Below are 105122 nucleotides of genomic sequence, written 5' to 3' on the forward strand. Positions count from 1 at the left end.
GCCGCGTCGTTCTCCGCGCTGATCCCGGCGATCATCACCGTCTCGGCCATCGCCACCTTTGGCTTTATTTTCCACCGCTTTACCGGCATGTATCTGTATGACGCGGTGTACAAAATTGTCCAGGAGCCGCTGGAGTCGGTGGTGCAGAGCCTGTGGGGCATCCTGCTGCTGATGTTTGTCGCCCAGCTGTTCTGGGTGATCGGCATCCACGGTAACCAGATGGTAAAACCGATTCGTGAACCGCTGCTGCTGGGAGCGATTCTGGTCAATATGAATGCCTTTGAGCAGGGCATCGAGGCACCGAACATTATCACTATGCCGTTCTGGGACGTGTATATGAGTATTGGCGGTTCCGGGCTGACCATCGGGCTGCTGACGGCGGTGATGCTGGCCACCAAACGCAAAGAGATGCGCGAAATTGCCAAGCTCTCCTTCGGGCCGGGTCTGTTCAATATTAATGAGCCGGTGATCTTCGGTATGCCGATTATGCTGAATCCGATCCTCGCCATTCCGTTCATCATCACACCGCTGATCACCGGATCGATTGGTTACTTTGCCACGGTCACCGGGTTTGCCGGAAAAGCCGTGGTGATGGTGCCCTGGACCACACCGCCGATTATCAACGCCTGGCTGTCCACGGCGGGATCGATGGGGGCGGTAGTCACGCAGATCGTCTGTATCCTGGTCTCCATTCTGGTCTATCTGCCGTTCGTTAAAATCGCCGCGCGCCGTGCGGAAGCCGCTGACGCGAAAGCGTTACAGCCTGAACTCGCGAAACATTAAGGAGCTATGATGAGTACCCTGAACGTTACCATCCCGGACGATTTTATCCTCGGTGCTGCCGCCTCGGCGTGGCAGACCGAAGGCTGGAGCGGCAAGAAAGCCGGCCAGGATTCGTATCTTGATGCCTGGTACCAGAATGACCGCCACGTCTGGCATAACGGCTATGGACCGGCCGTCGCCACGGATTTCATCAACCGCTACAAAGAAGATGTGGCGCTGATGAAGGCGGCGGGGCTGACGCACTACCGCACGTCCATCAACTGGGCGCGTTTTCTCACCGATTATGAAAATGCCGTGGTGGATGAAGAGTATGCGGCGTATTACGACAGCCTGATCGACGAGCTGCTGGCTAATGGTATTCAGCCGATGCTGTGCCTGGAGCATTACGAGCTGCCTGCCACGCTGCTGGAGCAGTACGGGGGCTGGGGCTCGAAGCACGTGGTTGAGCTGTATGTTCGCTATGCTGAGCAGGTCTTTGCCCGCTACGCCCACAAAGTCACGCGCTGGTTTACCTTTAACGAGCCGGTGGTGGTGCAGACCCGCGTCTACCTGGATGCGCTGCGCTGGCCGTATGAGCAGAACACCGATAAATGGATGCAGTGGAATCACCATAAAAACCTCGCGACGGCGAAAGTGGTCAGCCTGTTCCGTGAGAAAGGCTATCAGGGAACTGTCGGCACCATTCTGAATCCGGAAGTGACCTATCCCCGCTCCAGCGCCGCGCACGACGTGAAAGCCGCGGAAATGTACGATCTGTTCTATAACCGCGTTTTTCTCGACCCGGCGATTAAAGGCGAGTACCCGGATGAACTGATCGCACTGCTGGCACAGCATCGGGTGCACTGGGAGGTGGACGCGCAGGAGCTGGCGATCATCAAAGCCAACCGCGTCGATGAAGTGGGCATCAACCTTTACTATCCGCACCGGGTGAAAGCCCCGTCGCGGGCGTGGCACCCGGAAACGCCGTTCCACCCGGCATTTTACTATGAACATTTCGAACTGCCGGGGCGTCGTATGAACCCCTCGCGCGGCTGGGAAATTCAGCCTGCCATCGTCTGGGACATGGCACTACGCATGAAAAACGATTACGACAATTTCCCGTGGTTTATTGCGGAAAACGGCATGGGGATCGAGAACGAAGCGCGCTTTAAAAACGCGGACGGCGAGATTCAGGACGACTACCGTATCGATTTTATCACCGGGCACCTTTACCAGGCGGTGAAGGCCAATGCCGCAGGGATGAACTGCCTGGGTTATATGCTGTGGGCCTTCACCGACAACGTATCACCGATGAACGCCTTCAAGAACCGTTACGGTCTGATTGAAATCGACCTTGAAAACCAGCGCCAGCGGCGGATGAAGAAGTCTGCCCACTGGTATCAGCAGGTCAGCAGCCAGCGCCAGCTGACCGTCACGCTGGATGATGAAGCTAAATAAGGAGTTAATGATGCAACGAATCGTACTGGCCTGCGCGGCAGGCATGTCCACCTCCATGGTGGTGACACGCATGGAAAAAGAAGCCGCCGCCCGCGGTCTGAGTTACCAGATCTATGCTATCCCGGAGCAGAATCTGCGCGATGAGCTGGAAAACTACCCTGGCGAAGTGGCCGTGGTACTGCTGGGGCCGCAGGTACGCTTCAAGCTGGAGGAGAACCGTAAGCTCACCGACAGCTACCAGATCCCGATTGCGGTGATTGATTCTGTTGCCTATGGCACCCTTAACGGCGCAAAAGTACTCGATCAGGCGCTGGCTTTGGTAAACTAGCCGGAATCAATTCAGACAATGGCTTAAAAGGTGAAGATCTGTGGACAAAGGTGCGCCTGCGCAGGAAAAAAAGCAGTATCAGGAAATCGGGCACGATCTGCGTCAGCAAATTATCGACGGCCACTATCCGGTGGGTTCCAGGCTGCCGCCGGAGCGCAATATCGCGGAAACCTGGGGCGTCAGCCGCACCATTGTTCGTGAAGCCCTGCTGATGCTGGAGCTGGAAGGGACGGTGGACATCCGTCAGAGTTCCGGCGTCTATGTGATGCGCATCCCTTCACAAAGCGGTGATGAAGAGGAGGCATTCTTCCGCAGCGACGTTGGCCCGTTTGAAATGCTGCAGGCGCGTCAGCTGCTGGAGAGCAATATCGCCGCGTTTGCGGCGAAAATGGCCACCAAAGCCGATATTGAAAACCTGAAACGTACCCTGGAGCAGGAGCAGCGCGCCATCGCCCTCGACGATAAAAGTCAGGACAATGACAAGCTGTTCCACCTGCTGCTGGCCGGGGCGACACAAAACCAGATGCTGCTGGATACCGTAAACAGTATCTGGCGGCATCATGAAAGCAGCCCGCTGTGGCAACAGCTGCGCAGCCATATTGAAACCCGCAGCTACCGGCTGAAATGGCTGGGCGATCATCAGACGATCCTCGCTGCACTGCGCCGTCGTGACGTGATGGGATCCTGGCAGGCGATGTGGCAGCACCTCGAAAATGTCAAACACAGCCTGCTGGAACTCTCTGACGCCGATGCCCCCGACTTTGACGGCTATCTGTTTGAATCAGTGCCGATTTTTCAGGGAAAACTGGTATGAATTCGCTGCGCATTGTGCCGTTAAGTGCCGCAGTGGAACACCGTGAGACCCTCATTGACTGGCTGTGGCAGGCATTTGGCAGTGATAACAGCCGCGACTTTTTTGCCAGCGTGATCGACAGCAGCCTGAGCGGTGCCGATCTGCCGCTGACGTTTGTCGCGCTGGATGGAGAGCGGGCGGTGGGCACCGTCGGCTTATGGCGCTGCGACCTGATCAGCCGTCAGGATCTGTTCCCCTGGCTGGCGGCTCTGTACGTGGCGGAGGGCTATCGCGGCCACGGGTTAAGCGCGCAGCTTCAGCAGACGGTGATTGACTGCGCCCGCCAGCGTGGCGACCGCCAGCTGTATCTCTATTCCGCCTGTGCGGATTACTACGAACGTTTCGGCTGGGCATACATCGGTGATGCGCTGGATTATCCGGCGACAGCGGTGCGGCTATATCACAAAGCGCTGGAGTGAATTTTTGAGCCGGTCGCGTAGGGGCTGACCCTCTTTTCCGGTCAGCCCGCTAACATCCATTACGGCGGCGAACCCACCGAGTGGCGGCGCACCAGCGTTGGACTGAACAGATTGGTAATCTCCGGCAGCGGCTGACCGTGCGCTAACGCCAGCGCCAGTTCCGCAGCCTGCTGTGCCATGGTCACAATCGGATAACGCACCGTCGTCAGACGCGGGCGAACATAGCGCGACACCAGTACGTCATCAAAGCCAATCAGCGACATCTCTTCCGGCACGCGTAAGCCATTGTCGCTCAGAACTGCCAGCGCACCGGCGGCCATCGAATCGTTATAACAGGCCACGGCGCTAAAGGTTTTACCCTGGCCCAACAGCTCGGTCATCGCCTGCTCACCCCCCACTTCATCCGGTTCACCAAAGGCCACCAGGCGGTCGTTACACGGCAGATTGTGCTCTTTCAGCGCGTCATAATAGCCCTGCAGACGGTCAGTGGCGTCGGAAATCGAATGCGTCGAGCAGATGTAAGCAATGCTGGTATGTCCCTGCTGGATCAGATAGCGGGTGGCCAGCCAGGCGCCGTAACGATCGTCCAGCGCAATGCAGCGGTTTTCAAAACCGGCCAGAACGCGGTTGAGCAGCACCATACCGGGCAGCTGCTTCATCAGCGGGATCAGTTCTTCGTCGGGAACCTGCTTGGCATGAACCACCAGCGCCGCGCAGCGATGGCGCATCAGCTGCTCGATGGCCTGGCGCTCTTTCTGCTCATTGTGGTAACCGTTACCAATCAGCAAAAAGTTACCGGTTTGCCAGGCCACAGAGTCCACTGCCTTGACCATGGCACCGAAAAACGGATCGGATACATCCCCGACCACCAGCCCGATAGTTTCCGTTGACTGCTGGGCCAGCGCCCGCGCATTGGCGTTAGGGTGATACTGCAACGATTCCATCGCGCTGGTCACCGCAAGGCGCGAACTTTCACTGGCTTTAGGGGAGTGGTTAATGACACGGGATACGGTCGCCACCGAAACGCCCGCAAGCCTGGCAACATCCTTTATAGTAGCCATTGGTTCAATGCCTTCCTGGGTAAGCGTTTACATTGCCATTAGTGTTGCGGAAAGTGCCAGTGACTGCAAGCCTGCGCAACCACGCAGAATGTCGCAGGCATCGCAAAGCCAGACGATAAAACGCCCTGTGCCGCTGCCCGCAGAATGATGATATTCTGGGTTTCCAAAAAAAATGCCAGAGCGGATCCTGAAATGACGATAAAGAAAGTGCCACATCTTGCCCACTGGGGAGCCTTCAGTGCCGTAGTGGAAGACGGAATACTGCGCCGCTGTGAGCCTTTTTTCGCGGACCAGGATCCCTCCCCAATGCTCAACACCATTCCCGAACTGGTCTACTCCGATAAGCGTATCCGCCAGCCGATGGTGCGCCGTTCGTGGCTGAAGTCGCGCGAAAACAGCGACCGCAGCCTGCGCGGCCGTGAGGATTTTGTCGCGGTCGACTGGGATACCGCCCTGGATCTGGTGGCCGAAGAGAATCGCCGGGTGCGTGACCGCTATGGTGCCAGCGGCATTTTTAACGGCTCTTACGGCTGGTCTTCCGCCGGGCGTGTGAACCATGCCCGCACCCTGGTACGGCGTTTCTATAACCTCGGCGGGGGCGGCATTGATCAGCAGGGTAACTACAGCTGGGGCGCGGCACAGTTTTTCCTGCCGTATGTGATTGGCACCTATATGCCGCTCACCGGGCGCGTCACCGACTGGCCGGGCGTGATCGAACACTGCGAAATCTTCGTCGCCTTTGGCGGCCTGGCGCTGAAAAATAGCCAGGTGGCCTCTGGCGGGGCAGGGGAGCACAGCCTGAAGCCTGCGCTGCTGCAACTGGCGGCCAAAGGCACGCCGGTGATTAACATCAGCCCGATGCGCGATGACTGCCCGGCCTTTGTTAATGCCGAGTGGATCCCGATCCGCCCGAACACCGATGTGGCGCTGATGCTGGCGCTGGGGTATGAAATTGAGCGCGTCGGCGCGGTGGATAATGCTTTTCTGCAGTCGCACTGCGTGGGCTACCCGCAGCTGCGCGCTTACCTGCTGGGTGAAAGCGACGGCCAGGCGAAAACGCCGCAGTGGGCCAGCGCGATCACCGGCATCCCGGCGGCGCGTATTACGCTGCTGGCGCAGCAGCTGTGCGGCAGACGCAGCTTTATCACCTGTTCCTATTCGGTCCAGCGCGCCCATCGTGGCGAGCAGCCGTACTGGATGATGATTGCGCTCTCCTCCATGCTGGGCCAGCCGGGGCTGCCGGGTGCCGGGTTCTCCTTCGGTCATGGCTCGATGAACAGCGTCGGCAATCCGCGTACCGAAGGGCCCTCGCCGCTGATGTCTGCCGGGCACAACCCGATTGCCGAACGGGCGATCCCGGTGGCGCGCATCAGCGATATGCTGCTTAACCCCGGTACGGAATATACCTTCCAGGGGCAGACGCATACCTATCCTGATATCCATCTGGTGCACTGGGCGGGGGGTAACCCGTTCCACCATCATCAGCAGCTTAACCGTCTGGTTGAGGGCTGGCAGCGCCCGGATACCGTGATTGTGCAGGATATCGTCTGGACGCCCGCGGCGCAGATGGCGGATATCGTCCTGCCGGTCACCACCTCGCTGGAGCGTAATGACATCGGCGGGTCGTCGAAAGACCGCTTTGTACTGGCGATGCATCAGGCGATTAAACCGCAGCATCAGGCGCGCAACGACTTTGATATTTTTGCCGATATCGCTGAACGCCTGGGCTACCGCGATACCTTTACGGAAAACCGTAACGAGCGCCAGTGGATAGAACACCTCTACCAGCAGTGCGCGGTGGCGCATCACGCTAAAGGTATTGAGTTCCCGGAGTTTGACAGCTTCTGGCAGCAGGGCCACGTGGAGACTGCGCGTCCAGAAAACGACTGGGTGTTTATGGAAGATTTCCGCCATGACCCGGTTGCCCACCCGATTAAAACCGCCAGCGGCAAAATAGAGCTGTTTTCGGAAACCATTGCCGGTTATCAGCTGGCTGATTTTGTCCCGCACCCGGAGTGGCAGCCGCCTCAGGAGTGGCTGGGCGCGCCAGTCAGCCAGCGTTTCCCGCTGCATATGATCTCTATTCAGCCCCATGACCGGCTGCACAGTCAGATGGACGCCACGCCGACGGTACAGGCGAATAAAACCGCCGGGCGTGAAACCCTGTTAATGCACCCGCAGGATGCTGCCGCACGCGGTATCAGCGAGGGTGACGTTATTGAGGTCAGTAACGATCGCGGCACCATGCAGGCGGGAGTACGCATCAGCGACGGTGTCACACCGCAGGTGGTGCTGATTGCCACCGGAGCCTGGTTCGATCCGGGTTTTGGTAAAGCCTGGCAACCTTACGACCGTGCAGGCAACCCGAACGTGCTGACGCTGGATATTGGCACCTCGTCGCTGACCCAGGGTCCGAACGCGATGAGCTGCCTGGTCGAGATCAGAAAAGCGAATATTTAATGCCTGAAATAAAGCAGATGAAAAACACCATGTGGCTAAAATGGAAGCGCGCTCTGAAAAATCAGCAGGAAAAGGCGATAAAGCAGAGAGATTGCAAAAAAACCTATAAATCACATGGCTGGTTACATTTTGCGGGTAACTGTTGCGATTACCCTGTAGCGGCGTAACGCACAGGATTGCTACAGTTCAAGTCCCAGAGGTATTGATGGGTGAACATCAAAAAGTTTTTAACGCTTTGTTTCACCAACCTGCGCAGATGCGCAGGTTTTTTTTGCCTGCAATTCGGTGAGTGCTTAGTAATATTCTGATTTTTATGATGTTATTGTAATTATCATTCCGGGCCGAGTCAGAGCAGCCACTCACGATCTGAAACACAGTTTCCCTGTTCTCTCTGCGGCATTTTTTGTATAACTGCCAGCAAGTTATCTCCCAGCCTGTACCGGAACCCAGATGCCCCCGTTAAAGAAATTCCTGGCGAAATCAAAATCTCAGCCTGCCCCCACTTTCAATCCCCTGCGTTTCCGGCTGGTCTGCCTGGGAGTGATGACCTGTCTGGTGGTTTTGCTGGCGCGGGTGGCCGATTTACAGCTGATCAACCATCCGATGCTGGAAAAACAGGCGGATGAACGTTCTCTGCGTACCGTCACGCTGCCGACCAACCGCGGGACGCTGCTGGATCGTAACGGGGAAGCGCTGGCACTGAGCGTGCCGTCGCGCGATATCATTGCCGACCCGCAGCGCGTGCTGGAAGCACATCCGGATTTTACCAGTGATAAATGGCAGTACCTGGCGAATGCGCTGGAACAGCGCCCGGAGCAGCTTGCGGCACAGATTAACGCCAACCCAAACCGCCGCTTTCTCTATCTTGGGCGCAAAGTTGAGCTGGGCATCGCCAAGGATATCGTCAGGCTGCACCTGACCGGCATCAGTACGGTGTATAACGACAGCCGCTACTATCCGATGAGTGAAGCAACCGGCCCGCTGCTTGGCATTGTCGGCGCGGACAACAGCGGGCTGACCGGGCTGGAAAAGGGGTTTGATAAACTGCTGCAGGGCACGCCGGGGGTGGAAAAATACCGTCAGGATGCCAGCGGTAATATCGTGGCGATGATTGACTACGATCCGCCAAAGCAGCCGCCAACGGTGCAGCTCAGCATCGATAAATTTGACCAGTACACCATGTACAGCAAACTGCGTGACGGGGTGCTGCTGAATAAGGCCGATTCGGGTGCCGCCGTGCTGGTAAAAATCGACACCGGGGAGATCCTCGGGATGGCGTCCTACCCGTCGTTCAACCCGAACAACTTTGTTGATGTATCTCCGGCACAGATGCGCAACACGGCGATTAATGACAGCTTTGAGCCCGGTTCGACGGTGAAACCGCTGGTCGTGATGGAAGGCCTGGCGCGGAAGCTGGTGCGCCCGGACTCGGTGCTGGATACCACCCCGTACCGCGTGAATGGCCACCTGATCCGCGATGTGGGTCACTGGTCGCGTCTGACCATGACCGGCATCCTGCAGAAATCGAGTGATATCGGGGTATCGCACATTGCGCTGGCAATGCCGGCCGAGGTGCTGGTGAACACCTATCATGCGTTCGGCCTGGGCAAACCTACCGGGCTGGGCCTGACCGGGGAGAGCGTCGGCTACTTCCCGCTGCACCGTGAGCGCTGGGCCGATATTGAACGGGCCACGTTCTCATTTGGCTATGGCCTGCGCGTGACGCCGCTGCAGATTGCCCGTGAATATGCCACGCTCGGATCCTTTGGCATCTACCGACCGCTCTCTATTACCCGGGTCAGTCCACCGGTTTCCGGTCACCGCGTGGCGGATGAAGAGACGGTGCGTGAGGTGGTGCATATGATGGAAAGTGATGCCTTACCGGGCGGCAGCGGCGTGCGTGCTGCCGTACCGGGCTACCGGCTGGCAATCAAAACCGGTACGGCAGAAAAAATGGGCGACAGTGGGAAATATGACGGTGGCTATATTAACTATACCGCCGGTGTGGCACCGGCCAGTAACCCGCAGGTGGCGCTGGTGATTATGATCAACCACCCGACAGCTGGCGATCACTTTGGTGGGTCGGTAGCGGCACCGGTATTTGGCAATATTATCGGCCCGGTGCTGAAACATATGAATATCGCGCCGGATGCGATTTATCATCCCGGCTGATGAAATACGCGGGAAAACAGGAAACCGCGCCTGACGAATATTGCACTCCTCCAACCCACGCCATGCGTGGGTTTTTTTATGTCAGATTCCGTTTTGCTTCAAGTTGTTACAACGGTGAAATTCGCTGACAACTTTTATTCCCCATCTACACTAATCGCCAAACCCGGCATCAGCGAAATCGCTAAGGTGTGCGCAGCACGGTGCAGTACCGCATTCCACTGCATTGTGTAGCCCCCTGAGGTGTTGGTAGCGCTGCAGGGGGCGATTCTTACCATCAGGAACCGATGATGATGCCGAAATTAAAAGACAGGACGCCGAAAGTTGGCGGACGCTCAGCTGCTTTTCAGCTAAGAATTCATCCTGAACTTCATGAGCAACTGAGAACGTTAACTGAAAATGACAATGTCACGCTTGCCTGCTGGTTGAAAGACCTGGCGCGGCGTGAACTAAGAAGGAGGGGAATAGAACCACGGGGTTGACCAGCGTACTGAGTGGCTCACGCACTCCCGCTCAGCGCTTGCCGCATGATTTAGCACAAATAACTTATTTGTAGCTTTTCGAAAAAATATTTAGCACAAAATTAACATAAACCGACTTTTCACCTTCTTATAATGCTGTTTATTTTTGAGAGTAATCACTCTCGTTATTAATTTCATGACTACCTAATTGAGAGTTCATAATGCACTTGAGGACACTTTCTGCGAGTTTGATTTTTTTGCTGGCTGCCTGCGATCAGAGCGTGGCACCGTCCGGTGAAGCACCAGTTAATGTGGGTATCAGCACGTTAAAAAGCGAGCCTGTTACCCTGTTTACTCAGTTGCCAGGCCGTACCACGGCGATACGCACGGCGGAAGTCCGCCCGCAGGTCAGCGGCATTGTGCTTAAACGCCTTTTTACAGAAGGCAGCGAGGTGAAAGCCGGACAACCTCTTTACCAGATTGACCCCGCCACTTATCAGGCCACCTACGACAAAGCGATGGCCAACCTGATTAACGCCAATAAACTGGCCGCACGTTACAAACCGCTGGCGGCGGCGCATGCCATCAGTCAACAGACTTATGATGATGCAGTTGCTGCGGCACGCGAAGCGAAAGCGGACGTCGAAACGGCGCGGGTCAACCTTAACTACACCCATGTCAGGGCACCGATTACCGGCCATATTGGCCGTTCGCTGTCTACGGAAGGGGCACTGGTGACCAACGGCCAGAGCAACTACATGAGTCTGATTCAGCAGCTGGATCCGATCTATGTTGACGTCAGCGAATCGTCGCTCGATCTGCTGACACAGCGTCGCGCTCTGGCCAGCGGCGCGCTGAAAGCCGCAGGAAAAAACGCCGCCGCGGTCAAACTGACGCTGGAAGATGGTTCGGCATACCCGCTGGAAGGGCGGCTGGAATTCTCAGAAGTGACCGTCGATGAAAGCACCGGCAGCGTGACGCTGCGTGCGGCCTTCCCCAATCCCCGGCGCGACCTGCTGCCGGGGATGTTTGTCCATGCCAGCCTGCCGCAGGGCGTATCAGAAAAAGGCATCCTGGTTCCGCTTGAAGCCATCATGCATGACACCAAAGGGCGTCCTTACGTCTATGTCGTTGGGGGGGATAACCGCCTCAGGGAGCAGATGATTACTACCGGACAGATGACAGGCGAAAACTGGCTGGTGGAAACCGGTCTGAAGCCAGGCGACAGCGTGGTGGTGGAAGGGCTGCAAAACGTGCAGCCAGGAACCCTGGTGAAAACCAGCCAGCGGCGGATCGTCAACGCTCAGCATTCAAATCTGACCACTGCCGACCCCTCGGCGCAGTAGTAGCGCAGCAAGGATATTCTGATGTCTAAATTTTTTATTGAACGCCCTATTTTTGCGTGGGTAGTGGCGATTGTTGTCATGCTGATTGGTGGGCTGTCGATTTTCACCCTGCCCATTAATCAGTATCCCAACATTGCTCCGCCCGCGATCTCCGTGCAGGTGGTTTACCCTGGCGCCAGCGCTGAAACCACACAGAACACGGTAGTCCAGGTGATTGAGCAGCAGCTAAACGGCCTGGATAATCTGCGCTATATCGAATCGCAAAGCAGCAGTGACGGCAGCGCCCAGATCATTGTCACCTTTAACCAGGGCACCGATCCGGATATTGCCCAAGTTCAGGTACAGAACAAGGTGTCGCTGGCGGAGTCACAGCTGCCGACGGAAGTGGTCCAGCAGGGGATTAACATCCGCAAATTCCAGGTGAACTTTATGCTGGTGGTTGGCCTGACATCCAGTAATCCACAAATGAGTAACGGTGACCTGGCTGACCTGCTGGTATCAAAGTTACAGGACCCGATAGCGCGCAGTAACGGTGTGGGTGACTTTATCGTCATGGGGGCAGAATACGGCATGCGTATCTGGCTCGACCCGGCAAAATTATATCAGTATCAACTGATACCCAGTGATATCACCAACGCCATCAACCAGCAGAACGTGCAGGTTGCCAGCGGTAAGCTGGCCGGTTTGCCTACAGTGTCGGGAGTCAAATACAGTGCCACTATCGTCGGTAAAACCCGTTTGCAAAAGCCGGAGCAGTTCAGAAATATTTTGCTGAAAGTGAATCCTGACGGCTCACAGGTCCGGCTGCGCGATGTCGGCGGTGTTGACCTCGGTCCGCAGGATTACAGCATTTCTGCCACCTTCAACGGCCAGCCTTCGGTCGGTATCGCCCTGCGTCTGGCCAGTGGTGCAAACGTGCTTGATGCGGTGAAGAATGTGCGTAAAACGGTGGCCGATATTGCCCCTTATATGCCAGAAGGGGTCAAAGTTAACTTCCCGTACGACACCTCTCCCGTCGTCAGTGCCTCGATCAATGAAGTGGTTAAAACCCTGTTTGAAGCCATCGTGCTGGTGTTCTTCGTCATGCTGCTGTTCCTGCAAAACCTGCGGGCGACGCTGATTACCACCATGGTAGTGCCGGTGGTGCTGCTGGGAACCTTTGGGATTCTGGCGCTCAGTGGCTACACCATCAATACCCTGACGATGTTCGGGATGGTGCTGGCGATAGGCCTGCTGGTCGATGATGCTATCGTCGTCGTGGAGAACGTCGAGCGCGTCATGCACGAAGAGGGGCTGGATCCGAAAGCCGCCACCATTAAGTCGATGCAGCAGATCCAGGGGGCGCTGGTCGGGATTGCGCTGGTGCTGTCTGCCGTGCTGTTACCAATGGCGTTCTTCAGCGGTTCCACCGGCGTTATCTACCGCCAGTTCTCCATCACTATTGTTTCCGCCATGGCGCTTTCCGTACTGATGGCAATGATCTTTACCCCCGCCCTGTGCGCCACCATGCTGAAAAGTAATGCCGCAGAGCAAAAAACCACCGGATTTGCCGGCTGGTTTAACCGTAAGTTTGACGCGGGCACCCTGCGCTACAGCAACGGTGTCGGGACGGTGATCTCTAAACGCAATCTGTTTTTCCTCGTCTATCTGGCGATCATCGGTGTGACAGGCTATCTGTTTACCCGCGTACCGACGTCGTTCCTGCCGGATGAGGATCAGGGGGCAATGATGGTGCAGGTAACGCTGCCAGCCAACGCCTCCAGTGAGCGAACTCAGGCCGTGCTGGATGAGATAGAAAGCTGGCTGTTGAAAAACGAGCCAGAAATACAGTCGGTGTTTTCACCCAACGGCTTCAGCTTTGCCGGGCGCGGAGAAAATACCGCCATGTCATTTGTGCTGCTGAAACCCTGGGATACCCGCAACAGTGAGCAGTCGGTGAGCAAGCTGGCGGCGCGTACCATGGCCCACTTTGCCCATATGAAGGATGCGAAAGTGTATGCGCTGGTTCCTCCGGCCGTCATGGAGCTGGGTAACGCCACCGGGTTTGACTTCTTCCTGCAGGATACCAATAACCAGGGGCATGCTGCGCTGATGGCGGCGCGTAACCAGTTCCTGGCTATGGCCGCGAAAGACAAACGCCTGTTTGCTACCCGTCCGAACGGGATGGAGGATGAGCCGCAGTATCATCTGGTTCTTGATGACGAGCGCGCACGGGCGCTGGGCCTCAGCCTGCAAGATGTCAACGATACGCTGTCCACCGCCTGGGGGTCGAGCTACGTTAACCAGTTCATCTATAACGGCCGCGTGAAGAAAGTTTATGTGCAGGGCAACGCCGGATCGCGCGTTACGCCTGAAGATCTGGACAAGTGGTATTTCCGTAATTCCAGCGGCGAGATGGTGCCGTACTCGGCATTTGGTAGCGGGAAATGGGAATTCGGCTCCCCGCGCTATGAGCGTTTCAACGGCGTATCGGCGGTTCAAATTCAGGGGGCCCCTGCGCCGGGCTACAGCTCCGGTGAGGCGGTGAAAGCGGTCAATGAGATTGCCGCCACGCTGCCTAAAGGCTTCCGCGTCAGCTGGCACGGACTGTCGTATGAGGAGCAGATGTCGGGTTCCCAGACCCCGGCGCTGTATACCATCTCCGTTCTGATGGTGTTCCTGTGTCTGGCCGCACTGTATGAAAGCTGGTCAATCCCGATCTCCGTGTTGCTGGTGGTTCCGCTCGGGGTACTGGGGACCATTCTGGCGGTGTTGCTGCGCGGTCTGAATAACGACGTGTTCTTCCAGGTCGGGCTGCTGACCACCGTCGGGCTGGCGGCGAAGAATGCCATCCTGATCGTCGAGTTTGCCAAAGATCTGCATGATAACGAGGGCATGGATCTGGTTGAGGCGGCGATTGAAGCCGCGAAATTACGTATCCGTCCGATCATTATGACCTCAATGGCCTTTGTGTTGGGCGTCTTCCCGCTGACGATTTCACATGGGGCAGGGGCGGGCAGCCAGCACTCAATTGGTACGGCGGTAGTGGGGGGCATGATTACCGCGACCTTCCTCGCTATCTTCTTTGTGCCGATGTTTTATGTCGTAGTGGCTAAGTTCTTCTCCGACAGGAAAAAAACGAAAACTGAGGTTGATCAACATGATGCGTAAGTCATTCACTCTGGGCATTGTGCCGCTGGCGATGATACTGGCAGGCTGTACTATGGAGCCGGACTACCACCGCCCGGCACTGCCGGTCGCCGCGCATTATGACAGCCAGGATACAACGCGCGCCGGAAACGGCGCGGATATCCGCTGGCAGAGCTTCTTTACCGATCCGGTGATGCATAAGCTCATCGCCAGTGCGTTAGCCAATAACCGCGACCTGCGCGTCGCCGCGCTGAATGTCGAAGTGGCGCGTTCTCAGGTGCAAATTGACCGTGCGGCGCTGATGCCTTCGATTGACCTTGATGCCGGAGGAACCGGCACCCACCTGCCGGGCGATCTGTACAGCACCAAAAACAGCGGTTCGGTGACCTACCACCAGCTGAATACCAGCCTTGGCGTCACCGCCTGGGAGCTGGACTTCTTTGGTCGCCTGCGCAGCCTGCGCGATCAAGGGCTGGAGCAGTATCTGGCGATGTCGGCTACCCAGCGCGCCACGCAGATCAGCCTGATTTCCGAAGTGGCTTCCAGCTACCTGTCGCTGTGTTCGGACAACGAGCTGCTGAAACTGGCGCAGGACACCGCGCAGAGCCAGCAGGACTCGTATGACCTGACCCGGCGCAGCTATGACGGCGGCGTGGCCAGCGAGCAGGATCTGGTGCAGGCAGAAACCGCAGTACGGGCCGCTCAGGCTGATATTGCCACCTACAGCCGTCAGGTGCGCCAGGACGTTAACGCGCTGGCGCTGCTGGTCGGCAGCGATCTGCCGCCGGACCTGCTGGAGGGGGCACGGCTGCAAAAAGAGTGGCATTTCCCGGTGACACCCGCGGGGCTGCCGTCTGACCTGCTGACGCACCGCCCGGACATCATCGCGGCGGAACATACGCTGAAAGCCGCCAATGCCAATATTGGTGCAGCACGCGCAGCGTTCTTCCCCAGCATCAGCCTGACCGCTTCCGGCGGTTCGACTTCCGCGACCTTCAGCCATCTGCTTTCTGGCGGTACGGCCGCCTGGTCGTTTGGCCCTAGCATCAATCTGCCGATCTTCGACGGCGGCGTGAACATGGCCAATCTGGATATTGCCAAACTGCAAAAACGCATAGAAATTGCCGACTATGAAAAAACCATCCAGACGGCGTTTAAAGAGGTGGGGGATGCGCTGGCCGGGCAGGAAACCTACCAGGATGAGCTCAAGGCTCGCCAGCTGGACGAAGCCGCGAACCAGCGTAATTTCAGCTTTGCCAACGTGCGCTACCGCGAAGGGGTCGACAATTATCTCAATGTACTGGTTGCGCAGCGTTCGCTGTACGCTTCACAACAGTCGCTGATCGCCACGCGTCTCGGGCAGCTAAACCAGCAAATCATCCTCTATAAAGCGCTGGGAGGAGGCTGGAAGTCGTAACTGAACGTGAATAATAATCTGAGCTGCTAATCACAGCCGTCGATCGTTTGGCGGGCCGGGCATTCCCTGGCCCGCCAATCCCTTCAGAATCACACTAAATCCTCAATAAATATTGAGTTGTCGGCACCTTTCCTGCATCGTTACCGCAGTTTATTGCGGCTAAAAGGATCAGGCATGCTGTTTTCAATACTGCGTTTTCTGCTGCGCGTGCTCTATCGTACGCGCCTGACGGGTGACCTCTCCGGGTTGTACAAAGAGAAGGTGCTGATTACCCCAAATCACATGTCGTTTATTGACGGCATCCTGCTGGCGGTCTTTCTGCCGGTAAAGCCGGTGTTTGCGGTTTACTCCTCGATCACCGACCAGTGGTATATGCGCGCGCTGCGCTCAATTATCGACTTCGTGCCGCTTGACCCGACTAAACCGATGGCGCTGAAACATCTGGTGAAGCTGGTGGCTCAGGGGCGTCCGGTTGTGATCTTCCCGGAAGGGCGTATCACCGTCACCGGATCGCTGATGAAAATATACGACGGTGCGGGCTTCGTGGCCGCGAAATCACAGGCTACGGTGGTACCGCTGCGCATTGAAGGCGCCGAGTACACCGTGTTTGGCCGTCTCGGGGGCGTGTTTAAACGCCGCCTGTTTCCCCGTATTACCCTGACTGTCCTGCCTGCGACCACCATCCCGATGCCGGAAGCCGCGCGCGCGCGCGACCGCCGCAAGCTGGCGGGAGAGCACCTGCATCACATCATGATGGAAGCGCGCATGGCAGTGCGCCCGCGTGAAACACTCTACCAGGCGTTTCTCTCTGCGCGTACCCGCTACGGTCTGTTTAAACCCTGCGTGGAAGACGTTAATTTCAAGCCGGACAGCTACACCGGACTGCTGAAAAAGTCGCTCGGCGTGGGCCGTATTCTCGAGCGCTACAGCCAGCCGGGCGAATATATCGGCCTGCTGCTGCCGAACGCAACGGTCACGGCGGCGGCAATCCTCGGTGCCTCAATGCGCGGGCGCATCCCGGCGATGCTGAACTACACCGCCGGGGTAAAAGGGCTGACCAGCGCGCTGGCCGCTGCCGAAGTGAAAACGGTGTTTACCTCGCGTCAGTTCCTCGACAAAGGCAAGCTGGGGCATCTGCCGGAGGGGATCCCTCAGGTGCAGTGGATCTACCTTGAAGATCTGAAAGACACCGTGACCACTCAGGACAAACTGTGGATCCTGCGCCATCTGCTGACGCCGTCGCTGGCGCAGGTGCCGCAGCAGCCGGAAGATGCCGCGATGGTGCTGTTTACCTCCGGCTCGGAAGGCCATCCGAAAGGGGTGGTGCATTCGCATAAAAGTCTGCTGGCTAACGTTGAGCAGATCCGTACCGTGGCTGACTTCACCCCGCGTGACCGCTTTATGTCCGCGCTGCCGCTGTTCCACGCCTTCGGCCTGACGGTGGGTCTGTTTACCCCGCTGATGACCGGGGCGCAGGTGTTCCTCTATCCCAGCCCGCTGCATTACCGCATCGTTCCTGAGCTGGTGTATGACCGCAACTGCACCGTGCTGTTCGGCACGTCGACCTTCCTCGGTAACTATGCGCGCTTTGCCAGCCCGTACGACTTTGCGCGTCTGCGCTACGTGGTGGCGGGGGCAGAGAAACTGCAGGACCAGACCCGCGAGCTGTGGATGGAAAAGTATGGCATCCGCATTCTGGAGGGCTACGGTGTCACCGAATGTGCCCCGGTGGTGGCGATTAACGTGCCGATGGCGGCAAAATCCCATACCGTCGGCCGCATCCTGCCAGGTATGGACTCACGTCTGATCGCCGTGCCGGGTATTGAGAACGGTGGCCAGCTGCAGCTGCGTGGCCCGAATATTATGAAAGGCTATCTGCGCGTTGAGCATCCGGGCGTACTGGAAGCTCCTCAGGCTGATAACGGCGAAGGGAAGATGGAAGCAGGCTGGTACGACACCGGCGATATTGTCAGCTTTGATGAAGGGGGCTTCTGCCAGATCCAGGGGCGCGTGAAGCGCTTTGCTAAAATTGCCGGAGAGATGGTCTCGCTGGAGACCGTAGAACTGATTGCCCGCAAAGCCTCGGACGAAAAGCAGCACGCGGCGACCATGAAACCGGACGGTAATCGCGGCGAGGCGCTGGTGCTGTTTACCACCGACGCCCAGCTCACCCGTGAACAGCTGACCCGTGCCGCCCGCGAGCTGGGCAGCCCGGAGCTGGCTGTTCCCCGTGATATCCGCGTCCTGTCCCAGCTGCCGCTGCTCGGCAGCGGGAAACCGGACTTCGTGACCCTGCGTGAAATGGCCGAAAAGCCGGAGGAACAGGCATGAGCAGCACACAGATGGGCTATCAGCCGCTGATGTCTAAGGGGATGATGGCGGTGATTATCGCCCAGTTTTTCTCGGCATTTGGCGATAATGCGCTGCTGTTTGCCACCCTGGCGGTGTTGAAATCGCTGGTATATCCGGAATGGAGTCAGCCGGTACTGCAAATGATGTTTGTCGCCACCTACATCATTCTCGCCCCGTTCGTCGGTCAGCTGGCCGACAGTTTCGCCAAAGGGCAGGTGATGATGTTTGCCAATGCGCTGAAACTGCTCGGTGCGCTGGCGATCTGCTTCGGGTTTGATCCGTTCCTCGGTTACAGCCTGGTAGGTATTGGTGCTGCGGCTTACTCCCCGGCGAAATATGGCATTCTGGGTGAGCTGACCGGAGGGGAAACCCTGGTGAAGGCCAACGGCATGATGGAGTCCTCGACCATTGCTGCCATTCTGCTGGGATCGGTGGCCGGAGGCTTCCTGGCCGACTGGAATCTGACGGCTGCGCTGGTCGCCTGCGTGCTGGCGTATGCGCTGGCGGTGGCGGCGAACGTGCTGATCCCTAAACTGGCGGTGGCGCGTGCAGGGCAGTCCTGGCATCCGGCCCGGATGTCCGCCAGCTTCTTCCGCGCCTGTGGCACGCTGTGGCGTGACGGCGAAACGCGTTTTTCACTGGTGGGCACCAGCCTGTTCTGGGGCGCAGGCGTCACGCTGCGTTTCCTGCTGGTGCTGTGGGTGCCGGTCGCGCTGGGGATCAGCGATAACAAAACGCCGACGCTGCTGAATGCGATGGTGGCAATCGGCATTGTCTTCGGGGCGATTGCCGCAGCGAAGCTGGTGACGCTGAAAACCGTGGGGCGCTGTATGCCTGCGGGTGTGCTGATTGGCATTGCGGTGCTGGTCTTCTCGCTTCAGCATCAGGCGATCAATGCCTATGTGCTGCTGGTGATTATCGGCATGCTCGGCGGCTTCTTTGTGGTGCCGCTGAATGCGCTGTTGCAGATGCGCGGTAAAGACTCGGTCGGCACGGGTAACGCTGTCGCGGTGCAGAACCTCGGTGAAAATACCGCCATGCTGCTGATGCTCGGGCTCTACACGCTGGCCATTAAGTTCGGTGCACCCCCGGTGGCCACGGGCGTCGGTTTCGGCGCGCTGTTTGCTCTGGCGATTGCTGTGCTGTGGGGCTGGCAGCTGGCGCAGAAACGCCGCGTCTGATATTTAACGGGCCGCAAGGCCCGTTTTCCGCACTTAAATACTCTTATTCTTATTCATTTATCCTTTCTGAAGACGATCGCCTCCGGTAAAGTGGCCCACGGTTATTATTAGTTTAATACGTAAGTATCACTGTCTTTATGGAGAAACAGACATGGAAAGAAGGGAGTTTATTGCAAAATCTGCACTGGCGCTGATTGCGTCCGGCGTCGGGATGGGCACCAGCCGTTCGCTGTTTGCCAGTAGCGAAAAGTCGAAGCCCGGTGTCACTTCAGGCAAAAAAGGGGATAAGCCCACGCTGGCGTTTGTGCTGTATCAGGGCATGACACCGCTGGATATTATCGGCCCGGCCACCGCCCTCGCAGGCGACGATCTGCACGTTGAATTTGTCGCGCACGACCTCCAGCCGCTCAAGTGTGAACAGTCTTTCATGCAGTTCTGCCCGACCACCACGTTCGATCGTTTAGATCGCGTCGATATTCTGTGCGTAACCGGAACCGGTAATCCTTATGCTCATCTGCTGGACACGAAAATGCTCGACTGGATGCACAAAGTCGGCAGTGAAGCGGAATGGGTGACCAGCGTCTGTACGGGGTCGATTTTGCTGGGCGCAGCAGGGCTGATGAAGGGCTACCAGGCCACGACGCACTGGTCGATGATGGAGGATCTCAAACCGTTTGGCGCTATTCCGGTGGATGAGCGCGTGGTGACTGACCGCAACCGTATTTCCGGCGGCGGCGTGACGGCAGGCATTGATTTTGGTCTGACCCTGCGCGACAAACTGACCGGCAAAGAGAGCGCGGAGTTTGCTCAGCTGCTGATGCAGTACGACCCGCATCCTCCTTACAACAGCGGCACACCAAAAACGGCACCGGAAAACGTGACGCAGGATGCCCGTAAGATGGTGATGGGAAATGTAGAAGCCGAGACGCCAGACTGGCAGCGTCGGGTACAGGAGAGCGCTAAACGCGCTGAACGCTACTCCTGAATGTCCAGGGGCGAGGTATACCTCGCCCTTAACGATCCGCCCGTGAAGATTTACGGTGCCGGGTAAGTATAACGGCGGTGAATCGCCTCCAGCCCTTCCATCACCTCTTCATTCAGCGTGACGTCATAGCTGTCGATATTCATTTTCAACTGTTCCAGCGTGGTCGCGCCCAGCAGGGTGCTGGCGACAAACGGCTGCTGGCGCACAAAGGCCAGCGCCATCTGCGACGGGTCCAGTCCGTGCTGCTTCGCCAGTGCCACATATTCGCTTATCGCCTGAACGGACTGTTCGCCGCTGTAGCGCTTGAAGCGGCTGAACAGCGTATTACGCGCACCGGCAGGCTGGGCGCCGTTAAGGTATTTCCCGCTCAACGTCCCGAATGCCAGGCTGGAGTAAGCCAGCAGCTCTACGCCTTCATGCTGGCTGATTTCGGCCAGGCCGACTTCAAAGCTGCGGTTCAGCAGGCTGTAGGGGTTCTGAATACTGACGATGCGCGGCAGCTCATGCTTCTCCGCCAGCTGCAGATAGCGCATCACGCCCCATGGCGTTTCATTGGATACCCCGATATAGCGAATTTTACCGGCGCGAACCTGTTCAGCCAGCGCTTCGAGAGTTTCCAGCAGCGTGACGGTGGCCGCGCTGTCGGTGTATTCGTAATTCAGCTTGCCAAAGCAGTTGGTCTGGCGCTGCGGCCAGTGCAGCTGATACAGGTCGAGATAGTCGGTGTTCAGACGCTTCAGGCTGGCGTCCAGCGCGCTGCGAATATTCTTGCGGTCCAGCGCCTGTCCAGGACGGATCGAGGCATCTGCGCCGCGGATCGGTCCGGAGACCTTAGAGGCCAGGATAATTTTATCGCGGTTACCGCGCGCAGCCAGCCAGCTGCCAATATACTGCTCGGTCAGGCCCTGCGTTTCCGGACGGGGCGGGACAGGATACATTTCGGCAGTATCAATCAGGTTAATACCACGGCTCAGGGCATAATCCAGTTGTGCATGGGCGTCGGCTTCGCTGTTTTGTTCACCAAACGTCATAGTGCCCAGCCCCAGAGAACTGACTTCGAGGGTACTGTGGGGGATACGGTGATAATGCATTGCCGGCTTCCTTTTTCATTATTCAAAGGTCAGGGACATCAGGGCGTCCGCAACAGTCGCTTTCTGCCTGGGACTGGCACACGTCGCGCCAAAAACCCGGTTTTTGACTATAACCGTGCTTCGCGGGCGGGGGAAGGGGGGATTTAGCGGGAAGTGCGGTGAAGCCACCGTTAACTGCGGGAGTCAGGTGGCAATATCCGGCTTAACGCTCAACGATAGACGATACTTCATCACCGTTAATTTGCTTCTCGTGACCGCTATCATCGGTATATTTCACCAGACCGGTTTCTTTATCGATCTGCGGCTTACCGTCGGTCATAATCATTTTGCCTTCTTTAGTTGCCATCACGTAATCACTGCTGCAACCGCTGACCAGTACCGTCAGGCCCAGGACTACTGCGCCAATCATCGACTTCATACCTGCTCTCCATATTCTTTATTACTCAACATATTAGTGTAGTAATAAACTATTTTCCCTGTGGTAATAAATAGTATCAGTCTGAAAATAGACCCTGCGCACTGCCCGCCATTGACAAATGACCAGCACTATTTCTTTGCCCGGCCAGAGCTGGCCGGGCTTGAGGATATTACAGCGGGTTTTTTTTATTGCGTACCAGATTGAGGCATTCCACCGCCATGGAGAAGAACATGGCGAAGTAGATGTAACCTTTCGGAATATGAATGTTGAAGCTTTCCAGTATCAGCGTGAAGCCGACGAGGATCAGGAACGCCAGCGCCAGCATTTTCACTGACGGGTGACGATCGACAAATTCACCAATCGCGCGGGCGGCAAACATCATCACCAGTACGGCAATCACCACGGCAGCCATCATAATAATCAGGTGATCGGACAGGCCAACGGCGGTAATCACGGAGTCGAGGCTGAAAATAATATCCAGCACCATGATTTGTACGATAGCACCGGCAAACGAGTGCACGCTGGTCTTGTGCTCCCCTTCGCCGCCCTCAATGCTTTCATGAATCTCCATGCTGGATTTCCACAGCAGGAACAGCCCACCAAACAGCAGGATCAGGTCACGCGCTGAGAACGCATGATCCATCAGGGTAAACAGAGGATCGGTCAGGCGGATAACCCAGGCAATCGAGGCCAGCAGGCCAAGACGCATCAGCATCGCGCCAGCCAGCCCGATGCGGCGGGCCGTATTCTGCTGATGTTTAGGCAGTTTTGCCACCACCAGAGAGAGGAAAATAATATTATCTATCCCGAGAACTATCTCGAGGATCGTCAGCGTGCCAAGCGCTAACCAGGCATTGGGATCGGCAATCCATTCAAACATGTTAAAAACACACCTTAAACTTAAACAAAAGCTAAACGGCGATTATACGCAAGGTTGACGATAGTAGGAAAACCTTTAGCGCAATGGTTACAGAAGAAAATGGCGGGCAAGCAGAGGCGCGGTAAACGTCTTTTTAAGATAAAAGCCGCGCGGCAGCGTCATTACAGGCTGCCCGTCGCGGCCAATGCCCTCGGTCAGCGCTTTACTGTTGGCCGCTTTGGGGCGAATTTGCAGGAACTCGCCGTGGCGTGCCGTGATCTGATCGACCTGACCCAGCACGATCATATCCATCAGCTCTTCCCAGTCGCGCTGCAGCTGCAGTTCCTCTTCGGCGCTGGGGCTCCACAGCAGGGGCGCACCGACATGGCGCTGTTCCAGAGGAATAGCGCGATCCCCTTCTACCGGCACCCAGAGCACCCGCGCCAGCTTATGGCGCACGTGGCTGTTTTGCCAGGTCACCCCGCTGTTGCCGGTCAGGGGAGCTACGCAGACAAAGGTGGTTTCCAGCGGGCGTCCGGCGGCATCCACCGGAATGGTTTTCAGCTCAATGCCGATCCCGGCGAAGTCCTGTTCCGGTTTACTGCCTGCACTGGCACCGAGATAACGTTCCAGTAACAGACCCACCCAGCCTTTATCACGCTTCAGATCGCGCGGTACTGGCAGGGCGATGCGCAGCGCCAGCTCGCCCAGCGTATACCCGGCAAGGGCCGAGGCACGCGCCAGCAGTTCTGCTTCATCCTGCGGTGGGGGAACGAAGTAAAGATCGTCACTCATCATCACGTCCGGGTTTTGTTCAAAAAATAGCCGTCATTTGCGCACACGAGGAATATGGCTAACTTATCTGGGGAAAACACTAATAATAGCATGATAACTCGTGTTTTTTTATTGCATCCGCTGCCAGAAAATATCCCACTCTGTACAGTTTTACCCGTCTTGTCACCGACAATGAACAGGATCACGGGGGTACTTATCCACAGAAAAGTGGGATAACTCACCTTTTACAATAATACTGTTTCCATTTACAGCCTTGACGGCGGCACTTTTCCCCAGTTTTGCGCTTTTCCCGGCGAAGTAATCAACATATTCTGTGGATAACGTAGTAAGCGTTCGATCTTTCACCAGCGGTCGATCATGACCCTGTGACAACCGCATGACAACCGGGGGGAAAGCTGTGGTTAACGACAAAGGTTACTGATTAATATGGGTTTATTCTTATTTTTTTTAGGGGCGCTTTTTATCCGCCAGAAAGTTTTCCCCATCTGTTAACAGAGTTCTGCACAAAGCTATCCACAGAAAACGTGAATAAGATCGCGTTTTTGTCCGGGTTTCTGTTTATAACTTTGCCAAAAAGGATGAGTTATCCCAGCCTGACGCGATCACCTCGTCTGAAACCAGTGGTTTACCGTCTGTAAGGAGTATGAAACAATCAGAACATCCAGTTTTAGTTTGAGGTAGTCCGGTGATCGATGATGATGGCTACCGCCCGAATGTTGGTATCGTAATTTGTAACAAGCAGGGGCAGGTGCTGTGGGCCAGACGTTTCGGTCAGCACTCCTGGCAGTTTCCCCAGGGGGGTATTAACCCCGGTGAAACGGCGGAGCAGGCGATGTACCGCGAACTTTTCGAGGAAGTCGGTTTGAACCGCAAGGATGTTCGCATCCTTGCATCTACCCGTAACTGGTTACGATATAAGTTGCCAAAACGTTTGGTGCGTTGGGACACAAAGCCGGTTTGTATCGGCCAAAAACAGAAGTGGTATCTTCTGCAGCTGATGTGCAATGACGCGGATATCAACATGCAAACCAGCAGCACGCCTGAATTTGACGGCTGGCGCTGGGTAAGTTTCTGGTATCCGGTACGCCAGGTGGTCTCTTTTAAACGTGATGTTTACCGACGCGTGATGAAAGAATTCGCCGGTGTGGTTATGCCCCTGCAGGAGAATACCGTACAGCGAAATGCGCCAGGTTTTCGACGGAAGAGAGGTTAAGCCACGTAGATTATGCTCACACAGCTACGCGAAATAGTTGAAAAAGTGGCGGCAGCGCCCCGGCTTACCGAGGCGCTGGATATTTTGGTTAACGAAATCTGTCTGGCGATGGATACCGAGGTCTGCTCGGTGTACCTTGCCGATCACGATCGCCGCTGCTATTACCTGATGGCTACGCGTGGGCTAAAAAAGCCGCGTGGGCGCACGGTCGCCCTGGCCTTTGATGAAGGTATCGTCGGACTGGTGGGCCGTCTGGCTGAGCCAATCAACCTTGCTGATGCGCAGAGTCACCCCAGCTTCAAATATATTCCCTCCGTGAAGGAAGAGCGTTTCCGCTCGTTCCTTGGCGTGCCGATTATCAGCCGTCGTCAGCTGCTTGGCGTGCTGGTCGTGCAGCAGCGCGAACACCGCCAGTTCGATGAAAGTGAAGAATCCTTCCTGGTGACGCTGGCCACGCAGATGGCGGCTATTCTCTCACAGTCACAGCTCAATGCCCTGTTTGGTCAGTACCGGCAGACCCGTATCCGGGCGCTGGCAGCGGCGCCTGGCGTTGCTGTCGCTGAAGGCTGGGTAGACTCCAGCCAGCCCTCGCTGGAAAACGTGTTTGCGGCCTCGACGCTGGACACGGTGCGCGAGCGCGAGCGCCTGGCGCTGGCGATGAGCGAAGCCTCCAGCGAATTCCGCCGCTACAGCAAGCGCTTTACCGCCAGCATGCACAAAGAGAGCGCCGCAATCTTTGATCTCTACTCGCACCTGTTAAGCGATGCCCGGCTGAAAAAAGACCTGCTGGCGGAAATTGATGCCGGTTCGGTGGCTGAGTGGGCGGTGAAAAAGGTCATTGAAAAGTTTGCCGCTCAGTTTGCCAGTCTGCAGGACAGCTACCTGCGCGAGCGCTCCGGCGACCTGCGCGTGCTGGGGCAGCGCCTGCTGTTCCACCTCGACGACACCGTGCAGGGGACGAATACCTGGCCTGAACGCTTTGTGCTGGTCGCCGATGAGCTGACCGCTACCACTCTGGCCGAGCTGCCGCGTGACCGCCTGGCAGGCGTGGTGGTGCGTGACGGTGCCGCCAACTCGCATGCGGCGATTATGGTGCGGGCGATGGGCATCCCGACGGTGATGGGCGCGGATATTCAGCCGGAGCTGATGAAAGGGCACCTGCTGATCGTTGACGGTTACCGGGGCGAACTGCTGGTTGACCCGGAACCGGTGCTGGTACAGGAATATCAGCGCCTGATCAGCGAAGAGAACGAACTGAGCCTGCTGGCGGAAGATTTTGTCTTCCTGCCCGGCGCGCTGAAAAGCGGTGAACCGGTAAAAGTGATGCTCAATGCCGGACTGAGCGCGGAACATGAACAGACGCTGGGCAACCGCGTTGACGGCGTGGGCCTGTACCGTACTGAAATCCCGTTTATGCTGCAGAACGGCTTCCCCTCGGAAGAGGAGCAGGTGGCGCAGTATCAGGGGATGTTGCAGCTGTTTCTGGATAAACCGGTTACCCTGCGTACCCTGGACGTCGGTGCGGATAAACAGCTGCCGTATATGCCCATCAGCGAAGAGAACCCCTGCCTGGGCTGGCGCGGGATTCGTCTGACGCTCGACCAGCCGGAAATTTTCCTCGTCCAACTGCGCGCCATGCTGCGCGCTAACGTAGCGAGCGATAACCTTAATATCCTGCTGCCGATGATCACCAGCCTGGAAGAGATCGATGAAGCCCGGCGTCTGATCGCCCGCGCCGCGCGTGAAGTGGAAGAGATGCTTGGCTACGCCATCCCACAGCCGCGCATCGGGGTGATGATCGAAGTGCCGTCAATGATCTTTATGATCGGCCAGCTGAAGGAGCGGGTAGATTTCGTTTCCGTCGGCACCAACGACCTCACCCAGTACCTGCTGGCGGTGGATCGCAACAATACCCGCGTCGCCAGCCTGTATGACAGCCTGCACCCGGCGATGCTGCGGGCGTTAAAAACCATTGCTGAAGAAACTCAGCGTGCGGGCATCGAACTCTGCCTGTGTGGCGAAATGGCCGGTGACCCGATGTGTGTCGCGCTGCTGGTGGGCATGGGGTATCACCATCTCAGCATGAACGGTCGCAACGTGGCGCGGGTGAAATACCTGCTGAGCCATCTGGATCATGAAGAAGCGCAAACCCTGGCTCAGCGTGGTCTGGAAGCTCAGTTCGCGACCGATGTTCGCCACCAGGTTGCCTCCTTCATGGAGCGCAGAGGCCTGGGCGGTCTGATTCGCGGCGGCAGATAAACACAATTAACAAAGTTTACAGTTAGCTGAGACCGCAATAATTCGCATTATGCTATGATGCGCGCCTTATGCAGCCCCTCCTTGCGCGGCTGCCTGTCAGGACTGACTTAACAATGGTGAAAGATGAATAACGGCTATCTGGCTTTCCCTCAATTTGATCCGGTGATTTTCTCGATCGGGCCAGTTTCACTGCACTGGTACGGACTGATGTACCTGGTGGGATTCGTTTTCGCAATGTGGCTGGCGGTGCGCCGGGCTAACAAACCGGGAAGCGGCTGGAAAAAAGAAGAAGTAGAAAACCTGCTGTATGCCGGTTTCCTCGGTGTGTTCCTCGGCGGGCGCATCGGCTACGTTCTGTTCTATAACCTGCCTCTGTTCCTTGATAACCCGCTGTATCTGTTCAAAGTCTGGGATGGCGGCATGTCGTTCCACGGTGGCCTGATTGGGGTGATCGTGGTGATGATGATCTTCGCTTACCGTACCAAACGTCACTTCTTCCAGGTGGCTGATTTTATGGCTCCCCTGATCCCGTTTGGTCTCGGAGCCGGTCGTCTCGGTAACTTTATCAACGGCGAACTGTGGGGACGTGTCGATCCGAACCTGCCTTGGGCGATGCTGTTCCCGGGTTCGCGCAGCGAAGATATCGCGCTGGTGGCAACTCACCCGGAATGGCAGCAGCTGCTGGCAACCTACGGGGTGCTGCCGCGCCATCCTTCACAGCTCTATGAGCTGATCCTTGAAGGTATCGTGCTGTTTATCATTCTTAACGTGTTTATTCGTAAATCCCGCCCGATGGGCGCGGTGTCCGGGCTGTTCCTGATTGGCTACGGCGCGTTCCGTATAATCGTTGAATTCTTCCGCCAGCCTGACCAACAGCTTGGTCTGTTCAGCGGCATCAGTATGGGGCAGATCCTCTCCGTGCCGATGATTATCGCCGGTCTGATTATGATGATTTGGGCATACCGTCGTCGCCCTGCGCAGCGGGTTCGTGAGGAAAAATGAAACAGTATCTGGCGTTAATGCAGCACGTGCTCGAGCAGGGCACTCCGAAAAACGACCGTACCGGCACCGGTACGCTGTCAATTTTTGGTCATCAGATGCGTTTCAACTTGCAGGATGGCTTTCCGCTGGTGACCACGAAAAAGTGCCATCTGCGCTCAATTATTCATGAGCTGCTGTGGTTCCTGAACGGTGACACCAACATCGCTTACCTGAAAGAAAATAAGGTATCGATCTGGGACGAATGGGCCGATGAGAACGGCGACTTAGGTCCGGTTTATGGCAAACAGTGGCGCAGCTGGGGAGCACCCGACGGCGCACAGATTGACCAGCTCACCCGCGTGGTTGAGCAGCTGAAAAGCGACCCGGACTCGCGCCGCATCATTGTCTCTGCCTGGAACGTCGGGGAGCTGGATCAGATGGCGCTGGCTCCCTGCCACGCCTTCTTCCAGTTCTACGTGGCTGATGGCAAGCTCTCCTGCCAGCTGTATCAGCGCTCGTGCGATATTTTCCTCGGCCTGCCGTTCAATATCGCCAGCTATGCGCTGCTGGTGCATATGATGGCACAGCAGTGCGATCTGGAAGTGGGTGACTTCGTCTGGACCGGTGGCGACACGCATCTGTACAGCAATCACCTTGAGCAGACGCGTCTGCAACTGACGCGTGAACCACGCGCGCTGCCGAAGCTTCTGATCAAACGTAAACCAGCCTCAATTTTTGACTATCGCTTCGACGATTTCGAGATTGAAGGCTACGATCCGCATCCGGCGATTAAAGCTCCGGTCGCGATCTGACGCTCAGCGCCCCCTTTGCCGGGGGCGTAACAGCAACCGTGTTCTGCCTCTTTCCCGCTTCTTTTCTCTCCCTTCTGGAATACACCTCTCAACGTGAATGATCGCGTCTGCAAGCGGGAAATTCGTGTGGAAGTCGTCACGCAATAACATCATCCGACGCTGGCCGCAGCGGGTTAAAAGCGCACACTGGCGGGCATGAAAAGCGAAAACGTCAACGGATTTACCCTGCTGGAAATGATGGTGGTGCTGGCGATAGTCGGGCTGCTAAGCCTGGGCGGGGGGAGCAGCTGGCAGCGCTGGCGGCAGCGGCAGCAGCTCAACGATACTGCGCAGCAGATCCAGCGCCTGCTGCAGCGCGTACGCAGTGATGCCAACTGGCACAACGCCACGCATGTGCTGTGGCTGAAGCCAGGGAAGCGCTGGTGTCTGGGAGCCGGGCCGGCGTTATGCCGTCGTCCCACGCGGCATACGCTCCCTGCGCCGCATGCAGGCATCAGCGTGCGCGCACTTACCGCTGACCTGGGGTTTTACGGCAGGCACAACGCTGCCCGCCCCGGCAGGATCGTTATCGCCAGCGACGCGGGTGAACGGCGCGTCATAGTGTCATCACGCGGGCGGGTGCGTATTTGCCTGCAGTCCGAAGAGGATTGCCGGTGAAAGCGCAGGGATTCACGCTGCTGGAGACGTTAATGGCGCTGGCACTCGGCAGCGTGCTGATGCTGGCGGCCATGCGCACGCTGCCGCAGCTTCAGGCGCAGAATCTGCGGTTAATCATACAGTCGCAGCTTCACGAAGAGCTCTGGCAGATGATGCATACGCTGGAAAAAGCCGCGCGCCGCGCCGGTTACTGCCACGGTCACTGCCTGGGGGCGGGGCTGGACGCTACGCGCAAGCAGGGGGGCTGCCTGTTGGTGCGCTGGGATGAAAACAGCAACGGCCGCTGGGAGGCCGCAGGTCGTGATAACAGCGAGGTCTGGGGCTATCGCCTGCGAGCCGACAGTCTGGAGATGCAGCGCGGGGTCACTGGCTGTGAAGGGAGCGGCTGGGAACGCTTAAACGACCCGCGCGTAACGGGTATCAGCGCTTTCGAAGCTGTCCGCCACGGGCGCCAGGTCAGGCTGCGTCTCAGCGGTTTTGCCCGGCGCTTTCCCGATATCACGCTGGACCTTGAGCACTGGCTGACGGCGGAAAACCTCTGATGGCGTTATCATCGCAGCGCGGCAGCGGGTCCCTGATCGCGGTGATGATCGTGCTGCTGATGGGGACGCTGATGCTGCATGCCACCCGGCGACAGCTCAGCGACGCGATGAGCCTGGTGGGCGATGAGCAGCGCCACCTTCAGCAGTTTACCGGGGCCACGTCTGCGCTTGCCTGGGGCGAGCGGCTGCACTGGTCCGCTGCACAAACGTGGCAGTGCCAGCAGCAAGCGGTGTTTCACTGGCGCGCGTGCCTGCAGCCTGCGCTGATGTTACTGCGGGCCGACAGCGGGCCAGGCACCCTGACGCTGTGGCGCTGGGTCAGCCTGCGCAGTGACGGCGCGGTGCAGGCTGACCCACACGGCTGGCTGGACTACTGCCCCCTGAGCAGAGAAGGAGCCTGCCATGTTAAATAATCGCGCCGCTCAGCGGGGGTTCAGCCTGACAGAAATCCTGTTTGCCCTGCTGCTGTTCAGCCTCAGCTATACGGCACTGGTGCGCTATCAGCAGGTGCTGGGGCAGGGGTTTCACCGTCAGTGGCAGCAGCGTACGGCCTGGCGCACGGCTTTCCAGCGTTTAGAGGGGCAGGAAACGGCTCACTGGCAGACGCAGCAGCACTCGCGCAGCGGACCGGTTGGCTGCCAGCTGGTGACTGCGCGGGTGGTCAGCCCTGCCGGGCAGCGCGCCGAACTGACGCAGCTGCAGTGTGATGAAAAGCGCTGATAGCGCCATGACATTTTCAAGCCGGGCCTGACAGGGTACAGTAGCCTCCGGCGCAATATAAAAGGGCACAGGTGTATGTTTACCGTTTACCACTCCAATCAGTTGGATCTGTTAAAAACGCTGGCGTGCTGGCAGATAGAAAACCAGCCGCTGGGCGATCCGCTGCGTTCGGAAGTGGTGCTGGTGCAAAGCCCCGGTATGGCGCAGTGGCTGCAAATGTCGCTGGCCGAAGAATTTGGCATTGCGGCCAATATCGATTTCCCGCTGCCCGCCAGTTTTATCTGGGACATGTTTGTCAGCGTGCTGCCGGAGATCCCGAAAGAGAGCGCCTTTAATAAATCGAGCATGAGCTGGAAGCTGATGGCGATCCTGCCCGCCATGCTGCCGGGGGATGAGTTTGAAATGCTGCGTCACTACCTCAGCGATGACGACGACCAGCGCAAGCTGTTCCAGCTCTCGTCGCGCGTGGCGGATCTCTTCGACCAGTATCTGGTTTACCGCCCTCACTGGCTGAACAGCTGGGAAAAAGGTCAGAGAATTGACGACCTCGGGGAATCTCAGCGCTGGCAGGCTCCGCTGTGGGCCGCGCTGGTCGCCTATACCGATCAACTCGGTCAGCCAGAATGGCACCGCGCCAACCTTTACCAGCGCTTCATCGCCAGGCTGGAAAAGAGCCGCGAGCGCCCGGCCAACCTGCCCGACAGGGTATTCATCTGCGGGATTTCCGCACTGCCTCCGGTCTATTTACAGGCGCTGCAGGCGCTGGGCCGGCATATTGATATCCATCTGCTGTTTACCAACCCCTGCCGTCACTACTGGGGCGATATTCAGGATTACGGTTTCCTCGCCAGACTGCAAAGCCGCAATCGCCGTCACTATCAGGATAACCGCGAGATCCCGCAGTTTCGTGACAGCGACGCCGCTCCGTCACTGTTTAATGAGGGGGGCGAACAGCAGTTAAGTAACCCGCTGTTAGCCTCGTGGGGCAAGCTCGGGCGTGACAATCTCTACCTGCTGGCGCAGATGGAGCCCAACGAAGTGTTTGCCTTTGTAGATATTGAACCGGATAACCTGCTGCACACCCTGAAGCGTGATCTGCTGGAGCTGGAAGACCATGCGGCCATCGGTCTGACACAGCGTGAATGGGAACACAGCCGCAGTAAGCGGGTGCTGGCGGCGGACGATCGTTCGGTGGCGATCCACCTGTGTCACAGTCCGCAGCGCGAAGTTGAGGTGCTCCAGGACCGGCTGCTGGCGATGATGGCGGAAGACTCCACGCTGACCGCCCGCGATATTATTGTGATGGTAGCTGACATTGACGCCTACACCCCGTTTATTCAGGCGGTGTTTGGCAACGCGCCTGCGGAGCGCGCGCTGCCGTTTGCGATTTCCGACCGCCGCGCCAGTCAGGCCCATCCTGCTCTGCAGGCCTTTATTTCCCTGCTCAGCCTGCCGGAAAGCCGCTTTACTGCGGAAGACGTGCTGGCGCTGCTGGAAGTGCCAGCGGTCGCCAGCCGTTTCACCGTGGACGAAGAGGGGCTACGCCTGCTGCGCCACTGGGTGGCGGAGTCCGGGGTGCGCTGGGGGCTGGATGATGACAGCGTGCGCGAGCTGGACCTGCCCGCTACCGGCCAGCATACCTGGCATTTTGGCCTGACGCGCATGCTGCTGGGCTACGCCATGAACAGTGAGGCTGGCGACTGGCAGGGCATCCTGCCTTACGACGAATCCAGCGGCCTGATTGCTGAACTGGCGGGCAACCTTGCCGAGCTGCTGATGCAGCTGAATCGCTGGCGGCAGTGGCTGAGCGAACCCCGTGAGCTTCAGGACTGGCTGCCGCTGTGTCGTCAGATGCTGGATGACTTCTTTACCAGCGACGCTGAAACCGAAGCCGCGCTGGCGCTGATTGAAGAACAGTGGCAGCAGGCGATCAACTACGGGGTGGAAGCCCGTTATCAGCAGGCGGTGCCGCTGACGCTGCTGCGCGACGAACTGTCATCACGCCTCGATCAGCAGCGTATCAGCCAGCGTTTCCTCGCCGGACCGGTAAACTTCTGTACCCTGATGCCGATGCGATCTATTCCATTCAAAGTGGTCTGCCTGCTGGGGATGAACGACGGTGTTTATCCGCGTACGCTGCCGCCGCTGGGCTTTGACCTGATGAGCCAGCAGGCGCAGAAAGGGGATCGCAGCCGTCGCGATGATGACCGCTATCTGTTCCTCGAAGCGCTGAACTCGGCGCAGCAGCAGCTGTATATCAGCTATATTGGCCGCTCAATTCAGGACAATACGGAACGTTATCCGTCGGTGCTGGTCAGCGAATTAGTGGAGTACATCAGCCAGAGTTTCTGCCTGGAGCAGGACAGAGAAAAGGATGTCGACAGCAGCGCTGAAGCGGTGGTGAAGCATCTGCACCATCTGCACAGCCGCATGCCGTTCGCGGCAGAAAACTTCAGTGCCGCATCGGAATTCCGCAGCTTTGCTGCCGAATGGCTGCCGGCTGCCAGTGCCCAGGGCACGGCCCATCCGCCGTTTATGCAGCCGCTGGCGGACGAAACCCCGGATACGCTGAGTTTTGAGAAACTGGTGCGCTTCTGGCGTCATCCGGTGCGCGCCTTCTTCAGCCTGCGCCTGGGCGTCAGCTTCCATCTGGATGAGACCGGGCTGCCGGATGCCGAGCCGTTCTCTCTCCAGGGGCTGAGCCGCTATCAGGTGAATACCCAATTGCTGAACAGCCTGATTGAGGGCAGTGAAAGTGACCGCCTGTATGCACGCCAGCGCGCTGCGGGGGCGCTGCCTTACGGGGCGTTTGGTGAGCTGTTCTGGCAGGAACAGGAGCAGGAGATGAGCGAGCTGGCCGGGCGGGTGCGCGAACAGCGTGCCGCTGCACAGAGCTGGGAGATCGACCTGACGGTCGGCGGCCTGACTCTCAGCGGCTGGCTGGCTCAGGTGCAGGACAGCGGGCTGCTGCGCTGGCGTCCGGGCATCCTCAACTTTAATGACGGTCTGACGCTGTGGCTTGAACATCTGGTTTACTGCGCCATGGGCGGAACCGGAAGCAGTACCATGCTGGGGCGTAAAGAAAGCGTGTGGCGCTTTGCGCCGCTGACGGCCGAGGCGGCAATGCAGCACCTCAACCGCTATGTTGAAGGCTACCGCCAGGGCATGTGCGCACCGCTGCTGCTGACGGCGTCCGGCGGAGCGTGGCTTAAGGCCTGTTTTGACGAAAAAACCGGCATGCTGCTGCGCGATGACGCGACGCTGAAAAAAGCGCACGTTAAGCTGCTGCAATGCTGGCAGGGAAATTATCAGATCGACGGTGAGGGCACAGACCCTTATCTGCAACGCCTGCTGCGCACGCTGGATAGCGCCAGCGAGAAAGAGATGACCGAACAGGCGGAACGCTGGATGTTAGCGTTGTTGCAGAATCATTGCCCTTCTTAGGGGATGTTTTCAGGACATACCGCTCTGCATCCTGTATGTTTTTATTGAGTTAGCGTGCGTTACCGCAGTGCGCTGAAATCTGTAAGCCGATATTTAACCGGCAGGAAGCCGGAGAATAACAGCCCGTTGAGGAGTTTGAATGCGTCGTTATGCAGTCTGGTTAGCTTGTTTTGTTTCTGTCACGTTATTCGCCCCGCTGGTTCAGGCGCAGGATGGATGGCAGCCGATCGCCGACACCATCCGCAAAAGTGAGAAGGATCCGCGCCAGTATCAGGCCATCAGATTAGATAATGGCATGACCGTGCTGCTGGTCTCTGACGCACAGGCGACCAAATCGCTGGCGGCGCTGACTCTGCCGGTGGGATCGCTGGAAAACCCGACCGATCAACTGGGCCTGGCGCACTATCTCGAACACATGGTGCTGATGGGCTCAAAGCGCTATCCGCAGCCGGATAACCTCGCAGAATTCCTTAAAAAACATGGCGGCAGCCATAACGCCAGCACCGCGTCTTACCGCACCGCCTTCTACCTGGAAGTGGAAAATAATGCGCTGCAACCGGCCGTCGATCGCCTGGCCGATGCGATAGCCGAGCCGCTGCTTGACCCGGTAAATGCTGACCGTGAACGCCATGCGGTGAATGCCGAACTGACGATGGCCCGTTCGCGTGACGGTCTGCGCATGGCGCAGGTCGGTGCTGAAACCCTCAATCCGCTGCACCCAAGTTCACGTTTTTCCGGTGGTAACCTGGAAACGCTGCGCGATAAGCCCGGCAGTAAACTGCACGATGCGCTGAAAGCCTTCTATCATCGCTACTATTCCGCCAATTTAATGAAGGCGGTGATCTACGGCAATCAGCCGCTGCCAGAGCTGCAGAAGATTGCCGCCGCGACGTTTGGCCGCGTGGCAAATCATAACGCCAGCGTTCCGGAGATTACCGTTCCGGTAGTTACCGACCAGCAGAAAGGCATCATTATTCACTACGTGCCGGCCCAGCCGCGCAAGCAGCTGAAAATTGAATTCCGTATCGATAACAACAGCGATAAATTCCGCAGCAAAACCGACACGCTGATTGGCTACCTGATCGGTAACCGCAGTAAAAACACGCTGTCAGACTGGCTGCAAAATCAGGGGCTGGCGGACTCGATCAGTGCCGGGGCTGACCCGATGATTGACCGCAACGGCGGCGTCTTCTCGATTGCGATCTCCCTGACCGATAAAGGTCAGGCCAACCGCGATGAAGTGATTGCGGCAGTATTCAGTTACCTGAACACCCTGCGTACTCAGGGCGTTGATAAGCGCTATTTTGATGAAGTGTCGCACGTGCTGGACCTCGATTTCCGCTATCCGTCGATCACGCGTGATATGGACTACATCGAATGGCTGGTCGATACCATGCTGCGTGTGCCGGTCGCTGACACTCTGGTCGCACCTTATATTGCAGACCAGTTTGACCCGCAGGCTGTTAAGGCACGTCTGGAGGGTATGACGCCGCAAAATGCCCGTATCTGGTTTATCAGCCCGAAAGAACCTCATAACAAAACGGCCTACTTTGTTGATGCACCTTACCAGGTGGATCGCATCTCTGCGCAGCGCTTCAGCGGCTGGCAGGCCGCCAGCGATAAAATTGTCCTGTCGCTGCCGGTGCTCAACCCTTATATCCCGGATGACTTCAGCCTGATTAAGCCTGAGAAGCCTTATTCACGCCCTGAAGAACTGATGAATCAGAAAGGGCTGCGCGTGTTCTACATGCCAAGCCAGTATTACGCTGATGAACCCAAGGCGAATATCACACTTGCCCTGCGTAACAAAGCCTCGATGAGTACGGCGCAGAATCAGGTGCTGTTTGCGCTGAATGACTATCTGGCGGGTGTGGCGCTGGATGAACTGAGTTCACAGGCTTCCGTGGGCGGTATCAGTTTCTCCACCAGTGAAGATGACGGCGTCTCCTTTAGCGCCAGCGGGTTCACCCAGCGTCTGCCGAAGCTGATGGGCCAACTGCTGTCCGGTTATGCCAGCTTTACCCCAAGTGAACAGCAGCTGGAACAGGCGAAATCCTGGTATCTGGAGCGTCTGGATGCGGCCGAAAAGGGCAAGGCGTTTGAGCTGGCGATCCAGCCTGCGCAGCTGCTGTCACAGCTGCCTTATACCCAGCGCAGCGAGCGGCGGAAGCTGGTGGCAGGCATTACGCTACAGCAACTGCTCGACTACCGTACCATGCTGCTGGAGCACTCGACGCCAGAGCTGATGGTGGTCGGGAACATGTCGCCGCAGGCCGTGCGTCAGCTGGCGACCGATGTGAAGCAGCAGCTGAACTGTGAGGGCAGCGACTGGTGGCACAGCCAGCACGTCACGGTGGATAAACAGGTGCTGGCTAACCTGCAACAGCCGGGCAGCAGCACCGATTCGGCCCTGGCCGCGGTGTATGTCCCGCTGGGCTTCTCTGAGTATCAGAGCATGGCCAGCAGCGCGATGCTGAGCCAGATCATTCAGCCGTGGTTCTATAATCAGCTGCGCACCGAAGAGCAGCTTGGCTATGCAGTATTCTCCTTCCAGATGCCGGTCGGCCGCCAGTGGGGCATTGGTTTCCTGCTGCAAAGCAACGTGAAGCAGCCTGCGTACCTGTTAAGCCGCTTTAAGGCGTTTTACCCGACGGCGGAAAAGCGCCTGCGTGAAATGAGCCAGGCTGATTTTGCTCAGTATCAGGCGGCGATGATCAACGAACTGAAGCAGCGCCCGCAAACGCTGGATGAAGAAGCCGGACGATTCAGCAAGGATTTTGACCGCGAAAACTACCGTTTTGACACCCGTGAGAAGGTAATTGAACAGGTGCAGGCGCTGACGCCGCAGGCGGTGGCGGACTTCTTCCATCAGGCGGTGATGGCCCCGACCGGCCTGGCGCTGCTGTCGCAGGTTTCCGGCAGCCACCACGGCAAGGCAGACTATGCAGCGGAGAAGGGCTGGACCACCTGGAAAGATCTCTCCACCCTGCAGCAGTCTTTACCGGTGAGCCAGGATAAACCATGAGCCAGCGGGTACCAGACAGGCTCAATCCCTTAACCCTGCCGCTGCACGGTGAGCGGCTGATTGAGGCGTCTGCCGGCACCGGGAAAACCTTCACCATCGGGCTACTCTATCTGCGCCTGCTGCTGGGGCTGGGCGGCGAGGCGGCGTTCAGCCGCCCGCTGTCGGTAGAGGAGATACTGGTGGTGACCTTTACCGAGGCGGCCACGGCGGAGCTGCGCGGGCGTATTCGCGCCAATATTCACGAGCTGCGTATTGCCTGTATTCGCGGTGAAAGCCGCAATCCGATGCTGAGTGCTCTGATGGCCGAAGTTCCTGATTTATCCCAGGCGGCATCAATGCTGCTGGCCGCCGAACGGCAGATGGACGAAGCGGGTATCTTTACCATTCACGGCTTCTGTCAGCGCATGCTGAATCTCAACGCCTTTGAGTCCGGTATGCTGTTCGAGCAGGACCTGATCGAAGATGAAACCCCGCTGCGCCGCCGGGCAACGGCAGATTTCTGGCGGCGTCACTGCTATCCGCTGCCGCTGCCGGTGGCGCGGGTGGTGCGCCAGCTGTGGGATGGCCCGGAACAGCTGCTGAAAACGCTGTCGCCGTGGCTGGGCGGCGAGGCGCCGGTGCTGAAGTCTGCCCCGGCCCCGGATGAAACGCTGGAGCAGCGCCATGCGAAAATCATTGCCCAGATCGACGCGCTGAAACAGGCATGGCTGGCGGCGGGCGATTTGCTGTCACTGGTGGAATCTTCCGGGGTCGACAAGCGCAGTTACAGTAGTAAGCACTTACCTAACTGGCTGGAAAAGATCACCCAGTGGGCGCAGTCAGAGACACAGGATTATGAGGTTATTAAAGACCTTGAACGCTTTGGCCAGCGCGTCCTGTCAGAGAAAACCAAAAAGGGCGAGCCGCCGCGCCATCCGCTGTTTGACCAGATAGATGCCTTCCTGGCGCAGCCGCTGTCGCTGCGTGACCTGGTGATTGCCCGTGCGCTGCATGAAGTGCGCTTTGTGACTCAGCAGGAGAAGCGCCTGCATGCCCAGCTCGGCTTTGACGATCTGCTCGGGCGCTTTGATGCGGCGCTACAGCAGCCGGGCGGTGCCGCGCTGGCGCAGGCGATCCGTCTGCGTTATCCGGTGGCGCTGATCGATGAGTTCCAGGATACCGACCCGCAGCAGTACCGCATTTTCCATACGCTGTACGCGCGTCAGCCAGACAGCGCGCTGTTGCTGATCGGCGACCCGAAGCAGGCGATCTATGCTTTCCGTGGGGCGGACATCTTCACCTACATGAAAGCGCGGGCAGAAGTTAGCGCCCACTATACGCTTGAAACCAACTGGCGCTCGTCACCTGCCATGGTTGACGGCGTTAACCAGCTGTTTTTACACCAGACCAATCCCTTTTTATTCAGCGATATTCCGTTTATCACCGTCAGCCCGGCGGGGCCGAATGCCAGCCTGAGTTTTAGCATTGAGGGTGAAGAACAACCGGCGCTGCAGTTCTGGCTACAGCCAGGCGAAGGCGTAGGAGTAAGTGATTACCAACAATTTATGGCGCGTCAGTGTGCAGCGCAGATCCGTCGCTGGCTGACGGCGGGTCAGCAGGGCACTGCGCTGATCGGTAAAGCGGGCCAGCAGCAGCCAGTGCGCGCCTCGGATATCACTATCCTGGTGCGCAGCCGCAGTGAAGCTTCGGTAATGCGCGAGGCGTTAAATGGCCTGGCGATCCCCTCGGTGTACCTCTCGAATCGCGACAGCGTGTTTACCACCCCTGAAGCGCGTGAAATGCTGTGGCTGCTACAGGCGGTGCTGGCCCCGGAGCAGGAACGCACGCTGCGCAGTGCGCTGGCCAGCAGCCTGCTGGGCCTGGATGCACGCGAGCTGGATGCGCTGAATCAGGATGAACGCGCCTGGGATGCCCTGGTGGATGAGTTTGCTGACTACCGCCAGCGCTGGCTAAAGCGCGGAGTCCTGCCGATGCTGCGTGAACTGATGGTGAAGCGCAACATCGCGGAAAATCTGCTGGCGTCCGACAGCGGCGAACGCCGCCTGACCGACCTGTTGCACCTCGGTGAGCTGTTACAGGAAGCCGCCGCCACTCTCGACAGTGAGCATGCGCTGGTGCGCTGGCTGGGCCAGCAGGTGGAACAGCCGGACGGTCAGGTGGCTAATCAGCAGCTGCGTCTGGAGAGCGATCGTCATCTGGTGCAGATTGTCACCATCCACAAGTCCAAAGGCTTACAGTATCCGCTGGTGTGGCTGCCGTTTGTCGCCAACTTTCGCGAGGCGGAAAATGGCGTCTATCACGACCGTCAGACGTTTGAAGCGCTGCTCGACCTGCAACAGGGAGAAGAGAGCGTGGAGCTGGCCGAACAGGAAAGGCTTGCAGAGGATTTACGCCTGCTGTACGTGGCGCTAACGCGCTCGGTTTACCACTGCAGCGTCGGCATTGCGCCTCTGATTAAAGGTACCCGTAAAAAAGAAGGCAACAGCGACCTGCACCGCAGTGCACTCGGCTATCTGGTCCAGCAGGGTGAACCTGCTGATGCCGCCGTTCTCAGGGCCGCACTGCTGACGCTGCAAAGTGAAGCGACGGCGATTGTGATTGCGCAGGAGCCGGACGATACGCCCTGGCAGCCAGAACGTGAGGACCCGCAGGCACTGAGCAGCCCGCAGCTGCAGCGCTCGCTGCGGGACGACTGGCGTGTGACCAGTTATTCAGGCCTGCAACAGCACGGCCATGCGCCCGCGCTGGATCTGCTGCCGCGTCTCGACGTGGATGCCGCAGGCGAAGCCAGCGATGAGCTGCTGCCGCAGCTGACGCCACACAGTTTTCCGCGTGGAGCGGCACCGGGAACCTTCCTGCACGGCCTGTTTGAAACCCTGGAATTTACCGCACCGCTGGAGGATGACTGGCTGGCTCAGCAGTTGAGCAGTCAGGGGCTGGACGAGGCCTGGCTTCCGGTGATGCGTGACTGGATCGGGCGTATTTTGCAGACGCCACTCAATGAGAGCGGCGTCAGCCTGCACCAGTTGCCACCCCAGGCCCGACGGGTTGAGCTGCAGTTCTATCTGCCCATTTCTCGCCTGCTGACGGCCAGCGCGCTCGACAGCGTCGTTCGTCAGGACCCGCTGTCGGCGGGCTGTCCGCCGCTTGATTTTTATCAGGTGCAGGGCATGCTCAAAGGTTTTATCGACCTGGTGTTCTGCTGGCAGGGAAAATATTACCTGCTCGACTATAAATCTAACTGGCTGGGTGAGGACAGCAGTGCCTACACCCAGGAAGCGATGACCCAGGCGATGCAGTCACATCGTTACGATTTACAGTATCAGCTGTATACCCTGGCGCTGCATCGTTACCTGCGGCACCGCCTGACGGACTACGATTACCAGCAGCATTTTGGTGGCGTTATTTATCTGTTCCTGCGCGGCCTGGACGGCACGCAGGCCAGCAACGGTATTTACAGTACGCGGCCGCAGGAAGATTTTGTCAGCGCGCTTGACCAGCTGTTTGCTAACGATGCGGGGACCGGCGCATGACGCTGACTGAAGGTTTACAGCAGGCTCAGCGCCTGCGACTGCTGCGCCCCCTGGACGTGCAGTTTGCGCAGATGGTGGCGACCGGACAGCAGCCTGCGCTGATGCTGGCCGCCGCGCTGGTCAGCCGCGATGCAGGGGAAGGGCACGTCTGCCTGCCGCTCGACCAGCTACACCCTGACGCTTTCTTTGCCGGGCGGCACCCCGAACTGGCTCAGGCGCTGTGGCAGGCGGCCGGAGCACCTGCCGACTGGCAGCACTCTCTGCTGGCGCAAAGTGCGGTCAGTGACGGGCAGTCTGCCACTCCGCTGGTACTCTATCAGCAGCGCCTGTATCTGCACCGTATGTGGCAGAGCGAAGGCGAGGTGGCGCAGTTTGTGCAGCATCAGCAGCCCGCCGTGGCGCTGGACGAGGCGCAGGTGCGTCAGACGCTGGATCGCTATTTTGGCCAGCAGCCCGATGACTGGCAGAAAATTGCCGCTGCGGTAGCCCTGACCTGCCAGGTGTCGGTGATTTCCGGCGGGCCGGGAACCGGAAAAACCACGACGGTGGCCAAGCTGCTTGCCAGCCTGATTGAGCTGTCAGCAACTGCCCCGCGCATCGAACTGGCGGCCCCCACCGGCAAGGCCGCGGCCAGACTGACGGAGTCGCTGGGTAAAACGCTACAGGAACTGAAACTGGATCCCGCGATTCTGAACAGTTTTCCCGGTGAGGCGACCACGCTGCACCGCCTGCTGGGGGCGCTGCCCGGCAGCCAGCGTATGCGCTATCACCGGGGTAACCCGCTTCATCTTGACGTGCTGGTGGTGGATGAGGCTTCGATGGTGGATTTGCCGATGCTGGCTAACCTGATTGCCGCCTTGCCAGCGCAGGCAAGGGTGATTTTCCTCGGCGATCGTGACCAGCTGGCGTCGGTAGAAGCGGGTGCAGTGCTTGGCGATATCTGCCGCTGTGCGGAGTCTGGCTACAGCGTGGCGCGTGCGGCGCAGCTGGCGCGCCTGACCGGCTGCGAGGTCTCCGGGCGTGATGATGCGAGCGCCTCCCCCGTGCGCGATACCCTCTGTCTGCTGCGTAAAAGTTATCGTTTTACAGCATCATCCGGCATCGGCCAGCTGGCGCTGGCGGTCAACGCTGGAGAGGTAAAGCGGGTGGAGCAGGTATTCGGTCACGGATTCAGCGATATCCGCCGCCATGCGCTGAGCAGTACGGAAGATTACCAGCAGCTGCTGAACGACTGTGTCGCCGGGTATCGCGGCTATCTGACGAAGCTGGCATCCGGTGCTGCACCGGCTGAGGTGCTGGCCGAGTTTAGCCGCTTCCAGCTGCTGTGCGCGCTGCGCGAGGGGCCGTTTGGCGTCGCCGGGCTGAATGAACGCATTGAGCAGTCGCTGCGTCAGGTGGGACTGATCCGCCGTAACGTGGCGCTAAACGGGAAGTGGTTCATCGGACGACCGGTGATGATCGCCCGTAACGATCGGGCACTGGGGCTGTTTAACGGTGATATCGGTATTGCGATGCCGGACGGGGAACAACAGCTGAAAGTGTACTTCCCGCTGCCAGACGGCACCATCAAAGCGGTACAGCCCAGCCGACTGCCGCCGCACGACAGTGCCTGGGCGATGACGGTGCATAAATCACAGGGGTCGGAGTTCGAACACACGCTGATGGTGTTGCCGAATCAGGTGATGCCGGTGCTGACGCGGGAGCTGGTGTATACCGCGATAACCCGCGCCAAACGTCAGCTGACGCTGTACGCAGATAAAGCGGTATTTAACAGTGCGGTGAAGATGCGTACCCAAAGGCGCAGTGGCCTGGTCGAACGATTGATTCTGACGTCCGGGCAGGGATAACGGATCTTGTCGGGGCGGATCATTTTTTTCGATCCGCCCGTGTACGTGCAGATGTGACGGGTTTTGTAGGGGCGGATCATTTTTTTCGATCCGCCCGTGTACGTGCAGATGTGACGGGTTTTGTAGGGGCGGATCATTTTTTTTCGATCCGCCCGTGTACGTGCAGATGTGACGGGTTTTGTAGGGGCGGATCATTTTTTTCGGTCCGCCCGTATACGTGCAGGTGTGACGGATTTTGTCGGGGCGGATCATTTTTTTCGGTCCGCCCGTATACGTGCAGGTGTGACGGGTTTTGTAGGGGCGGATCATTTTTTCGATCCGCCCGCTGCCGGTCGACCCCTACCAGCTAATCGTGCTTTGCGGGTCGACCGAAAAAGAGGGTCGACCCCTACGAGCTAATCGCGCTTTGCGGGTCGACCGAAAAAGAGGGTCGACCCCTACGAGCTAATCGCGCTTTGCGCGATTAGCTTTGCCGCGTCTGGGCGTTGGCTTCGCGCAGGTCGACCATCAGCACTTTTGAACGGCGCTGATAGTTGTACATCTGCTTTTTGCTTTCTGGCAGCAGCTCAATATCGACCGGAACGAATCCACGCTCCTGGAACCAGTGAATGCTGCGGGTGGTCAGGACGAACAGCTTTTTCAGACCCATCTGCCGCGCCTGTAACGCCACGCGCTCCAGCAGCGCTTCACCGCGTGCCGAGCTGCGGTAATCCGGGTGCACCGCCACGCAGGCCATCTCCCCAATCTGCTCTTCCGGGAACGGATAGAGTGCCGCGCAGCCTATGGTCAGGTTGTCGCGCTCAACAATGGTAAACTTGTCGATCTCCATTTCCAGCTGTTCGCGCGAGCGGCGCACCAGAATGCCCTGCTGCTCCAGCGGGCGGATCAACTCCAGAATCCCGCCAATATCATTAATGGTCGCACGACGGATCTGCTCGGCGCTCTCCATGACGATCTGGGTACCGATACCGTCGCGTGAGAACAGCTCCTGCAGCAGGGTGCCGTCTTCCTGGTAGCTGATCAGGTGGCAGCGGCGTACGCCGCTGCGGCAGGCTTTTACCGCGCCGCGCAGGAAACGCACGGTACCGGAATGATAATCATCGCCGGTTTCCAGCTCTTCAATACGCTGCTGCGCTTCGTTAGGGAACAGCTCGGAGACGATGTTGCCTTCATGGTTGATCACGCCCTGCTCAGAGCAGAAGCCGATCATCTTTTCCGCCTTCAGCTTAATCGCCAGCTGAGTGGCCACCTCTTCTGAGGTCAGATTAAAACTTTCTCCGGTAACAGAAACCGCCACCGGCCCCATCAGCACGATGGCACCGCTGTCCAGCTGGCGGTGAATGGCCTCTTCATCAATACGGCGAATGCGGCCGCTGTGACAGTAGTCCACGCCGTCATCCACGCCCAGCGGTTGCGCAATGATAAAGTTGCCGCTGACCACATTAATATGCGCCCCCTGCAACGGGGTATTGTTCAGGCTCATCGACAGACGGGCGGTAATATCCAGCTGTAAACGGCCAGCCGCCTGTTTTACCAGCTCCAGTGACTGCGCATCCGTGACGCGCGTATGTTTATGGTAGAGAGGTTCCAGATGACGCTCGGAGAGGCTGGCATCAATCTGCGGCCGCGCGCCGTACACCACCACCAGGCGGATGCCAAGGCTGTGCAGCAGGCCGATATCGTTGACGATGCTGGAGAAGTTCTCATGCTCGATGGCTTCACCACCCAGCATAATGACAAACGTTTTACCACGGTGGGCGTTGATGTAGGGAACGGTATGGCGAAATCCCTGAACCAGCTCGGTACTACGTTCCTTCACGGCAAACCCTCTTTGCATTATTATTCGTTAAAAGTGTATTTTTATTCTTTTATCGGGTCGGGTGCAAGTGACATTTATCCTTACTTATCACCCGTTACCGCATTTCACTGTGGCTAATGCCCTGCATTTATTCGCTTTTTTGGGGTGACACGGCAGAGCTGATTCGTTAAAGTTTTTGCAACTTTTTTGTTATTGGCTTTTTATTAGACAAATCACAGCATCCGGAGTGGCATGACCGATTCAACTTCACTTAACCGGCGGCGGTTAATACAGGCAGCAGGAGCAGCCTGCCTGCTCAGCGTCAGCCGTGTCGGCTTTGCGGCCAGCAGTCACGTACTGGCGATCCGTCTCTGGCCTTCATCCACCTACTCACGTCTGACCATTGAGTCCAGCACCGCGCTCAAGTATAAGCAGTTTGCCCTGAGCAATCCTGAACGCGTGGTGGTGGATATCGAAAATATCCGGCTTAACGCCGTACTGAACAGCGTGGGTCATCTGGTTCGTTCGGACGATCCTTATATTAAAAATGCCCGCGTCGGTCAGTTTGATCCCAATACCGTCAGGCTGGTGCTGGAACTGAAGCAGAACGTCGCCCCGCGCATCTTCACGCTCGATCCGGTCGCCGGGATCAAAAATCGCCTGGTGCTGGATCTCTATCCTGTACAGTCGCAGAAGTCTACGGATGATCCGCTGCTGGCATTGCTGGAAGATTACAATCAGGGTGAACTTGAGCGCAGCCAGCCGGCCGATGCGGCCTTGCCCGGTAAGGCCGGAAGGGATCGACCGATTGTGATCATGATCGACCCCGGTCACGGAGGCGAAGACTCCGGTGCCGTGGGCAAGCATAAAACCCGCGAGAAAGACGTGGTGCTGAAGATTGGCCGCCGTCTGAAGGCGTTGATCGACAAGCAGCCGAACATGCGTGCCTATATGACACGCAACGAGGATGTGTTCATTCCTCTGAAGGTGCGGGTCGCCAAGGCGCGTAAGCAGCGCGCCGATCTGTTTATCTCCATTCATGCCGATGCGTTTACCAGCCGTGCAGCGCGTGGCTCATCGGTTTTTGCCCTGTCAACAAAGGGCGCAACCAGCACGGCAGCGCGCTTTCTCGCCCAGACGCAGAACGAATCAGACCTGATTGGTGGCGTCAGTAAGAGCGGCGACCGTTATCTCGACCACACCATGTTTGATATGGTGCAGAGCCTGACGATTAATGACAGCCTGAAGTTTGGTAAAGAGGTGTTATCCCGCATGGGGAAGATCAACCATCTGCACAAGCGGACGGTGGACCAGGCGGGTTTTGCGGTCCTGAAAGCGCCTGATATTCCTTCGATCCTGGTAGAAACGGCCTTTATCAGCAATATCGAAGAGGAACGTAAGCTCCGCACCACCCGTTTTCAGCATCAGGTCGCGGATTCCATTCTGGCAGGGATTAAAGCGTACTTTGCTAACGGTGCGCCGCTGGCGCCGCTGAAGCATAAATAGTCACCGGGCGGAAAGGATTCTGCCGGCTTAACAGGGAGGGGGGCAAACGACAGATACAAAAAAACACCCTTCAGGGTGTTTGATTGGTTGCGGGAGCCGGATTTGAACCGACGACCTTCGGGTTATGAGCCCGACGAGCTACCAGGCTGCTCCATCCCGCGTCCGATTAACGCTTGACTACTTTTACTACCCATCCACGACGGAATTGGTTGCGGGAGCCGGATTTGAACCGACGACCTTCGGGTTATGAGCCCGACGAGCTACCAGGCTGCTCCATCCCGCGTCCGCGTGGTTTGTCGCTTCCATCACGACAACGTTCTTCTTTACTGCTGCTTAACTCAATCATACTGACTTCAGTTAATTGGTTGCGGGAGCCGGATTTGAACCGACGACCTTCGGGTTATGAGCCCGACGAGCTACCAGGCTGCTCCATCCCGCGTCCGTGGATGCGCACTATACGCCTGATGGGTTTTCTTGCAACCCCTTTTTGCAGATAAGTGGCTAAAATCGTGGTTGTGATGCATTTTTCAACTAAGATGCTGAAATGTTGCACAAATGGCAACGCTCTTTTTCTCAGGGCGCATTTTATTATGGCGGTGCCTTTGCTATCTTCGCGCAGGGTTCACGTATAAAGGAAACAAGGCATGAAAGCAGGTTGGGCAAAATATCTGGTGACCGGCACGCTGCTGGCGCTGCTGGCAGGGTGCTCGTCAAAACCCACCGATCGTGGGCAGCAGTATAAGGACGGGAAACTCGACCAGCCGCTGGCGCTGGTCAATCAGCCCAATGCTAAAGGACGCCCGGTTAACGGCAAAGACTTTGCCGACCAGGTTTCTCAAATTCGTTTCGCCTCATCGGGAATGTATTCGCGTCAGGCCGGGACTTACAGCGCAATAGAGAGCTGGCTGATGGCCGGGGGCGATACCCGTCAGCTGCGCCAGTTCGGGCTGGATGCTTATCAGATGGAAGGGACCGACAACTACGGTAACGTTCAGTTTACCGGCTACTACACGCCGGTTCTGCAAGCGCGTTATACCCGGCAGGGCGAGTTCCAGTATCCTTTATACCGTATGCCGCCGCGCGCTAAGGGCAGGAAGCTGCCAAGCCGTGCTGACATTTACAGCGGTGCGCTGGATGAGCGCTATATCGCGGGTTACAGCAATTCGCTGATGGATAACTTTATTATGGACGTGCAGGGCAGCGGCTACGTGGACTATGGCGATGGTCGCCCGCTGACGTTCTTTGGCTACGGCGGCAAAAATGGCCACCCTTACCGCAGCATCGGTAAAGTGCTGATCGACCGTGGCGAAGTGAAGCGTGAAGATATGTCGATGCAGGCCATCCGCAAGTGGGGCGAGGATCACAGCCCGGCTGAGGTGCGCGAACTGCTGGAGCAGAATCCATCCTTCGTCTTCTTTAAGCCTGAGAACTTTGCCCCGGTGCGCGGGGCCAGCGCCGTCCCGCTGGTGGCGAAAGCCTCCGTTGCCGCTGATCGTGCGCTGATCCCACCGGGTACCGCGCTGCTGGCGGAAATTCCGCTGCTGGACAATAACGGTAAATTTACCGGAAAATACGAGATGCGCATCATGGTGTCGCTGGATGTCGGCGGGGCCATTAAAGGCCAGCACTTCGATATTTACCAGGGCATTGGCCCGGACGCCGGGCATATGGCGGGCTGGTTTAACCATTATGGCCGCGTCTGGGTGTTGAAAAACGCGCCTGGGGCCGGTACGCCACTGTTCTCTTCAGCACAGAATAACGCCTCTCAGAGTGGTTTACTGGTCAGCCAGTAAGCCTGCGGCGGGTCGCTCTGTCGGCCCGCTGTCTGCCCGAATGATTGCAAGGAATAATAAATGATGGTTCTCTCAGATGCCTGGCGGCAACGCTTTGGCGGCACAGCCCGCTTGTATGGTCAGTCAGCGCTGCAGCTGTTTGCTGACGCTCACGTCTGCGTAGTGGGCATTGGCGGTGTCGGGTCGTGGGCGGCGGAAGCGCTGGTACGCACCGGCATCGGGGCCATTACCCTGATCGATATGGATGATGTCTGTGTGACCAACACCAATCGTCAGGTTCATGCGCTGAAAGAGAATGTGGGCCGGTCGAAAACGGAAGTGATGGCTGAACGCCTGCTGGCGATTAACCCGGAGTGCCGTGTGACCTGCGTGGACGACTTTATCACGCCGGACAATACGGCGGAGCTGATAGGTCAGGATTTCAGCTATGTCATTGATGCAATTGACAGCGTGCGGCCGAAAGCTGCGCTGCTGGCGTGGTGTCGCCGTCATAAAGTGCCGCTGGTGACGACCGGAGGCGCGGGCGGTCAGATTGATCCAACGCAGATCCAGGTGGCGGATCTGGCCAAAACCATTCAGGATCCGCTGGCGGCAAAACTGCGCGAACGGCTGAAGGGCGATTTTAACATCGTGAAAAACAGCAAAGGCAAGCTGGGGATCGACTGCGTGTTCTCAACCGAGGCGCTGATGTATCCGCAGCCGGATGGTTCCGTATGCGCTTCGCGCAGTACCGCCGAAGGGCCAAAGCGCATGGACTGTGCGGCAGGATTTGGTGCGGCAACCATGGTGACCGCGACCTTTGGCTTTGTGGCGGTTTCCCACGCGCTGAAGAAAATGATGGCGAAAGCCGCACGTCAGGAAATCAGCGCGGCGGATGTTTAAGGCAGGTTAACTATTTCGATGATAATTTAATGTCTGATTCTCAGTGGGAGGCACGGCATGATTAAAGTCACAGCACCTTTGTTAAGCCTGTTTTGCGCGCTTTCCGCCTGTGCAGCCGGGGCCGATTATTCCTGGCAGCCTCAGGAGCCTGCGGAGTGGGAACAGCAGCAGCGCGACAAGACGCCTGCTCCGGCCCCCTCTGGCGCATCACGCTGGAGTGCCGAGGAAATCACGCGCCAGCAGGCACAGCAGGCGCAGATTCAACAGCAAAATGAGCAGTATTTACGCCAGCAGCAAAGAGATAAAGATGCGCGCAATCCTGCGTGCAGCCAGAACGCCGGGCTGAACGATAACAACGATGAGCGCCATCGTCGTGATGGGATGCGCTATGGTCCCAACGGCGCGCCGTCCCGCCAGATGAATACGGGCTGTAGCAGTGAGGCGCTGACCTTTACGCTGGGAGAGTAGCCGTGCGCCTGACCGCATCGGCCAGCGCCTGTAATCCGGCGCTGCGCGATGCGCTGAGCTGATCCTTTAATCCCAGTCCGTCAAACAGTGCCAGCAGGTCCATTTCGCGGATCTGCGCGGGCGTTTTCCCTTCAACCGAACTCAGCAGGACCGCCAGTAAGCCACGCACGATGCGTCCTTCACTGTCGCCATAAAAGTGCAGACGCCCGTCTGCTAACCGCTGATGTCCCAGCCAGACGCGATTTTCACAGCCGCTCAGTTCGATCTCTGCCGTTTTCAGCCTGTCGGGCAGAGCCGGCAGCCGCTTACCCAGCAGGATGAGCTGGCGATAGCGATCTTCCCACTGGCGGAAGCTGGCGAACTGTGCCAGAAGTGAATCGGCGGTAATCTCTGTGCCAAACGGGTGCGGGTTCATCATCGGTTCATTCATCGTTTAATCTGCCAGTAAGGTCAGGGCGGAGGTCATGGCCGCGACCAGCGCATCCACATCGTCTGTCGTATTGTAAGGGGCGAAAGAAGCGCGCAGGGTGCCGCTGACGCCAAGGGCGGCCAGCAGCGGCTGGGCGCAGTGCTGACCGGCACGTACCGCTATGCCGCTGTTCGCCAGCAGCGTCACCACATCGCTGTGATGGACGCCGGCAATATCAAAGGCCAGCAGGCTTGAGCCGCTGGCGCGGTAGCTGCGAAAACCGGGCAGGGCGGCCAGCCGGGTTTCTGCCTGCGTGGCGAGTTCGCAGCTCCAGCGCTCGGCTGCCGCCCAATCGATGCTGCTCATCCACTCCAGCGCGGCGCTGAGACCGATGACCCCGGCGACGTTCGGCGTACCCGCTTCAAAACACCAGGGCACTGCCTGGGGGGTAAATCCGTCGAAGTTTACCTGGCTTAACATCTTGCCGCCACCCTGCCACGGCACCATTTCCGCCAGCCGTTCCGCTTTGCCATACAGCGCACCGATGCCCATCGGGCCATACAGCTTATGGCCGGAAAATGCATAGAAATCAATATCCAGCGCCTGGACATCCGGCGGGCAGTGCACCACGCCCTGGGCACCATCCACCATTACTTTGGCCCCGCAGCTGTGCGCAAGGCCGATCGCCTGACGCAGATCCGGGCAGCCGCCGGTGACGTTGGACATCTGCCCTACGGCCAGCAGGCGCGTGCGTGCATTCAACAGCGCCGGAAGCTGGCCGATATCCGGCAGGCGGTCACGGCCAATCGGCCATTTAATGACGCGGGCTCCGGTCTGCTCTGCCACCATCAGCCACGGCACCAGGTTGGCATGGTGCTCGGCTTCGCTGACAACGATTTCATCCCCTGGCTGTAAGCGCGGGCGCAGCCAGCCCTGTGCCACCAGGTTAATCGCCTCGGTGGTGCCTTTGGTCCAGACGATCGTGTGACCGTCTGCGGCATTTAGCCGTTCAGCGACCTGAGTGCGAGCCTCTTCAAAGCGCGCGGTCAGACGCTGAGCGGCGGCAAACTGGCTGCGGTGAACCGTCCCGGCACTCAGGCGGTAGAACTGTTCGGTAGCGTCGATAACGGCCTGCGGTTTCAGCGCGGTCGCGGCGCTGTCGAGGTAACAGGCGGCATCAGCAAGTGCGGGAAACTGCTGGCGAAACTGCAGCGGATCGAATGACGTCATACTCTTGTGCAACCCTCAGGGATAGTTAGTGCTGTTTTAGGACCAGACTGAAATGAATGTGGTTTTCTGGCAAAGCTGGAAAAGCGCGTTATGCTGAATTATGACTGCTTTTAGTCTTTGCCCGCAAATAGAAGGGCTGTTCCGGCAGGCAGATTACCCGTTGTTTGCCACTCTTTTGACAGCTCATTGGGGACTTCTTGTCTCATAATGGAGAGATAAAAATGAAAAAATTAGCTGCTGTGATTGCTGTCTGTGCCATGACGTTTACTCTGGCTGCTTGTTCGAGTAATTATGTCATGCACACCAATGATGGCCGGACTATCGTTGCCGAGGGCAAGCCTATGGTAGACGATGATACCGGGATGATCAGCTATAAAGATGCCAACGGTACCAAACAGCAGATTAACCGTTCTGATGTCAAAGAAATGGTTGAGATGGGTCAGTAATACGCAGGCAAAAAAAAGCACCGCGCTAAGGCGGTGCTATTAAAAATCAATATGGACAGACAGGGTAAATCTACAGGAATAAAAAGGTAGCCAGGCTACCAGACCCGAAAATCGTCAGGTCAATTGCAAACACAACATCACGACACAAGCCAAAAGCCCCTCAAAATTCCGCGAGTTAACACCAAATTTTAATGCGCTTTTCGTTCCGGCTCAGGAAGTGCCGCAACTATAGGTATTTGCTGGTAGTTCCTCAACGGACAATTTATAATGCCTCGGATAAAAAAAACTAATACGTAACTCTGTGTAACAGAGCCACACCCGGCCGCGACGAAAAGTACCCATCGACCATGTCTAAACGTTTGCCACCTTTGAATGCGCTGCGGGTTTTTGACGCTGCTGCGCGTTATCTCAGTTTTACCAAAGCCGCAGAAGAACTGTTTGTGACCCAGGCGGCTGTCAGCCACCAGATTAAGTCACTGGAGGATTTTCTGGGCCTGAAGCTGTTCCGCCGCCGCAATCGTTCGCTGCTGTTGACCGAAGAGGGGCAGAGTTATTACCTCGATATTAAGGAAATTTTTACCGCGCTGAACGACGCCACGCGAAAACTGCAGGCCCGTAGTGCAAAAGGGGCGCTGACGGTCAGTTTGCTGCCGAGTTTTGCCATTCAGTGGCTGGTGCCGCGACTTACCAGCTTTAACTCAGCTTATCCGGGAATAGACGTGCGTATTCAGGCGGTGGACCGTGATGAAGAGAAGCTGGCTGATGATGTTGACGTGGCGATTTTTTACGGGCGCGGCAACTGGCCGGGGCTGCGTGTGGAAAAACTGTATGCAGAGTACCTGCTGCCGGTGTGTTCCCCGCTGTTGTTAACCGGCGAACGTCCGCTGACGTCACCCGCGGCGCTGGCAGAACACACGCTGCTGCACGATGCATCCCGCCGTGACTGGCAGGCCTATACCCGCCAGCTGGGGCTCAACAGTATCAACGTACAGCAGGGTCCCATTTTCAGCCACAGTGCGATGGTGCTGCAGGCGGCAATCCACGGTCAGGGCGTGGCGCTGGCCAACAACGTTATGGCGCAAAGTGAAATCGAAGCCGGCAGACTGGTTTGCCCGTTTAATGACGTGCTGGTCAGTAAAAATGCTTTTTATCTGGTTTGTCATGACAGTCAGGCAGAACTGGGTAAAATAGCCGCCTTCCGTCAGTGGATCCTGGCGAAAGCGGCCAGCGAACAAGAAAAATTTCGCTTTCGTTACGAGCACTGATCGCGCCGCCCTGTCCGGTAAACGACAGGAATGATGAACAGGCGGCAGAGGGGTATCCCTCTGTCCTGATAGAGGATGGTTCAATGTCCAGTCGTGCAATGCTGGTTTTCTCTGCCATCAGTGGATTCTTCTACGTGATGCTGGGGGCTTTTGGTGCCCACGTGTTAAGCAAGTCGCTGGGAAGCGCAGAAATGGCCTGGATGAAAACCGGGCTGGAGTACCAGGCGTTTCATACCCTGGCGATACTCGGTATAGCGGCTGCGATGCAGCGCCGGGCAAATATCTGGTTTTACTGGAGTAGCGCATTTCTGGCTCTCGGCACGGTTTTGTTCAGCGGCAGTCTTTACTGTCTGGCGCTGTCGCACCTGAAATTATGGGTTTATATCACCCCGATTGGCGGCACCTGCTTCCTGATCGGTTGGGTTTTGATGTTGGTTGGCGCTCTGCGTCTGAAAAAAAGGGCAGATCGCCATGAATAAGATTTTACTGTATTGCCGTCAGGGTTTTGAGAAAGAGTGTGCGGCTGAAATTACCGCTAAAGCCGCTGAGCGCGAAGTGTACGGTTTCGCTAGGGTGAAAGACGATTCCGCCTACGTGCTGTTTGAATGCTATCAGCAGGGAGAAGCCGAGAAGTTGCTCAACGAACTGCCGTTCAGCGAGCTGATTTTCTCCCGTCAGATGATCGTGGTGGGCGAACTGCTGCGCGACCTGCCGACGGAAGACCGCATTTCGCCGGTGGCGGGCATGCTGACTGGCGTGGTGGAAAAGGGCGGCGATCTGCGTGTTGAAGTGCCTGACACCAACGCCAGCAAAGAGCTGCTTAAATTCTGCCGTAAGTTCACCGTGCCGCTGCGTGCCAGCCTGCGTAAAGCGGGGATTCTGCTCAATTATGAAAGCAACAAGCGCCCCGTGGTTCACGTGTTCTTTATTGCTTCCGGCTGCTGCTATGTGGGCTATTCTCTGCCGCACAACAACTCGGCGCTGTTTATGGGCATTCCGCGACTGAAGTTCCCTTCCGATGCGCCAAGCCGTTCCACGCTCAAGCTGGAAGAGGCTTTCCACGTGTTTATTCCTGCCGACGAGTGGGATGAACGCCTGGCCAGCGGCATGTGGGCGGTGGATCTCGGTGCCTGCCCCGGCGGCTGGACCTATCAGCTGGTGCAGCGCAGCATGATGGTGAACGCCGTCGATAACGGCCCGATGGCGCCCAGCCTGATGGATACCGGGCAGGTGTTCCACCAGCGCGAAGACGGTTTCAAATATCGCCCGACGCGCAGCAATAACTACTGGGTGGTGTGCGATATGGTGGAAAAACCGATTCGCGTGGCGAACCTGATGGCCGACTGGCTGGTGAACGGCTGGTGCCGCGAAGCGATCTTCAATCTCAAGCTGCCGATGAAAAAACGCTACGAGGAAGTGTCGCAGAACCTGGCGATGATCGATGAAAAGCTGAAAGAAAACGGGATTAACGCCCAGATTCAGGCGCGTCAGCTCTATCACGATCGTGAAGAAGTGACGGTACATATCCGTCGCATCTGGAGTGCGGCTCCGGGCCGTCGCGACGAACGCTAGAACACCCTCAGGGGGCAGGCCTCGCCCCCGGTAAAACGTGGGTCGGGCATGCCCGACCTCTACGACAACGGCAATCGTAACTCTTTCAAATTCCCTTCCAGCACCAGATCCGTTTTTAGCGTGGCCACCTGCTGACAGATTTCCGCCATCTGCTGATGTTGTGCCAGCTTTTTGCGCCATTTTTCCGGCACCTGATCCAGCTGCTGATAGATCTCTGCGAGCGAACCGAACTGCTGTAACAGCAGGCTGGCACTTTTGCCACCAATACCGGCGACGCCCGGAATCTTGCTGCTGCTGATACCGGCCAGCCCCCAGTAGTCGGGCAGCTGCGCCGGGGCAACGCCAAATTCGGCAGCAATAAAGGGCACGTCGAGCCAGCGTTTCTGGAAATAATCGCGGATTTGAATGGTCGGTGCCAGTAGCTGGCAGTAGCCTTTATCGGTGGAGACAATCGTCGCCTGGTGACCCGCGCTGGCCACCTTGCTGGCTAAGGTCGCGGCCAGATCGTCAGCTTCATCCCCTTTTGAATGCCAGCTGGCGATGCCGATACTGGCAAACGCCGCCCGCAACAGCGGCATCTCGTCACGCAGGGCCTCCGGCATCGGTGAGCGGCCTGCCTTATAGTCTGGCAGTAGCTGATGTCGCCAGCTGTCGCTGCGATCGTCATCATCAAAGACGGCCACGGCGTGAGTCGGATGGGTATGCAGCAACAGCTGTTGCAGGGCATTCAGACAGGTTTCCTGGCAGGGAGACCCCTGGACGGCGTGAATGCGCCGAATCAGATTCAGCGCATCGATAATTAACAGATGGTTCATCAGATAACCCTGAGCGGCCCGCAGGCCGCTCTTTTACTTAATGATTTCGTAGCAGGGGATATAGGCGCTGCCCGGCAGCTTCATGCGGTGTTGGGCAACAAATCCCTGGAGCAGGTCGTCCATACGACGCATGATTTCCGGGTCGCCGTGCAGTTTATACGGTCCTTTCTCTTTAATGGCTTTAATGCCCACGTCTTTCACATTCCCGGCAACGATACCAGAGAAGGCACGTCGCAGTGCTGCTGCCAGCTGCTCAGCAGGCTGATCAGGAGAAAGGTTGAGGTTTGCCATGTTCTCGTGGCTCGGCATAAACGGCATTTGCAGGTCGGGAGCAATACGCAGCGCCCAGTTAAAGCTGTAAGCGTCTCCCGTTTCGCGACGGTGCTCTTTCACCTTCGGCATGGCTTTTTTCATCAGACGCGCCACTTCAGCCGCATCATCAATGATAATGGTGTAGTGCTTACGCGCTTCATCGCCCAGCGTGTTGATAATGAACTCGTCCAGCACGCGGAAGTAGTCGGCGCTCTCTTTCGGACCGGTCAGGATCAGCGGCAGTACCTGGTCGTGGTTATGCGGATTCATCAAAATACCCAGCAGGTAGAGCAGCTCTTCCGCTGTTCCCACGCCGCCGGGGAAGATGATGATGCCGTGGGCGATACGCACAAAGGCTTCCAGACGTTTTTCAATATCCGGCATGATGATCAGTTCGTTCACCAGCGGGTTAGGCGGTTCGGCCGCAATGATTGACGGCTCGGTCAGACCGATAAAGCGACTGTCTCTGTAACGCTGTTGAGCATGGCCCACTGCCGCCCCTTTCATCGGGGCTTCCATCACGCCCGGTCCGCAGCCGGTACAGATATTCAGCTCCCGCAGACCCAACTGGGAACCGACGTTGCGGCAGTACTGGTATTCAATCGCGTTAATTGAATGGCCACCCCAGCACACGACGGTGTTGGGCTCTTCACCGACGTGCAGCGCCCGCGCATTGCGCAGAATGGAGAAAACCAGGTTGGTAATATGGACCGGATCTTCGGCTTTCAGCTGCTGGAAGCGTCCGGCGTTATCAATCTGGCCGTTCAGGAACAGAATATCGCGCAGCACCGCAAACAGGTTTGCCTGCAGGGCACGGATGATTCGCCCGTCAACGAACGCCTCTTCCGGTGGATTAATCAGTTCCAGTTTGACGCCGCGCTCACGACGCAGCACGTTGATATCAAAACTTTCGAATCGGGAGAGCAGTTCGTGGCTGCTGTCAGTCTGGCTTCCGGAGTTAAGCACTGCCAGTGAGCAGTTACGAAAGAGCTGATAGAGGTCGCTGCTGGCCGTGCGCTTCAGCATATCGACTTCAAGCTGAGATAGTAGATCCATAGAGCCAAGAGGGCTGACATGTGTAATCAAGTGAACTCCTTTACACCCGCCGGGTGTGCGGTAACTCCACGACCTCGCGGCCGCAGAGGCAAGATATCCTTAGACAATTTCACGGGCTGACCGAAAAAGAGGGTCAGCCCTACGCCGACCTTATGTAGGGGGCGACCTTTTTCTCCGGTCGACCCGTGCCGAAGATATGCACTGAAAGCAACATATCGCTGTCCGTTGCCAGAGTAGCCTTATTCATCGATGTTTAACAACAGGTTAACGTGCGCCAGCTCAGAATTACTGACGAACCAGCCTGGAGCGGGTTGCCACAAACTTGCCGTTGGTGCGCCAGGGGTTAATGTCCAGCCCGCCGCGCCGGGTGTAGCGGGCATACACGCTTAACGATTCCGGCTGACAATATTGCAGAATGTCGCTGAAGATACGTTCAACGCACTGCTCATGAAACTCATTGTGATGGCGGAAAGAGACCAGATAACGCAGCAGCGCCTCGCGCTGAATGCGCGGACCGCGGTAGCTGATCTGTACCGAGCCCCAGTCAGGCTGGTTAGTGATCAGGCAGTTAGATTTCAGCAGATGGCTGACCAGCTGCTCTTCGACGATTTCTCCGGCGGTTGCGTTACGCAGGTAGTCGGCGCTGAACTGATAGTTATCAATGACAATATCCTGCTCATCAATACACTCACCGCTAAAATGGCCTATCGGCTGACCTTCAATTTCCTGAAGACGGAACAGCGCCACGCTGACATGGCCACCGGCGCAGGCGCTGAGGTCGCGCTCCAGCGTCTGACGCACCTCGCCCCAGTCGGCGAACGGGGTCTGATTGAAACTGTTCAGATAGAGCTTAAAGCTCTTGGACTCGATCAGATTAAGGCTGTTAGCATCCAGCGTGACCTCGCCGATCGCCACCTGGGGCAGCCCCTTGCTGTTCAGCCAGGAGAGCTCATACAGCGTCCAGATATCCGCGCCGCTAAAGGGCAGATTATCCGGATAGAGGCCCAGCGGCTCGCGGTTCAGGCTACGCGGTACTGCCTGCAGCAGATCGGGCTGATAGCTGTCGTGATATTCAGTGGGTTTCCCCAGCGTCAGGCCTTCCAGTGCCTGATGATCGTCGTATGAAGACATGGTGTTACCTTGTGTTACCTTAGGGTGCCCGCGCGGCAGACGCTATGGCAAATTCCTGAGTATGGTGGGTACTGTCAAAGCGCGTGAGGCGCACAGGATGACGAGTACAACAGGCTGTCAGTGTAACCCAGCAAGCAAAGAGTGAAAAAATAATGATCGAAGAAACCTCCCAGGCATTACGCGATTTTAGTCAGCGCTATGGCGATCTCTGGCAGCAGCAGCATGGACATGCGCCAGCCAGCGCTGACCTGCACGGCATACCGTCGCCCTGCATCGTTGCCACCCATGATGATGAAGTCTGGTGGCAGCCGCAGCCCTTTACGCTGGCGAAAAACCTTGATGCCGTGGAACGGGCGCTGGATCTGAGCCTGCAACCCGCGGTGACCGGCTTCTACACCGCACAATTTGCCGGCGACATGGCGGGAACTTTTGCCGGACAGCGGATGTCTCTAGTACAGGTGTGGAGTGAAGATGATTTTGTGCGCGTGCAGGAAAACCTGATCGGGCACCTGGTGATGAAGCGCCGTTTGAAACATTCTCCAACGCTGTTCATCGCCACTACCGAGTCTGAACTGGAAGTCGTATCGGTGTGTAACCTGACGGGTGAAGTGATTATTGAGCAGTTAGGCACCCAAAAGCGCCAGGTGATAGCGCCTTCCGTTGAGAATTTTCTTATTCTGTTACAACCCCTTAGCGATCGTTAATGCGATTTCGCCCTTCCCGCATGTGCGAGATCTCTCACAAACCCTGTGAGAGATCGCTCCCATTGATGCAGACATATCAATCGTTAAAATTGTAAAAATATTGTAGATCATAACGTTAGGGCATTTTCCCTGACGCGGTCTGTCTGTAAAGCCGAAAAAGCCCGCTGAGGTGTCTTGTTTGGTTATGCTGATCGGGCAGAATAGCACCCATCGCGAAGGACGCTCAGGACTGGAACAGACATCAGGATGATGTACTCATGGAATGAGTTGGACCCGTCAGGATGACGTATCAGGGACAGGCTTCGGGATGAAGTAAGGAAACCTCAGGAAGAGGTAAAGGACACCTCCAGGATGGAGAATGTGAACCGAACAGGACGGTCGGTGGTCAGGGATGTCAAAGGATCAGCGTCAGGATGATGCTTAGCTCAGGAGAGCGACAGGAATAGTTTTCAAGGATGAGCAGGGAGCATAAAGGTAGCTGGAACGCTGCAAACGGACCAGGGGCACTGTTAATACAGTGCCCCTTTTTTCGTTGAAATTTTTACCCTGCGCGGTGCGGATGCTATGCTTTGCGCCCTTTATCCCCGAAGCTAAATCAGGAGGTTGCTCATGAGCCGTGAACAGCAGGTGCAGCAACGATTGCTGGCGATTGAAACGCAACTCAGACAGGCCGGTTTATGGCAGACCGTCGCCCCCACCAGCGAGGCGTTTGCCAGCACGGAGCCATTCTGTGTTGACACCATGACGCCGTTGCAGTGGCTGCAATGGATTTTTTTACCGCGCATGCAGGCGCTGCTGGATGCCGGGGCCCCGCTGCCGGTATCGCTGGCTATTGCCCCCTATTACGAAGTCTGGCTTGAGGGGGAGACCCCTGAGCGTGCCCGGCTGCTGCATTGCTTAAATGAATTCGACCAGCTTTTTGAGTCAGCAAACTGATGCTGGAGATCATTTATCAGGATCGGTGGCTGGTGGCGGTGAACAAACCGTCGGGCTGGCTGGTTCACCGCAGCTGGCTCGATCGTCATGAAACCCGGTTTGTGATGCAGACCGTGCGCGACCAGATTGGGCAGCACGTTTTTACCGTACACCGTCTCGATCGCCCCACCTCCGGCGTGCTGCTGATGGCGCTGTCGGGCGATGTGGCACGCTTACTCTCGCAGCAGTTCGAACACCATCAGCTGCAAAAAACTTATCATGCGGTGGTGCGTGGCTGGCTGGAAGGGGAGGAGACGCTCGACTATCCCCTGACCGAAGAGCTGGACAAAATTGCCGATAAATTCAGCCAGCCGGAAAAAGCACCGCAGTCGGCGGTAACCCACTGGCGCGGGCTGGCAACCACCGAACAGCCGGTGCCGGCAGGGCCCTATGACACGTCACGCTATTCGCTGGTGGAGATGAAGCCGCAGTCCGGGCGAAAGCACCAGCTGCGCCGTCATATGACCCATCTGCGTCATCCGATCATTGGCGACAGCGCACACGGCGACCTGAAGCAGAACCGCGCCGCTGTGGCAAACTTTGGCATGAACCGCCTGATGCTGCACGCCAGCGAACTGTGCCTGACGCACCCGGTCACCGCTGAACCGCTGGTACTGCGTGCCGGGCTGGATGAGGTCTGGCAGACGGTTATCGACAGGTTTGGCTGGCAGCAGCATCTCCCTGAGATCGCGCGGGTTGAGTTCATGGCGGAAAGTGCGCAGGATAGTGAGCAATATAAGCAGCAGTAACGGAGAAGAGTCATGGCTGAGGTAGGCATTTTTGTAGGTACTGTTTACGGTAACGCATTGTTAGTGGCTGAAGAGGCGGAACCCTTACTGGCGGCGGCCGGGCATCAGGTGAAGATCTATGAAGATCCGACGCTGGACGACTGGCAGAAGTATGCCGAAAAAGTGGCGCTGGTGATTACCTCAACCACAGGGCAGGGCGATCTGCCGGACAGTATCGTTTCGCTGTTTAATGGCATCAAAGACAAGCTGGGCTACCAGCCGCATCTGCGTTACGGCATTATCGCCCTGGGCGACAGCAGCTACGAGGCGTTCTGCGGCGGCGGCGAAAAGTTTGCTGCGCTGTTGCACGATCAGAGTGCCGTGCGTGTGGGCGAGATGCTGCGAGTCGATGCGACCGAAAACCCGGAACCGGAAGAGGTCACCTCGCCGTGGGTAGAGCAGTGGGCTAAACTTATCGCATAAACACGCCGTAGGGGTCGATCATTTCTTCCGATCGACCCGTTGTTTTTCCGATCGACCCGCGATTTTCCGCGCGACCCATACCAGTGATTTATACCCGCAGCCAACCAGACGGATAGCCCATGAAAATTGTTATCGCTCCGGATTCCTGGAAAGAAAGCCTTTCTGCACTTCAGGTTGCCACCCAGATTGAAACGGGTTTTCGCGACATTTTCCCCGATGCTCAATACGTTAAACTGCCGGTTGCCGACGGTGGCGAAGGTACTGTCGATGCCATGGTCGCGGCCACTGGCGGTCAGCGCATCTCGCTGCGGGTGACCGGCCCGCAGGGCTATCCCATCGATGCCTTTTATGGCCTGTCGGGCGACGGGCGCTGCGCCATTATTGAGATGGCCGCCGCCAGCGGGCTGGAGGGCGTTCCCCCCGCACAGCGCGATGCGCTGACCGCTACCAGCTGGGGGACCGGTGAACTGATCCGCGATGCGCTGGATCGGGGTATTGAGCGGATCATTATCGGCATCGGTGGCAGCGCCACCAATGACGGCGGTGCAGGGATGGTTCAGGCGCTGGGCGCAAGGCTGCTGGATAATGCCGGAAATCAAATCGGCTTTGGCGGGGCGGCACTGGCGCAGCTTGACGTAATTGATATCAGCGGACTGGATGCACGTATTGCCCGCTGCCGCATTGAAGTGGCCTGCGACGTTACCAATCCGCTGACCGGAGAGAATGGCGCATCAGTGGTGTTTGGCCCGCAAAAAGGCGCGACGCCCGAGCAGGTCAGCTTACTGGACCATGCACTGACCCACTATGCGGCGGTCATTAAGCGCTGTCTGCATTGCGATGTGATGGCGCTGCCGGGTGGCGGCGCTGCCGGAGGGATGGGGGCCGGGCTGGTGGCTTTCTGCCAGGCCGATCTGCGTCCGGGCATTGAGATTGTCACCGAGGCACTGGGGCTGGATGCGCTAGTGCGCGATGCCACGCTGGTGATCACCGGAGAAGGGCGCATCGACAGTCAGACCATTCACGGTAAGGTGCCTGTCGGCGTGGCGCGCGTGGCGAAGCGCTATAACAAACCGGTGATCGCCATTGCCGGTAGCCTGACGCGCGATGCTGACGTGGTCCATCAGCACGGAGTGGATGCGATATTTAGCGTCATCTATCGTATTTGCAGCCTGGAAGATGCGCTGGAGAATGCGGCGGAAAACCTGCGCATCAGCGCCCGTAATATTGCTGCTACCCTGAATATCGGGCAGCAGCTTTAGAGGGCGGCCTGCGGGGTTACAGCTTCAGGCGCTCTTTGGCCAGCCGCGCCACGTTTTGCATTTCATCCAGCAGCTCGAAGAGCTCCGGCTCGACCAGCGTCAGATCGTCGCTGTTGCGCAGGCTCTGCTCCAGCTGCTGGCAGAGCTGCTTCATGCGGGGCACCCCGCTATAGCTGGCGCTGCCGTGCAGTTTATGGATGATATCGCGCAGGGCGGTGGTATTGTTCTCCGCTGTATATTGCTCCACCAGCGTCTGCACTTCCGGCAGGAAATCGACCAGCATCTGTAACAGATCGCGCGCCAGATCGGGCTTGTTCGCCGCCTGACGCAGCGCCAGCGGCCAGTCGAGTGAGGCGGGAACCTCTGATACTGGCGTCAGCTCACGCTGGCCCGCCGGGGTGTATCGCGCCAGCAGGCGGCTCAGTTTTTGCTCGTCGATAGGCTTAGCCAGATAGTCGTTCATCCCGGCCTTAATCAACTGTTCCCGCTCACCGTCCAGCGCATGTGCCGTCACGGCAACAATCGGGGTGTTTGCGTGCTGGGGGAGGGTGCGGATCGCTTCACTGGCGCGGATGCCGTCGATTTCCGGCATCTGGATATCCATCAGAATAATATCAAGATGCTGATGCCGGGCCTGGCGAATCGCCGCCTCGCCGCTGTCGCACAGCACAATCTCTGCGACCTGTTCTTCCAGCAGCGCGCCAATCAGCTTCAGATTGGCCGGGTTATCATCCACCGCCATCACGCGTAACGGCAGACGCTGACGCTCGGTCAGTGGCAGGGCATCGCGATGGTGGTTGTCAACCAGCAGAGGCAGCAGGCGGGTCATGGAAATAGGCTTGATCAAGCAGGCGGTGACGCCGCGCCCCTTCAGCTCCTCAGCGTAGACCTGCATCTGGAACGGCAGACCCATAATCACGCTGCTGGCGCGTTGCAGGATCGGCGTCAGCTGCTCGCTGGTCATCTCCAGATTTTGTGGGTCGGCGATCGGCAGCCCCATCAGCAGCACGTCGTAGTGTGCTTCAGGCAGTTCACTGAGCGACGGACTGTAGCTGATGTTCATGGGCGTTGCGGCAAGCATATCCAGCAGGGCCTTTGCCGCTGTCTCGTTCGGTTCGACGTACGCCATGCGCTGGCCTTCAATGCAGTCCATCACCCGTGGGTCGCTGGCGGCATTCGGGTTCAGGGCCAGATTGACGTGGAACCAGAAGGTGGAACCGTGATTGAGGCGGCTATGGAAGGAGATTTCACCGCCCATTTCGTTGACCAGTTTCTGGGTAATGACCAGCCCCAGTCCGGTGCCGCCGTGACGGCGAGAAATGCTGGCATCTGCCTGACGGAAAGCCTGGAACAGCTGTGACTGCTGTTTTTCTGAAATTCCGATCCCGCTGTCGTGGATCTGGACCTCCAGCTCCATGCGGTTGTTGCTGAGCGCACGTTTCTCGACGCGAATATCAATATTGCCGCGCTCAGTAAACTTGATCGCATTGCCGAGCAGGTTGACGATAATCTGCTGCATCCGCAGCGGATCGCCGATGGCATTATCCGGGACGTCGCCCTGAATATTCAGGGTCAGCTCCAGCCCTTTCTCATGCGCTGACTGCGCCAGCAGCACCACCACTTCATCAAGCGTGGCGCGCAGCGGGAAAGGAATGGTTTCCAGAATCAGCTTCCCGGCTTCCAGCTTCGAAAAGTCGAGTACGTCATTAATAATGCTCAGCAGGTTATTGGCCGAGCGTTCAATGGTATGCAGGTAGTCGCGCTGGGTGGAATTCAGCGTAGTTTTCAGCGTCTGGCGGGTAAAACCAATCACACCGTTCAGCGGGGTGCGCAGCTCGTGCGACATGTTGGCAAGGAACTCTGACTTAATACGCGCCGCTTCCTGGGCACGTTTTTTAGCCAGGTCCAGTTCGACGTTCTGGATCTCCATCTGCTCCAGCGTCTCACGCAGATCGGAAGTCGCCTGATCGATATTCTGCTGCATCTCTTCGTGATAGGCGGTCAGCGACATTGCCATGGAGTTAATGCCGTTCTTCAGCACGTCCAGTTCACCGAGCATGTAGCCTTCCACGCGACTGTCCAGCTGACCCCGGCGGATGCGGTCAACGGTACTGACCATATTGCGGATTGGCCCGGTGACGTCGCGCATCAGGCGGTAGGCAAACAGCATGGCAATACATAAACAGAGCAGCAGCAGCAGGGTGGAAATAAACACCTCTTTATACTGCTGTAACCTGACTGACTGCAGGTCCAGCTCAATGGCCACATAGCCGAGCGGGTTACCGGTGGGTTTTGCATCCTGACCCGGTGATTCATCCGGATAATAGGTTTCAGACAGGATCGGGGTGCGCAGGATCACTGAATTGCCGCTGCGCTGTTTCATATAACGCGTGGTTAACGGCGTATTGTCCGGCAGGCGCAGTAGATCCGGCGTCTGATGATAGTTAGAGGTGACGAACAGCTGATTGTGATCGTCGAACACCGAAATCGCCCGCACAATATCGGAGTGACGGCGGTGCAGCAGGCTGACCAGCTGGCGCACTGATTCGCGGCTGTGGAAGGTCATACCGTATTCACTGGAAACGGCCAGCGGTTCGATAATATTGACCCCGGCATCGGTCAACTGACTCTGTAATTCGTTGTAGCGGTTAACCACAAAAAAGGTGGAGAGCAGCAGCCCGATCATCAGCGTCGGTGCCAGAATCAAAATCATCATTCGAGCCCGCAGGCTGTATTTGGTCATAATATTCCCTGTGCGCGGCGTTCGCTCTGTGCCGTCCCTCTGGCATCGTGGTCTGAACCGGAAGATGGCAGCCCCTGCTGAGGCAGGCCATTCCCGATTATTACTGGCGGTAATGATGACGTGTGATCGGCAAAGAAACAATGGAGAAATTTTAGCGGCTAAAAGAGTCAGTTGCCCCACGATGAGGCCCAAATTTGATGCATGATTTCGCCCTGTCAGACTGCTGCTGCTGGTAAGGGTACCCTGAGCACGCGCTGGAGTCAGGCGGACAAGGGGCGGGCAAATTTGCGTGGCGTTTCTAAATGTCGAAGACTATTTCTCGCAAAAACTGGAACAATTTTCGCATAAGCCTAAGCTATGACGGCTGCTATCCTGATTGGGCGGGGGAGCTTACTGGAAGCTATCATCTGCTTATCAGGAAAGTGCCTGAAAATGTCGCAGGTGTGGAAGGCATTGCAGCATTAGCAGCGAAGGCTGCGTATAATGCAGAATTAAATATCAGGAAGACGGTGGCTACGCCAGGAGAGGATATGGTTGCGGTAAGAAGTGCACATTTGAACACGGCTGGCGAGTTTGCGCTCGACCAATGGATCACCAGTCTGGGGATCTCAAACCAGCAGTCATGTGAACGACTGGCCGAGACCTGGCGCTATTGTGAAGCGACCACCAAAGGTCATCCTGATGCAGCACTGCTGCTGTGGCGCGGCGTGGAGATGGTGGAAATCCTGTCGATGCTCAGCATGGACTGCGAAACGCTGTGCGCCTCGCTACTGTTCCCGCTGGCGGATGCCGGCGTGGTCAGTGAAGCGCTGCTGGAAGAGCAACACGGTAAAGCTATCGTCTCGCTGGTGCACGGCGTGCGCGATATGGACGCCATCCGCCAGTTAAAAGCCACCCACAACGATTCCATGGCCTCCGAGCAGGTGGATAACGTCCGCCGCATGCTGCTGGCGATGGTGGAAGATTTCCGCTGTGTGGTGATCAAACTGGCAGAGCGCATCGCCCACCTGCGCGAAGTGAAAGACGCACCGGAAGATGAACGCGTGCTGGCGGCGAAAGAGTGCACCAACATCTATGCGCCGCTGGCGAACCGGCTGGGTATCGGCCAGTTAAAATGGGAGCTGGAAGACTTCTGCTTCCGCTATCTGCACCCCGACGAATACAAGCGTATTGCCAAACTGCTGCACGAACGCCGCATTGACCGCGAGGACTACATCGACACGTTCGTGCAGTCGCTGCGCACCGAGATCGTCAAAGAGGGTGTTAAGGCAGAAGTGTATGGCCGCCCGAAACATATTTACAGCATCTGGCGCAAGATGCAGAAAAAAGCGCTGGCCTTCGACGAGCTGTTTGACGTGCGCGCCGTGCGTATCGTCGCCGAACGGCTGCAGGACTGCTATGGCGCACTGGGTATCGTACATACGCTGTACCGCCATCTGCCGAGCGAATTTGACGACTATGTAGCCAATCCGAAGCCGAACGGCTATCAGTCCATTCATACCGTGGTGCTGGGGCCGAAGGGTAAAACCGTTGAGATCCAGATCCGTACCCGTCAGATGCATGAAGATGCCGAGCTGGGCGTGGCCGCGCACTGGAAATATAAAGAGGGTGCTGCTGCCGGTGGCAGTGCGCGCGGCGCTTCCGGTCACGAAGGGCGCATTGCATGGCTGCGTAAGCTGATTACCTGGCAGGAGGAGATGGCAGACTCCGGCGAGATGCTCGACGAAGTGCGTAGCCAGGTGTTTGATGACCGGGTGTATGTGTTTACCCCGAAAGGCGACGTGGTGGACCTGCCGGCCGGCTCCACGCCGCTCGATTTTGCCTACCACATTCACAGCGATATCGGCCACCGCTGTATCGGTGCCAAGATTGGCGGGCGCATTGTGCCGTTCACCTATCAGCTGCAGATGGGTGACCAGATTGACATTATTACCCAGAAGCAGCCGAACCCGAGCCGCGACTGGCTGAACCCGAATCTTGGTTATGTCACCACCAGCCGCGGGCGCTCTAAGGTCCACGCCTGGTTCCGCAAGCAGGATCGCGACAAGAATATTATCGCCGGGCGGCAGATCCTCGACAGCGAGCTGAGCCACCTTGACATCAATCTGAAAGATGCCGAGAAGCTGCTGCTGCCGCGCTACAACTTTAACTCGCTGGATGAACTGCTGGCGGCGATTGGCGGCGGCGATATTCGCCTCAATCAGATGAGTAACTTCCTGCAGTCGAAGCTTAACAAGCCAAGCGCCGAGGAAGAAGACCGCGAGGCGCTGCAAAAACTGACGCAGAAAACCTCCAACAGCGTGCCGCGCAGTAAAGAGAGCGGGCGCGTGGTGGTGGAAGGCGTGGGCAATCTGATGCACCACATTGCGCGCTGCTGCCAGCCTATCCCCGGCGACGATATCACCGGGTTTATCACCCAGGGGCGCGGTATCTCCATTCACCGTGCCGACTGTGACCAGCTGGCTGACCTGATGTCTCATGCGCCGGAACGTATTGTTGATGCGGTGTGGGGGGAAACCTATTCCAGCGGGTATTCGCTGGTGGTGCGGGTGACCGCCAACGACCGCAGCGGCCTGCTGCGCGATATCACCACTATTCTGGCAAATGAAAAGGTCAACGTGCTGGGGGTGTCCAGCCACAGCGACACCAAAAAACAGCTGGCGACCATCGATATGGATATTGAGATTTACAATCAGCAGGTGCTGGGACGGGTGATAGCGCGCCTCAATCAGGTGCCGGACATCATCGACGCGAAAAGATTGCACTGACTGATAATAACGGGCTGACCGGAAAAGAAGGTCAGCCCCTACATGTTTCGCGGGGTCAGCCCCTGGATGTGTCGCGGGGTCAGCCCCTGGATGTGTCGCAGGGGCAGCCCCTGAATATACCGTAGGGGCCGATCTTTTTTTCCGATCGGCCCTCATCATTTTAAGGATTTTTTTATGACTTCTCTCGATCGCCTGCTGGGCATCATGAAAACCCTGCGCGATCCGGAAAACGGCTGCCCGTGGGATCGCCAGCAGACCTTTGCCTCCATCGCCCCTTATACCCTTGAAGAAACCTATGAAGTGATCGACGCGATTAACCGTGCTGATTTCGACGACCTGCGTGGTGAGCTTGGTGATCTGCTGTTCCAGGTGGTGTTCTATGCCCAGATGGCGCAGGAAGAGGGCCGCTTTAACTTCGACGATATCTGCAATGCCATCAGCGACAAGCTGGAGCGCCGTCACCCGCATATCTTTGCCGGTGCGCAGGTCAGCGACAGCGCTGAGGTGCTGGTCAACTGGGAGAAGATTAAAAGCGACGAGCGGGCCAGTAAAGCCCAGCACTCGGCGCTCGACGATATCCCGCAGGCGTTACCAGCACTGATGCGCGCCCATAAAATCCAGAAGCGGTGCAGCAGCGTCGGTTTTGACTGGACCACCCTCGGGCCAGTGCTGGACAAAGTGCATGAAGAGATCGATGAGGTGATGCACGAAGCGCAGCAGGCGGTGATTGACCAGGACAAACTGGAAGAAGAAATCGGCGACCTGCTGTTTGCCACGGTCAACCTGTCGCGCCACCTCGGCAGTAAAGCCGAAACCGCACTGCAAAAGGCCAACACCAAGTTTGAACGCCGTTTCCGCCAGGTTGAGCAGATTATCGCGGAGCAGGGAATGGAAATGCAGCAGGCGACGCTTGAACAGATGGAAGCGGCATGGCAGGTGGTAAAATCCCAGGAATAAATGGCTGACACGATTCAACAAAAGTGTGATGTGCGTCAACCTCCTGCGGGCCAGATTCAGGTAATCTCATGGCGGTAAATGCGGTGGTAAGCACACAACCGGAAACGATCAATTGTCGCCACGGGGTGTTTCGGGTATACTATTTTCCCGTCCTGGTTATCCATTCCATCGTCTTTAAACCTACATTCTCAGGTTCAGCATGACAACGAACTATATATTTGTGACCGGCGGGGTCGTTTCCTCTCTGGGTAAAGGCATTGCCGCAGCTTCCCTGGCCGCTATTCTTGAAGCGCGTGGTCTCAACGTGACCATCATGAAGCTGGACCCGTATATCAACGTGGATCCAGGGACCATGAGTCCAACCCAGCACGGTGAAGTTTTCGTCACCGATGACGGGGCGGAAACCGATCTGGATCTCGGCCACTATGAGCGTTTCATCCGTACTAAGATGAGCCGCCGTAACAACTTCACCACAGGTCGTATCTACTCAGAAGTGCTGCGCAAAGAGCGTCGCGGTGACTATCTGGGCGCGACTATTCAGGTGATCCCGCATATTACCAATGCCATTAAAGAACGCATCATCGAAGGTGGCGAAGGCCATGATGTCGTGCTGGTGGAAATTGGTGGCACCGTGGGTGACATCGAATCACTGCCGTTCCTCGAAGCGATTCGCCAGATGGCGGTCGATGTGGGCCGTGAGCACACCATCTATATGCACCTGACCCTGGTGCCGTATATGGCCGCAGCGGGCGAAGTGAAAACCAAGCCAACCCAGCACTCGGTGAAAGAGCTGCTGTCGATCGGTATTCAGCCAGACGTGCTGATCTGCCGTTCTGACCGTGCCGTACCGGCCAACGAACGGGCGAAAATCGCGCTGTTCTGTAACGTGCCGGAAAAAGCGGTTATCTCGCTGAAAGATGTCGACTCCATCTACAAAATTCCCGGCATGCTGAAATCGCAGGGCCTGGATGACTACATCTGTAAGCGCTTCAACCTGAATGCCCCGGAAGCCAATCTGGCCGAATGGGAGCAGGTGATTTACGAAGAAGCCAATCCAGGCGGCGAAGTGACCATCGGGATGGTCGGCAAATATGTCGAACTGCCGGATGCGTACAAGTCGGTGATTGAAGCGCTGAAACACGGTGGCCTGAAAAATCGCGTTACCGTGAATATCAAACTTATCGACTCGCAGGATGTCGAAACCCGTGGTGTTGAAGTGCTGAAGAATCTGGATGCTATCCTTATTCCTGGCGGCTTCGGCTATCGCGGCGTGGAAGGCAAGCTGATGACGGCACAATACGCGCGCGAAAACAACATCCCTTACCTCGGCATTTGCCTGGGGATGCAGGTTGCGCTGATGGAATTTGCCCGCAATGTGGCGCATATGGAAGGGGCGAACTCTACCGAATTCGTACCGGACTGTAAGTACCCGGTAGTGGCGCTGATTACCGAATGGCGCGACGAAGACGGCAACGTCGAACAGCGTTCTGAGCAGAGCGATCTGGGCGGCACCATGCGTCTGGGCAGCCAGCAGTGCCAGCTGACCGAAAACAGCCTGGTGCAGAAGCTGTATGGCTCTGACACCATCGTTGAGCGTCACCGTCATCGTTATGAAGTCAACAATATGCTATTGAAGCAGATTGAAGCGGCCGGTTTACGTGTAGCAGGCCGCTCAGGGGATGACCAGCTGGTGGAGATCATTGAGCTTCCTGATCACCCATGGTTTGTTGCGTGTCAGTTCCACCCGGAATTCACCTCAACACCCCGAGACGGGCACCCGCTGTTCAGCGGCTTTGTAAAAGCCGCCAGTGAGTACCAGAAGCGTTTGGCAAAATAAGTGTTTTCATAACCTCTTGAAACCGTAAGGTTTCGGGGGGTGTGCCTAAGTTTAAGTTAACTTGTACTGAGGAAAAACTAATGTCCAAAATCGTTAAAGTCATCGGTCGCGAAATCATCGACTCCCGTGGAAACCCGACCGTTGAAGCTGAAGTTCACCTGGAAGGCGGCTTTGTAGGTCTGGCAGCAGCGCCATCAGGTGCTTCTACTGGTTCTCGCGAAGCGCTGGAACTGCGTGACGGTGACAAATCTCGTTTCCTGGGTAAAGGCGTTACTAAAGCGGTCGCTGCGGTTAATGGTCCTATCGCTGACGCGGTAACCGGCAAAGATGCAAAAGACCAGGCTAACATCGACAAGATCATGATCGATCTGGACGGTACTGAGAACAAATCACAGTTTGGCGCTAACGCCATTCTGGCGGTTTCTCTGGCTGCGGCTAAAGCAGCAGCAGCGGCTAAAGGTATGCCACTGTACGAGCACATTGCTGAACTGAACGGTACCCCAGGCAAGTTCTCTATGCCACTGCCAATGATGAACATCATCAACGGCGGCGAGCACGCAGACAACAACGTCGACATCCAGGAATTCATGATCCAGCCTGTTGGCGCGAAAACGCTGAAAGAAGCGATTCGTATGGGTTCTGAAGTGTTCCACACTCTGGCGAAAGTGCTGAAGTCTAAAGGCATGGGTACTGCGGTGGGTGACGAAGGTGGCTATGCGCCAAACCTGGGTTCCAACGCCGAAGCACTGGCTGTTATCGCTGAAGCGGTAAAAGAAGCGGGCTACGTTCTGGGTAAAGACATCACCCTGGCGATGGACTGTGCAGCCTCTGAGTTCTACAAAGACGGCAAATATGTGCTGGCAGGCGAGGGCAACAAAGCCTTCACTTCTGAAGAGTTCACTCACTTCCTGGAAGACCTGACCAAACAGTACCCAATCGTTTCTATCGAAGACGGTCTGGACGAATCTGACTGGGCTGGTTTCAAATACCAGACCGAAGTGCTGGGCGACAAAATCCAGCTGGTGGGCGACGACCTGTTCGTGACCAACACCAAGATCCTGAAAGAAGGTATCGATAAAGGCATCGCTAACTCCATCCTGATCAAATTCAACCAGATCGGTTCTCTGACCGAAACTCTGGCTGCGATCAAAATGGCAAAAGACGCGGGTTACACTGCGGTGATCTCTCACCGTTCAGGTGAAACTGAAGATGCGACCATCGCTGACCTGGCGGTAGGTACTGCAGCGGGCCAGATCAAAACCGGTTCTATGAGCCGTTCTGACCGTGTTGCTAAGTACAACCAGCTGATCCGTATTGAAGAAGCGCTGGGCAACCGTGCGCCATTCAACGGCCTGAAAGAAGTTAAAGGTCAGTAAGCTGCTGATTTTCTGAGCCGGTTAACCGGCTGAGGATAATCTGAAAAGCCCCGTCTCAGGACGGGGCTTTTTTATGCTAAATATTTTACTTTCAACAGGTTAACTCCATTTCCTCAATGCGGAAAAGTCCTGGTTCACTGGTTACGGGGCGTTTTCTGCGGTCATATTGTGTAAATTCCTGGTAACTATTTGTAATCAGGATCAGAATTTATGAAATACCGTGCTGATGTTGACGGGCTGCGCGCACTCGCCGTTTTGCCTGTTATCGCTTACCACATGGGGATCGGGGGGATACCCGGTGGCTTTACCGGCGTGGATATCTTCTTTGTCATCTCCGGCTATCTGATCTGCGGCATTATCTTTAACAGCGCGATGGCGGGGAATTTCTCGTACCTCGACTTCTACAAACGTCGCTGTCTGCGTATTCTGCCGCCGCTGTTTGTGGTGCTGCTGGCCACGCTGATATTTGGCTATTATCATCTGCTGCCGGCGCAGTTCACCGACCTGAGCAACAGCGCCCTGGCAGCGCTGCTATCGGCCTCTAATATCTTCTTCTGGAAAACCACCGGCTACTTCGACGGCCCGGCCGATCTCAAGCCGCTGCTGCACACCTGGTCACTGGCGGTGGAAGAGCAGTTCTATATCCTCTTCCCGATTGTGCTGCTGCTGGTGATCCGCCTGTTCCGACATCGCACCACGCAGGTGATGCTGCTGGTGATAGCCGGGTCGCTGCTGCTGAGTGTCTACGGCGTGACGCGCAAACCGACGTTTACCTTCTATATGCTGCCGACCCGAGCCTGGGAAATGGCGCTCGGTGGAATTATTGCCATTGCCGGACTGGAGGCGAAAACTGCCCGTTACAGTACCAACCTAAAGCACGTGATGAGCCTTGCCGGGCTGGGGCTGATCCTGTTTGGTTTCCTCTGGCTGGATACCACCATGCCTTTCCCGGCGTGGAATGCGCTCTATCCCTGCCTGGGAAGCTTCCTGATTATCCTTGCCGGTCAGCAGTCCGTGGTCTCGCGTCTGCTGGCCCTGAAACCGGTAGTGTATATCGGCATGATCTCCTACTGCCTCTATCTGTGGCACTGGCCGATTATCGTCTATGCACGCATGTTCTTTAATTTCGAACCTGGCGTGCGCGAGCTGGTGATCCTGGCCCTGACCTTTACTCTGGCCGTCGCCTCGCGTTACCTGATCGAAATTCCTTTCCGCTATCGTCTGGCCTGGGTTTCGCCGGGGCGCATTGTTACCGCATCGGTGATCGGGCTGGCGGTGATGTCTGCGGGCGCGCTGTATAAAGGGCATATCAGCAACAGCTCCGGGCAGTTCTCTGCACAGGCGCTGACGCTGGCGCAGTACTCGGAATACAGTAAAATGCCGGAGTTCGACTACCAGTACCGTCGCGGTCAGTGTTTTGTTGATGGTAAAAACCAGGAGGATAAACCCTTTGACCGTGAGTTCTGCCTGAAGACGTCTCCGACCGGAAAAAATTACGTGATGATTGGCGACAGCCATGCCGCCCACCTGTGGCGCGCTATCAGCCTGGCAGCGGGGCAGGGCATCAATGTTATTCAGGCGACTTCCGCAGGCTGTAAGCCGCTGTACAGGCAGGATCTGCGCAACCCGTGCACCGACCTGGTTGATTACGTTTATGACCAGTGGATCCCTGAGCATAAAATTGACGGTATCATCATCTCGGCACGCTGGGCGCCGGAAGATATTGCCCCGCTGCGCGCCACGCTCGACCATCTGAAGTCACGCTCTGACAACATCATCGTTATGGGGCCGACCGTGGAATACACCGAAGCGCTGCCGGATCTGCTGGCCTACCAGACCGACGGGCGAAAGGATTTGGTGGCTTCATCGATTAAGAAAGAGATCCGCGGTACCGATGTGCAGATGCGTGAGGCGATGGCCCGCCAGGGGACGCGTTATATCTCGGTGTACTCCATCGTTTGCCCGGATAACGTGTGTCGCGGAATCGCATCGGATGGCCACCCGACCTCGAATGACTACGGTCACTTTACCCTGAGCGGGGCGAAAGACGTGGCGAAGCAGGCGGTTGTGCAGATGCGCGATAACCGGTTTATGTAACTTACCAATACGGGCGGTCAGCGAATGGCCGCCTCCCGCACTTTTGTAATTATTTAAAGTAATGCGCACTTTGTACCGATATTAGCTGTTACCGGGCTAACCCCTTATCGCAGAGTGCGCACCATGCTTAAAAATATAAAAGTTGTCACCAGCATCGTTATTATGCTGATCGTCTTTAGTGCGCTGCTGCTGGTCTCCAGCGCACTTTCGTTTAATGCCATCAGTCAGGACAAAGCCAACTTCACCCGTGCCAGTGTGCTGACTCAGCAGCAGGGACAGCTGAGCGACGCCTGGCAAACGCTGGTTAAAACCCGCGTCACCATTAACCGTGTCGCCATCCGCATTCTGAAAAAGCAGACCGATCCGGCCTCTTTGGCCGCTATCGAAAAACTGCTGGGGCAGGCCACGGAAACGCTGGATGATGCCGGGCAACATTTCGCCCGCTACAAACAATATCCGACGATCGACGGTCAGAATGCCGTGCTGAACGAGGCCATAGCCAGCAGCTATCAGCTGATGTTCGACACCATGAAGCAGTCTATCCAGTTCCTCGGCGCAAATAACTACGAGGCTTACGGCAATCTGGAGGCGCAGAAAGCACAGGACGATCTGGAGAAAAATTACGAAAGCTGGCGTGAACAGAACAACAATCTGCTGGCGCTGGGCGTGACCGACAATCAGGAAGGTTACAACCACATGGTGTGGACGCTGGGGGCGGTGGTGCTGGTATTACTGCTGCTGGTGGCGCTGGTCTGGGTGGTGATTAAGCGCGTTCTGCTGACGCCGCTGAAACAGCTGCTGACCCATATTCAGCGCATCGCCGCCGGTGACCTTTCTGAAACGCTGGTGGTCGATGGCCGCAGTGAGATGGGGCTGCTGGCCAGTAATCTGACGCAGATGCAGCAGTCGCTGATTGCCACCGTGGGCAATGTGCGTGACAGTTCGAATGCTATCTACACTGGCGCGAGCGAAATCTCGCAGGGCAACAACGATCTCTCTTCGCGCACCGAACAGCAGGCCGCGTCGCTGGAACAGACCGCCGCCAGTATGGAAGAGCTGACCGCTACGGTGAAACAGAACGCCGAGAATGCCCGTCAGGCCACACAGCTGGCAAAAAATGCCTCTGAGACCGCGTCGAAAGGCGGCCGGGTGGTGGATGGCGTGGTGAAAACCATGCAGGAGATCGCCGGCAGCTCGAAAAAGATTGCCGATATTACCAGCGTGATTGACGGTATTGCCTTCCAGACCAACATCCTGGCGCTGAATGCGGCGGTGGAAGCGGCGCGGGCCGGCGAGCAGGGACGGGGCTTTGCGGTGGTAGCGGGTGAGGTGCGTAATCTTGCCCAGCGCAGCGCACAGGCAGCAAAAGAGATCAAAACGCTGATTGATGATTCCGTTAACCGCGTTGACGCCGGTTCCCGGCAGGTGGGTACGGCAGGTGAGACCATGGCGGATATCGTCAGCGCCGTGGTGCGCGTCACCGATATCATGGGGGAAATCTCCTCGGCTTCGGACGAGCAGAGCCGTGGCATTGACCAGATTGGCCTGGCGGTCACCGAGATGGACCGGGTAACGCAGCAGAACGCCGCGCTGGTTCAGGAGTCTGCGGCCGCTTCGGCATCGCTGGAAGAGCAGGCCAGCCTGCTGTCTCAGGCGGTTGCGGTGTTTAAAATTGGCCCACAAAAGGCACTGACCGCGCTGGTTCCGGCGGCGATGGCACTGAAAACGCCGCGTCTGTCCGCGCCGCGTAAAGCCACCGTGGCGGACGAAGGCAACTGGGAAACGTTTTAACCCAGGCTACCGGCGCTGACCGCCACCTTAACCGGGGCGGTCAACGGCGCGGCAACGATCGGCACGCTTTGTTTGGTCTTATCCTGCCAATCTGCCATAATCTGCGCCCGTTATTTAGCCATCAGTCGAGATGTTAATGCAGTACCCGATAAATGAAATGTTCCAGACGTTGCAGGGCGAAGGTCTTTATACCGGCGTACCGGCAATTTTTATCCGCTTGCAGGGATGCCCGGTGGGCTGCAGTTGGTGTGATACCAAACATACCTGGGATAAGCTGGCCGATCGGGAGACCTCGCTGGGAGATATTCTGCTGAAAACCGTGGAAACCGATGCCTGGGGCGCGGCCGATGCGCAAGCCTTAATCGCGGTGATCCAGCGACATGGCTGGACGGCGAAGCATATTGTCATCACCGGCGGAGAGCCGTGCATTCACGATCTGACGCCGCTGACCGCAGCGCTTTCGCAGCACGGTTTCGGCTGCCAGATTGAAACCAGCGGCACCCATGAGGTGCGCTGTACCCCGGAAACCTGGGTTACGGTATCGCCCAAGGTCAATATGCGCGGCGGCTATGACGTGCTGAACCAGGCGCTGGTGCGGGCTGATGAGGTCAAGCATCCGGTGGCGCGTCAGCGCGATGTCGATGCGCTGGACGACCTGCTGGCGACGCTCAGTGATGATAAGGCGCGGATCATTGCGTTGCAGCCAATCAGTCAGAAGGATGACGCGACGAAGCTGTGCATTGAGACCTGTATTGCGCGCAACTGGCGGCTGTCGATGCAGACGCACAAGTATCTGAATATCGCCTGAAGACCCTGTCATCGGGGCGACCGCAAAAGAAGGTCGACCCCGACCGATCGTGCCGCAACAACAGGCAAATCGATTCTGTGCAAATACCTCAAAGGTCGCCCTGTGCGACCTTTTATCCGCTTACTGCGGCCACTTCATCTCGCCTTTCAGCACTTTTGCACTCAGTTCCAGGCTCGATGCGTCCTTCAGTGCCGGATACCGGGTCTTCATCGCCGCCGTATAGCTGGCAGCATCTTTACTCTCTGCCAGCACCGTTTCTGCGGTTTTCAGATACTGCTGAGTGAAGTTAACCGACGCCAGCGTCTCGGCGGCGCCCGGCAGGAAGTGCCCCGGCACCACGCGCACCGGTTTCAGTGCGTGAATCGCTTCCAGCTTCTGCTGCCACGCTGAACGTTCCTCAGCGTGCTGGGCATCGGCCATCCAGACGTGGATATTATTGCCATACACCACCACGCCGCCCATGACGGTCTTCAGCGCGGGCACCCACAGATACGTATTCTGCGGCTGCGGGCCATCAATGCCTTTCACCTCAATGGTTTCACCATCGACCCTGAAACTGTTGCCGGTTAATACCTCAGGCACCACCAGCGACTGTGGCGCATTAGCGCCCATTTTCGGCCCCCAGAACGCCAGCTTGCCGTCTTTCGACTGCTTAATCAGATCGACCGTGGCCGCTGTGGCGAGAATTTTTGCCTGCGGGAAGGCGCGCTGAATAGTATCCAGCCCGAAGTAGAAGTCCGGATCGGACTGACTGATAAATACCGTGGTGAGCGTCTTACCGGTGGCTTTAATACGCTTTACCAGCGCTTCTGCATCATTACGCTGGAACTGAGCGTCAATCAGCACCACCTCATGCGGGCCGGAAATAATCTCGCTGGAAACCGCAAACATACTGGCTTCACCCGGATTGTAGACCTCCATTTTCAGTGTTTCAGCGGCGTAAAGCGGTGCGCTGGCGGCAAAGGCCAGCAGTAACGTCAGACGGGTTTTCATGATGGGCTACCTGATAACGGGAAAGAGAGCAGTGTAGGTTGCAAAATCCACCAGATAAACCGACTATCAGGCAACAGATTGTTGCATAAAACGGACATATTATGGATCGACTGACCGCAGCGACGGTTTTTATCACCATTGTGCAACGCGGCAGCCTGTCGGCGGCGGCGGAAACGCTGGGCATGTCGCGGGCAATGGTGACCCGCCACCTCAACCAGATGGAGAGCTGGTCCGGGGCGCGACTGCTGCACCGCAGCACGCGGCGTCTTAGCCTGACGCCCGCCGGGGAACACGCGCTGGCGCGCTGTCAGCAGATGATGACGCTGGCTGCTGAGATTGAGCAAAGTAACCAGCCGGAGGGCGAGGCGCTGTCTGGCCTGCTGCGCGTCTCCTGTGCGCTGTCGCTGGGGCAGAGCGTACTGATGGCGGCACTGACGGCCTTTCAGCTGCGTTACCCCAGGGTGCGCATTGACCTGCATATCAGCAATCAGCGGGTTAACCTGGTGGAAGAGCGCATCGATCTGGCTTTGCGCATTACCGCCCAGCTGGAACCCAATCTGATTGCCCGCCCGCTACATACCTGCCATTCGGCGCTCTGTGCCGCACCGGACTATCTGGCACGCGCGGGAACGCCACTTGTCCCACAGGATCTGATACGGCACAACTGCCTGGCCTATTCGCATTTCGGTAAAAGCCTGTGGCATTTCACCCGTGGGGAAGAGAAAGAGGCCGTGGCCGTCAGCGGCAACCTGAGCGGCAATGATTCCGTTATGCTGCTGGCGGCCACGCTGGCAGGGGCCGGGGTTTCAATGCAGCCGGTTTACAGCGTACGATCTTTACTGGCCAGCGGTGAGCTGGTGGCGCTGCTGCCGGACTATCAGCTGGATGAGCTGGGGCTGTATGCGATTTACACCTCGCGCCAGTACCAGTCACCGCGCCTGCGCGCCCTGCTGGATTTCCTGGTGGAGTGGTTTAGCGGAGAAGAAGCGGGTCGGTTGCTGAGCGGAGCTAATCAGGCGCCGTGAAGAGTGGCTCCGCAGGGGGTTACCCTGCGGAGTTTGACAACGACGGGTTATTTCGACACGTCAGCGGCAAAGTAGTGCTGAGAAATGCGCTGATAGGTTCCGTCGTTTTTAAGCTCGGTCAAAGCCTTGTCAATAGCGGCCTTCAGCTCCGGGTTTCCTTTACGCAGCAGGATCCCCGAATGCTCGGCTTCGCTCTGGGTGGCGGCAATTTTGACTTTTGCTTCCGGTCTGTGCTTTTTGAAGTCGAGATACGAAAGGTTATCGTTGATCGTGGCATCGGCACGACCGCTGGCGACCAGATCCACCGACTGATTAAAACCGTCGGTGCCGACGATTTCTGCGCCATAGCTGCGCGCCAGCTGAGCAAAGTTGCTGGTCAGCGTATGGGCAGATTTTTTACCTTTCAGGTCCTCAAAAGACTTAATGGTGGTGTTGTCGCTGCGCACAATCAGCACGCCTTTAGAGGCAATATACGGCTCAGAGAAGTCAAACTTCTGCTGACGTTCCGGCGTGATCGAGACCTGGTTAATCACCGCGTCGTAGCGCTTCGCATCCAGACCGGCGATCAGACCGTCCCATTTGCCCTCAACAAATTCAGCTTTCACCTTGAGACGTTTCGCCACTTCACGACCGATCTCAACATCAAAACCGGTCAACGCGCCGGATGCATCGTGGTAGGTAAACGGAGGATAGGTGCCTTCCGTACCGATTTTCAGTACGCCTGCCGACTGAATTTTGGCGAGGTCCGTTTCTGCCAGCGCCGCAGAAGAGAAGCCAAACTGAATCAGTCCAGCCAGTAACAACGTCGTCATCGTTTTCATGTCATAACTCCTGAATGCGGTCTGTGAAGGGGTCTTAAATTATATTTCCCATGAATCGGGCAAAGTGTCGGTCAGGGTAGAAATAAAGGCTTTGGTTCTGGGCTTCTCTGCGCGGGTGAACAGGGCGTGGGACGTTCCCGACTCCACGATCTCTCCCGCTTCCAGAAACACCACGTTATTAGCAATATTGGCTGCCAGGCGCAGGTCGTGCGTGGCCATCAGCATGGTCATGCCTTCTTTTGCCAGCTGCCTGAGCACTGCCACCACTTCCAGAGACAGTTCCGGGTCCAGTGCCGACGTCGGTTCATCGCACAGCAGCACCTTCGGGGAAGGGGCCAGCGCGCGGGCAATCGCCACGCGCTGCTGCTGACCACCGGACAGATTGGCTGGCCAGGCGTCGCGCTTGTGGGACATGCCGACTTTTTCCAGCAGTGCTTCTGCTCGCTGGCGGGCCTGAGCGCGGGTCTGCTTATGCACGGTGACCAGCCCTTCCATAATGTTTTCCAACACCGTTAAGTGGGGAAACAGCTGGAAGTTTTGAAACACCATGCCGGTTTGCTGGCAGATGCGACGAATATCTTTGCGGCTGACGCGGGGGCTGCCGGAGAAGGCTATCCGTTCAGTGCCAATCGTCAGTTCCCCCGCCTGGGGGATTTCCAGCAGATTGATGCAGCGTAACAGCGTACTTTTTCCACTGCCGGAAGGGCCGATCAGCGCGGTCACACTGCCTTCACTAATGGTCAGGTTAATATTCTTTAATACCGGGTTACCATCAAACTGTTTTTCAATTCCGGATAATTTGATCATTATCTCTTTCCTTTACCGTGCTGTTATTCGCCAGCTTATTTTCCAGTCGCGTCTGTAATGCCGATAATACAGAGCTAATCAGCAAGTAAATAATGGCGGCCTCGGTATATAAAATTAATGGCTGATACGTTACCGCCGCAATACGCTGCGCGGCGAGGAACATTTCAGGCACGGTAATCACCGATGCCAGCGAGGTATCTTTAACCAGTGAGATAAACGTATTGGACAGCGGCGGAATGGCAGTACGCGCTGCCTGAGGAATAATAATCCGTCGCAGCGCCTGAGCCCAGCTCATGCTGATAGAGTGGGCGGCTTCCCACTGGCCCTTAGGTACGGAGAGCAGCGTGGCGCGGATCACTTCCGAAGTATAAGCGCCGATATTCAGCGTAAAACCGATTACTGCTGCCGGGAAGGCATCCAGGGTAATCCCTACGCCCGGCAGAGCGTAAAAAATAAGGAACAGCTGCACCAGTAACGGCGTACCGCGAATAAGCCAGACATAGAAGCGAACGATATATTGTAATGGCTTTGGCCCATATAGCCGCGCCAGGGCAACAATAAAGCCCAGCGATAAACCAAGAGCAAAAGAAATGAGCGTTAATGGAATGGTAAAGGTCACGCCGGCATAAAGCATCGGCCAGAATGAATCCACTGCTAACGTCAACCATGCTGGCATTTTACACCTGTCCTGGAGCAATCTTATTGATATTTTATGATGTGTCGAGAGAATATCACGGGGCAGAAAAAGGCGCTTATATCTTGAAATGCTAGTTTAGAGTCTTTTGGAATATGCTGTTAAGAGAATGGTTTAGGCTAATTAGTCAGGATAAAAATGCAGGCCCGTTGAGGGTAACGGACCTGTCGGACGGTTAACCGCGATAGACGCAGCCAGCGGTACAGGTTTCTTTTACCAGCACGGCGCTCAGCAGCGGCAGCACTGGCTTCATCTGCTGCCAGATCCACTCTGCCAGCACTTCGCTGGTGGGATTCTCCAGGCCCGGAATATCATTCAGATAATAGTGATCCAGACGGTCATAGACGGGTTTGAATGCCGCTTTGATCTCGGAAAAATCCATCACCCAGCCGGTATGAGCATCCACTTCGCCGGTAATTTCCAGACGAACCATAAAGGAGTGCCCGTGCAGGCGGCCGCATTTGTGCCCTGCAGGCACATTGGGTAAATGGTGCGCGGCTTCGAATTGAAAATCTTTAAACAGCGTTGTGGCCATAGTGACAGTCTCAGTCTTTATCAACAAAACCGCCGCAGGATACCGGAAAACGGCTTTTTTCGCACCCGTTTCCCGGCTCAGGGCAATAAGCGCAAGCACCTTAAAATAGTGTGTATTTTAACTCATTGAAAGTTATAGCAATAATCAATCTGTTTTGCTGCTAAGGCTTACCCGAAAAACCGCTTAGTCATTTTGGTTATTAATTATTTCCAACCCTTATTTAAGGGTTATTATGCTTGCCCTTACCCTGTTGTTAATAGATCTCTGACTGTGGAATTTTCAACGCAATGACGACTCAGGCACCCTCTAACATGCTTCCGTTAAATCCGGACCAGCTTGCCCGCTTGCAGGCAGCCACCGGGGATTACACTCCCACCCAGCTGGCGTGGCTTTCCGGTTATTTCTGGGGCATGGTTAATCAGGCTCCGGGCGCGGCCGTGGCCAGCGCTCCGGCGGCGGTTGAGGTGCCCACGGTAACGATTCTCTCTGCATCACAAACCGGTAACGCGCGTCGTCTGTCTGAGCAGCTGCGTGACGACCTGCTGGCGGTGAAGCTGAACGTTAACCTGGTGAATGCCGGGGACTACAAGTTTAAGCAGATTGGTCAGGAAAAACTGCTGGTGGTGGTGACATCAACGCAGGGCGAGGGTGAACCACCGGAAGAAGCGGTGGCGCTGCACAAATTCCTGATGTCGAAGAAAGCGCCAAAAATGGACGGCAGCGCGTTTGCAGTGTTTGGCCTGGGCGACACCTCCTATGAATTCTTCAGCCAGGCGGGCAAAGATTTCGACCACAAGCTGGCAGAGCTCGGCGGTGAACGTCTGCTGGAGCGCGTGGACGCCGACGTAGACTATGCCGCACAGGCCGAAGCCTGGCGCAGGCAGGTGGTCGATATCCTCAAGGCGCGCGTGCCGGATGCCAGCGCCAGCCAGGTGGCTGCGGCGACGACGGGCAGCGTGAATGAGATCCACACCAGCCCATACAGCAAAGAATCCCCGCTGACCGCCAGTTTCGCCGTTAACCAGAAAATCACCGGCCGTGATTCAGACAAAGACGTGCGCCACATCGAAATTGACCTCGGCGATTCCGGGCTGCGCTATCAGCCTGGCGATGCGCTGGGCGTGTGGTTCGAGAACGATCCGCTGCTGGTGAAAGAGCTGCTGGAGCTGCTGTGGCTGAAAGGGGATGAGCCAGTCAACGTTGACGGTGCCACGCTGCCGCTGGCTGAAGCCCTGCAAAAACATTACGAACTGACGGTAAATACCCCGCAGATTGTCGAGCAATATGCCAGACTTTCCCGTAATGAAGCGCTGCTGGCGCAGACGCAGGATAAAGCCAGACTTCAGCATTACGCGCAGAACACGCCGATTGTTGATATGGCGCGCTATGCGCCGACCGAGCTGAATGCCGAACAGCTGACCGGCCTGCTGCGCCCGCTGACGCCGCGTCTTTACTCTATCGCCTCTTCACAGGCCGAGAATGAAAACGAAGTGCATATTACCGTGGGCGCGGTGCGCTATGAGATTGAAGGGCGTGCCCGTGCCGGTGGCGCTTCCAGCTATCTGGCCGACCGCCTGGAAGAGGACGCAGAGATCCGCGTCTTTATCGAGCATAACGATAATTTCCGTCTGCCTGCCAGTCCGGATGCGCCGGTGATCATGATTGGTCCCGGGACCGGCATCGCGCCGTTCCGCGCCTTTATGCAGCAGCGCGATGCTGAAGGTGCGGCGGGCAAAAACTGGCTGTTCTTTGGTAACCCGCACTTTACCGAGGACTTCCTCTATCAGGTTGAGTGGCAGCGCTACGTCAAAGACGGCCTGCTGACCCATATCGACCTGGCCTGGTCGCGCGATCAGGCGCACAAAGTGTACGTACAGGATAAAATCCGCGCCAGAGGGGCGGAGCTGTGGCGCTGGATCGAGGAGGGTGCGCACATTTACGTCTGTGGCGATGCGAACCGCATGGCGAAAGACGTTGAGCAGGCATTACTGGAAGTGGTAGCTGAATTTGGTGCAATGGATACCGAATCGGCCGATGAATTTTTGAGTGAGCTGCGCATTGAGCGCCGTTATCAGCGAGATGTGTACTAATGAGCAATGAAAAATATCCTGGACCCTTGGTGGTTGAAGGCAAGCTGGTTGACGCCGAGCGCCTGAAAAAAGAGAGCAACTACCTGCGCGGCGGCATTGCCGAAGATCTGAATGATGGCCTCACCGGCGGCTTCAACGGCGATAACTTCCTGCTGATCCGTTTCCACGGCATGTACCAGCAGGATGACCGCGATATTCGCGCTGAACGTGCCGAACAGAAGCTGGATGCACGCCACGCGATGATGCTGCGCTGCCGTCTGCCGGGCGGCATCATGACGCCGACTCAGTGGCTAGCGATTGATAAATTTGCCGCTGACAACACCATTTACGGCAGTATTCGTCTGACCAATCGGCAGACCTTCCAGTTTCACGGCATTCTGAAAGGCAACGTGAAACCGGCCCATCAGATGCTGCACGAAGTCGGGCTGGATGCGCTGGCAACGGCCAACGACGTCAACCGTAACGTGCTTTGCAGCTCAAACCCGATTGAGTCTGAACTGCATCAGGAAGCGTACGAGTGGGCGAAAAAACTGTCGGAGCATCTGCTGCCGCAGACCCGCGCCTACGCCGAGATCTGGCTGGATCAGGAAAAGGTCGCCACCACCGATGTGGAGCCGATCCTCGGTGAAACCTATCTGCCGCGTAAGTTTAAAACCACCGTGGTGGTGCCGCCGCATAATGACGTTGACCTGCACGCCAACGACCTGAACTTTATTGCGATTGCCGAGAACGGCAAGCTGGTGGGCTTTAACCTGCTGGTAGGTGGCGGTCTGTCTATCGACCACGGCAATAAAGCCACCTATGCGCGCACCGCGACGGAGTTCGGCTATCTGCCGGTTGAGAAGATCCTCGACGTCGCGGCCGCTGTGGTGACCACCCAGCGCGACTGGGGTAACCGCACCGACCGTAAAAATGCCAAAACCAAATACACCCTGGAGCGCGTTGGCCCGGATGTGTTTAAGGCCGAGGTGGAACGTCGCGCCGGGATCGTCTTTGAGCCGACACGGCATTACGAATTTACCACCCGTGGCGATCGCTTCGGCTGGGTGAAAGGCATTGATAACAAATGGCACCTGACGCTGTTTATTGAGAACGGCCGTATTCTTGATTATCCTGGCCGCCCGCTGAAAACCGGCCTGGCTGAAATTGCGAAAATCCACCAGGGTGACTTCCGCTTAACCGCCAACCAGAACCTGATTGTCGCGGGTGTGCCGGAGTCAGAGAAAGAGAAGATTGAACAGCTGGCGGTCACGCACGGCCTGATGGAAAACGTCAGCCACCAGCGTGAGAACTCAATGGCCTGCGTGGCCTTCCCGACCTGCCCGCTGGCGATGGCAGAGGCCGAACGCTTCCTGCCGGAGTTTGTCACCCGCGTGGAAGGCATCATGACCGCACACGGCGTGGGCGATGAGCACATTGTCCTGCGCGTCACCGGCTGCCCTAACGGCTGTGGTCGTGCGCTGCTGGCTGAGGTCGGCCTGGTGGGGAAAGCGCCGGGACGTTACAACCTGCATCTGGGCGGTAACCGCATAGGCACACGTATCCCGCGTATGTACAGCGAAAACATCAATGAAGAGCAGATCCTGGCGACCCTTGATGAACTGATTGGCCGTTGGTCGAAAGAGCGTGAGGCGGATGAAGGCTTCGGTGATTTCACTATTCGTGCCGGTATCGTCAGACCGGTGCTCGACCCGGCCCGTGACTTCTGGGAATGATGGAGGGGTGATATGGCAGTTCTCGATCTCACTACACTGAACGCATTACCGAAAGTGGAGCGCGTAATGGCGCTCGCTGAAATCAACAATACGCTGGATAAGCTCTCCGCTGAAGATCGGGTGATCTGGGGCCTGGAGAACCTGCCGGGTGAGGCGGTACTGACCTCCAGTTTTGGTATTCAGGCGGCGGTCAGCCTGCATCTGGTGGCGCGTCAGAAACCGGATATCCCGGTGATCCTCACCGATACCGGCTATCTGTTCCCGGAAACCTATCAGTTCATTGATCAACTGACGGAAAAACTGGATCTCAACCTCCAGGTGTTTCGCGCGGAGCACAGCCCGGCGTGGCAGGAAGCGCGCTACGGCAAGCTCTGGGAGCAGGGCGTGGAGGGGATTGAGCGCTACAACCAGATTAACAAGGTTGAGCCGATGAACCGCGCGCTGGAAACGCTGAAAGCGCAGACGTGGTTTGCCGGGCTGCGCCGCGACCAGTCAGGCAGCCGGGCGCATCTGCCGGTGCTGGCGATCAAAAAGGGCGTGTTCAAGCTGCTGCCGATCATCGACTGGGACAACCGCCAGGTGTATCAGTATCTGCAACAGCACGGTCTGAGCTACCATCCGCTGTGGGAGCAGGGCTACCTCTCGGTGGGCGACACGCACACCACGCGCAAATGGGAGCCGGGAATGGCAGAAGAAGAGACGCGCTTTTTTGGCCTCAAGCGCGAGTGCGGGCTGCACGAGTAGATTTACGTATTGGCCGACCTTTTGTTCCGGTCGGCCATTAAATCGGCACATATTCCCGCGTTGGTTATCCCAGCAGGCCTTGCAGGATGCCTGCAATAAGCACCGCCAGAATAATGGCGGCAACGATGGCCATGGCGGGCTGAAAGGCAATCGTCGCCAGCCCCAGAAGCCCGGCGGCAGCCGCGACACGATGTTCTTCCTTACGTGCCCAGCCAATGATGCCAAGGATCACCGCACCCGTCCCCATCATTGCGCTAATAACCGACAGTATGCGGTCAATATTCCAGCCGACACTTTTTGCTTTTTCAACCAGCGGCTTACCGTGCAGGGCGTCTAAGGCCGCATGCTTAATTGCCACCGTTTTCGTTACCACAATGCTTTCCAGCGAAGGGCGGGGAGTAAACGGACCGGCCATAAAGTGGGTGATGACCAGCAGCAGGGCCATACTGCCCAGTAAAATGCCTGCCCAACCACAAACATCCTTTTTAAACATATAACTTCCTTGTTGAAATTTACTTATTCGCAAGCGGGATCGTTTCTTTGTCTGTCAGCCGTGCCCTCTGCCATGACTGCCGCAGTCATGATAAACCTCAGATCCCGGTCAGTGCGGCAAACTTATTGGCGGAGCGGGTGATATTCACCTTGGTCACGTCATAGCTGGCGACCTGCTGGAAAGGATCTTCCGCGAGGATCACATCCAGCTGTTTCCGGTCCATCTCTTTCACCATGATCATCCCCCCGGTGCGCGGATCTTTCCGCCCGGCGCTGATAAAAGCCCCGGCGGTAAAGTACCGGTTGAGCCACGCCACGTGTGGCTCCAGCAGGGCTTCAACTTCTTCCATCGGGCGGGTATAGGTGAGAAAAACGATATACATGTCAGACTCCAGAGATTAAGGATTAGCCAGTTCACGGATCAAAGGTAGCAAAACCGCGACCGAATCATGTGCGCGGCGGGTAATGCGCCCCGGCAACCAGTGGTCAATGTAATCAAGATTATCACGCTGCGCCTGATGACGCAGTTCTGGCGGGAAGTGCAGGGCGACAGTGCGCGGCAGCTTTCCTGACGCGGCATCGCCCGAGCTGACCAACAGCAGTGGAATTCCCGCGCGGTCAAACGGCCCCTCCTTCTGCGCGGCCTGTGATTTCGCACTGATACCCAGATGGCGGGCCAGCGTTATGGCACGGTCACGCGTCTGGCGGACCACGGCCTCCGGCGTTTTACTGCCGCTCATAAAGGTCAGATGGCTGCCCATAATCAGACTGTCCAGGTCAATCACCAGCAGCGTATTGTGTTTCTCCTCAGGGGACATGCGCGACAGATACTCTTCGCTGCCCTGCTGACCCAGCTCTTCTCCGCTCAGCGCCACAAAGCGCAGGCTGTAATGCAGCTTCTGCTGACTCAGGCGCTGCGCCAGTTCCAGCATCACGCCCAGGCCAGAGGCGTTATCGTTTACTCCCTGATTGGTCAGACCGCCAAGGTTCTTCTGCGTCTCAGTATCATTTTGCGGCGTCCAGCTGTCGCTGTGGGCGATAATCACAATCTGCTGTGCGACCTTGCCTTCCCGCGCGGCGATCACGGAGGTGGTATTAAGGTTTCGCCACGTCTGTTCGCCGCCCTGATGCTGATAGGCATAGCGGGTGGTGAAGCGACGCGGGTTACTCTGATAGCCCAGCTCGCTGAACTGCTGCTGCAGATAGTCGGCCGTCAGCATTTCAGCCGGGCTGCCCGCCATCCGGCCGGGATAATAGGTGGCGATATGCCGCATCTGATGCTCTGCGATGCTGCCGGTTTTCTGACTGGCGGCATGAGCCTGCAAACTAAGGCTGCAACCGAGCAGCGCCGACAGCGCGCCCAGGCGCAGAAGAGTTAACATTTATGGGTCCTTAATCGTCATCCTGTGACGAATTATGCGAAAATAATTGCGCACATAGTATGAAATTGCAGAGACGGTTAGACAATTTCAATCTCTCTGAAAGGCGCGAAATATCATTCGTTAAGCACATTTTGTTCGCAGCTTTACCGTGGCGTTATTCCATTCGGTAACTACTCATTCCAATTAGTAATTTCATAAGCTCCAGGGCCGGGACGTATAGTCCCCTTTATAATAGTGATACAGACAGGGTTCACGTGGATTATCTCCCTCTTTTTGCTGACATCAGACACAAGCCGGTGCTGGTGGTTGGCGGTGGCGATGTGGCTGCACGCAAAATCGAACTGTTACGCCGTGCCGGTGCCCGCGTACAGGTCGTGTCACATCACCTTTGCGAAGAACTGGCGGCGCTGCACGACAGCGGCAGCATTGAATGGCTGGCTAAAGACTATCAGCCAGCACAGCTCGACACGGTATTCCTGGTGATTGCCGCCACGGATGACGGCGAGCTCAATGGCCAGGTCTATCTCGATGCCACGGCTCGCCACCTGCTGGCCAACGTGGTCGATGACCAGCCGAAATGCTCCTTTATCTTTCCTTCTATTGTTGACCGTTCTCCGCTGGTGGTGGCGATCTCCTCCAGCGGCACGGCCCCGGTTCTGGCGCGCCTGCTGCGCGAAAAACTGGAATCGCTGCTGCCGGCCAATCTCGGCCAGATGGCGCAGATTGCCGGGCAGTGGCGCGGAAAGGTCAAAGAGCGCTTTAACAAGATGTCTGACCGCCGTCGCTTCTGGGAAAAAGCCTTTAACGGGTTATTCGCCAGCCAGGTGGCCTCCGGCAATATTGAAGGGGCGAAACGCACCCTTGACCAGCAGTTGACGGATACGCAGTCCGCCCAGGGGGAAATTATCCTCGTTGGCGCCGGGCCCGGAGACAGCGGCCTGCTGACGCTGCGGGGGTTGCAGGTGATGCAGCTGGCCGATGTGGTGCTGTATGACCATCTGGTCAGCGATGAAATTCTTGACCTGGTGCGCCGCGATGCAGACCGCATCTGCGTGGGCAAACGCGCCAACGCCCACAGCGTGCCACAGGAAGAGACTAACCGGATGCTGGTTGAGCTGGCCAAAAAGGGCAAACGCGTGGTGCGTCTGAAGGGCGGCGATCCGTTTATTTTTGGCCGTGGCGGGGAAGAACTTCAGGCTGCCGTCGCGGCGGGCATTCCATTCCAGGTGGTGCCGGGCGTGACGGCAGCGTCCGGCGCCACGGCCTACGCCGGTATTCCGCTCACTCACCGCGACCACGCCCAGAGCGTGCTGTTTGTGACCGGACACTGCCGCGCCGACGGTCAGGGTACGGACTGGCCGTCGCTGGCGCGTTCACGCCAGACGCTGGCTATCTATATGGGGACCATGGCGGCAGGTGACATCGCCAGCCAGCTCATCGCGCACGGGCGCGATGCGGCCACCCCGGCGGCGGTGATTAGCCGTGGCACCCGCCAGGATCAGCAGGTGCTGACCGGCACGCTGGAACAACTTGAAGAACTGGCACGAAACGCCCCAACTCCGGCGCTAATAGTGATTGGCGAAGTGGTCAATCTGCATCATGAGTTGGCATGGTTCCAACATTCAGCGCAGCAGGACGGACGCGAGTCCCCTGTTGTGAATTTGGCTTGAGGAAAAGATATGGATCAGAAACGACTCACTCATCTGCGTCAACTGGAGGCGGAAAGCATCCATATTATCCGCGAAGTGGCGGCAGAGTTCGGTAACCCGGTGATGATGTACTCCATCGGTAAAGACTCATCGGTCATGCTGCATCTGGCGCGGAAAGCCTTCTATCCCGGAACCCTGCCGTTTCCGCTGCTGCATGTTGATACCGGCTGGAAATTCCGCGAAATGTACGAATTCCGCGATCGTATGGTGAAAAATATCGGTGCTGAACTGCTGGTTCACCGTAACCCGGAAGGGGTGGCGATGGGCATCAACCCGTTCGTTCACGGTAGCGCCAAACATACCGATATCATGAAAACCGAAGGGCTGAAGCAGGCGCTGAACAAATACGGTTTTGATGCCGCTTTCGGAGGCGCACGGCGCGATGAAGAAAAATCGCGCGCCAAAGAGCGTATCTACTCTTTCCGTGACCGCTTCCATCGCTGGGACCCGAAAAACCAGCGTCCGGAGCTGTGGCACAACTACAACGGACAGATTAATAAAGGCGAAAGCATTCGCGTGTTCCCGCTCTCCAACTGGACCGAGCTGGATATCTGGCAGTATATCTTCCTGGAAAATATCGAGATTGTTCCACTTTACCTGGCGGCCATGCGTCCGGTACTGGAGCGCGACGGCATGTTGATGATGATCGACGATGACCGTATCGATCTGCAACCGGGAGAAGTTGTCGAAGAGCGCATGGTGCGCTTCCGTACCCTGGGCTGCTGGCCGCTGACCGGTGCCGTCGAATCCGAAGCACAAACGCTGCCAGGGATCATCGAAGAGATGCTGGTCTCCACGACCAGTGAGCGTCAGGGGCGGATGATTGACCGCGATCAGGCCGGCTCAATGGAGCTGAAAAAACGCCAGGGTTATTTCTGAGGAACCGTCATGAATACAGTAATTGCACAACAGATTGCCGACCAGGGCGGCGTGGAAGCCTGGCTGCACACGCAGCAGCACAAAAGCCTGCTGCGTTTCCTGACCTGTGGCAGCGTCGATGACGGCAAAAGTACGCTGATTGGCCGCCTGCTGCACGACACGCGCCAGATTTACGAAGACCAGCTCTCAACGCTGCATAACGACAGCAAACGTCACGGCACCCAGGGGGAGAAACTGGACCTGGCGCTGCTGGTGGATGGTTTACAGGCCGAGCGCGAGCAGGGCATCACCATCGATGTGGCGTACCGTTACTTCTCCACGGAGAAGCGCAAATTTATCATTGCTGATACCCCCGGCCACGAGCAGTACACGCGCAATATGGCCACCGGCGCGTCTACCTGTGACCTGGCGATCCTGTTGATCGATGCGCGTAAAGGCGTGCTCGATCAGACCCGTCGCCACAGCTTTATCTCGACGCTGCTGGGCATCAAACATCTGATCGTGGCGATCAACAAGATGGATCTGGTCAACTACAGTCAGGAGACGTTCGAGCAGATCAAACAGGACTATCTCGATTTCGCCGGGCAGCTGCCGGGCGATCTGGATATTCGCTTTGTCCCGCTGTCGGCGCTGGAAGGCGAAAACGTTGCCGCACCGAGTGCCGCAATGAACTGGTACAGCGGCCCGACGCTGCTGGACGTGCTGGAAACGGTGGATGTGCAGCGTGTGGTAGAGCAGCAGCCGATGCGCTTCCCGGTGCAGTACGTTAACCGTCCGAACCTGGATTTCCGTGGTTATGCGGGGACGCTGGCATCCGGTATTGTTCAGGTGGGTCAGCGGGTGAAAGTGCTGCCGTCCGGCGTGGAGTCGGCGATTGCCCGCATCGTGACCTTCGACGGTGACCTGCATCAGGCCGCCGCCGGGCAGGCGATTACCCTGGTGCTGAAAGATGAAATAGATATCAGCCGTGGTGACCTGCTGGTGGCGGTGGATGCGCAGCTAACGCCGGTGCAGGCTGCGGCTGTTGACGTGGTGTGGATGGCGGAAAAGCCGCTGGTGCCGGGGCAGAGTTTCGACGTAAAAATCGCCGGAAAGAAAACCAGGGCGCGCGTGGAGCGTATTCAGCATCAGGTCGAGATCAACAACCTGACGCAGCACGACACTGAGGCGCTGCCGCTGAACGGCATCGGGCTGGTCGATCTGATCTTCGATGAGCCAATGGTGCTCGATGCGTATCAGCAGAATCCGGTCACCGGCGGGATGATCTTTATCGATCGCCTGAGCAACGTCACCGTCGGTGCGGGCATGATCCGTCAGCCGCTGGAAGAGGTTCAGCAGAGCGGCGGTGAATTCAGCGCCTTTGAACTGGAGCTGAACGCGCTGGTGCGTCGTCACTTCCCGCACTGGAACGCGCGCGACCTGCTGGGCGGTAAGTAATATGGCGCAGCATGATGAAAACGTGGTGTGGCATGCCCACCCCGTGAGTCGTGAAGAGCGCGAGCAGCAGCATGGTCATCAGGGCGTGGTGCTGTGGTTTACCGGGCTGTCGGGTTCCGGTAAATCTACCGTTGCCGGTGCGCTGGAGCAGGCCCTGCACCGTCTTGGGGTCAGCAGCTATCTGCTGGATGGCGATAACGTGCGTCACGGCCTGTGCCGTGACCTTGGCTTCAGCGACGACGACCGCAAAGAGAATATCCGCCGCGTCGGAGAAGTCGCGAAGCTGATGGTCGATGCCGGACTGGTGGTCCTGACCGCGTTTATCTCTCCCCACCGTGCCGAGCGCGAGATGGTGCGCGACCTGCTGGGGGAAGGGCGCTTCGTTGAAGTCTTCGTCGATACGCCGCTGGCCATCTGTGAAGCGCGCGATCCGAAAGGGCTGTACAAGAAAGCCCGCGCCGGTGAGCTGCGTAACTTCACCGGGATTGATGCCGTGTATGAAGCGCCAGAGGCAGCGGATATTCATCTGGATGGTGAACAATTAGTAACACATTTAACCGCACAGTTATTAGACCTGCTGCGTCAGCGAGATATTATCAAACCCTGAGAGAGAGTCAGCTCACGTGCGTAAGTGGGCGGCGATCGGGCGGGAACATCATAGCGATCCCCGCCTTAGCTTCAACGGGATATTTATGCATAACGTCACCCCCATGCTGGCACGTAAAGACGAACGCGATCGGGAAGAGCCCTCATGGACTCTGCCCGGTGGTGTGATGGGCTTTGTTTCCTGGTGGGTTGCACTGGCGCTTCCTTTCCTGCTGTACGGTTCAAACACCCTGTTCTTTCTCCTCTATACCTGGCCTTTCTTCCTTGCGCTGTTACCGGTGTCGGTTCTGGTCGGTATTATCGCGACGATGCTGCTGCGCGATCGTTTCGTCTGGGCAGGGCTGCTCACGATAGTGATGGTGGTCGCGCTGTTCTGGCTGCTTTTTACCTTACTGACGGGCTGGTAGTCGGGCCTCGCGATGTGTAAATGCATCGCAACGTTACAAAGTTTTTCGTTTCAGTCAGCGAAAAACCCCCATTTCTGGTGATTTTTAGCGCGTATTCGCACCATATGCTGAGAATGTGGTTCTATTTCACCAGCGGAGTGGAGTCGTACTAAAAGTTATGGGATGATTGAGCCGTTTTTCAGGGGGCTGGGGATGGGAAAACTTACGTTGCTGTTACTTGTACTACTCGGCTGGCTGCAGTATTCGCTCTGGCTGGGCAAGAACGGCATTCATGATTACACACGCGTTAGTGAGGATGTTGCTGTGCAACAGGCCAATAACGCCAAACTTAAAGCGCGAAACGATCAGCTTTTTGCCGAAATCGACGACTTAAACGGCGGTTCGGAAGCGATCGAGGAACGCGCACGCAATGAGCTGGGGATGATTAAACCCGGCGAGACCTTCTATCGCCTTGTGCCGGATCAAAATAAACGAAACGTGCAGCAGCGAACAGCCAGTCAGTAGCCATAACCATGATTGCCTCACCACTATGATGAATAGCGCCGCGTCCTTCCCGGAGATTATCGCCGTCGTTCCCGCAGCCGGGATCGGCAGCCGCATGCAGTCAGAATGCCCCAAGCAGTACCTCACCATCGGTGGCAAAACGATTCTGGAACACAGCATTGCTGCGCTGCTGGCTCATCCGGCCGTCGGCCGGGTGATTATTGCGCTCAGCCCGCAGGACACGCACTTCCTTCAGCTGCCGCTGGCGCAGGATGCGCGCGTGACCACCGTCACGGGCGGGGGATTGCGGGCTGATTCTGTGCTTGCCGGTTTGCAGGCGGCAGGGGATGCGCAGTGGGCGCTGGTGCATGATGCTGCCCGCCCCTGTCTGCATCTCAGCGATCTGACCCGGCTGCTGGCACTGACCACCACCAGCCAGGTGGGTGGAATTCTGGCGGCTCCGGTGCGTGATACGATGAAACGCGCCATCGGTGGCCGCAGCGATATCGATCATACCGTCGAGCGCGAAGCCCTGTGGCATGCGCTGACACCCCAACTTTTCCCGCTGGCGCTACTGCGTGACTGCCTGCTGCGCGCGCTGCATGACGGCGCGACCATCACCGATGAAGCCTCGGCGCTGGAGTATTGCGGCTACCACCCTGAGCTGGTCAGCGGGCGCAGTGATAACCTTAAAGTGACGCGGCCGGAAGACCTGGCGCTGGCGCAATTTTATCTGACCCAAATACAGAGTTAGGAGAACATTCAATGCGTATCGGTCACGGTTTTGATGTACATGCTTTCGGCGGCGAAGGCCCGCTGATTATTGGCGGCGTGCGTATCCCTTATGAAAAAGGATTGCTGGCTCATTCCGACGGTGATGTGGCGCTGCATGCGCTGACAGATGCGCTGCTGGGCGCGGCGGCCCTGGGTGACATCGGCAAGCTGTTCCCGGATACGGACGAGGCTTATAAAGGGGCGGACAGCCGCGAACTGCTGCGCGAAGCGATGCGTCAGATTGCCAAAAAAGGCTACCGCGTGGGTAACGTCGATGTGACGATTATTGCCCAGGCACCGAAAATGCTGCCACATGCGCCGCAGATGCGTATCAACATTGCGGAAGACCTCGGTATCCACATGGATGAGGTCAACGTGAAAGCGACCACCACCGAAAAGCTGGGGTTTACCGGGCGCGGTGAAGGCATCGCCTGCGAAGCCGTTGCACTGCTGATGAAGGCATAACCGATGGACTTAACCCAACAGGGCTGGCTGCACGGTCGGCCCGTCGCCAGCGGTGTGCTGAAAGCCAGCGCAGAAGATTTCGTGGTGATTGAAGACCTCGGCTACGCCCCGGATGGTGACGGCGAGCAGCTGCTGGTGCGCATCCGTAAAAATGGCTGCAACACCCGCTTTGTCGCTGACGCGCTGGCGAAATTTGTCGGCATTCACCCGCGTGACGTCAGTTTTGCCGGGATGAAAGATCGCCATGCGGTCACCGAGCAGTGGTTCTGCCTGCGCGTGCCGGGCAAAATCACCCCGGACCTCACGGCGTTTGAGCTGGCAGGCGTTGAGGTGCTGGAAAGCGCCCGCCACCGCCGCAAGCTGCGCACCGGTGCGCTGCAGGGCAACGCGTTTACTCTGGTGCTGCGCCAGATCTCTGACCGTGAGGCGGTCGAAGAGCGTCTGCAACTCATTGCCCGTGACGGAGTGCCTAACTATTTCGGCAGCCAGCGTTTCGGCCATGAAGGTAACAACCTCACCATGGCGCAGCGCTGGGCAGCGGATGAAATCCGCGTGCGCGAGCGTAATAAGCGCAGCTTTATTCTTTCTGCCGCCCGCAGCGCGATGTTCAATCAGGTGGTCAGCGACCGTCTGGCGCAGCAGGGGTCACTGTGTCAGGTGCTGCCGGGCGATGCGCTTCAGCTTACCGGGCGCGGCAGCTGGTTTGTGGCTGACGCGGCGGAACTCGACACGCTGCAACAGCGCGTTGAAGCCAGCGAGCTGCGTATTACCGCACCTCTGCCGGGCAGCGGTGAATGGGGGACGCGCGATGAGGCGTTGGCCTTTGAGCAGAACAGCCTGACGGGTGAGGAAGCGCTGATTGCGCTGATGGACCGTGAACGCGTGGACGCCGCGCGCCGCGCAATGCTGGTCATTCCCCGCGATCTGCACTGGAACTGGTCAGACGATGCCACGCTGGAAATGAATTTCTGGCTACCGGCCGGCAGTTTTGCCACCAGCGTGGTGCGTGAACTGCTGCTGACCCAGGCAAGCGCCGCTGAGGTTGACGAGTAAACTCTCCCATTGCAGAGCCTGCCAGGCCAGCAGGCTCTGCTGATTTATCCCCTTATGTCAGTCAGTTCACTCTGTATTTCCCCGCTTACCTCCTCTTCAATTCCCGATAATTTGCGGTGTGCCGCACTTTGGTTACAATGCGCAATAATTTTACGGTTTTGTTAATGGGAATACGGATGAATCAGCCCCATCAGCCCGTGCCGGAGCGCACCACGGCTTTCGTACCACTAAAGATTATTGCCAGCGGCGTGGCGCTTCCGCCCGCCTGCATCACCTCCGCGATGCTCGATGAGCGCCTGGGGTTTAAACCCGGCTACGTTGAGAAACGTTCCGGCATCAGCCACCGCTTTCATGCCGACCATCAGGCGAGCCAGGCCCAGCTGGGAGCCGACGCCCTCGACGCGGCGCTGCGCGCGCAGGATATTGACCCGACCACGATCGACCTGCTGATATTTGCCTCTGCCATCGCGGTACAGGCGCTGCCGTGCAGTGCGATACAGGTGCTCAAGCTGTCGCGGCTGACGCCGGGTACGGCTGTTTTTGATATCAACAGCAGCTGCGTCAGCTTTATTTCGGCACTCCAGGTGGCGGGTGGCCTGGTGAACTGCGGTGCCTATCGCCGTATCGCCATTGTCTCCGCCGAGCTGGCTTCGCGCGGGATTGACTGGGAACACGAAGAGTCGTCGCTGATCTTCGGGGACGGCGCGGCCTGCGCCATCGTAGAGCGCGGCGACGGACACAGCGGCATTCTTTCCTGCCTGATGGAAAGCTGGCCAGACGGCAGTGAACTCTGTGAGATCCGCGCCGGGGGCACCCGCTGTAACCCACGCGCCGGGATGCGCGACAGTGATTTCCTGTTCCATATGCAGGGGAAAAAATTGTTCCGCCAGGCCTCCGGGCTGATTGAGGATTATCTGGCGCGGCTGTTGGGGATGGCCGGACTGAGTCTGGCACAGGTCGCCACCGTCGTGCCGCATCAGGCCAGCCACCTGTCGCTGGAGCATATGCGCAAGCGCCTGAATGTCAGCAGCGAAGCGCTGGTGGATATTTATCGCCATCGCGGCAACCAGGTGGCGGCATCCATTCCCAGCGCTCTGCATGAGGCGCGGGTGACCGATCGTTTCGACAAAGGCCCGGTGATGCTGATTGGCACGGCGGCAGGGCTGACGCTCGGTGGAATGGTGCTGCTGCCGTGAAGGTGCTGGTGACCGGCGCCACCAGCGGACTGGGGCGCAATGCGGTGGAGTGGCTGCTGGCTGCCGGACATCAGGTACACGCTACCGGCCGCGACCGTGCCGTGGGCGAAGAGCTCAGGCAGGCCGGGGCGAGGTTTACGGCTCTTGATCTGGCTGCCGCTACGGTGGATGACTGCGCCACTCTGGTCGGGGACGCCGATACCGTCTGGCACTGCGCCGCCAAATCTTCCCCCTGGGGCCGGCGCGCCGATTTCTGGCAGGCGAACGTCACGGCGACGGAACGGCTGTCGGCGGCCGCCGCGAGGCAGGGAGTAAAGCGCTTCATTCATATTTCCACGCCCGCGATCTATTTCGATTACACCCCCCATCATGAGGTTGATGAAAGTTTCCGCGCCCGGCGCTTTGCCTGCCACTACGCTGCCAGCAAATATGCGGCCGAGCAGGTCGTGCTGCGCCAGGTGGCACAGTCACCCGCGACCACTTTTATCATGCTGCGGCCGCGCGCGCTGTTTGGCGCACACGACAGGGTGATTGTGCCGCGCCTGCTGGCGCAGCTGCAGCGCGATAAGGGCGTACTGCGCCTGCCGGGCGGCGGTCAGGCCAGGCTTGATCTGACGTTTGTGCTGAACGTAGTGCAGGCGATGTGGCTGGCAAGCGAGACGCCAGGCCTGATCTCTGGTGCGGCGTACAACATCACCAACCAGCAGCCGGTCACCCTGGCAGAGGCGCTGCATCAGCTGCTGAACCAGCAGCTCGGCCTGGCCTGCCAGATCCGCTCGCTGCCAGCCAGCCTGCTGTACGGAGTGGCGACCCTGATGGAGGGCGCGTCGCTGCTGACGCGGCGTGAGCCGCTGCTGACCCGCTACAGCGTAGGGGCCGTCAGCGTGGATATGACGCTCTGTCCGCAGCGGGCCATTGCAGAGCTCGGTTACCGGCCGCACTACTCAATGGAAGAGGCGATTACGCTGACCGCCCAGTGGTGGCGTCAGCAGGGAGTGGGTGGCCGTGGCTAGACTGACGACGTTCGAAGCGGGCTACTGTACTCACCGTGGCTGTATGGCGCTGCGCGGTGCCGGCCTGCGCGTATGCCAGTTTCCCGCCCGCGCCTGGCTGCTGGAGGCCAATAATCGCCGCTGGCTGTGGGATACCGGCTATGCCAGCCACTTTATCGACCACACCCGCAGCGGGATATTCCGCCTTTACGCCCGGCTGACCCCGGTTTATTTTTCACCCCAGCAGGCGCTGGTGGCGCAGCTGCGTCAGGCGGGCTATCAGCCCGGCGATATTCAGGGGCTGATTATCTCCCATTTTCACGGTGACCATATTGCCGGACTGCACGACTTCCCCGGTGTGCCGATGATCGGATCTGGCGAAGGCTGGCAGAAAACCCGTGCGCTGCGCGGGTTCCGCGCGTTAAAAAATGCGTTTGTCCCCGGTCTGATCCCCTCTGACTTTGAGTCCCGTTTGCGTTTTGTTGAGGGCTTTGAGCGGGTTGCGCTTCCCGCCGAGCTGCGGCCCTTTGAGCACGGCTGGTGCCTGCCGGAGAGCAACGGTGAAATTCTGCTGGTCGCGCTGCCGGGCCATGCGGCCGGGCATCTTGGCGCCTTTATTCAGCAGGATGACGGCTGGACGCTGCTGGCCAGCGATGCGGCCTGGTGCCCGGACAACTATCAGCAGCTGCGCGGCCCGTCCCGGCTGGCGAACCTGATTATGGATGACAGCGCCGCCTACTACCACACGCTGAACCTGCTGCATCAGCTGTGGCGGGGCGGCCGCGTGCGTATTCTGCTCTGCCATGAGGGGGACTTATGATCCCCGTGCGTATGCTGTGGCACTATTTTCGCGCCCGGCGGCTGACCTTCCGCGACCGTGCGGCGCTGGAGCGCTGGCAGGCGCGGCAGCTCCGACGCTTTGCCCGCCGGGTCATGGCGAACAGCCCGTTTTATGCGCCGTATCAGCATCTGCCGCTGTCGGCCTGGCCGCTGTGCGATAAAACCCGGATGATGGCCGATTTTAACCAGATGAATACGGCCGGGCTGGATGTCGATACGCTGTTGCAATGCGCGCTACGCAGCGAGCAGGAGCGCGATTTCGCGCCAAAGGTCGGGCGTTTCAGCGTCGGATTATCCTCCGGTACCTCCGGGCAGCGCGGGGTGTTTGTCGTCAGTCCTCAGGAGCAGCGCATCTGGGCCGGGGGCATGCTGGCGAAAATGTTGCCTGACGGCCTGCTGTCCGGGGAGCGGGTGGCGCTGTTTCTGCGTGCCGATAATCACCTGTATCACAGCGTGGATACGCGCTGGCTGAGCCTGGCCTTCTTCGATCTGTTCGTGCCGTTCAGTGAACATCTGCAAACGCTGCCGCAGTTTGCGCCGACGATTATTGTTGCCCCGGCGCAGGTACTGCGCGCCCTGGCGCTGGCGGTACAAAACGGACAGCTGTCGCTCAGGGTCAGCCGGGTGATTTCAGTCGCGGAAGTGCTGGAACCGCAGGATCGCCAGCTGTTAACCGAGGTGTTCGGCGATGTGGCAGAAGTGTATCAGGCTACCGAAGGTTTTCTCGCGGCGACCTGTTCCCACGGGCGTCTGCACCTGAACGAAGAGTTTGTGCATATTGAACCTGAGTGGCTGGACGATCGCCGCTTTACACCGATTATTACCGACTTTACCCGCCGCACGCAGCCGGTGATCCGCTACCGGCTGGATGATGTGCTGGTGGCGGCTACCGGGCCCTGCCCCTGCGGAAAGCCAACGCGGGTGCTGGATGCCATTGAAGGGCGGCGCGATGACCAGCTGCAGCTGCGCAATCTCAGGGGCGAAGTGCAGAGCGTGTTTGCCGATGTCTGTAGCCGGGCGATCGCCCGTGCGCTGCCGCTTACCAGTGATTACCGTCTGATACAGACGGAGAGGGACGATCTGCAACTGATCAGCGATGCCAGCGGGGAACAGCTGATCGCCTGTCAGCAGGCCCTGATCGCTCTGTTTACCCGGCAGGGGATCGCCACCGACAGGCTGCGCTGGCAGCTGACGGTGCAGGCGCTGATGCCGCAGTTTGACCGCAAGCGGCGGCGTATTATCCGTCTGAAAGGGGAAGGGCAGTGAACCTGTTACGTCGTCTGGTTGCGATGCTGATCGGCTGGGGCAGCGTTGGCGTGATCTATACGTTCAGCGACCGCTGGCAGGGACCGGGAACGGTGATGCAGCCGGGTGTGATTGACCGGATGATCCCGTTTACGGCTGATGCCATCTGGCTGTATCTCTCCTTCTTCCTGCTGATCCCGGCTGGTTATCTGTTCTGCCGCCCGCAGAAGCTGCGCTGGCTGAGTGCCTCGATGATCCTGACCGCGCTGGTGTGTGGGGCCGTGTATCTGCTGTGGCCGACCACGCTGGTCTATCCGCAGGACAGCGGACAGGGGCTGAGCTCACAGATGCTGGCCCGGCTGGTGGCCGCCGATTCTGAGCAAAACTGTTTACCTTCCCTGCATATCGCGCTGTCGCTGCTGGCAGTCTGGGCGCTGGTTCAGCGTAAACAGCCGTGGCGCAGCGGGCTGCTGATCGCCTGGGGAATACTGATTGCGCTGTCGATTTTGCAGCTGCGTCGTCATCTGTTTATTGACCTGGTGAGTGGTGCCCTGGTGGCGCTGGTCTGCGGCTGGATCTGCCAGCGCGTAGCGTGGAAATTTTCTTCAGCACAGAGAGAACGGCAATGAGCGATCTGGTCTTACCGATTGTCGCGATGGTTTTGCTGGTGATGGCGGAAGCGCTGGTCCTCAGCCGCCAGGGCAGGCAGCAGGTCAACTGGCACGATGTGGTGTTTAACCTTAACTCCGGTCATATCATGCTGTGGCTGTTCCGCGGGCTGGAAGTGACCTGCTATGGCTATGTGGCGCTGCACTTCAGCCAGCACTGGATCGACGGCCTGCCGTCCTGGGGCATGTGGCTGTTTGCACTCCTGGCCTGGGATTTTGCTTTCTACTGGCTGCACCGGCTGCACCACCGTTTCAGCCTGCTGTGGGCGGTGCATGTGGTGCATCATCAGGGTGAACATTTTAACCTGTCGCTTGGCGTACGCAATTCCTGGTACTCCTCGCTGACCTCGATTCCCTTTTTCCTGCTGCTGGCGATCGCTGGTGTGCCGTTGTCGGTGTTTATCACCGTGTCGATTTTCCACTACAGCATGCAGCTGTTTAACCACAATGCTCTGATGCCGAAGCTGGGCTGGCTGGAGTACATTCTGGTGACGCCCAACCATCACCGGGTACACCACGTCTGTGACCGTGCGTATTCCGATAAGAATTTTGGCGGCAGCTTTATTTTCTGGGACAAGCTGTTCGGCACCTTTGCCCGTCTGCCGGAAACGGAATATCGCTTTGGCACCGGCGGGGAGCGTGCTTCTCGTAACCCGTTCTGGGCCAGTAACCGGCCGTTTTTCCGCCTGTTTAAACTGCCTTTTTTCCCCTCGCAGCGTGTGGCGTCCTTTCACTGCCGTGCCGGGGCCCTGACCAGCGGTATGCTGCTGCTGTTTGTGCTGGTGGCCAGCTATGTGTGGATCTACGGCTACGGCTATCAAAACGTCAGCCTCGAGCAGGCAGGGCTGTTTGTGCTGCTGGCGCTGGGGGCCGTGGCGCTCGGTGGCCTGTCAGAGGGACGCCGCTGGAGTCCGCTGCTGTGGCTGGCGGTCGGGTTGGCCTTACCGGCCTGGTTTACCCTGTGCCGCGATACCGTCGAAGTTTGGCTGGCCGCCGCGTCCCTGGTGGCGCTACACAGCGTGGCGCTGGCCGCGGGCTGGGGGCGACAGGCCGTGACATCAGAGGGTGAACATGGCTAAATCACTGCCGCCGCTGCGTTACCCGCCTGATGGCGAACAGGCTTTTCACCAGGCACTGATGCGTGAAGCGCATCGCTACCTTTCGTCACGCCAGGATCACCGTTTCGCCGCTGCGCACGAATGGATTCAGGCCGGGCTGCTGCTGCTGCTCTGCGCCGGGTGTTACGCATTCAGCCTGTTACAGACCAGCGCGGGCGGTTTTATCCTCTGCTACCTGTTGTTTATGCTGATGGCGATGTTGCTGAATATTCTGGTTAATCACGACGCCAGCCACGGCGTGTTCAGCCGTTCCCCAGGTATCAACCGCCTTATCAGCCGCGTAGTAACGCTGCCGCTGGGGCTGGACCCGGACTACTGGCGCGTGCGCCACGTTTACTTTCATCATGTTTACGCCAACGTTGAGCATTACGATCTTGATACGGAAGAGAACGGTTTCTTTCGGCAGACGCCCTATCAGCGCTGGCGACCGTGGATGCGCTGGCAGCATCTTTACTGGCCGCTCATTGCTGCGCTGTCGCTGCCGTATCTGGCCTGGGTTTTTGACTGGGCGGACCGCTGCGGTAAAACGCCGCTGGCCGAACGGCGACTGATGCCGGGCGTTCGCGGCTGGCTGCTGTTCACCCTGAGTAAGGTACTGCACCTGTTGCTGGTGCTGGGCGTGCCGCTGTGGGCCGCAGAACAGCACGGGATTAGCCTGTCGGTGGTGCTGGCCGCGTGGCTCATCAGCCAGATGGCGGCCTCTCTGCTGGTGGTGTTTCTGCTGCTGGGGACTCACTGGGCCGATGCGGAGTTTTACCCGCCAGGGCTGAAGGGACAGCTGCCACAGGGCTGGTATCGCCACAATTTTGCCACCGCCTGTGACTGGCTGCCTTCACCCGCCTGGCTGGGATATTTTACCGGTGGGCTGAACCTGCACCTGACGCACCATCTGTTTCCCGGCTGGCATCACCGGCACTATCCCGCGCTGGCGGCAATAGTGGCCCGGCTGGCTTCAGAACACGGGATGAATTATCGCTGCATTAACTACCGTGAACTGTTCCGGCAGCAGCAGACGTTTCTGCGCCGTATGGGCCAGCCAGGAGGGACAACATGAACCTGCCGCCGCTGCGCTTTGCCCGTGAAAATCTGCAGTTTCACCGTGAACTGACGCGCACCACTCAGGCCTGGCTGGACCGGAACGGCGATCACCGCTTTGCTGACGCGGCAATGATCGCGAAAGCCATACTGCTGGCGCTGCTGGCGGGCGCGTGCTGCTGGCTGGGGCTGCAACAGACTCACTGGCTGGCCTGGGCTGCCTGCCAGGCCGGATTCAGTTTCTTTGCCATGCTGCTGGCGATCAACGTGGTACACGATGCATCGCACCAGGCCTTTTTCAAATCCCGCGGGGCTAACCGCTGGCTAAGCGCGCTGGCGACGATCCCGCTGGGGCTGGATCCCGAGTGCTGGCGAGTGCGCCACGTGCTGATGCACCACTCGGGAAACAATGTCATCGGCTATGACCCGGATATGGAAGAGAACGGTATTCTGCGTCAGTCGCGGTTTCAGCGTCTGCGACCGTTAATGCGTTATCAGCGCTACTACTGGCCGCTGGTGGCTGCGCTGACCTTTCCGTATTACATCTGGCTGTTTGACTGGCTGGATCGCGCCGGACAGACGCGCGTCGGGGCCAAAATGCGCCTGCAGGGCATCAGGGGTTGGGCCGCGTTTCTGCTGGTAAAGCTGGGCCACGGTTTACTGGCGCTGGGGCTGCCGCTGTGGCTGATGTCTCCTTTATTCGGCGTCGGGACGGTGATTGGCGTGTATCTGCTTTGTCAGATGATGGCCTCCCTGATTTTTGTCATGCTGATTATTGGTACGCACTGGGCAAAAGGAAACAGTTACCAGCCGACGGAGCAGGGAAAGCTGCCGCACAGCCGTTACAGCCACCTGTTTGCCACCACCTGTGACTGGCTGACGCGGCCACGCTGGCTGGGTTACTGGCTGGGGGGGATTAATCTGCATCTGACGCATCACCTTTTTCCGCACTGGAGCCATCGCCACTATCCGGTGCTGGCGGTGATGATTGCCCAGGTTGCGGCGCGCTATGGTTATGATTATCAGTGTCTGAATCTGACGCAGCTACTCAGCTCACAGCAGCAGTTTTTGCAGCAGCTGGGGGAAGAGGATGCAGAACATTAAGTTACTTATGCTGCGCTGCCATACTTGCACACTGAGATTAATCGCGCTTTTACACCTGCTCCGATAGATCTTTTTATTACCCGTGCGGGAAAATTCCTACAAATCTGTCAGCCCTGCACCGACAGAATGAAAAATTAAACAAAAGCATAATGAGCCTCTCAATTTATTTATTTTAAGGTTCAGTTAATGTTGCGTTTACCTTTTTATTTTCGCCCGCGCTACAAATTTAGTTATTTTCTGTTAACCACTGCGCTGGCAGTTCATTCACAGCAGATTTCCGCTGTGAGTTTTGCTGCTGATGGATATAATTTAGAATTTAATGGTGATTCTACTTTATTTAAAGTTCAATCTCTTAGTGCTGCAAATAACGGGGTTTTGACAGTTAGAAACATTGAAAGCTCCGCTCCTTTGGCTATTTTCTCAAATGGTGGTGGTTCTGTTTTATTAGAGGATAGCAATTTCTCTGGTAATATAATTGACCTGATTCATACGAATCGCAAAACTTTTTTCGTCTCAAAAAATGGTGGCAGGATAGATATAAGAAATTCAAAAATCCTGATTAAGGATGATCTTGCATATGCTTTATTTGATAATGATGATCAGGTATTAAATAGTAGTGATTCTCATTTTAATATAGTTCGTTCCTCAATCATTACCGAAGGTAAAAATTCGGTCATCCTATCTATTATTAATAATGCGACTCTGACAGAGAGTCTGTTGGAGGCGCGTGGGAAAAAATCCCCCATCATCCTTTTCAGAGGAAATGGGTCAACGCTGAAAGCAGACAACAGCACTATGATTGGCGATGTAAAATCACATATTGCTTACTGCTTAAGTTGTGGCGATCTCCAGTTAAAAAATCAATCATCGTTAACAGGGCTTATCAATGATATTGAACGACTGAGTCTTGACGACAGTCGCTGGGAGTTAACAAAAAATTCAGAATTTAATCATCTTAACCTTAAAGATGGCCGCGTCATTTTCACGCCAGATGGCTCTTTTAAAAACCTCAGCGTGGACTCACTGAGCGGTGAGGGCATCTTTCAGATGAACACCAACCTGTCGGCGGGCAAGAGTGACCTACTGATTGTACGCGGCGAAAATGCGGCCTCCGGCAGGCACCAGCTGGCGATCAGCGACAGCGGTAACGAGCCCGACAAGGCCACAGAATTCCAGCGCCTGGTCTTTACCCACGGCGGTGACGCTGAATTTACTCTGGCGGGCGGACACGTTGACCTCGGCGCGTACCGCTATACGCTGCAAAAGCAGGGCAATAACTGGCAGCTGACCAGGGGAGGCAATAATGCGGTGGTCTCCACAGATGCCGGTGCAAAAAAGCCGTTGCCAGAGGGCGGGTTGAGCTTACCCGCAGCGAGTTCATCAAACTCACCGGACACGGGATCGGGGATGCCGGCCGCTTCATCAGGGAGCTCTGTCGCTGAAGCGCCTGCGTCAGCCGGGGCAGCCACAGCGACGGTAGCAGAGTCAGCGGCTCCGGCAGCAGAGCAGTCCGCAGCAGCGTTAACACCAGCAGCGGCAGAGCAGCCGGCAGCAACGTTAGCACCGGCCGTTTCAGAGCCGCCAGCCCCGGTCGCAGCGACAACAGCAACGGTAGCAGAATCAGCGGCGGCGGCAGCAGAACAGCCCGCAGCAGCGTTAGCACCAGCAGCGGCAGAGCAGCCGGCAGCAACGGTAGCACCGGCCGTTTCAGAAGCGCCTGCCCCGGTCGCAGCCGCAGAACAGCCGGCTGCCGCCACAGAAACCATCACACCGGAAAAACCGGCTATGGCAGAGGTGAACCCCGCGCCGGAGCTCTCCTCCGGGGCGAACGCCGCCCTGGCTTCACAGACGGCGCTGTCCGGCGTGGTCCAGTCCGCGGCGGCGCTGCCGGACCAGCGCAACGACGCAGGCCGCGGGGGCGTGTGGGTCAAATCGTCGGCCAGCCGGGTCAGCCATGCGGCGGGTCAGGCGCGGGCGTTTTCGCAGCAGCGTAACGCCACCCTGCTGGGGGTGAGCGGGAGTGCGGC

At 57.5% G+C, this 105122-nt stretch carries 88 protein-coding genes and 3 tRNA genes (1 of these 91 only partly in view); 68 read left to right on the forward strand and 23 right to left on the reverse strand.

Features of this window, described 5'->3' with window-relative positions:
* The 5 genes in view from ABEH87_RS17270 to ABEH87_RS17290 are tightly spaced (at most 40 nt apart) and all read left to right on the forward strand, a layout consistent with a single transcriptional unit that may run on beyond the window.
* On the forward strand, positions 1-783 hold the 3' portion of the coding sequence (locus tag ABEH87_RS17270; protein ID WP_346578087.1) for a PTS transporter subunit EIIC. It extends 552 nt beyond the left edge of the window; only the last 783 of its 1335 coding nucleotides appear in the window; the start codon falls outside the window, past its left edge; its stop codon occupies positions 781-783.
* A 9-nt stretch (positions 784-792) separates the two neighbouring features.
* Positions 793-2220 carry a glycoside hydrolase family 1 protein gene (locus ABEH87_RS17275; protein WP_346578089.1) on the forward strand — a complete coding sequence of 476 codons (1428 nt, stop codon included), beginning with the start codon at positions 793-795 and terminating at the stop codon, positions 2218-2220.
* A gap of 10 nt (positions 2221-2230) precedes the next feature.
* Positions 2231-2548 (forward strand): PTS sugar transporter subunit IIB, encoded by a 318-nt coding sequence (locus ABEH87_RS17280; protein ID WP_346578237.1) that lies wholly within the window; start codon positions 2231-2233, stop codon positions 2546-2548.
* 40 nt (positions 2549-2588) lie between these two features.
* Positions 2589-3362 carry an FCD domain-containing protein gene (locus tag ABEH87_RS17285; protein ID WP_346578090.1) on the forward strand — a complete coding sequence of 258 codons (774 nt, stop codon included), beginning with the start codon at positions 2589-2591 and terminating at the stop codon, positions 3360-3362.
* A gap of 5 nt (positions 3363-3367) precedes the next feature.
* Positions 3368-3820, forward strand: a complete 453-nt coding sequence (locus tag ABEH87_RS17290; RefSeq protein ID WP_346578239.1) for a GNAT family N-acetyltransferase — start codon at positions 3368-3370, stop codon at positions 3818-3820.
* A 59-nt stretch (positions 3821-3879) separates the two neighbouring features.
* Here the strand turns inward: ABEH87_RS17290 and galR are convergent, their stop codons facing one another.
* Positions 3880-4881, reverse strand: coding sequence for an HTH-type transcriptional regulator GalR (gene galR / locus ABEH87_RS17295; RefSeq protein ID WP_346578092.1), 1002 nt, complete (start codon positions 4879-4881; stop codon positions 3880-3882).
* Positions 4882-5073: 192 nt separating this feature from the next.
* On the opposite strand from galR, the gene ABEH87_RS17300 reads away from it, so the two are divergent.
* The 9 genes from ABEH87_RS17300 to ABEH87_RS17340 all read left to right on the forward strand — a co-directional run bounded on the left by ABEH87_RS17300 (position 5074) and on the right by ABEH87_RS17340 (position 20381).
* Positions 5074-7341, forward strand: coding sequence for a molybdopterin guanine dinucleotide-containing S/N-oxide reductase (locus ABEH87_RS17300; RefSeq protein WP_346578093.1), 2268 nt, complete (start codon positions 5074-5076; stop codon positions 7339-7341).
* 450 nt (positions 7342-7791) lie between these two features.
* Positions 7792-9513 (forward strand): penicillin-binding transpeptidase domain-containing protein, encoded by a 1722-nt coding sequence (locus ABEH87_RS17305; RefSeq protein ID WP_346578095.1) that lies wholly within the window; start codon positions 7792-7794, stop codon positions 9511-9513.
* 290 nt (positions 9514-9803) lie between these two features.
* Entirely contained in the window at positions 9804-9992 is a 189-nt protein-coding gene (locus ABEH87_RS17310; protein WP_346578241.1) for a toxin-antitoxin system HicB family antitoxin, read from the forward strand.
* Positions 9993-10192: 200 nt separating this feature from the next.
* Positions 10193-11317: an efflux RND transporter periplasmic adaptor subunit gene (locus tag ABEH87_RS17315; protein ID WP_346578097.1), complete on the forward strand. Its 1125-nt coding sequence runs from the start codon at positions 10193-10195 to the stop codon at positions 11315-11317.
* 21 nt (positions 11318-11338) lie between these two features.
* On the forward strand, positions 11339-14467 hold the full coding sequence (locus ABEH87_RS17320) for an efflux RND transporter permease subunit (RefSeq protein ID WP_346578099.1): 3129 nt from the start codon (positions 11339-11341) through the stop codon (positions 14465-14467).
* The gene (locus ABEH87_RS17325; protein ID WP_346578101.1) at positions 14457-15863 is read left to right on the forward strand and encodes an efflux transporter outer membrane subunit; all 1407 of its coding nucleotides are present in this window, start codon (positions 14457-14459) and stop codon (positions 15861-15863) included. Before ABEH87_RS17320 ends, ABEH87_RS17325 begins: the two co-directional genes overlap by 11 nt.
* 174 nt (positions 15864-16037) lie before the next feature.
* The gene (aas, locus tag ABEH87_RS17330; RefSeq protein WP_346578103.1) at positions 16038-18194 is read left to right on the forward strand and encodes a bifunctional acyl-ACP--phospholipid O-acyltransferase/long-chain-fatty-acid--ACP ligase; all 2157 of its coding nucleotides are present in this window, start codon (positions 16038-16040) and stop codon (positions 18192-18194) included.
* Positions 18191-19396: a lysophospholipid transporter LplT gene (gene lplT, locus ABEH87_RS17335; RefSeq protein ID WP_346578104.1), complete on the forward strand. Its 1206-nt coding sequence runs from the start codon at positions 18191-18193 to the stop codon at positions 19394-19396. The genes aas and lplT overlap by 4 nt, the downstream gene beginning before the upstream one ends.
* Before the next feature lie 151 nt (positions 19397-19547).
* Positions 19548-20381, forward strand: a complete 834-nt coding sequence (locus ABEH87_RS17340; protein ID WP_346578106.1) for a DJ-1/PfpI family protein — start codon at positions 19548-19550, stop codon at positions 20379-20381.
* A 50-nt stretch (positions 20382-20431) separates the two neighbouring features.
* On the opposite strand, the gene ABEH87_RS17345 is transcribed toward ABEH87_RS17340, so the two are convergent.
* The 4 genes from ABEH87_RS17345 to mutH form a co-directional block, all read right to left on the reverse strand.
* Positions 20432-21472 carry an NADP(H)-dependent aldo-keto reductase gene (locus ABEH87_RS17345; protein WP_346578108.1) on the reverse strand — a complete coding sequence of 347 codons (1041 nt, stop codon included), beginning with the start codon at positions 21470-21472 and terminating at the stop codon, positions 20432-20434.
* 202 nt (positions 21473-21674) lie between these two features.
* Positions 21675-21890, reverse strand: a complete 216-nt coding sequence (locus ABEH87_RS17350) for a YgdI/YgdR family lipoprotein (RefSeq protein ID WP_346578110.1) — start codon at positions 21888-21890, stop codon at positions 21675-21677.
* A 169-nt stretch (positions 21891-22059) separates the two neighbouring features.
* A complete protein-coding gene (locus ABEH87_RS17355) occupies positions 22060-22770 on the reverse strand; it encodes a TerC family protein (protein WP_346578112.1) in 711 nt (236 codons plus the stop codon).
* Between the two features lie 87 nt (positions 22771-22857).
* Entirely contained in the window at positions 22858-23547 is a 690-nt protein-coding gene (gene mutH / locus ABEH87_RS17360) for a DNA mismatch repair endonuclease MutH (protein ID WP_346578114.1), read from the reverse strand.
* A gap of 682 nt (positions 23548-24229) precedes the next feature.
* Here mutH and rppH point away from each other — a divergent pair.
* The 12 genes from rppH (at position 24230) to recD (ending at position 42577) form a co-directional block, all read left to right on the forward strand.
* The gene (rppH, locus tag ABEH87_RS17365; protein ID WP_346578116.1) at positions 24230-24757 is read left to right on the forward strand and encodes an RNA pyrophosphohydrolase; all 528 of its coding nucleotides are present in this window, start codon (positions 24230-24232) and stop codon (positions 24755-24757) included.
* Positions 24758-24769: 12 nt separating this feature from the next.
* A complete protein-coding gene (ptsP, locus tag ABEH87_RS17370) occupies positions 24770-27016 on the forward strand; it encodes a phosphoenolpyruvate--protein phosphotransferase (protein WP_346578118.1) in 2247 nt (748 codons plus the stop codon).
* Between the two features lie 123 nt (positions 27017-27139).
* Positions 27140-28018 (forward strand): prolipoprotein diacylglyceryl transferase, encoded by an 879-nt coding sequence (gene lgt / locus ABEH87_RS17375; protein WP_346578120.1) that lies wholly within the window; start codon positions 27140-27142, stop codon positions 28016-28018.
* The gene (gene thyA, locus ABEH87_RS17380; protein ID WP_346578122.1) at positions 28015-28809 is read left to right on the forward strand and encodes a thymidylate synthase; all 795 of its coding nucleotides are present in this window, start codon (positions 28015-28017) and stop codon (positions 28807-28809) included. The genes lgt and thyA overlap by 4 nt, the downstream gene beginning before the upstream one ends.
* A 195-nt stretch (positions 28810-29004) precedes the next feature.
* Positions 29005-29466, forward strand: coding sequence for a GspH/FimT family pseudopilin (locus ABEH87_RS17385; RefSeq protein WP_346578124.1), 462 nt, complete (start codon positions 29005-29007; stop codon positions 29464-29466).
* Positions 29457-30008, forward strand: a complete 552-nt coding sequence (locus ABEH87_RS17390) for a prepilin peptidase-dependent protein (protein WP_346578242.1) — start codon at positions 29457-29459, stop codon at positions 30006-30008. The genes ABEH87_RS17385 and ABEH87_RS17390 overlap by 10 nt, the downstream gene beginning before the upstream one ends.
* On the forward strand, positions 30008-30421 hold the full coding sequence (locus ABEH87_RS17395) for a DUF2509 family protein (RefSeq protein WP_346578126.1): 414 nt from the start codon (positions 30008-30010) through the stop codon (positions 30419-30421). The genes ABEH87_RS17390 and ABEH87_RS17395 overlap by 1 nt, the downstream gene beginning before the upstream one ends.
* On the forward strand, positions 30411-30728 hold the full coding sequence (locus ABEH87_RS17400; RefSeq protein WP_346578128.1) for a prepilin-type N-terminal cleavage/methylation domain-containing protein: 318 nt from the start codon (positions 30411-30413) through the stop codon (positions 30726-30728). The genes ABEH87_RS17395 and ABEH87_RS17400 overlap by 11 nt, the downstream gene beginning before the upstream one ends.
* 75 nt (positions 30729-30803) lie before the next feature.
* The gene (gene recC / locus ABEH87_RS17405; RefSeq protein WP_346578129.1) at positions 30804-34172 is read left to right on the forward strand and encodes an exodeoxyribonuclease V subunit gamma; all 3369 of its coding nucleotides are present in this window, start codon (positions 30804-30806) and stop codon (positions 34170-34172) included.
* Positions 34173-34311: 139 nt separating this feature from the next.
* Positions 34312-37197 carry a pitrilysin gene (gene ptrA, locus ABEH87_RS17410; protein ID WP_346578131.1) on the forward strand — a complete coding sequence of 962 codons (2886 nt, stop codon included), beginning with the start codon at positions 34312-34314 and terminating at the stop codon, positions 37195-37197.
* Positions 37194-40730: an exodeoxyribonuclease V subunit beta gene (gene recB / locus ABEH87_RS17415; RefSeq protein ID WP_346578133.1), complete on the forward strand. Its 3537-nt coding sequence runs from the start codon at positions 37194-37196 to the stop codon at positions 40728-40730. The genes ptrA and recB overlap by 4 nt, the downstream gene beginning before the upstream one ends.
* Positions 40727-42577, forward strand: a complete 1851-nt coding sequence (recD, locus tag ABEH87_RS17420) for an exodeoxyribonuclease V subunit alpha (protein WP_346578135.1) — start codon at positions 40727-40729, stop codon at positions 42575-42577. Before recB ends, recD begins: the two co-directional genes overlap by 4 nt.
* Before the next feature lie 463 nt (positions 42578-43040).
* On the opposite strand, the gene argA is transcribed toward recD, so the two are convergent.
* Positions 43041-44414, reverse strand: coding sequence for an amino-acid N-acetyltransferase (gene argA / locus ABEH87_RS17425; protein WP_346578137.1), 1374 nt, complete (start codon positions 44412-44414; stop codon positions 43041-43043).
* Between the two features lie 213 nt (positions 44415-44627).
* On the opposite strand from argA, the gene amiC reads away from it, so the two are divergent.
* Positions 44628-45881: an N-acetylmuramoyl-L-alanine amidase AmiC gene (gene amiC / locus ABEH87_RS17430; protein ID WP_346578138.1), complete on the forward strand. Its 1254-nt coding sequence runs from the start codon at positions 44628-44630 to the stop codon at positions 45879-45881.
* An 84-nt stretch (positions 45882-45965) separates the two neighbouring features.
* On the opposite strand, the gene ABEH87_RS17435 is transcribed toward amiC, so the two are convergent.
* The 3 genes from ABEH87_RS17435 to ABEH87_RS17445 all read right to left on the reverse strand — a co-directional run bounded on the left by ABEH87_RS17435 (position 45966) and on the right by ABEH87_RS17445 (position 46320).
* Positions 45966-46042, reverse strand: a tRNA-Met gene (locus ABEH87_RS17435).
* A 45-nt stretch (positions 46043-46087) separates the two neighbouring features.
* Positions 46088-46164: transfer RNA gene (locus tag ABEH87_RS17440), tRNA-Met, on the reverse strand.
* Positions 46165-46243: 79 nt separating this feature from the next.
* Positions 46244-46320, reverse strand: a tRNA-Met gene (locus ABEH87_RS17445).
* A 205-nt stretch (positions 46321-46525) separates the two neighbouring features.
* On the opposite strand from ABEH87_RS17445, the gene mltA reads away from it, so the two are divergent.
* Genes mltA through ABEH87_RS17460 form a run of 3 tightly spaced genes read left to right on the forward strand, consistent with a single transcriptional unit; the run spans position 46526 to position 49024 of the window.
* Complete coding sequence (gene mltA / locus ABEH87_RS17450; protein WP_346578140.1) at positions 46526-47674, forward strand: murein transglycosylase A; 1149 nt, start codon at positions 46526-46528, stop codon at positions 47672-47674.
* Positions 47675-47734: 60 nt separating this feature from the next.
* Positions 47735-48556, forward strand: a complete 822-nt coding sequence (gene tcdA, locus ABEH87_RS17455; RefSeq protein ID WP_346578142.1) for a tRNA cyclic N6-threonylcarbamoyladenosine(37) synthase TcdA — start codon at positions 47735-47737, stop codon at positions 48554-48556.
* 57 nt (positions 48557-48613) lie between these two features.
* Positions 48614-49024: a hypothetical protein gene (locus ABEH87_RS17460; protein ID WP_346578144.1), complete on the forward strand. Its 411-nt coding sequence runs from the start codon at positions 48614-48616 to the stop codon at positions 49022-49024.
* On the opposite strand, the gene csdE is transcribed toward ABEH87_RS17460, so the two are convergent.
* Positions 49008-49454 carry a cysteine desulfurase sulfur acceptor subunit CsdE gene (csdE, locus tag ABEH87_RS17465; RefSeq protein WP_346578145.1) on the reverse strand — a complete coding sequence of 149 codons (447 nt, stop codon included), beginning with the start codon at positions 49452-49454 and terminating at the stop codon, positions 49008-49010. The two genes, ABEH87_RS17460 and csdE, sit on opposite strands and share 17 nt — an antisense overlap.
* 3 nt (positions 49455-49457) lie before the next feature.
* Positions 49458-50663 (reverse strand): cysteine desulfurase CsdA, encoded by a 1206-nt coding sequence (gene csdA, locus ABEH87_RS17470; protein WP_346578146.1) that lies wholly within the window; start codon positions 50661-50663, stop codon positions 49458-49460.
* Between the two features lie 221 nt (positions 50664-50884).
* On the opposite strand from csdA, the gene ABEH87_RS17475 reads away from it, so the two are divergent.
* The 4 genes from ABEH87_RS17475 to rlmM all read left to right on the forward strand — a co-directional run bounded on the left by ABEH87_RS17475 (position 50885) and on the right by rlmM (position 53946).
* Positions 50885-51109 carry a YgdI/YgdR family lipoprotein gene (locus ABEH87_RS17475; RefSeq protein ID WP_346578147.1) on the forward strand — a complete coding sequence of 75 codons (225 nt, stop codon included), beginning with the start codon at positions 50885-50887 and terminating at the stop codon, positions 51107-51109.
* Between the two features lie 347 nt (positions 51110-51456).
* Positions 51457-52374, forward strand: a complete 918-nt coding sequence (locus ABEH87_RS17480; RefSeq protein ID WP_346578149.1) for a transcriptional regulator GcvA — start codon at positions 51457-51459, stop codon at positions 52372-52374.
* An 83-nt stretch (positions 52375-52457) separates the two neighbouring features.
* Entirely contained in the window at positions 52458-52853 is a 396-nt protein-coding gene (locus tag ABEH87_RS17485) for a DUF423 domain-containing protein (RefSeq protein ID WP_346578150.1), read from the forward strand.
* A complete protein-coding gene (rlmM, locus tag ABEH87_RS17490) occupies positions 52846-53946 on the forward strand; it encodes a 23S rRNA (cytidine(2498)-2'-O)-methyltransferase RlmM (RefSeq protein WP_346578151.1) in 1101 nt (366 codons plus the stop codon). Before ABEH87_RS17485 ends, rlmM begins: the two co-directional genes overlap by 8 nt.
* 59 nt (positions 53947-54005) lie before the next feature.
* On the opposite strand, the gene xni is transcribed toward rlmM, so the two are convergent.
* From xni to queF, 3 genes are all read right to left on the reverse strand, one after another.
* Positions 54006-54764 carry a flap endonuclease Xni gene (gene xni / locus ABEH87_RS17495; RefSeq protein WP_346578244.1) on the reverse strand — a complete coding sequence of 253 codons (759 nt, stop codon included), beginning with the start codon at positions 54762-54764 and terminating at the stop codon, positions 54006-54008.
* Between the two features lie 30 nt (positions 54765-54794).
* On the reverse strand, positions 54795-56159 hold the full coding sequence (gene ppnN, locus ABEH87_RS17500; protein WP_346578153.1) for a nucleotide 5'-monophosphate nucleosidase PpnN: 1365 nt from the start codon (positions 56157-56159) through the stop codon (positions 54795-54797).
* A gap of 255 nt (positions 56160-56414) precedes the next feature.
* Positions 56415-57260, reverse strand: a complete 846-nt coding sequence (gene queF / locus ABEH87_RS17505; protein WP_346578155.1) for an NADPH-dependent 7-cyano-7-deazaguanine reductase QueF — start codon at positions 57258-57260, stop codon at positions 56415-56417.
* Between the two features lie 152 nt (positions 57261-57412).
* Between queF and syd the strand changes: the two genes are divergently transcribed.
* The 5 genes from syd to ABEH87_RS17530 all read left to right on the forward strand — a co-directional run bounded on the left by syd (position 57413) and on the right by ABEH87_RS17530 (position 61409).
* Complete coding sequence (gene syd / locus ABEH87_RS17510; protein ID WP_346578157.1) at positions 57413-57964, forward strand: SecY-interacting protein; 552 nt, start codon at positions 57413-57415, stop codon at positions 57962-57964.
* 609 nt (positions 57965-58573) lie between these two features.
* A complete protein-coding gene (locus ABEH87_RS17515) occupies positions 58574-58900 on the forward strand; it encodes a YqcC family protein (RefSeq protein WP_346578159.1) in 327 nt (108 codons plus the stop codon).
* Positions 58900-59688, forward strand: a complete 789-nt coding sequence (gene truC / locus ABEH87_RS17520; RefSeq protein ID WP_346578160.1) for a tRNA pseudouridine(65) synthase TruC — start codon at positions 58900-58902, stop codon at positions 59686-59688. Before ABEH87_RS17515 ends, truC begins: the two co-directional genes overlap by 1 nt.
* A gap of 12 nt (positions 59689-59700) precedes the next feature.
* On the forward strand, positions 59701-60150 hold the full coding sequence (locus ABEH87_RS17525) for a flavodoxin (RefSeq protein WP_346578162.1): 450 nt from the start codon (positions 59701-59703) through the stop codon (positions 60148-60150).
* 119 nt (positions 60151-60269) lie between these two features.
* Positions 60270-61409, forward strand: a complete 1140-nt coding sequence (locus ABEH87_RS17530; RefSeq protein ID WP_346578164.1) for a glycerate kinase — start codon at positions 60270-60272, stop codon at positions 61407-61409.
* Positions 61410-61425: 16 nt separating this feature from the next.
* On the opposite strand, the gene barA is transcribed toward ABEH87_RS17530, so the two are convergent.
* Positions 61426-64152: a two-component sensor histidine kinase BarA gene (barA, locus tag ABEH87_RS17535; protein WP_346578166.1), complete on the reverse strand. Its 2727-nt coding sequence runs from the start codon at positions 64150-64152 to the stop codon at positions 61426-61428.
* Between the two features lie 530 nt (positions 64153-64682).
* On the opposite strand from barA, the gene relA reads away from it, so the two are divergent.
* The 7 genes from relA to queE all read left to right on the forward strand — a co-directional run bounded on the left by relA (position 64683) and on the right by queE (position 75786).
* A complete protein-coding gene (gene relA, locus ABEH87_RS17540; RefSeq protein WP_346578168.1) occupies positions 64683-66920 on the forward strand; it encodes a GTP diphosphokinase in 2238 nt (745 codons plus the stop codon).
* A gap of 174 nt (positions 66921-67094) precedes the next feature.
* On the forward strand, positions 67095-67877 hold the full coding sequence (gene mazG / locus ABEH87_RS17545) for a nucleoside triphosphate pyrophosphohydrolase (protein WP_346578169.1): 783 nt from the start codon (positions 67095-67097) through the stop codon (positions 67875-67877).
* A gap of 199 nt (positions 67878-68076) precedes the next feature.
* Complete coding sequence (gene pyrG, locus ABEH87_RS17550) at positions 68077-69714, forward strand: CTP synthase (glutamine hydrolyzing) (protein ID WP_346578170.1); 1638 nt, start codon at positions 68077-68079, stop codon at positions 69712-69714.
* Between the two features lie 80 nt (positions 69715-69794).
* Complete coding sequence (gene eno / locus ABEH87_RS17555) at positions 69795-71090, forward strand: phosphopyruvate hydratase (RefSeq protein ID WP_346578172.1); 1296 nt, start codon at positions 69795-69797, stop codon at positions 71088-71090.
* Between the two features lie 210 nt (positions 71091-71300).
* The gene (locus ABEH87_RS17560) at positions 71301-73187 is read left to right on the forward strand and encodes an acyltransferase family protein (protein WP_346578174.1); all 1887 of its coding nucleotides are present in this window, start codon (positions 71301-71303) and stop codon (positions 73185-73187) included.
* Between the two features lie 123 nt (positions 73188-73310).
* Positions 73311-74978: a methyl-accepting chemotaxis protein gene (locus tag ABEH87_RS17565; protein ID WP_346578176.1), complete on the forward strand. Its 1668-nt coding sequence runs from the start codon at positions 73311-73313 to the stop codon at positions 74976-74978.
* Positions 74979-75114: 136 nt separating this feature from the next.
* The gene (gene queE / locus ABEH87_RS17570) at positions 75115-75786 is read left to right on the forward strand and encodes a 7-carboxy-7-deazaguanine synthase QueE (RefSeq protein ID WP_346578177.1); all 672 of its coding nucleotides are present in this window, start codon (positions 75115-75117) and stop codon (positions 75784-75786) included.
* A gap of 120 nt (positions 75787-75906) precedes the next feature.
* On the opposite strand, the gene ABEH87_RS17575 is transcribed toward queE, so the two are convergent.
* Positions 75907-76779 (reverse strand): MBL fold metallo-hydrolase, encoded by an 873-nt coding sequence (locus ABEH87_RS17575; protein WP_346578179.1) that lies wholly within the window; start codon positions 76777-76779, stop codon positions 75907-75909.
* A 101-nt stretch (positions 76780-76880) separates the two neighbouring features.
* Here ABEH87_RS17575 and ABEH87_RS17580 point away from each other — a divergent pair, with 101 nt between their 5' ends.
* Positions 76881-77804 carry a LysR family transcriptional regulator gene (locus ABEH87_RS17580; protein ID WP_346578181.1) on the forward strand — a complete coding sequence of 308 codons (924 nt, stop codon included), beginning with the start codon at positions 76881-76883 and terminating at the stop codon, positions 77802-77804.
* Between the two features lie 47 nt (positions 77805-77851).
* On the opposite strand, the gene ABEH87_RS17585 is transcribed toward ABEH87_RS17580, so the two are convergent.
* The 4 genes from ABEH87_RS17585 to queD all read right to left on the reverse strand — a co-directional run bounded on the left by ABEH87_RS17585 (position 77852) and on the right by queD (position 80661).
* Positions 77852-78625: an amino acid ABC transporter substrate-binding protein gene (locus ABEH87_RS17585; protein ID WP_346578183.1), complete on the reverse strand. Its 774-nt coding sequence runs from the start codon at positions 78623-78625 to the stop codon at positions 77852-77854.
* Positions 78626-78664: 39 nt separating this feature from the next.
* Complete coding sequence (locus ABEH87_RS17590) at positions 78665-79432, reverse strand: amino acid ABC transporter ATP-binding protein (RefSeq protein ID WP_346578185.1); 768 nt, start codon at positions 79430-79432, stop codon at positions 78665-78667.
* A complete protein-coding gene (locus ABEH87_RS17595) occupies positions 79410-80108 on the reverse strand; it encodes an amino acid ABC transporter permease (RefSeq protein WP_346578187.1) in 699 nt (232 codons plus the stop codon). The genes ABEH87_RS17590 and ABEH87_RS17595 overlap by 23 nt, the downstream gene beginning before the upstream one ends.
* A 193-nt stretch (positions 80109-80301) precedes the next feature.
* Complete coding sequence (queD, locus tag ABEH87_RS17600; RefSeq protein ID WP_133846039.1) at positions 80302-80661, reverse strand: 6-carboxytetrahydropterin synthase QueD; 360 nt, start codon at positions 80659-80661, stop codon at positions 80302-80304.
* Positions 80662-80948: 287 nt separating this feature from the next.
* Between queD and cysJ the strand changes: the two genes are divergently transcribed.
* Genes cysJ through ABEH87_RS17615 form a run of 3 tightly spaced genes read left to right on the forward strand, consistent with a single transcriptional unit; the run spans position 80949 to position 85210 of the window.
* The gene (cysJ, locus tag ABEH87_RS17605; protein ID WP_346578189.1) at positions 80949-82751 is read left to right on the forward strand and encodes an NADPH-dependent assimilatory sulfite reductase flavoprotein subunit; all 1803 of its coding nucleotides are present in this window, start codon (positions 80949-80951) and stop codon (positions 82749-82751) included.
* Entirely contained in the window at positions 82751-84466 is a 1716-nt protein-coding gene (gene cysI / locus ABEH87_RS17610; RefSeq protein WP_346578191.1) for an assimilatory sulfite reductase (NADPH) hemoprotein subunit, read from the forward strand. The genes cysJ and cysI overlap by 1 nt, the downstream gene beginning before the upstream one ends.
* Positions 84467-84478: 12 nt before the next feature.
* Positions 84479-85210, forward strand: coding sequence for a phosphoadenylyl-sulfate reductase (locus tag ABEH87_RS17615; protein ID WP_346578193.1), 732 nt, complete (start codon positions 84479-84481; stop codon positions 85208-85210).
* 64 nt (positions 85211-85274) lie between these two features.
* Here ABEH87_RS17615 and ABEH87_RS17620 read toward each other — a convergent pair whose 3' ends face one another.
* From ABEH87_RS17620 to ABEH87_RS17630, 3 genes are all read right to left on the reverse strand, one after another.
* Positions 85275-85703 (reverse strand): hypothetical protein, encoded by a 429-nt coding sequence (locus ABEH87_RS17620; protein WP_346578195.1) that lies wholly within the window; start codon positions 85701-85703, stop codon positions 85275-85277.
* 97 nt (positions 85704-85800) lie between these two features.
* The gene (locus ABEH87_RS17625) at positions 85801-86085 is read right to left on the reverse strand and encodes a YciI family protein (RefSeq protein WP_346578197.1); all 285 of its coding nucleotides are present in this window, start codon (positions 86083-86085) and stop codon (positions 85801-85803) included.
* A gap of 15 nt (positions 86086-86100) precedes the next feature.
* A complete protein-coding gene (locus ABEH87_RS17630; protein WP_346578198.1) occupies positions 86101-87084 on the reverse strand; it encodes an aminopeptidase in 984 nt (327 codons plus the stop codon).
* 254 nt (positions 87085-87338) lie between these two features.
* On the opposite strand from ABEH87_RS17630, the gene cysG reads away from it, so the two are divergent.
* The 18 genes from cysG to ABEH87_RS17720 all read left to right on the forward strand — a co-directional run.
* Positions 87339-88754, forward strand: a complete 1416-nt coding sequence (cysG, locus tag ABEH87_RS17635) for a siroheme synthase CysG (RefSeq protein ID WP_346578200.1) — start codon at positions 87339-87341, stop codon at positions 88752-88754.
* Between the two features lie 9 nt (positions 88755-88763).
* On the forward strand, positions 88764-89672 hold the full coding sequence (gene cysD / locus ABEH87_RS17640; RefSeq protein ID WP_346578202.1) for a sulfate adenylyltransferase subunit CysD: 909 nt from the start codon (positions 88764-88766) through the stop codon (positions 89670-89672).
* Between the two features lie 9 nt (positions 89673-89681).
* Positions 89682-91109, forward strand: coding sequence for a sulfate adenylyltransferase subunit CysN (cysN, locus tag ABEH87_RS17645; RefSeq protein WP_346578204.1), 1428 nt, complete (start codon positions 89682-89684; stop codon positions 91107-91109).
* A 1-nt stretch (position 91110) separates the two neighbouring features.
* Positions 91111-91716, forward strand: a complete 606-nt coding sequence (cysC, locus tag ABEH87_RS17650; protein ID WP_346578206.1) for an adenylyl-sulfate kinase — start codon at positions 91111-91113, stop codon at positions 91714-91716.
* Between the two features lie 85 nt (positions 91717-91801).
* A complete protein-coding gene (locus ABEH87_RS17655; protein ID WP_346578208.1) occupies positions 91802-92122 on the forward strand; it encodes a DUF3561 family protein in 321 nt (106 codons plus the stop codon).
* A 192-nt stretch (positions 92123-92314) separates the two neighbouring features.
* Entirely contained in the window at positions 92315-92626 is a 312-nt protein-coding gene (ftsB, locus tag ABEH87_RS17660; RefSeq protein ID WP_346578210.1) for a cell division protein FtsB, read from the forward strand.
* A 25-nt stretch (positions 92627-92651) separates the two neighbouring features.
* Positions 92652-93359, forward strand: a complete 708-nt coding sequence (gene ispD / locus ABEH87_RS17665) for a 2-C-methyl-D-erythritol 4-phosphate cytidylyltransferase (protein ID WP_346578212.1) — start codon at positions 92652-92654, stop codon at positions 93357-93359.
* 11 nt (positions 93360-93370) lie between these two features.
* A complete protein-coding gene (ispF, locus tag ABEH87_RS17670; protein ID WP_346578214.1) occupies positions 93371-93844 on the forward strand; it encodes a 2-C-methyl-D-erythritol 2,4-cyclodiphosphate synthase in 474 nt (157 codons plus the stop codon).
* Between the two features lie 3 nt (positions 93845-93847).
* On the forward strand, positions 93848-94897 hold the full coding sequence (gene truD / locus ABEH87_RS17675) for a tRNA pseudouridine(13) synthase TruD (RefSeq protein ID WP_346578216.1): 1050 nt from the start codon (positions 93848-93850) through the stop codon (positions 94895-94897).
* 176 nt (positions 94898-95073) lie between these two features.
* Positions 95074-96093: a 3-oxoacyl-[acyl-carrier-protein] synthase III C-terminal domain-containing protein gene (locus ABEH87_RS17680; protein WP_346578218.1), complete on the forward strand. Its 1020-nt coding sequence runs from the start codon at positions 95074-95076 to the stop codon at positions 96091-96093.
* Positions 96090-97106, forward strand: a complete 1017-nt coding sequence (locus ABEH87_RS17685; RefSeq protein WP_346578220.1) for an NAD(P)-dependent oxidoreductase — start codon at positions 96090-96092, stop codon at positions 97104-97106. The genes ABEH87_RS17680 and ABEH87_RS17685 overlap by 4 nt, the downstream gene beginning before the upstream one ends.
* A complete protein-coding gene (locus tag ABEH87_RS17690; RefSeq protein WP_346578222.1) occupies positions 97099-97905 on the forward strand; it encodes an MBL fold metallo-hydrolase in 807 nt (268 codons plus the stop codon). The genes ABEH87_RS17685 and ABEH87_RS17690 overlap by 8 nt, the downstream gene beginning before the upstream one ends.
* A complete protein-coding gene (locus tag ABEH87_RS17695) occupies positions 97902-99191 on the forward strand; it encodes a F390 synthetase-related protein (protein ID WP_346578224.1) in 1290 nt (429 codons plus the stop codon). Before ABEH87_RS17690 ends, ABEH87_RS17695 begins: the two co-directional genes overlap by 4 nt.
* 23 nt (positions 99192-99214) lie before the next feature.
* The gene (locus tag ABEH87_RS17700) at positions 99215-99799 is read left to right on the forward strand and encodes a phosphatase PAP2 family protein (protein WP_346578245.1); all 585 of its coding nucleotides are present in this window, start codon (positions 99215-99217) and stop codon (positions 99797-99799) included.
* Complete coding sequence (locus ABEH87_RS17705) at positions 99796-100917, forward strand: sterol desaturase family protein (protein ID WP_346578226.1); 1122 nt, start codon at positions 99796-99798, stop codon at positions 100915-100917. The genes ABEH87_RS17700 and ABEH87_RS17705 overlap by 4 nt, the downstream gene beginning before the upstream one ends.
* Positions 100910-102010, forward strand: a complete 1101-nt coding sequence (locus tag ABEH87_RS17710) for an acyl-CoA desaturase (protein WP_346578228.1) — start codon at positions 100910-100912, stop codon at positions 102008-102010. Before ABEH87_RS17705 ends, ABEH87_RS17710 begins: the two co-directional genes overlap by 8 nt.
* Complete coding sequence (locus ABEH87_RS17715) at positions 102007-103095, forward strand: acyl-CoA desaturase (protein ID WP_346578230.1); 1089 nt, start codon at positions 102007-102009, stop codon at positions 103093-103095. The genes ABEH87_RS17710 and ABEH87_RS17715 overlap by 4 nt, the downstream gene beginning before the upstream one ends.
* A gap of 186 nt (positions 103096-103281) precedes the next feature.
* The coding region (locus ABEH87_RS17720) for a pertactin-like passenger domain-containing protein (protein WP_346578232.1) at positions 103282-105122 on the forward strand (1841 nt) is incomplete at its 3' end.

Origin of the sequence: Erwinia sp. Eh17-17, assembly GCF_039675725.1 — a bacterium.
Classification (GTDB): Bacteria; Pseudomonadota; Gammaproteobacteria; order Enterobacterales; family Enterobacteriaceae; genus Erwinia.

Bases quoted from the DNA above. Each gene is read 5' to 3' on its own strand.
- ABEH87_RS17310 (WP_346578241.1), top strand. From the start codon at position 9,804: ATGCCGAAATTAAAAGACAGGACGCCGAAAGTTGGCGGACGCTCAGCT.
- ftsB (WP_346578210.1), top strand. From the start codon at position 92,315: ATGGGAAAACTTACGTTGCTGTTACTTGTACTACTCGGCTGGCTGCAG.
- csdA (WP_346578146.1), bottom strand. From the start codon at position 50,663: ATGACGTCATTCGATCCGCTGCAGTTTCGCCAGCAGTTTCCCGCACTT.
- ABEH87_RS17695 (WP_346578224.1), top strand. From the start codon at position 97,902: ATGATCCCCGTGCGTATGCTGTGGCACTATTTTCGCGCCCGGCGGCTG.
- ABEH87_RS17475 (WP_346578147.1), top strand. From the start codon at position 50,885: ATGAAAAAATTAGCTGCTGTGATTGCTGTCTGTGCCATGACGTTTACT.
- queF (WP_346578155.1), bottom strand. From the start codon at position 57,260: ATGTCTTCATACGACGATCATCAGGCACTGGAAGGCCTGACGCTGGGG.
- argA (WP_346578137.1), bottom strand. From the start codon at position 44,414: ATGCAAAGAGGGTTTGCCGTGAAGGAACGTAGTACCGAGCTGGTTCAG.
- ABEH87_RS17620 (WP_346578195.1), bottom strand. From the start codon at position 85,703: ATGTTTAAAAAGGATGTTTGTGGTTGGGCAGGCATTTTACTGGGCAGT.
- aas (WP_346578103.1), top strand. From the start codon at position 16,038: ATGCTGTTTTCAATACTGCGTTTTCTGCTGCGCGTGCTCTATCGTACG.
- cysN (WP_346578204.1), top strand. From the start codon at position 89,682: ATGAATACAGTAATTGCACAACAGATTGCCGACCAGGGCGGCGTGGAA.
- ABEH87_RS17575 (WP_346578179.1), bottom strand. From the start codon at position 76,779: ATGAAAACCCGTCTGACGTTACTGCTGGCCTTTGCCGCCAGCGCACCG.
- ABEH87_RS17625 (WP_346578197.1), bottom strand. From the start codon at position 86,085: ATGTATATCGTTTTTCTCACCTATACCCGCCCGATGGAAGAAGTTGAA.
- ABEH87_RS17615 (WP_346578193.1), top strand. From the start codon at position 84,479: ATGGCAGTTCTCGATCTCACTACACTGAACGCATTACCGAAAGTGGAG.
- ABEH87_RS17485 (WP_346578150.1), top strand. From the start codon at position 52,458: ATGTCCAGTCGTGCAATGCTGGTTTTCTCTGCCATCAGTGGATTCTTC.
- mltA (WP_346578140.1), top strand. From the start codon at position 46,526: ATGAAAGCAGGTTGGGCAAAATATCTGGTGACCGGCACGCTGCTGGCG.
- ABEH87_RS17530 (WP_346578164.1), top strand. From the start codon at position 60,270: ATGAAAATTGTTATCGCTCCGGATTCCTGGAAAGAAAGCCTTTCTGCA.
- ABEH87_RS17395 (WP_346578126.1), top strand. From the start codon at position 30,008: ATGGCGTTATCATCGCAGCGCGGCAGCGGGTCCCTGATCGCGGTGATG.
- ABEH87_RS17480 (WP_346578149.1), top strand. From the start codon at position 51,457: ATGTCTAAACGTTTGCCACCTTTGAATGCGCTGCGGGTTTTTGACGCT.
- ptrA (WP_346578131.1), top strand. From the start codon at position 34,312: ATGCGTCGTTATGCAGTCTGGTTAGCTTGTTTTGTTTCTGTCACGTTA.
- ABEH87_RS17320 (WP_346578099.1), top strand. From the start codon at position 11,339: ATGTCTAAATTTTTTATTGAACGCCCTATTTTTGCGTGGGTAGTGGCG.
- cysD (WP_346578202.1), top strand. From the start codon at position 88,764: ATGGATCAGAAACGACTCACTCATCTGCGTCAACTGGAGGCGGAAAGC.
- ABEH87_RS17655 (WP_346578208.1), top strand. From the start codon at position 91,802: ATGCATAACGTCACCCCCATGCTGGCACGTAAAGACGAACGCGATCGG.
- syd (WP_346578157.1), top strand. From the start codon at position 57,413: ATGATCGAAGAAACCTCCCAGGCATTACGCGATTTTAGTCAGCGCTAT.
- cysJ (WP_346578189.1), top strand. From the start codon at position 80,949: ATGACGACTCAGGCACCCTCTAACATGCTTCCGTTAAATCCGGACCAG.
- ABEH87_RS17515 (WP_346578159.1), top strand. From the start codon at position 58,574: ATGAGCCGTGAACAGCAGGTGCAGCAACGATTGCTGGCGATTGAAACG.
- recB (WP_346578133.1), top strand. From the start codon at position 37,194: ATGAGCCAGCGGGTACCAGACAGGCTCAATCCCTTAACCCTGCCGCTG.
- ABEH87_RS17700 (WP_346578245.1), top strand. From the start codon at position 99,215: ATGCTGATCGGCTGGGGCAGCGTTGGCGTGATCTATACGTTCAGCGAC.
- ABEH87_RS17400 (WP_346578128.1), top strand. From the start codon at position 30,411: ATGTTAAATAATCGCGCCGCTCAGCGGGGGTTCAGCCTGACAGAAATC.
- csdE (WP_346578145.1), bottom strand. From the start codon at position 49,454: ATGAATGAACCGATGATGAACCCGCACCCGTTTGGCACAGAGATTACC.
- queD (WP_133846039.1), bottom strand. From the start codon at position 80,661: ATGGCCACAACGCTGTTTAAAGATTTTCAATTCGAAGCCGCGCACCAT.
- amiC (WP_346578138.1), top strand. From the start codon at position 44,628: ATGACCGATTCAACTTCACTTAACCGGCGGCGGTTAATACAGGCAGCA.
- cysC (WP_346578206.1), top strand. From the start codon at position 91,111: ATGGCGCAGCATGATGAAAACGTGGTGTGGCATGCCCACCCCGTGAGT.
- ABEH87_RS17565 (WP_346578176.1), top strand. From the start codon at position 73,311: ATGCTTAAAAATATAAAAGTTGTCACCAGCATCGTTATTATGCTGATC.
- ABEH87_RS17525 (WP_346578162.1), top strand. From the start codon at position 59,701: ATGGCTGAGGTAGGCATTTTTGTAGGTACTGTTTACGGTAACGCATTG.
- ABEH87_RS17345 (WP_346578108.1), bottom strand. From the start codon at position 21,472: ATGCATTATCACCGTATCCCCCACAGTACCCTCGAAGTCAGTTCTCTG.
- barA (WP_346578166.1), bottom strand. From the start codon at position 64,152: ATGACCAAATACAGCCTGCGGGCTCGAATGATGATTTTGATTCTGGCA.
- lgt (WP_346578120.1), top strand. From the start codon at position 27,140: ATGAATAACGGCTATCTGGCTTTCCCTCAATTTGATCCGGTGATTTTC.
- ABEH87_RS17280 (WP_346578237.1), top strand. From the start codon at position 2,231: ATGCAACGAATCGTACTGGCCTGCGCGGCAGGCATGTCCACCTCCATG.
- truC (WP_346578160.1), top strand. From the start codon at position 58,900: ATGCTGGAGATCATTTATCAGGATCGGTGGCTGGTGGCGGTGAACAAA.
- eno (WP_346578172.1), top strand. From the start codon at position 69,795: ATGTCCAAAATCGTTAAAGTCATCGGTCGCGAAATCATCGACTCCCGT.
- mutH (WP_346578114.1), bottom strand. From the start codon at position 23,547: ATGATGAGTGACGATCTTTACTTCGTTCCCCCACCGCAGGATGAAGCA.
- ABEH87_RS17350 (WP_346578110.1), bottom strand. From the start codon at position 21,890: ATGAAGTCGATGATTGGCGCAGTAGTCCTGGGCCTGACGGTACTGGTC.
- recC (WP_346578129.1), top strand. From the start codon at position 30,804: ATGTTTACCGTTTACCACTCCAATCAGTTGGATCTGTTAAAAACGCTG.
- ABEH87_RS17385 (WP_346578124.1), top strand. From the start codon at position 29,005: ATGAAAAGCGAAAACGTCAACGGATTTACCCTGCTGGAAATGATGGTG.
- ABEH87_RS17340 (WP_346578106.1), top strand. From the start codon at position 19,548: ATGGAAAGAAGGGAGTTTATTGCAAAATCTGCACTGGCGCTGATTGCG.
- ispF (WP_346578214.1), top strand. From the start codon at position 93,371: ATGCGTATCGGTCACGGTTTTGATGTACATGCTTTCGGCGGCGAAGGC.
- cysI (WP_346578191.1), top strand. From the start codon at position 82,751: ATGAGCAATGAAAAATATCCTGGACCCTTGGTGGTTGAAGGCAAGCTG.
- recD (WP_346578135.1), top strand. From the start codon at position 40,727: ATGACGCTGACTGAAGGTTTACAGCAGGCTCAGCGCCTGCGACTGCTG.
- ABEH87_RS17300 (WP_346578093.1), top strand. From the start codon at position 5,074: ATGACGATAAAGAAAGTGCCACATCTTGCCCACTGGGGAGCCTTCAGT.
- truD (WP_346578216.1), top strand. From the start codon at position 93,848: ATGGACTTAACCCAACAGGGCTGGCTGCACGGTCGGCCCGTCGCCAGC.
- ABEH87_RS17355 (WP_346578112.1), bottom strand. From the start codon at position 22,770: ATGTTTGAATGGATTGCCGATCCCAATGCCTGGTTAGCGCTTGGCACG.
- ABEH87_RS17315 (WP_346578097.1), top strand. From the start codon at position 10,193: ATGCACTTGAGGACACTTTCTGCGAGTTTGATTTTTTTGCTGGCTGCC.
- ABEH87_RS17710 (WP_346578228.1), top strand. From the start codon at position 100,910: ATGGCTAAATCACTGCCGCCGCTGCGTTACCCGCCTGATGGCGAACAG.
- ABEH87_RS17630 (WP_346578198.1), bottom strand. From the start codon at position 87,084: ATGTTAACTCTTCTGCGCCTGGGCGCGCTGTCGGCGCTGCTCGGTTGC.
- rlmM (WP_346578151.1), top strand. From the start codon at position 52,846: ATGAATAAGATTTTACTGTATTGCCGTCAGGGTTTTGAGAAAGAGTGT.
- ABEH87_RS17590 (WP_346578185.1), bottom strand. From the start codon at position 79,432: ATGATCAAATTATCCGGAATTGAAAAACAGTTTGATGGTAACCCGGTA.
- ABEH87_RS17460 (WP_346578144.1), top strand. From the start codon at position 48,614: ATGATTAAAGTCACAGCACCTTTGTTAAGCCTGTTTTGCGCGCTTTCC.
- tcdA (WP_346578142.1), top strand. From the start codon at position 47,735: ATGATGGTTCTCTCAGATGCCTGGCGGCAACGCTTTGGCGGCACAGCC.
- ABEH87_RS17305 (WP_346578095.1), top strand. From the start codon at position 7,792: ATGCCCCCGTTAAAGAAATTCCTGGCGAAATCAAAATCTCAGCCTGCC.
- thyA (WP_346578122.1), top strand. From the start codon at position 28,015: ATGAAACAGTATCTGGCGTTAATGCAGCACGTGCTCGAGCAGGGCACT.
- relA (WP_346578168.1), top strand. From the start codon at position 64,683: ATGGTTGCGGTAAGAAGTGCACATTTGAACACGGCTGGCGAGTTTGCG.
- ABEH87_RS17585 (WP_346578183.1), bottom strand. From the start codon at position 78,625: ATGAAAACGATGACGACGTTGTTACTGGCTGGACTGATTCAGTTTGGC.
- ispD (WP_346578212.1), top strand. From the start codon at position 92,652: ATGATGAATAGCGCCGCGTCCTTCCCGGAGATTATCGCCGTCGTTCCC.
- ABEH87_RS17580 (WP_346578181.1), top strand. From the start codon at position 76,881: ATGGATCGACTGACCGCAGCGACGGTTTTTATCACCATTGTGCAACGC.
- ABEH87_RS17705 (WP_346578226.1), top strand. From the start codon at position 99,796: ATGAGCGATCTGGTCTTACCGATTGTCGCGATGGTTTTGCTGGTGATG.
- ABEH87_RS17715 (WP_346578230.1), top strand. From the start codon at position 102,007: ATGAACCTGCCGCCGCTGCGCTTTGCCCGTGAAAATCTGCAGTTTCAC.
- ABEH87_RS17595 (WP_346578187.1), bottom strand. From the start codon at position 80,108: ATGCCAGCATGGTTGACGTTAGCAGTGGATTCATTCTGGCCGATGCTT.
- ABEH87_RS17325 (WP_346578101.1), top strand. From the start codon at position 14,457: ATGATGCGTAAGTCATTCACTCTGGGCATTGTGCCGCTGGCGATGATA.
- pyrG (WP_346578170.1), top strand. From the start codon at position 68,077: ATGACAACGAACTATATATTTGTGACCGGCGGGGTCGTTTCCTCTCTG.
- ABEH87_RS17275 (WP_346578089.1), top strand. From the start codon at position 793: ATGAGTACCCTGAACGTTACCATCCCGGACGATTTTATCCTCGGTGCT.
- lplT (WP_346578104.1), top strand. From the start codon at position 18,191: ATGAGCAGCACACAGATGGGCTATCAGCCGCTGATGTCTAAGGGGATG.
- ptsP (WP_346578118.1), top strand. From the start codon at position 24,770: ATGCTCACACAGCTACGCGAAATAGTTGAAAAAGTGGCGGCAGCGCCC.
- mazG (WP_346578169.1), top strand. From the start codon at position 67,095: ATGACTTCTCTCGATCGCCTGCTGGGCATCATGAAAACCCTGCGCGAT.
- ABEH87_RS17680 (WP_346578218.1), top strand. From the start codon at position 95,074: ATGAATCAGCCCCATCAGCCCGTGCCGGAGCGCACCACGGCTTTCGTA.
- ABEH87_RS17560 (WP_346578174.1), top strand. From the start codon at position 71,301: ATGAAATACCGTGCTGATGTTGACGGGCTGCGCGCACTCGCCGTTTTG.
- galR (WP_346578092.1), bottom strand. From the start codon at position 4,881: ATGGCTACTATAAAGGATGTTGCCAGGCTTGCGGGCGTTTCGGTGGCG.
- queE (WP_346578177.1), top strand. From the start codon at position 75,115: ATGCAGTACCCGATAAATGAAATGTTCCAGACGTTGCAGGGCGAAGGT.